This window comes from Sphingobium sp. CFD-2, from assembly GCF_024611135.1.
GTDB classification, from domain to species: Bacteria; Pseudomonadota; Alphaproteobacteria; order Sphingomonadales; family Sphingomonadaceae; genus Sphingobium; species Sphingobium fuliginis.
The window spans coordinates 2,423,310-2,535,535 of sequence record NZ_CP084405.1 but is presented as its reverse complement, the minus strand read 5'-3'; the positions used below and the strand labels follow the sequence as shown (position 1 = coordinate 2,535,535).

At 65.0% G+C, this 112,226-nt stretch carries 106 protein-coding genes, 1 tRNA gene, 2 pseudogenes and 2 riboswitches (2 of these 111 cut by a window edge); of the genes and pseudogenes, 59 read left to right on the top strand and 50 right to left on the bottom strand.

The features are described 5' to 3' along the window. The 11 genes from ftsA to LDB29_RS12445 form a co-directional block, all read left to right on the top strand. A protein-coding gene (ftsA, locus tag LDB29_RS12495; protein ID WP_025550635.1) for a cell division protein FtsA crosses the window boundary here: on the top strand, positions 1-33 show its final stretch. 1,254 nt of this gene lie to the left of the window's left edge; only the last 33 of its 1,287 coding nucleotides appear in the window; its start codon lies off the left edge, out of view; it ends in the stop codon at positions 31-33. Positions 34-143: 110 nt separating this feature from the next. Beyond that, positions 144-1,613 carry a cell division protein FtsZ gene (gene ftsZ, locus LDB29_RS12490; RefSeq protein ID WP_025550637.1) on the top strand — a complete coding sequence of 490 codons (1,470 nt, stop codon included), beginning with the start codon at positions 144-146 and terminating at the stop codon, positions 1,611-1,613. Between the two features lie 123 nt (positions 1,614-1,736). Continuing rightward, positions 1,737-3,557 carry a tetratricopeptide repeat protein gene (locus LDB29_RS12485; protein ID WP_373886263.1) on the top strand — a complete coding sequence of 607 codons (1,821 nt, stop codon included), beginning with the start codon at positions 1,737-1,739 and terminating at the stop codon, positions 3,555-3,557. A 69-nt stretch (positions 3,558-3,626) separates the two neighbouring features. Further along, positions 3,627-4,784, top strand: a complete 1,158-nt coding sequence (locus LDB29_RS12480) for a deoxyguanosinetriphosphate triphosphohydrolase (protein ID WP_025549577.1) — start codon at positions 3,627-3,629, stop codon at positions 4,782-4,784. 68 nt (positions 4,785-4,852) lie between these two features. Continuing rightward, entirely contained in the window at positions 4,853-5,143 is a 291-nt protein-coding gene (locus LDB29_RS12475) for a hypothetical protein (protein WP_025549578.1), read from the top strand. A 66-nt stretch (positions 5,144-5,209) separates the two neighbouring features. Then, a riboswitch (glycine riboswitch) is annotated at positions 5,210-5,309 on the top strand. Positions 5,310-5,487: 178 nt separating this feature from the next. Beyond that, entirely contained in the window at positions 5,488-6,639 is a 1,152-nt protein-coding gene (gene gcvT, locus LDB29_RS12470; protein WP_099186120.1) for a glycine cleavage system aminomethyltransferase GcvT, read from the top strand. A gap of 25 nt (positions 6,640-6,664) precedes the next feature. Beyond that, positions 6,665-7,036: a glycine cleavage system protein GcvH gene (gcvH, locus tag LDB29_RS12465; RefSeq protein WP_013040940.1), complete on the top strand. Its 372-nt coding sequence runs from the start codon at positions 6,665-6,667 to the stop codon at positions 7,034-7,036. Positions 7,037-7,156: 120 nt separating this feature from the next. Next, the gene (gene gcvPA, locus LDB29_RS12460; protein ID WP_025549580.1) at positions 7,157-8,515 is read left to right on the top strand and encodes an aminomethyl-transferring glycine dehydrogenase subunit GcvPA; all 1,359 of its coding nucleotides are present in this window, start codon (positions 7,157-7,159) and stop codon (positions 8,513-8,515) included. Beyond that, positions 8,512-10,083: an aminomethyl-transferring glycine dehydrogenase subunit GcvPB gene (gcvPB, locus tag LDB29_RS12455; RefSeq protein ID WP_099186119.1), complete on the top strand. Its 1,572-nt coding sequence runs from the start codon at positions 8,512-8,514 to the stop codon at positions 10,081-10,083. The genes gcvPA and gcvPB overlap by 4 nt, the downstream gene beginning before the upstream one ends. Beyond that, positions 10,080-10,724 (top strand): DUF938 domain-containing protein, encoded by a 645-nt coding sequence (locus LDB29_RS12450; protein ID WP_025549582.1) that lies wholly within the window; start codon positions 10,080-10,082, stop codon positions 10,722-10,724. The genes gcvPB and LDB29_RS12450 overlap by 4 nt, the downstream gene beginning before the upstream one ends. A gap of 40 nt (positions 10,725-10,764) precedes the next feature. After that, on the top strand, positions 10,765-11,646 hold the full coding sequence (locus LDB29_RS12445) for a hypothetical protein (protein WP_025549583.1): 882 nt from the start codon (positions 10,765-10,767) through the stop codon (positions 11,644-11,646). On the opposite strand, the gene LDB29_RS12440 is transcribed toward LDB29_RS12445, so the two are convergent. The 3 genes from LDB29_RS12440 to LDB29_RS12430 all read right to left on the bottom strand — a co-directional run bounded on the left by LDB29_RS12440 (position 11,603) and on the right by LDB29_RS12430 (position 15,325). Then, complete coding sequence (locus tag LDB29_RS12440) at positions 11,603-13,594, bottom strand: ATP-binding protein (RefSeq protein WP_257554289.1); 1,992 nt, start codon at positions 13,592-13,594, stop codon at positions 11,603-11,605. The genes LDB29_RS12445 and LDB29_RS12440 overlap by 44 nt on opposite strands. A 122-nt stretch (positions 13,595-13,716) precedes the next feature. Further along, positions 13,717-14,940: an aminotransferase class I/II-fold pyridoxal phosphate-dependent enzyme gene (locus tag LDB29_RS12435; RefSeq protein WP_025549585.1), complete on the bottom strand. Its 1,224-nt coding sequence runs from the start codon at positions 14,938-14,940 to the stop codon at positions 13,717-13,719. Positions 14,941-15,082: 142 nt separating this feature from the next. Then, a complete protein-coding gene (locus tag LDB29_RS12430; protein WP_099186118.1) occupies positions 15,083-15,325 on the bottom strand; it encodes an acyl carrier protein in 243 nt (80 codons plus the stop codon). Between the two features lie 113 nt (positions 15,326-15,438). Here LDB29_RS12430 and LDB29_RS12425 point away from each other — a divergent pair, with 113 nt between their 5' ends. Next, positions 15,439-15,957 (top strand): Pycsar system effector family protein, encoded by a 519-nt coding sequence (locus LDB29_RS12425; protein ID WP_037482846.1) that lies wholly within the window; start codon positions 15,439-15,441, stop codon positions 15,955-15,957. Between the two features lie 33 nt (positions 15,958-15,990). Here the strand turns inward: LDB29_RS12425 and LDB29_RS12420 are convergent, their stop codons facing one another. The 4 genes from LDB29_RS12420 to LDB29_RS12405 all read right to left on the bottom strand — a co-directional run bounded on the left by LDB29_RS12420 (position 15,991) and on the right by LDB29_RS12405 (position 20,737). Beyond that, positions 15,991-16,269, bottom strand: a complete 279-nt coding sequence (locus LDB29_RS12420; RefSeq protein WP_025549586.1) for an ETC complex I subunit — start codon at positions 16,267-16,269, stop codon at positions 15,991-15,993. Between the two features lie 58 nt (positions 16,270-16,327). After that, entirely contained in the window at positions 16,328-18,799 is a 2,472-nt protein-coding gene (gene hrpB / locus LDB29_RS12415; protein ID WP_025549587.1) for an ATP-dependent helicase HrpB, read from the bottom strand. Positions 18,800-18,838: 39 nt separating this feature from the next. Further along, positions 18,839-19,618, bottom strand: coding sequence for a TSUP family transporter (locus LDB29_RS12410; RefSeq protein WP_044660117.1), 780 nt, complete (start codon positions 19,616-19,618; stop codon positions 18,839-18,841). 90 nt (positions 19,619-19,708) lie between these two features. Beyond that, on the bottom strand, positions 19,709-20,737 hold the full coding sequence (locus tag LDB29_RS12405; protein ID WP_025549588.1) for a polyprenyl synthetase family protein: 1,029 nt from the start codon (positions 20,735-20,737) through the stop codon (positions 19,709-19,711). A 158-nt stretch (positions 20,738-20,895) separates the two neighbouring features. On the opposite strand from LDB29_RS12405, the gene LDB29_RS12400 reads away from it, so the two are divergent. Then, complete coding sequence (locus LDB29_RS12400; RefSeq protein WP_025549589.1) at positions 20,896-21,180, top strand: chorismate mutase; 285 nt, start codon at positions 20,896-20,898, stop codon at positions 21,178-21,180. 2 nt (positions 21,181-21,182) lie between these two features. Here LDB29_RS12400 and LDB29_RS12395 read toward each other — a convergent pair whose 3' ends face one another. The 5 genes from LDB29_RS12395 to LDB29_RS12375 form a co-directional block, all read right to left on the bottom strand. Beyond that, complete coding sequence (locus tag LDB29_RS12395) at positions 21,183-22,079, bottom strand: DMT family transporter (protein WP_025549590.1); 897 nt, start codon at positions 22,077-22,079, stop codon at positions 21,183-21,185. Between the two features lie 150 nt (positions 22,080-22,229). Next, complete coding sequence (locus LDB29_RS12390; RefSeq protein ID WP_025549591.1) at positions 22,230-23,102, bottom strand: FAD:protein FMN transferase; 873 nt, start codon at positions 23,100-23,102, stop codon at positions 22,230-22,232. Between the two features lie 101 nt (positions 23,103-23,203). Next, positions 23,204-24,103 carry a DUF4198 domain-containing protein gene (locus LDB29_RS12385; protein ID WP_025549592.1) on the bottom strand — a complete coding sequence of 300 codons (900 nt, stop codon included), beginning with the start codon at positions 24,101-24,103 and terminating at the stop codon, positions 23,204-23,206. 11 nt (positions 24,104-24,114) lie between these two features. Then, positions 24,115-24,639, bottom strand: a complete 525-nt coding sequence (locus LDB29_RS12380) for a DUF2271 domain-containing protein (protein ID WP_025549593.1) — start codon at positions 24,637-24,639, stop codon at positions 24,115-24,117. 18 nt (positions 24,640-24,657) lie between these two features. Beyond that, positions 24,658-25,305, bottom strand: a complete 648-nt coding sequence (locus tag LDB29_RS12375; protein WP_025549594.1) for a PepSY-associated TM helix domain-containing protein — start codon at positions 25,303-25,305, stop codon at positions 24,658-24,660. 260 nt (positions 25,306-25,565) lie between these two features. Here LDB29_RS12375 and LDB29_RS12370 point away from each other — a divergent pair, with 260 nt between their 5' ends. Next, positions 25,566-26,552: a VacJ family lipoprotein gene (locus LDB29_RS12370; RefSeq protein WP_025549595.1), complete on the top strand. Its 987-nt coding sequence runs from the start codon at positions 25,566-25,568 to the stop codon at positions 26,550-26,552. 54 nt (positions 26,553-26,606) lie between these two features. Here LDB29_RS12370 and LDB29_RS12365 read toward each other — a convergent pair whose 3' ends face one another. Next, positions 26,607-31,274 carry an NAD-glutamate dehydrogenase domain-containing protein gene (locus LDB29_RS12365; RefSeq protein ID WP_025549596.1) on the bottom strand — a complete coding sequence of 1,556 codons (4,668 nt, stop codon included), beginning with the start codon at positions 31,272-31,274 and terminating at the stop codon, positions 26,607-26,609. 342 nt (positions 31,275-31,616) lie between these two features. Beyond that, positions 31,617-32,888 (bottom strand): hypothetical protein, encoded by a 1,272-nt coding sequence (locus tag LDB29_RS12360; protein ID WP_025549597.1) that lies wholly within the window; start codon positions 32,886-32,888, stop codon positions 31,617-31,619. 183 nt (positions 32,889-33,071) lie between these two features. Between LDB29_RS12360 and LDB29_RS12355 the strand changes: the two genes are divergently transcribed. The 5 genes from LDB29_RS12355 (at position 33,072) to LDB29_RS12335 (ending at position 36,608) form a co-directional block, all read left to right on the top strand. Beyond that, positions 33,072-33,147 (top strand) — tRNA-Thr (locus LDB29_RS12355). Between the two features lie 165 nt (positions 33,148-33,312). Next, complete coding sequence (locus LDB29_RS12350; RefSeq protein WP_103001307.1) at positions 33,313-34,527, top strand: integrase arm-type DNA-binding domain-containing protein; 1,215 nt, start codon at positions 33,313-33,315, stop codon at positions 34,525-34,527. A 76-nt stretch (positions 34,528-34,603) separates the two neighbouring features. After that, on the top strand, positions 34,604-35,017 hold the full coding sequence (locus LDB29_RS12345) for an MbcA/ParS/Xre antitoxin family protein (protein ID WP_103001313.1): 414 nt from the start codon (positions 34,604-34,606) through the stop codon (positions 35,015-35,017). Continuing rightward, complete coding sequence (locus tag LDB29_RS12340) at positions 35,011-35,736, top strand: RES family NAD+ phosphorylase (RefSeq protein WP_257557028.1); 726 nt, start codon at positions 35,011-35,013, stop codon at positions 35,734-35,736. Before LDB29_RS12345 ends, LDB29_RS12340 begins: the two co-directional genes overlap by 7 nt. Then, positions 35,733-36,608: a 3'-5' exonuclease gene (locus tag LDB29_RS12335; RefSeq protein ID WP_257554280.1), complete on the top strand. Its 876-nt coding sequence runs from the start codon at positions 35,733-35,735 to the stop codon at positions 36,606-36,608. Before LDB29_RS12340 ends, LDB29_RS12335 begins: the two co-directional genes overlap by 4 nt. A gap of 78 nt (positions 36,609-36,686) precedes the next feature. Here the strand turns inward: LDB29_RS12335 and LDB29_RS12330 are convergent, their stop codons facing one another. From LDB29_RS12330 to LDB29_RS12295, 8 genes are all read right to left on the bottom strand, one after another. Next, positions 36,687-37,022 carry a hypothetical protein gene (locus tag LDB29_RS12330; RefSeq protein WP_103001310.1) on the bottom strand — a complete coding sequence of 112 codons (336 nt, stop codon included), beginning with the start codon at positions 37,020-37,022 and terminating at the stop codon, positions 36,687-36,689. Positions 37,023-37,313: 291 nt separating this feature from the next. Continuing rightward, complete coding sequence (gene istB, locus LDB29_RS12325; protein ID WP_054944222.1) at positions 37,314-38,081, bottom strand: IS21-like element helper ATPase IstB; 768 nt, start codon at positions 38,079-38,081, stop codon at positions 37,314-37,316. Beyond that, positions 38,078-39,574 (bottom strand): IS21 family transposase, encoded by a 1,497-nt coding sequence (gene istA, locus LDB29_RS12320; RefSeq protein WP_082430708.1) that lies wholly within the window; start codon positions 39,572-39,574, stop codon positions 38,078-38,080. Before istA ends, istB begins: the two co-directional genes overlap by 4 nt. 116 nt (positions 39,575-39,690) lie before the next feature. After that, positions 39,691-39,957 (bottom strand): nuclear transport factor 2 family protein, encoded by a 267-nt coding sequence (locus tag LDB29_RS29390; RefSeq protein ID WP_373886260.1) that lies wholly within the window; start codon positions 39,955-39,957, stop codon positions 39,691-39,693. Between the two features lie 67 nt (positions 39,958-40,024). Next, a complete protein-coding gene (locus LDB29_RS12310) occupies positions 40,025-41,506 on the bottom strand; it encodes an amidohydrolase family protein (RefSeq protein WP_157846868.1) in 1,482 nt (493 codons plus the stop codon). A gap of 116 nt (positions 41,507-41,622) precedes the next feature. Beyond that, the gene (locus tag LDB29_RS12305; protein ID WP_025552259.1) at positions 41,623-44,040 is read right to left on the bottom strand and encodes a TonB-dependent receptor; all 2,418 of its coding nucleotides are present in this window, start codon (positions 44,038-44,040) and stop codon (positions 41,623-41,625) included. A gap of 201 nt (positions 44,041-44,241) precedes the next feature. Beyond that, positions 44,242-45,183, bottom strand: coding sequence for an IS110 family transposase (locus LDB29_RS12300; protein ID WP_099186995.1), 942 nt, complete (start codon positions 45,181-45,183; stop codon positions 44,242-44,244). A 390-nt stretch (positions 45,184-45,573) separates the two neighbouring features. Continuing rightward, positions 45,574-46,167, bottom strand: a complete 594-nt coding sequence (locus tag LDB29_RS12295; protein WP_025551417.1) for a VOC family protein — start codon at positions 46,165-46,167, stop codon at positions 45,574-45,576. A 391-nt stretch (positions 46,168-46,558) separates the two neighbouring features. Here LDB29_RS12295 and LDB29_RS12290 point away from each other — a divergent pair, with 391 nt between their 5' ends. From LDB29_RS12290 to LDB29_RS12270, 5 genes are all read left to right on the top strand, one after another. Next, positions 46,559-47,485: a 3-keto-5-aminohexanoate cleavage protein gene (locus tag LDB29_RS12290; protein WP_037483882.1), complete on the top strand. Its 927-nt coding sequence runs from the start codon at positions 46,559-46,561 to the stop codon at positions 47,483-47,485. An 86-nt stretch (positions 47,486-47,571) separates the two neighbouring features. Continuing rightward, a complete protein-coding gene (locus LDB29_RS12285; RefSeq protein WP_025551420.1) occupies positions 47,572-49,911 on the top strand; it encodes a transketolase in 2,340 nt (779 codons plus the stop codon). 1 nt (position 49,912) lies between these two features. Then, positions 49,913-51,208 carry a pyruvate dehydrogenase complex dihydrolipoamide acetyltransferase gene (locus LDB29_RS12280; protein ID WP_099186030.1) on the top strand — a complete coding sequence of 432 codons (1,296 nt, stop codon included), beginning with the start codon at positions 49,913-49,915 and terminating at the stop codon, positions 51,206-51,208. Between the two features lie 110 nt (positions 51,209-51,318). Beyond that, positions 51,319-52,503 carry an acetyl-CoA C-acyltransferase gene (locus tag LDB29_RS12275; RefSeq protein ID WP_099186029.1) on the top strand — a complete coding sequence of 395 codons (1,185 nt, stop codon included), beginning with the start codon at positions 51,319-51,321 and terminating at the stop codon, positions 52,501-52,503. A 14-nt stretch (positions 52,504-52,517) separates the two neighbouring features. After that, positions 52,518-53,279, top strand: coding sequence for an SDR family NAD(P)-dependent oxidoreductase (locus tag LDB29_RS12270; RefSeq protein ID WP_257554275.1), 762 nt, complete (start codon positions 52,518-52,520; stop codon positions 53,277-53,279). Positions 53,280-53,597: 318 nt separating this feature from the next. Here LDB29_RS12270 and LDB29_RS12265 read toward each other — a convergent pair whose 3' ends face one another. After that, complete coding sequence (locus LDB29_RS12265; RefSeq protein WP_025551422.1) at positions 53,598-54,044, bottom strand: NfeD family protein; 447 nt, start codon at positions 54,042-54,044, stop codon at positions 53,598-53,600. Continuing rightward, positions 54,041-55,012, bottom strand: coding sequence for an SPFH domain-containing protein (locus tag LDB29_RS12260; RefSeq protein ID WP_025551423.1), 972 nt, complete (start codon positions 55,010-55,012; stop codon positions 54,041-54,043). The genes LDB29_RS12265 and LDB29_RS12260 overlap by 4 nt, the downstream gene beginning before the upstream one ends. 80 nt (positions 55,013-55,092) lie before the next feature. On the opposite strand from LDB29_RS12260, the gene LDB29_RS12255 reads away from it, so the two are divergent. After that, complete coding sequence (locus tag LDB29_RS12255) at positions 55,093-55,908, top strand: CoA ester lyase (protein ID WP_025551425.1); 816 nt, start codon at positions 55,093-55,095, stop codon at positions 55,906-55,908. A gap of 187 nt (positions 55,909-56,095) precedes the next feature. Then, entirely contained in the window at positions 56,096-56,821 is a 726-nt protein-coding gene (locus LDB29_RS12250; RefSeq protein ID WP_257554272.1) for a hypothetical protein, read from the top strand. 114 nt (positions 56,822-56,935) lie between these two features. Here LDB29_RS12250 and LDB29_RS12245 read toward each other — a convergent pair. The 3 genes and pseudogenes from LDB29_RS12245 to LDB29_RS12235 form a co-directional block, all read right to left on the bottom strand. Next, positions 56,936-57,528 (bottom strand): annotated as a pseudogene (locus LDB29_RS12245) (YdeI/OmpD-associated family protein). Positions 57,529-57,533: 5 nt separating this feature from the next. Next, positions 57,534-58,271, bottom strand: coding sequence for a bifunctional 2-polyprenyl-6-hydroxyphenol methylase/3-demethylubiquinol 3-O-methyltransferase UbiG (ubiG, locus tag LDB29_RS12240; RefSeq protein ID WP_025551427.1), 738 nt, complete (start codon positions 58,269-58,271; stop codon positions 57,534-57,536). 32 nt (positions 58,272-58,303) lie between these two features. Further along, a complete protein-coding gene (locus LDB29_RS12235; RefSeq protein ID WP_044660055.1) occupies positions 58,304-58,531 on the bottom strand; it encodes a hypothetical protein in 228 nt (75 codons plus the stop codon). Positions 58,532-58,711: 180 nt separating this feature from the next. Between LDB29_RS12235 and LDB29_RS12230 the strand changes: the two genes are divergently transcribed. The 3 genes from LDB29_RS12230 (at position 58,712) to LDB29_RS12220 (ending at position 62,212) form a co-directional block, all read left to right on the top strand. Beyond that, on the top strand, positions 58,712-59,977 hold the full coding sequence (locus tag LDB29_RS12230) for an aspartate kinase (RefSeq protein ID WP_025551431.1): 1,266 nt from the start codon (positions 58,712-58,714) through the stop codon (positions 59,975-59,977). Between the two features lie 130 nt (positions 59,978-60,107). Further along, positions 60,108-61,118 (top strand): nitronate monooxygenase family protein, encoded by a 1,011-nt coding sequence (locus LDB29_RS12225; RefSeq protein ID WP_025552087.1) that lies wholly within the window; start codon positions 60,108-60,110, stop codon positions 61,116-61,118. Positions 61,119-61,372: 254 nt separating this feature from the next. Then, the gene (locus tag LDB29_RS12220; RefSeq protein WP_025552089.1) at positions 61,373-62,212 is read left to right on the top strand and encodes a hypothetical protein; all 840 of its coding nucleotides are present in this window, start codon (positions 61,373-61,375) and stop codon (positions 62,210-62,212) included. A 4-nt stretch (positions 62,213-62,216) separates the two neighbouring features. Here LDB29_RS12220 and LDB29_RS12215 read toward each other — a convergent pair whose 3' ends face one another. Continuing rightward, complete coding sequence (locus LDB29_RS12215; RefSeq protein ID WP_025552091.1) at positions 62,217-62,651, bottom strand: helix-turn-helix domain-containing protein; 435 nt, start codon at positions 62,649-62,651, stop codon at positions 62,217-62,219. Between the two features lie 99 nt (positions 62,652-62,750). Between LDB29_RS12215 and LDB29_RS12210 the strand changes: the two genes are divergently transcribed. After that, positions 62,751-63,491, top strand: a complete 741-nt coding sequence (locus tag LDB29_RS12210) for an SDR family oxidoreductase (RefSeq protein ID WP_025552092.1) — start codon at positions 62,751-62,753, stop codon at positions 63,489-63,491. Between the two features lie 48 nt (positions 63,492-63,539). Here the strand turns inward: LDB29_RS12210 and LDB29_RS12205 are convergent, their stop codons facing one another. Beyond that, on the bottom strand, positions 63,540-64,211 hold the full coding sequence (locus tag LDB29_RS12205) for a helix-turn-helix domain-containing protein (protein WP_025552093.1): 672 nt from the start codon (positions 64,209-64,211) through the stop codon (positions 63,540-63,542). A 125-nt stretch (positions 64,212-64,336) separates the two neighbouring features. Between LDB29_RS12205 and LDB29_RS12200 the strand changes: the two genes are divergently transcribed. Genes LDB29_RS12200 through LDB29_RS12180 form a run of 5 tightly spaced genes read left to right on the top strand, consistent with a single transcriptional unit; the run spans position 64,337 to position 66,977 of the window. Continuing rightward, on the top strand, positions 64,337-64,777 hold the full coding sequence (locus LDB29_RS12200; protein ID WP_025552095.1) for a VOC family protein: 441 nt from the start codon (positions 64,337-64,339) through the stop codon (positions 64,775-64,777). Between the two features lie 28 nt (positions 64,778-64,805). Next, positions 64,806-65,168 carry a DUF1428 domain-containing protein gene (locus tag LDB29_RS12195; RefSeq protein ID WP_025552097.1) on the top strand — a complete coding sequence of 121 codons (363 nt, stop codon included), beginning with the start codon at positions 64,806-64,808 and terminating at the stop codon, positions 65,166-65,168. A 38-nt stretch (positions 65,169-65,206) separates the two neighbouring features. Continuing rightward, on the top strand, positions 65,207-66,010 hold the full coding sequence (locus LDB29_RS12190; protein ID WP_025552099.1) for a VOC family protein: 804 nt from the start codon (positions 65,207-65,209) through the stop codon (positions 66,008-66,010). An 11-nt stretch (positions 66,011-66,021) separates the two neighbouring features. Continuing rightward, entirely contained in the window at positions 66,022-66,513 is a 492-nt protein-coding gene (locus tag LDB29_RS12185; protein WP_025552101.1) for a VOC family protein, read from the top strand. Then, positions 66,510-66,977, top strand: coding sequence for an SRPBCC domain-containing protein (locus LDB29_RS12180; RefSeq protein WP_025552103.1), 468 nt, complete (start codon positions 66,510-66,512; stop codon positions 66,975-66,977). Before LDB29_RS12185 ends, LDB29_RS12180 begins: the two co-directional genes overlap by 4 nt. A gap of 288 nt (positions 66,978-67,265) precedes the next feature. Here LDB29_RS12180 and LDB29_RS12175 read toward each other — a convergent pair whose 3' ends face one another. Both LDB29_RS12175 and LDB29_RS12170 read right to left on the bottom strand, forming a co-directional pair. After that, positions 67,266-68,435, bottom strand: coding sequence for a pyridoxal phosphate-dependent aminotransferase (locus tag LDB29_RS12175; protein WP_044660047.1), 1,170 nt, complete (start codon positions 68,433-68,435; stop codon positions 67,266-67,268). A gap of 124 nt (positions 68,436-68,559) precedes the next feature. Next, positions 68,560-69,717 carry a pyridoxal phosphate-dependent aminotransferase gene (locus LDB29_RS12170; protein ID WP_025549721.1) on the bottom strand — a complete coding sequence of 386 codons (1,158 nt, stop codon included), beginning with the start codon at positions 69,715-69,717 and terminating at the stop codon, positions 68,560-68,562. A gap of 151 nt (positions 69,718-69,868) precedes the next feature. On the opposite strand from LDB29_RS12170, the gene ptsP reads away from it, so the two are divergent. The 6 genes from ptsP (at position 69,869) to ftsH (ending at position 77,451) form a co-directional block, all read left to right on the top strand. Continuing rightward, a complete protein-coding gene (gene ptsP / locus LDB29_RS12165; RefSeq protein ID WP_025549722.1) occupies positions 69,869-72,145 on the top strand; it encodes a phosphoenolpyruvate--protein phosphotransferase in 2,277 nt (758 codons plus the stop codon). Between the two features lie 102 nt (positions 72,146-72,247). Beyond that, complete coding sequence (locus LDB29_RS12160) at positions 72,248-73,150, top strand: helix-turn-helix domain-containing protein (protein ID WP_025549723.1); 903 nt, start codon at positions 72,248-72,250, stop codon at positions 73,148-73,150. A 100-nt stretch (positions 73,151-73,250) separates the two neighbouring features. Then, positions 73,251-74,162 carry a tetratricopeptide repeat protein gene (locus LDB29_RS12155; protein WP_099186028.1) on the top strand — a complete coding sequence of 304 codons (912 nt, stop codon included), beginning with the start codon at positions 73,251-73,253 and terminating at the stop codon, positions 74,160-74,162. Between the two features lie 7 nt (positions 74,163-74,169). Then, positions 74,170-75,114 carry a tRNA lysidine(34) synthetase TilS gene (gene tilS, locus LDB29_RS12150; protein WP_099186027.1) on the top strand — a complete coding sequence of 315 codons (945 nt, stop codon included), beginning with the start codon at positions 74,170-74,172 and terminating at the stop codon, positions 75,112-75,114. A 128-nt stretch (positions 75,115-75,242) separates the two neighbouring features. Next, positions 75,243-75,434, top strand: coding sequence for a hypothetical protein (locus LDB29_RS12145; protein ID WP_025549725.1), 192 nt, complete (start codon positions 75,243-75,245; stop codon positions 75,432-75,434). Positions 75,435-75,501: 67 nt separating this feature from the next. Next, positions 75,502-77,451 (top strand): ATP-dependent zinc metalloprotease FtsH, encoded by a 1,950-nt coding sequence (gene ftsH / locus LDB29_RS12140; protein WP_025549726.1) that lies wholly within the window; start codon positions 75,502-75,504, stop codon positions 77,449-77,451. Positions 77,452-77,586: 135 nt separating this feature from the next. Here ftsH and LDB29_RS12135 read toward each other — a convergent pair whose 3' ends face one another. The 4 genes from LDB29_RS12135 to LDB29_RS12120 all read right to left on the bottom strand — a co-directional run bounded on the left by LDB29_RS12135 (position 77,587) and on the right by LDB29_RS12120 (position 81,772). Beyond that, positions 77,587-78,948: an amidohydrolase gene (locus tag LDB29_RS12135; protein WP_025549727.1), complete on the bottom strand. Its 1,362-nt coding sequence runs from the start codon at positions 78,946-78,948 to the stop codon at positions 77,587-77,589. Between the two features lie 141 nt (positions 78,949-79,089). Then, a complete protein-coding gene (locus LDB29_RS12130; RefSeq protein WP_025549728.1) occupies positions 79,090-79,644 on the bottom strand; it encodes a hypothetical protein in 555 nt (184 codons plus the stop codon). 158 nt (positions 79,645-79,802) lie between these two features. Next, the gene (locus LDB29_RS12125; protein WP_025549729.1) at positions 79,803-80,597 is read right to left on the bottom strand and encodes a 3-hydroxybutyrate dehydrogenase; all 795 of its coding nucleotides are present in this window, start codon (positions 80,595-80,597) and stop codon (positions 79,803-79,805) included. Next, positions 80,594-81,772 carry a patatin-like phospholipase family protein gene (locus LDB29_RS12120; protein WP_044662741.1) on the bottom strand — a complete coding sequence of 393 codons (1,179 nt, stop codon included), beginning with the start codon at positions 81,770-81,772 and terminating at the stop codon, positions 80,594-80,596. Before LDB29_RS12120 ends, LDB29_RS12125 begins: the two co-directional genes overlap by 4 nt. A 158-nt stretch (positions 81,773-81,930) precedes the next feature. On the opposite strand from LDB29_RS12120, the gene LDB29_RS12115 reads away from it, so the two are divergent. Then, positions 81,931-82,800: a neutral zinc metallopeptidase gene (locus LDB29_RS12115; protein WP_025549730.1), complete on the top strand. Its 870-nt coding sequence runs from the start codon at positions 81,931-81,933 to the stop codon at positions 82,798-82,800. A 9-nt stretch (positions 82,801-82,809) separates the two neighbouring features. Here the strand turns inward: LDB29_RS12115 and LDB29_RS12110 are convergent, their stop codons facing one another. Next, positions 82,810-83,142 carry a hypothetical protein gene (locus tag LDB29_RS12110; RefSeq protein ID WP_025549731.1) on the bottom strand — a complete coding sequence of 111 codons (333 nt, stop codon included), beginning with the start codon at positions 83,140-83,142 and terminating at the stop codon, positions 82,810-82,812. 155 nt (positions 83,143-83,297) lie between these two features. Then, positions 83,298-83,489 carry a hypothetical protein gene (locus LDB29_RS12105; protein ID WP_025549732.1) on the bottom strand — a complete coding sequence of 64 codons (192 nt, stop codon included), beginning with the start codon at positions 83,487-83,489 and terminating at the stop codon, positions 83,298-83,300. Positions 83,490-83,571: 82 nt separating this feature from the next. Between LDB29_RS12105 and LDB29_RS12100 the strand changes: the two genes are divergently transcribed. From LDB29_RS12100 to LDB29_RS12070, 7 genes are all read left to right on the top strand, one after another. Further along, a complete protein-coding gene (locus LDB29_RS12100; RefSeq protein WP_025549733.1) occupies positions 83,572-86,259 on the top strand; it encodes a bifunctional [glutamine synthetase] adenylyltransferase/[glutamine synthetase]-adenylyl-L-tyrosine phosphorylase in 2,688 nt (895 codons plus the stop codon). A 2-nt stretch (positions 86,260-86,261) separates the two neighbouring features. Then, the gene (bcp, locus tag LDB29_RS12095; RefSeq protein ID WP_025549734.1) at positions 86,262-86,723 is read left to right on the top strand and encodes a thioredoxin-dependent thiol peroxidase; all 462 of its coding nucleotides are present in this window, start codon (positions 86,262-86,264) and stop codon (positions 86,721-86,723) included. After that, complete coding sequence (locus LDB29_RS12090) at positions 86,720-87,529, top strand: ferritin-like domain-containing protein (protein ID WP_257554264.1); 810 nt, start codon at positions 86,720-86,722, stop codon at positions 87,527-87,529. The genes bcp and LDB29_RS12090 overlap by 4 nt, the downstream gene beginning before the upstream one ends. A 109-nt stretch (positions 87,530-87,638) precedes the next feature. Beyond that, positions 87,639-88,361 carry a peptidoglycan DD-metalloendopeptidase family protein gene (locus LDB29_RS12085; RefSeq protein WP_025549735.1) on the top strand — a complete coding sequence of 241 codons (723 nt, stop codon included), beginning with the start codon at positions 87,639-87,641 and terminating at the stop codon, positions 88,359-88,361. Positions 88,362-88,438: 77 nt separating this feature from the next. Next, the gene (erpA, locus tag LDB29_RS12080) at positions 88,439-88,765 is read left to right on the top strand and encodes an iron-sulfur cluster insertion protein ErpA (RefSeq protein ID WP_025549736.1); all 327 of its coding nucleotides are present in this window, start codon (positions 88,439-88,441) and stop codon (positions 88,763-88,765) included. A 109-nt stretch (positions 88,766-88,874) separates the two neighbouring features. After that, positions 88,875-89,648: an exodeoxyribonuclease III gene (gene xth / locus LDB29_RS12075; protein WP_025549737.1), complete on the top strand. Its 774-nt coding sequence runs from the start codon at positions 88,875-88,877 to the stop codon at positions 89,646-89,648. Between the two features lie 67 nt (positions 89,649-89,715). Beyond that, entirely contained in the window at positions 89,716-90,249 is a 534-nt protein-coding gene (locus LDB29_RS12070) for a DUF2239 family protein (protein WP_099186026.1), read from the top strand. Positions 90,250-90,339: 90 nt separating this feature from the next. On the opposite strand, the pseudogene LDB29_RS12065 reads toward LDB29_RS12070, so the two are convergent. Beyond that, positions 90,340-91,220: pseudogene (locus tag LDB29_RS12065) on the bottom strand (metallophosphoesterase). A gap of 66 nt (positions 91,221-91,286) precedes the next feature. On the opposite strand from LDB29_RS12065, the gene LDB29_RS12060 reads away from it, so the two are divergent. Continuing rightward, entirely contained in the window at positions 91,287-92,189 is a 903-nt protein-coding gene (locus LDB29_RS12060) for a diacylglycerol kinase family protein (RefSeq protein ID WP_025549739.1), read from the top strand. 118 nt (positions 92,190-92,307) lie between these two features. Here the strand turns inward: LDB29_RS12060 and LDB29_RS12055 are convergent, their stop codons facing one another. After that, positions 92,308-93,465 carry a hypothetical protein gene (locus LDB29_RS12055; RefSeq protein WP_044660032.1) on the bottom strand — a complete coding sequence of 386 codons (1,158 nt, stop codon included), beginning with the start codon at positions 93,463-93,465 and terminating at the stop codon, positions 92,308-92,310. A 153-nt stretch (positions 93,466-93,618) separates the two neighbouring features. Here LDB29_RS12055 and LDB29_RS12050 point away from each other — a divergent pair, with 153 nt between their 5' ends. Continuing rightward, the gene (locus LDB29_RS12050) at positions 93,619-94,686 is read left to right on the top strand and encodes a fatty acid desaturase (protein WP_099186025.1); all 1,068 of its coding nucleotides are present in this window, start codon (positions 93,619-93,621) and stop codon (positions 94,684-94,686) included. 62 nt (positions 94,687-94,748) lie between these two features. Here the strand turns inward: LDB29_RS12050 and lptG are convergent, their stop codons facing one another. Both lptG and lptF read right to left on the bottom strand, forming a co-directional pair. After that, a complete protein-coding gene (gene lptG / locus LDB29_RS12045) occupies positions 94,749-95,852 on the bottom strand; it encodes an LPS export ABC transporter permease LptG (protein WP_025549741.1) in 1,104 nt (367 codons plus the stop codon). A gap of 3 nt (positions 95,853-95,855) precedes the next feature. After that, complete coding sequence (lptF, locus tag LDB29_RS12040; RefSeq protein WP_025549742.1) at positions 95,856-97,076, bottom strand: LPS export ABC transporter permease LptF; 1,221 nt, start codon at positions 97,074-97,076, stop codon at positions 95,856-95,858. A 130-nt stretch (positions 97,077-97,206) separates the two neighbouring features. On the opposite strand from lptF, the gene LDB29_RS12035 reads away from it, so the two are divergent. The 3 genes from LDB29_RS12035 to metA all read left to right on the top strand — a co-directional run bounded on the left by LDB29_RS12035 (position 97,207) and on the right by metA (position 99,892). Further along, positions 97,207-97,701: a DUF2141 domain-containing protein gene (locus LDB29_RS12035; protein WP_025549743.1), complete on the top strand. Its 495-nt coding sequence runs from the start codon at positions 97,207-97,209 to the stop codon at positions 97,699-97,701. Between the two features lie 9 nt (positions 97,702-97,710). Then, positions 97,711-98,679, top strand: coding sequence for a diacylglycerol kinase family protein (locus tag LDB29_RS12030; protein WP_025549744.1), 969 nt, complete (start codon positions 97,711-97,713; stop codon positions 98,677-98,679). Between the two features lie 136 nt (positions 98,680-98,815). After that, a riboswitch (SAM-I-IV-variant riboswitch) is annotated at positions 98,816-98,922 on the top strand. A gap of 43 nt (positions 98,923-98,965) precedes the next feature. Continuing rightward, entirely contained in the window at positions 98,966-99,892 is a 927-nt protein-coding gene (metA, locus tag LDB29_RS12025) for a homoserine O-succinyltransferase (protein WP_025549745.1), read from the top strand. Between the two features lie 297 nt (positions 99,893-100,189). Here metA and LDB29_RS12020 read toward each other — a convergent pair whose 3' ends face one another. Continuing rightward, positions 100,190-100,609: a hypothetical protein gene (locus LDB29_RS12020; RefSeq protein WP_025547765.1), complete on the bottom strand. Its 420-nt coding sequence runs from the start codon at positions 100,607-100,609 to the stop codon at positions 100,190-100,192. 107 nt (positions 100,610-100,716) lie between these two features. On the opposite strand from LDB29_RS12020, the gene LDB29_RS12015 reads away from it, so the two are divergent. Next, a complete protein-coding gene (locus LDB29_RS12015; RefSeq protein WP_025547763.1) occupies positions 100,717-101,220 on the top strand; it encodes a 2'-5' RNA ligase family protein in 504 nt (167 codons plus the stop codon). A gap of 15 nt (positions 101,221-101,235) precedes the next feature. Here the strand turns inward: LDB29_RS12015 and LDB29_RS12010 are convergent, their stop codons facing one another. From LDB29_RS12010 to LDB29_RS11985, 6 genes are all read right to left on the bottom strand, one after another. Beyond that, positions 101,236-102,474: an NAD(P)/FAD-dependent oxidoreductase gene (locus LDB29_RS12010; protein ID WP_025547761.1), complete on the bottom strand. Its 1,239-nt coding sequence runs from the start codon at positions 102,472-102,474 to the stop codon at positions 101,236-101,238. A gap of 129 nt (positions 102,475-102,603) precedes the next feature. After that, complete coding sequence (htpG, locus tag LDB29_RS12005) at positions 102,604-104,499, bottom strand: molecular chaperone HtpG (protein ID WP_099186024.1); 1,896 nt, start codon at positions 104,497-104,499, stop codon at positions 102,604-102,606. A gap of 123 nt (positions 104,500-104,622) precedes the next feature. After that, a complete protein-coding gene (locus tag LDB29_RS12000; protein WP_165363302.1) occupies positions 104,623-104,787 on the bottom strand; it encodes a hypothetical protein in 165 nt (54 codons plus the stop codon). Positions 104,788-104,954: 167 nt separating this feature from the next. Next, positions 104,955-105,467: a hemerythrin domain-containing protein gene (locus LDB29_RS11995; RefSeq protein ID WP_025547760.1), complete on the bottom strand. Its 513-nt coding sequence runs from the start codon at positions 105,465-105,467 to the stop codon at positions 104,955-104,957. A gap of 110 nt (positions 105,468-105,577) precedes the next feature. Beyond that, entirely contained in the window at positions 105,578-105,838 is a 261-nt protein-coding gene (locus tag LDB29_RS11990; protein WP_025547758.1) for a hypothetical protein, read from the bottom strand. A gap of 28 nt (positions 105,839-105,866) precedes the next feature. Beyond that, a complete protein-coding gene (locus tag LDB29_RS11985; RefSeq protein WP_025547756.1) occupies positions 105,867-106,415 on the bottom strand; it encodes a hemerythrin domain-containing protein in 549 nt (182 codons plus the stop codon). 178 nt (positions 106,416-106,593) lie between these two features. On the opposite strand from LDB29_RS11985, the gene LDB29_RS11980 reads away from it, so the two are divergent. Genes LDB29_RS11980 through LDB29_RS11965 form a run of 4 tightly spaced genes read left to right on the top strand, consistent with a single transcriptional unit; the run spans position 106,594 to position 109,368 of the window. Beyond that, positions 106,594-107,163 carry an SRPBCC family protein gene (locus LDB29_RS11980; protein WP_025547755.1) on the top strand — a complete coding sequence of 190 codons (570 nt, stop codon included), beginning with the start codon at positions 106,594-106,596 and terminating at the stop codon, positions 107,161-107,163. After that, positions 107,163-108,356 (top strand): zinc-dependent alcohol dehydrogenase, encoded by a 1,194-nt coding sequence (locus tag LDB29_RS11975; RefSeq protein ID WP_257554250.1) that lies wholly within the window; start codon positions 107,163-107,165, stop codon positions 108,354-108,356. Before LDB29_RS11980 ends, LDB29_RS11975 begins: the two co-directional genes overlap by 1 nt. Positions 108,357-108,368: 12 nt before the next feature. Then, a complete protein-coding gene (locus tag LDB29_RS11970) occupies positions 108,369-109,178 on the top strand; it encodes an SDR family oxidoreductase (protein ID WP_025547752.1) in 810 nt (269 codons plus the stop codon). Continuing rightward, the gene (locus LDB29_RS11965; RefSeq protein ID WP_025547750.1) at positions 109,165-109,368 is read left to right on the top strand and encodes a hypothetical protein; all 204 of its coding nucleotides are present in this window, start codon (positions 109,165-109,167) and stop codon (positions 109,366-109,368) included. Before LDB29_RS11970 ends, LDB29_RS11965 begins: the two co-directional genes overlap by 14 nt. A 7-nt stretch (positions 109,369-109,375) precedes the next feature. On the opposite strand, the gene LDB29_RS11960 is transcribed toward LDB29_RS11965, so the two are convergent. Next, complete coding sequence (locus LDB29_RS11960) at positions 109,376-111,235, bottom strand: ABC transporter ATP-binding protein (RefSeq protein ID WP_025547748.1); 1,860 nt, start codon at positions 111,233-111,235, stop codon at positions 109,376-109,378. A gap of 5 nt (positions 111,236-111,240) precedes the next feature. Beyond that, positions 111,241-112,226, bottom strand: the 3' portion of a protein-coding gene (locus tag LDB29_RS11955; RefSeq protein ID WP_037481718.1) for an ABC transporter ATP-binding protein. It continues 796 nt past the right edge of the window; 986 of the gene's 1,782 nt are visible here — the last part of the coding sequence; the start codon falls outside the window, past its right edge; it ends in the stop codon at positions 111,241-111,243.

Genomic DNA, 112,226 nt, shown 5'->3' with positions numbered 1-112,226 from the left:
AGAATGGTGAAGGCGATGAAGACGAACTATTGAAATAAACACAGGTCAGACGAATTTTACTGGTGAAATACGCCATCATCTGTTGCATTAACCTTCGATGACAGTTTCGCTCACGTCACCGAAGCTGGAGGGAGCTAGAATTTATGAGCATTGAAATCAGCCCGCCGCATGTGGACGAGTTGAAGCCACGCATCGCGGTGATCGGCGTCGGCGGCGCGGGCGGCAACGCCATCGCGAACATGATCGCCGCCTCCGTCGAGGGCGTGGATTTCATCGTCGCCAATACCGACGCGCAGGCGCTGAATGCCTCGCCCGCGGAACGGCGCATCCAGCTTGGCCCGCAGATCACCGAAGGGCTGGGCGCCGGCTCTCGCCCGGAAATCGGCAAGGCCGCCGCTGAAGAGACCATCGCCTCGGTCGAGCAGGCGCTGGACGGCGCGCATATGTGCTTCATCGCCGCCGGCATGGGCGGCGGCACCGGCACCGGCGCCGCGCCGGTCATTGCCAAGGCCGCCCGCGACCGCGGCATCCTGACCGTCGGCGTGGTGACCAAGCCCTTCACCTTCGAGGGCAATCGCCGCATGAAGTCGGCGGAGGCGGGCATCGAGGAACTGCAGAAGCATGTCGATACCCTCATCGTCATCCCGAACCAGAATCTGTTCCTGATCGCCAACCCGAACACCACCTTCAAGGAAGCCTTCCAGATGGCGGACGAGGTGCTGCAGCAGGGCGTGCGCGGCATCACCGACCTGATGGTCATGCCGGGCCTCATCAACCTCGACTTCGCGGACGTCCGTTCCGTGATGGGCGAAATGGGCAAGGCGATGATGGGCACCGGTGAAGCCGAAGGCGACGGCCGCGCTCTGCAGGCTGCTGAAAAGGCCATCGCCAATCCGCTGCTGGACGGCGTGTCGATGCGTGGCGCCAAGGGCGTGATCGTCTCCATCGTGGGCGGCGACGACATGCGCCTGATGGAAGTGGACGAGGCCGCCAACCACATCCGCGAACTGGTCGATCCCGATGCGAACATCATCTGGGGGTCGGCCTTCAACGACAATCTGAACGGCAAGATCCGCGTATCGGTGGTCGCCACCGGCATCGACAGCGATGCGGGAGCCAATGCCGCGCCGCTGACCCAGCCGTTCAGCTTCGCCAGCCGTCCAGCCGTCGCGGTGCCGACCGCCGCCGCGTCCAAGCCCGCGCCGCAGCCTGCGCCGGCTCCGGTCGCGGCTCCTGCGCCCGCGCCGGAAGCCGAGCCTGAAACGCTGGAACTCGACGTGCCCGCCGCGCCGGCCCCGGCTCCGCTGACCCCGCCTGCCGCAGCGCCAGCGGCGGCGAAGCCTGCGCCTTTCAGTCCGCAGCGTCCTGCCGCAGTGTTTTCGGATGAAGACCCTTCGCAGGACGAGTTGCTGCTGGGTGAGGATGCGGCTGAAGAAGCGCCGGCTCAGCCCGCTCCGGCGCCGCAGGCCGCGCCGCGCGTCGCCACCGGTGGCACGCTGTTCGAGCGGATGGCGGGCCTGACCCGCGGCGCCGACAAGGGCGCCGCCGCCAGCGATGAGGGCGCGCCGACGCCCGACATTCCGCGTTTCCTGAACCGCCAGAGCAACCAGTAATCGGCTGCGGGGTTCGCCCCGGGGCATACTGATAAGCGCGCCATCGGCTGCCATGGGCAACCGGGCGCGCTTTTTCTTTCGACATATTCCCTTGTCCCGCCTCCATCCGCTAAAGGGCTGTCTGTGAGACGTTATGACATATGGATTCTCCGCGGACTGCTTCTAGCGGGCACCGCGTTGGCGCAACCGGTTCTGGCGCAGCCCGCCCAGGTGCAGGCGATGCGTCCCTCCAGCGCGGAAAACCTCAACAATCATCTGGCGCGGCTGGCGTCCAATCCGCGTGACGTGACGGCGCTGATCGGCGCGGGCGAGGCTGCGCTGGACATGGACGACGCGCGGGCGGCGGCGGGTTTCTTTGCCCGGGCCGACACGCTGGCGCCGAACAACGGCAAGGTGAAGGCGGGCCTTGGCCGCGTCATGCTGAAGAACCAGAACCCCGCCGAAGCGCTGCGCCTGTTCGATCAGGCGACGCGGCTGGGCTTTCCCGAAGCGACCCTGTTGTCCGACCGGGGCCTTGCCAAGGATATGACCGGCGATCAGGCGGGGGCGCAGCGCGACTATCAGGCGGCGCTCCAGCGGACACCGGACGATGTCGAACTCACGCACCGCTATGCCGCCTCGCTTGGCATTTCCGGCCAGGTCGACGCGGCGGAACGAGTGCTGAAACCGCTGCTCTACAAGAGCGACCGGGCGGCCTGGCGCTACCGGGCGTTCATCCTGGCGATGAACAACCGACAGGCCGACGCCAGGAAGATCGCGGAGCAGACCATGCCGTCGCAGCTTGCCACGGCGATCCTGCCCTATATGCAGAAAATGCCCTATCTGACCGCTGCCCAGAAGGCGGCGGCGGTGCATTTCGGGCATTTCCCGGCCAATGTCGGTTCGACCGTCGCCGCCATCACGCCCACGCCGCCCGCTTTCGCGGCCGCCACGCCTGCCGCACCGCCGGCCAGCCAACCCGCCGCGGGGGCGCCGCCGCCGGCCCGATCCGCGCAGCAGGATCGTCGTTCGCGCCGTACCGAAACCGCCACGAGGCTTGCGCAGGCCGAAGCGCCGGCCCGTAACGTGCCAGCGCCAGGTCAGCCCGTTCCCACCTCCACCATTCCACAGACCCAGACCCAGACGCCGCCTCCGCCGCAGCGCGCGCCGCAAGCTGCCGCCTCCGCCGCCGCTCCCGCCACTTCCAATGTGCAGGGCCCGCCGGCGCCCGGCTTCGAATCCGTCCCGGCGCAAAGCCCGGCGCCCGCCAGCCCGCCGCCGAGCCAGCTCAACGCGATCACGCTGGCGCAGGCATCGGCGCCCCCCACGTCCAGCCCGCCACAGGGCGGGGTGGACGCGCCGTCGGCTCAGCCGGCCGCTCCGCCACCAACCGCAACGCCTGCGCCGCAGCAGCAGATCGATCCGGCCGTCACCCATTCGCTGGCGGACATCATCCACGCCATCGATGTGCCGGAATCCGAACGCCAGTCGAGCGTCGTCGCGGTCGACCTGTCGGAGGTCGCCCGGATTCAGGCCGCCCGCCGCGCGGAGCGGGAGGCATCCGCCGCCGCTGCCGCGGAAAAGGCGAAGAAGGCCGCCGCCGCCAAGGCGAAGGCCGAAGCGGATGCCAAGGCCAGGCAACTGGCCGAGGAAAAGAAGAAGGCGGCCGAGGAAAAGGCCCGCCTTGCCGCCAATCCCTCGCGCAACTGGCTTCAGGTCGGTACGGGTGCGAACAAGGGCGCACTGGCCTTCACCATGAAGGGATTGCGCAAGAAATATGACTCGCTCGAACCGCAGGACGCCTGGGTGGCGAGCTGGGGCCGCACCAATCGCCTGCTTGTCGGGCCGTTCAGCAGCTTCGCGCGGGCCAGGGCGCTGGAGGACAAGCTGAAGGCGGCGGGCGCGGACGTGTTCGCCTGGAAAAGCGATGCCGGGGAAGTGGTTGAGCGGCTTCCGGCGAAATAGGGCGATTTCCCATCGATCGGAACATCGAACGACTCGGCAATGGTCGAAAACGGCATTAAAGGGCGCGGCATGACGCTGCTTGCATCCTATGCCTCGCATCCCGGCCGGAGCCGGGGCCGCCTCCATGCCGAACCCGGCGGGGAGGTGCGGGGGCCCCGCGACATGTTCCAGCGGGACCGCGACCGCATCATCCACAGCATCGCCTTTCGCCGCCTGCGCCACAAGACGCAGGTGTTCGTGTCGCCCGACGGCGATCATTTCCGCGTCCGGCTGACCCACAGCCTGGAGGTGGCGCAGATCGGCCGCACGACGGCGCGGACACTGGGCCTCAACGAAGACCTTACCGAAGCGCTTTGCCTGGCGCACGACATCGGCCATCCGCCTTTCGGTCATGCAGGGGAGGATGCGCTGGAGGCGGCGCTCGACGCGCATGGCGGCTTCGACCATAATGCGCATACGCTGCGCACGCTGATGCTGCTGGAAAGTCCCTACCCGCTGTTCCGCGGCCTCAATCTGAGCTGGGAGATGCTGGAGGGGCTGGCCAAGCATAATGGCCCGGTCACGCGGCCCGGCTGGGCCATGCGGGAGGTGGATGCGCTGTTCCCGCTCGACCTTGCCAGCCATGCCTCGCTGGAGGCGCAGCTCGCGGCGATCGCGGACGACATCGCCTATGACAATCACGACATCGACGACGGGCTGCGCGCGGGCCTGCTGACGCTGGACCAGCTTTTGGGCGTGCCGCTGGTGAAAGGCTGCTGGGACCGGGTTCGCGCGCGCTATCCCGATGTGCCGGAGGATCGCCTGCTGCGCGAACTGGTGCGGGAACAGATCGGCGTGATGGCGAACGACCTGATCGCCGCCACCCGCGCCAACATCCTTGCGGCGGGCGTGGAGACAGCCGACGACGTTCGCCGGGCCGGACGCCCGCTGGTCGGCTTCTCGCCCGAACTCGCCGCGCAGGAGCGCGATCTCAAGCGGTTCATGTATGCGACGCTCTATCACCACCCATCGCAACTGGCGGCCGCCGACCGGGCGCGCGTGATCGTGACCGATCTGTTTCGCGCCTATCAGGCGGACCCGAAACTGATGCCGCAGGAGTGGCGCGACGATTGCGCGACGCTGGAACCCAGGCGCAGCCGCCATATAGCGGACTTCATCGCGGGCATGACCGACCGCTATGCCGAAAAGCGGCATGCCGAGATTTTCGGTGAACTGGCGCTGGCCTGAGCCATTGTCCGGAGATTCGCGACGGTCCGGCATTCCCTTTGCCCTGAAACCGCTCTACGCATCGGGTCATGGCCCTTCATCCGCAGATCGCCGCGCTCGCGGCCCAGCTTGAGGATCTTGCCGACCTGCTGCGCGCGCAGGGCGACCGGCTCTGGTCGGGGCGGATCGACCTGGTGCGACATCTGGTCGCGGACTCCAATTTCGCCGGCGTCGAACGCTTTCTGCGCCTGTTCGAAGGGGAGGAGGGGCTTGGCGCCCTGGTCCTGAACGACGCATCGGCCAACCGGCGGCTGATCGAACGGCGGCAGGCCGCGCGCATATTGGCCGAACGGCTGGCAAAAGAGGAAGGCGCCGATTGAGCGATTGACGGCGCGGCGCGTTTCACGCAATGCGGAACTGTCGCCGGTGCCGTGGATTCGGTCATCGGACTTGATGCGGGAGAGCATGGGAAGCCTTTCAGGCCACCCCGTCGCCGAAGGAGCAACCGCCCCGGAATCTCTCAGGCCAAAGGACCGCATCATGGGCAGGCACTCTGGAAAGCGGACGGTTCGCGCCGTCCCACCGAAGGGGTAAGCCATCCGGTCGCCTGACTGGTGGTCAAAGCTCTCAGGTTCCGTGACAGAGGGGGTGGCAAACGCGATGAGTCCGACTCCGGACGGGCGCGTCTGTCGCCAATGACCCTCGCACGGAAAGGCCGCCCCTCATGTCCGGCAATGACGACATCGCCCATCTCGAAGAAGAATTGCCGTTGCAGGACCTGCCGCTGGATGGCTGGCACCGCGCCAGGGGCGCGCGCATGGTCGGCTTCGCGGGCTATCACATGCCGATCCAATATGAAGGCATCATGGCCGAACATGCCTGGACCCGCGAACATGCCGGGCTGTTCGACGTCAGCCATATGGGCCAGATCGGCTTTTCCGGCGAAGGCGTGGACGACGCGCTGGAAATCCTGTTGCCGAGCGACATCAAGGGGCTGAAGCCCTTTCGCCAGCGCTATTCGATGCTGCTCGATGAAGAAGGCGGCATATTGGACGACCTGATGGTCTCCCGCCTGGGGGACGGCGCCTTCGACGGCGCGGACATCTATATGGTGGTCAACGGCGCGACCAAATATGACGACATCGGCTGGATGATCGAGCATCTGCCCGATGAAGTGGTGATGAATCACATGGACGATCAGGCCCTGCTCGCCTTGCAGGGGCCGGAAGCGGGGGAGGCGATGGCCGCGCTGGTCCCGGAAACCGCGGATCTGATCTTCATGCAGTCCGGCCTCTTCACCTGGCGCGGCGTTCCGCTGTGGATCAGCCGGTCGGGCTATACCGGCGAGGATGGCTTCGAGATCAGCGTGCCCGCCGCGGATGTGACGCTGCTGGCCGATGCGCTCTGCGCGTTGCCGCAGGTGAAGCCGATCGGCCTTGGGGCACGCGATTCCCTGCGCCTGGAGGCCGGGCTGCCGCTTTACGGACATGACCTGACGCCTGCCGTCAGCACCATCGGCGCCGATCTGGGCTTCGCCATCCAGAAGCGCAGGCGGGAAGAAGGCGGCTTCATCGGCCATGCGCGGGTGATGAAGGAATTGGCGGACGGACCGGGTTCGAAGCGCGTGGGCCTGAGGATCGAGGGCCGCCTGCCGGCGCGGGAGGGCGCGACGATCCATGCCGGCGGCGCGCAGGTGGGCGAGGTCACGTCCGGCGGCTTCGCGCCCACGGTGGGCGCGCCGATCGCGATGGGCTGGGTCAGCCTGCCCCACAGCGCGATCGGCACGGCGCTCGAAATCGAAGTGCGCGGCAAGCGCATCGCGGCGGAGGTTGCGCCGATGCCGTTCGTTCCGCACCGTTATCGCCGCAAAGCCTGAGTCCTTTTCGGAAGGGGATTGATTTATGAGCCGTTATTTCACCGACGAACATGAATGGATCGATGTCGAGGGCGAGATCGCCACGGTCGGCATCACCGATTATGCGCAGGAGCAGTTGGGCGACATCGTCTTCGTCGAATTGCCTGCGGAGGGCACGACCTTCGAAAAGGGCGACGACGCGGCCGTGGTGGAGTCGGTCAAGGCCGCCTCGGACGTCTATGCGCCGATTTCCGGCGAGGTCGTGGAAACCAACAGCGCGCTGGAAGACGAGCCTGCGCTGGTGAACAGCGATGCTGAGGAGGATGGCTGGTTCTTCAAGCTGCGCGTCACGGATGCCAGCGAACTGGAAGGCCTGATGAACGAAGCCGCCTATAAGAAGTTCGTCGCGAGCCTTTGAGAAGCCAATAGCCCCTCCCTTTCGGGGGAGGGGTTGGGGACCGCCCCAGGCGCCGCGTCTGGTGGATAGTCCTCACCCCCGGCCCTTCCCCTGAAGGGGAGGGGAGAGGAGATATGTAAAATGCGCTACCTACCCCTTACCGACACCGACCGGCAGGACATGCTGTCCGTCATCGGGGCGTCCTCCATTGACGACCTGTTCGTGGACGTCCCTGCCGAGGCCCGCCTTTCGGACAAGATCGCCGGCCTGCCCGACCATGCCAGCGAACTGGCGGTCGAGCGCCACATGGCGGCCCTTGCGCGGAAGAATCTGTCGGCGGGGGAAGCGCCCTTCTTCCTGGGTGCGGGCGCGTACAGGCATCATGTCCCCGCCAGCGTCGATCATCTGATCCAGCGCGGCGAGTTCCTGACGGCCTACACCCCCTATCAGCCGGAAATTGCGCAGGGCACCTTGCAGGTGCTGTTCGAATTCCAGACGCAGGTGGCGCGCCTGCTGGGCTGCGACGTCGCCAACGCCTCCATGTATGACGGGTCGACCGCCTGCTGGGAAGCGATCGGCATGGCCCGCCGCATCACCAAGCGCGGCAAGGCGATCCTGTCCTCCGGCCTGCACCCCCATTATGTCTCGGTCGCCAACACCATGGCGAAATTCACCGGCGACGCGCTCGTGCATCAGGCGCCGACGCTGGACGCCGCCACCGACATCGACGCGCTGATCGCCGGGATCGACAAGGATACAAGCTGCGTCGTCGTCCAATATCCCGACATTCTCGGCCGCATCGCCGACCTGACGCCGCTGGCCGATGCCGCCCATGCGGCGGGCGCGCTGCTGGTCGCGGTGGTGACGGAACCCGTCGCGCTCGGAGCGATCAGGGCGCCGGGCCATATGGACGCGGACATCGTCGTGGGCGAAGGGCAGTCCATCGGCGTCGGCCTGCAATTTGGCGGGCCTTATCTGGGCCTGTTCGCGTGCAAGCAGAAATATGTCCGCCAGATGCCGGGCCGCCTTTGCGGCGAGACGGTGGACGCGGCGGGCAAGCGCGGCTTCGTGCTGACGCTTTCCACGCGCGAGCAGCATATCCGCCGTGAAAAGGCGACGTCGAACATCTGCACCAATTCCGGCCTCTGCGCGCTGGCGTTCAGCATCCATATGACGCTGCTGGGCGAAAGGGGATTGCGGGAACTGGCGGCGCTCAACCATGGGCTGGCCGTTCAGGCGGCCGACCGGCTGGCCCAGGTGCCCGGCGTCACGCTGCTCAACGACAGTTTCTTCAACGAATTCACCCTGATCCTGTCGAAGGACGCCCGCGAAGTCGTCCGCAACCTGGCGGACAAGGGCGTGCTGGGCGGCGTCTCGCTCGGTCGCCTGTTCCCGGACGCGCCGGCAATCGGCAACGGACTGGTCGTTGCCGTCACCGAAACCGTGACGGTGGAGGACATCGAAATCTTTGCGAAGGCGCTGGAGGAGGAACTGGCATGACCATGCTCAAGGAAGGCCGGCCGACCACGCCGCAGGCTCTGACTAAAGCCGACAGCGCGCCCGCGACCGCCACGGGCAACCGTGCGCTGATGCTGGAGGAAGCGCTGATCTTCGAAATCGGTTCGACCGAGACAACTGGCGTCGACTTTGCCGAAGCGCCGGAGGTCGCCAGCCGTCTCGGCGATCTGGCCCGCACTGACAGCATTGGCCTGCCCGGCCTGTCGGAGCAGGAAACGGTGCGCCATTACACCCGTCTCAGCCGCCAGAACTACGCCATCGACCTTGGCCTGTTCCCGCTCGGCTCCTGCACGATGAAGCATAACCCGCGCCTGAACGAGAAGGTGGCGCGGATGCCCGGTTTCGCGGACCTTCACCCGCTTGCACCCCAATCGACGGTGCAGGGCGCGCTGGCGGTGATCCATGAACTGGCCGCCTGGCTGGTGACTCTGACCGGCATGCATTCCGTCGCAATGAGCCCCAAGGCGGGCGCGCATGGCGAATTATGCGGCCTGCTTGCGATCCGCGCGGCGCTGGAAGCGCGGGGCGATGCGCGCAGCGTCATCCTGGTGCCGGAAAGCGCTCATGGCACCAACCCTGCGACCGCCGCCTTCTGCGGCTATAAGGTCGAGGATATTCCGGCGACACCGGACGGCCGGGTCGATCTGGAAGCGCTCAAGGCCCGCCTCGGCCCCGACGTCGCGGCGGTGATGATCACCAATCCCAATACCTGCGGCCTGTTCGAGCGGGACATGAAGACGATCTCCGACGCGGTGCATGCCGCCGGGGCCTTCGTCTATTGCGACGGCGCGAACTTCAACGCCATCGTCGGGCGGGTCCGCCCCGGCGATCTGGGCGTCGACGCGATGCACATCAACCTGCACAAGACCTTCTCCACGCCGCATGGCGGCGGCGGTCCCGGCTCCGGCCCGGTGGTGCTGTCCGAAGCGCTCGCCCCTTTCGCGCCGCTGCCCTTCGTCGAAAAGCAGGGCGACAAATTCGTGCTGGTCGAGGAAGAGACGGCGGAAGACCATCACGGCCAGACCTTTGGCCGCATGGTCGCCTTCCATGGCCAGATGGGCATGTTCACCCGCGCCCTGACCTACATCCTCAGCCATGGCGCGGACGGCCTGCGGCAGGTCGCGAGCGATGCGGTGCTGAACGCCAACTATATCCTTCGCAGCCTGGACGATGTGCTGGACGCGCCCTTCGGCGGCAGCGGCCCCTGCATGCATGAGGCGCTGTTCAGCGACAAGGGGCTGGCCGAAGGCTTCACCACGCTCGACATCGCGAAGGGGCTGATCGACGAGGGCTTCCACCCCATGACCATGTATTTCCCGCTGGTGGTGCATGGCGCGATGCTGGTCGAACCTACGGAGACGGAGAGCAAGGCCGCGCTCGACCAGTTCATCCTGGCGCTGCGCAGCCTGGCCGAACGCGCCAAGGCAGGTGACGAGGCGCTGAAAGGCGCGCCCTATTTCGCCCCGCGCCGCCGCCTGGACGAAACGCTGGCTGCGCGCAAGCCGGTCCTCACATGGACCGAGCCGGCGCTGGCGGAAGCGGCCGAATGACGGACGGGCCGGAGCCGTGGGAACCCGGTTCCGGCCTGGCCGCCGCGGGCAAGCGCCACGCCCCCGCGACGGAGCGCAATCGCGACGCCATATTGGCGGTGCTTCGGGAGGAACTGCCATCCTCCGGCCTGGTGCTGGAAGTGGCGAGCGGCAGCGGCGAGCATGCGATGTACTTCGCCGCCGCCCTGCCCGCGCTCGATTGGCAACCGAGCGATTCCGATCCGGCTGCGCTGGCATCCATAGAAGCGTGGCGGCAGGAAGCGGGGCTCCCCAATGTGCGTCGGCCACTCAGGCTCGATGCCAGCGCCGGCTGGCCGGTGGAAAGGACGGACGCGATCCTGTGCATCAACATGGTGCACATCAGCCCCTGGGAAGCGACGCTCGGTTTGATGAAGGCGGCGGGGGCCGCGCTGCCGCCGGGTGGCCTGCTCTATCTCTATGGGCCCTATCTGCGGGAGGATGTCGAAACCGCGCCAGGCAATCTTGCCTTCGACGCATCCCTTCGGGCGCGCGATCCCGAGTGGGGCCTGCGTCGGGTCGAGGATGTCATTGCGATTGCGGAGGGCGAGGGGCTGGCATTTCAGCGACTGGTCGAAATGCCCGCGAACAATCTGTCCTTGATATTCCGGCGGCGGGATTGAAAGACTGCCGCGCTCCTGCGAAGGGGGAGCCCAAGGACCGATGCCCCACACTCTCCTCTCCCTCGTCACCGCCGAACTGGCCGCGCCCGCCGATCCGCGCGCGGCGGCGATGGCGGGCGCGTTGGCGGCCCAATATCCCGACGCTTCGCGGGCGGTGCTCTTCTACGGCTCCTGCCTGCGGGAGGAGAATCTCGACGGCTTGATGCTGGATTTCTACCTGATCGTATCGGACTATCGCACAGCTTATGGAAAGCGCTGGCTCGCGACCGCCAACCGGCTGATCCCGCCCAATGTCTTTCCCTTCGAACATAACGGCCTGATCGCCAAATATGCGGTGCTTTCAGAGGCCGACTTCGCGCGCCTCAACAGCCCTGCCGCCGACAATGTGTCGGTCTGGGCGCGCTTTGCCCAGCCTGCGCGGCTGCTCTGGGCGGCGGACGACCTTGCCCGCCAGCGCGCCATCGCCGCCGTTGCCGGCGCCGCCCCGACGCTGCTTTCGCTCGCTCGCCCGATGGTGCGGGAGCAGGACGCGCTGTCGCTGTGGAAGACCGGCTTCACCCTGACCTATGGCGCGGAACTGCGGGCCGAGCGCAAGGGCCGCTCCCTTTCCATCGTCGATGCCGATCCGGATCGTTACCGGCGCTTCGGGGAAGCCGCGCTGGCCCAGGGCCTGCCCCCGTCGCCGGAGCCGGATCAGGCGGCCGCCCTCTGGCGGCGGCTGCAAAGGCGCGGCAAATGGCTGTCGATCGTCCGCCTCGCCAAGGCGAGCTTCACCTATGCCGGCGGCATCGATTATCTGGCTTGGAAGATCAACCGCCACGCCGGCACCGCTATCCAGATCAAGCCCTGGCAGCGCCGCTGGCCGCTGATCGGCGCGCTTACTCTGCTGCCGCGGCTGTTCCGGGGTGGTGCGATCCGCTGAGCGCATTCGACAGCGCCTGTGCCAGCCCTGTCAGCGTATAGGGTTTGCGCAACACCTCATGACCCCCGAAATCGGCGCTTTCAGCGGTATCGCCGGCATAGCCCGTGACGAACAGCACCGGCAGATGCGCATAGATGGGGGGCAGGGTGCGGATCATCTCCGGCCCGGTCATGTCGGGCATCAGCACGTCGCTGACGATCAGGCCGATGTCCCGATGGCTGGTGAGCAGCTTCGCCGCCTTCGACGGATGATCGCAGGCGACCGGCAGGTGGCCCAGTTCCGAGAGCGCCGCCATCGTCTGGTTGAGGACGCGCGGATCGTCTTCCACCACCAGGATGCGCATCGGCGGGTGGAGAACGGGTTCCCGGTCCGGCGCAGACGCATCCATCGCGTCTTCGCCTTCCGCACCGATATGACGGGGCAGATAGAGGTGGACGCTCGTGCCCTTGCCGGGTTCGGATTCGATGCGGATCTCTCCCTCGCTCTGGTGCACGAAGCCGAAAATCTGGCTGAGGCCAAGCCCCGTGCCCTTGCCGACCGGCTTGGTGGTGAAGAAGGGTTCGAACACGCGGGAGAGGATGTCGGGCGTCATGCCGCAGCCGTCGTCGCTGACGCTGAGCGTCACATATTCCCCGCCGGCGCATTCCCCGATCTCATGCTGCGCGAGTTCGGCCTGCCCTGTCCTGATGATCAGCCGACCCCGCCCGTCCATCGCATCGCGGGCGTTGACGCACAGGTTCAATATCGCATTTTCCATCTGATGCTGGTCGACGAAGATCCGCCAGCCCTTCGCCTCATTTTCGAAGGCCATGGTGATCTGGTCCCCGATGGACCGGTCGATCAGGTCGGACAGGCCGGCCACCAGCGCATCGGAATCGACCGGGCTGGGCAGCAGCGGTTCCGACCGGGCGAAGGCCAGCAGGCGGCGGGTCAGCGCGGCGGCGCGATTGGCGCCCTCCATCGCATTGTCGAGATGGCGGTTCGCCTCCTGCGGTTTCAGCCGCAGCTTGCGCTTGGCGAGTTCCAGACCGCCGACCACCACCGCCAGCATGTTGTTGAAGTCGTGGGCGATGCCGCCGGTCAACTGGCCAACGGCGTCCATCTTCTGCATCTGGCGCAGATTTTCCTCGGCGGCGGCGCGTTCGGCGGTCTCCTTCTTGAGCCGTTCATAGGCGTCCGACAATTCGGCGGTGCGGGTGGCGACGGCCTCCTCCAGCCGGTCGGCGCGCTCCGCCTCGTCATCCGCCTGCCTGCGGGCATTGCGCCGCTCGCTATAGGCGGCATTGGCGAACCAGAGCGCGAACAGCACGCAGACGAGCAGCACCAGCCCGAAAAGCTGCGATGTCTTGCAGAACCAGGCGTTGCGATCCCCGGCCAGCGACACGGCCTGGCTGCGCTCCTGCAAGCGGGCATTCTCCGCCTGGATGACGCGGTCCAGCAGCGCCGTGATGCGCATCAGGTCGCGGGACCTGCCCGCCTGATGGAATTGCGCGAGCGCCGCCATCTTCTGGTCGTAGGTGGTACGCAGGCCGATCTCGCTCAGCGTCTTGCCGCGCTGGTCGAACGCCGCCTGCAACGCCATGACGTTGCCGCGCTGCCAGTCGGAATGGCGGGTGGTGTAGTTCAGCGTCTTGAGCTGGCTTGCGGCGGTGCGCCACTGGTCCTGGAACAGGCGGCCGGTATCGGGGTCAAGGCTGATGACATAGCGGGCCAGCGTCACTTCGGCGCGGGCGGTCTTCGCCTCGAACGCGCGGGCGAGGGCGATGATCTCGAAACTGCGGCGCTGTTCCTTCAGCGCGCGCTCATGGTCGCGGGCCGCATGGCTGGCGCTGTAGAGCAGCGTGCCGAGAGAACCCACCAGCAGGACGACGAGCACCAGCGGCAGGAAGCGTGCAACGAACGCTCGCCACCCTGTCGCATGTTCATCCATGAAAAACCCGTCCGCCATCGACAGTTACACTAGATGAACAATATTAATGGAGAAATGCCGCAGGTGAAAGGTTCCGATTTCGCCGCAAATTCCGTCGCGTTAAATGCCCGTCCGGTCGCGGCGGCGACGGGAAGGCGCGATCAGCCGATCGCCCCCGTCGCCTTGCCCGCGGCCTCGAACATCGCGATGATCTGGCCGACCTGTTCATCGCTATGTTCCGCGCAAAGCGAGCAGCGCAGCAGGAAGGTTCCCGCGGGAGTTGCCGGGGGGCGCGCCATGTTGACGTAGAGCCCCAGTTCCAGCAGCGCCTGCCACATGGCGACCGCCTGCGTCTGGTCGGTCAGGATGACGGCGATGATCGCGGATTGCGGCGTTTCCGTGCCCAGCCTGAAGCCGAGGTCGGTCAGGCCCTTGTGCAGCCGCTGGCTGTTCTTCCACAGATGGGCGCGCTTCTCGCCGGCATGCATCAGTTTGCGGATCGACGTCGCGGCGGTGGCGACGACGCTGGGCGGCAGGGACGCGGTGAAGACATAGGGACGGCAGACGAGGCGCAGCACCTCGAACTTCGGATGGTTGGAGACGCAGAAGCCGCCCACCGTGCCGACCGACTTGGAGAAGGTGCCGACGACGAAGTCCACATCCTTCTCGACGCCCTGCTCTTCATAGACGCCGCGGCCGTTGGGGCCGAAAAAGCCCATGCCGTGGGCCTCGTCGACCAGGATCATGCAATTGGGATGCTTGCGGACCGCCGCCACCATGTCCGGCAGGGGGGCGACGTCGCCCAGCATCGAATAGACGCCCTCCAGCACCACCAGCTTCAGCGCGTCGGCGGGCAGGCGGCCCAGGCGCTTGTCCAGATCCTCCACGCTGTTGTGGCGGAAGCGGACGATCTCCGCATCGCCCAGGAAGCAGCCGTCGTAGATGGAGGCGTGGCTGTCGGCGTCCAGAACGACATAGTCGCCCTTGCCCGCGAGGGTGGAGATCATGCCGAGATTGGCCTGATAGCCGGTCGAGAAGACCATCGCGCCGCTGGTGCCGTAGAAGTCCCTGAGCGCTTCCTCGACTTGCCTGTGACCCTGATAGGTGCCGTTCAGCACGCGGCTGCCGGTGGTGCCAGCGCCGAAATCGTCCAGCGCCTTCTTGCCCGCGGCGACCACGTCCGGGTCGAAGGTCATGCCCATATAGTTATAGGTGCCGAGCAGGATCGTGTCCTTGCCCTTGATCACCGCCTGGGTCGGGGACTTCACCTCGTCCATCACGATGGCGAAGGGATCGCGCACGCCGGTCGCCAGCAGCGCCTCGCGCTCTGCGATCAGGGCATCGAATTTGGAGAAGAGGTCGCGGGCTTGCGTGGCGTCGGTCATTGTCTCAATCGTCCCAAAACCGTTCGGGCTGAGCGAAGTCGAAGCTTCTTGCCGAGCGGAGCCGCGGCTCCATGCTTCGCCCTGGCTCAGCAAAGGGCTTCGACTTCGCTCAGCCCGAACGGCGGTTAAAGTCTCAGGCGGATCAGCCCTTCAGCTTCGCCACGGCGTCCACGAGCTGGCCGATGGTCTCGATCTCAGCCTGCATGTTCATGGTGATGATGATGTCGAACTCATCCTCGATCGCGGCGACGAAATCCATCACCGTCAGGCTGTCCCATTCCAGATCGCCGGCGAAGGTGGTGGCTTCGGTCAGTTCGATGCCCTTTTTGTTGAAAGGCGCGATCTGGCTCAAAACGCTGTCGAAAATTGGCTGGCGATCCGTCATTATCCGTGGTGCTTTCCGTGAAAGAGCGGCTTTTGCCCTTAAGCGTCGCTCTTTGGCAAGGGAATAAGGCGGCAATCGGGCATGACTGTCGCGAAAAAAGGGGAAGGGGGACTATGGCCGATGGGGCGAATGCGCCGGTGCCCAATGCGATCCACCTGCTGCGCACGGCGGTGCAGACCAATATGCAACTCAGCCAGATGGCCGACCAGAAGGCGAACATGCTGATCGGCGCGTCGATGGTGATCTTCACGCTTTGCGTCGCGCAGTTGCGCTCGGGCGCGCTGGTCTGGCCGGTGGCGGTGCTGGCGGTGGGCGTGTTCCTGGCCGCGACCTGCGCGATCCTGGCGGTGCTGCCGAGCGTGAGCCAGCCACGCGGCGGCGTGGGAGACGGGGATAATCTCTTGTTCTTCGGCGTCTTCACCAGTCTCGGCGAAGTGGAGTTCAGCGATCGGATGATGCGGCTTGTCGCGGATGACGACGCGCTGTGCCGGGCGATGCTGCGCGACATGTACCAGAACGGGCAGGTGCTCCAGCGGCGGAAATATCGCTGGCTGGGCTATGCCTACCGGCTGTTTCTGGCAGGCGTGGTGGCGAGTTTCGCGGCGTTGATGGCGGATCTGGCGCTCAGGTGACGCTGAAGGCGCAGGCCTGTCCTGCCGGGCGGCTTAGCGGAAATTGTCCGCGTAAGCCTGAATCTTCAGCGTCTTCGGCGCGGTCGGAATGACCGTATAGGGAATCCCCTCCCGCTCCGCATAGGCGCGGGCGGCTTCCTCGGAGGAGAAGGTCAGCCTGATCTGCTGCTTCGTGTCGCCGGAACCCGCCCAGCCGGTCAGGGGATCGGGCTTCTTCGCTTCGGCCGCCACATATTCCAGCACCCATTTGCGGGTCAGCGCCTTGCCGGACTGCAGGGCGTTCTTCTGGATCTGATAGATGCGCGCGCTCATCGCGATAGAGACTCCTGAGGGAAGATCGGGTTGCGTTGCACCAGCGACTGGATCGAAGTCAAGGCTTCCCCTTGGCGTCGGCGCGTTTCGTGCGCAGCGTGGCGCCGGCGGCTGCCGGGTCGTCCGGCCAGGGATGTTTGGGATAGCGGCCGCGCATCTCCTTCGCCACGGCGCTCCAACTGCCCTTCCAGAAGCCCGGCAGGTCGCGCGTCGTCTGGATCGGCCGGCCGGCGGGCGAGGTGAGGGAGAGGACCAGCGGAATGCGCCCGCTGCCGACCACCGGATGCTCGTTGAGGCCGAACAGGGCCTGGACGCGCAGTTCGACGCGGGGGCCGCCCTCCGCCGCATAGTCGATCTCATGGCCGCTGCCGGCGGGGGAACGGAATTCGGGCGGGGCCAGCCGGTCGACCTGCTGCTTCCCGTCCCAGCCGATCAGCCCTTCCAGCACGCCAGAAAGCTGCGAGCGGTCGATGTCGGAAAGGCGGCGCCTGCCCTGCAGCAGCGGGGGCAGCCATTCGTCCAACGTTTCCATCAGCGCGCTATCTGACAGCGCCTCCACCCCGGCAAAGGCAGCGCGCATCCTGAGCGACCGCGCGGCGTCGGACCAGGGAAGCAGGTCCAGCCCGCCCTGCCGCACGCCGTCGGTCAGGGCGGCGACCACGGCGGTCGGATCGGGCCGGTCGTCGGAACCGGAAGAGAGCCGCACCGCGCCCAACCGCCTTTCGCGCAGCGCCTCTATCCCGCCATTGGCGGCCCGGAAGCGCACGGTGCGATGTTCCGCGACGCGAGCGCTGAACAGGGCGATCACCTCCGCCTCGCCGACCGGTGCGGCGGAAAGGATGCGGGCGCCCGCGGCGCTGCCCTGCACTTCGCCCACCGCCAGCCATTCCTCCCGCGCCAGGGGGCTGAGCGGGTCGAGCCGGAAGCCGCGTCCCCCGACGCTTGCCCAATCGGCTCCGTCCGCAGAGCGGCGCCTTGCGACTCGGTCCGGGAAAGCGAGGGCAAGGCAGAGGCCGGTTTCATGGCCTCCCGCCGCACTGACAGGGATTGCGCCGGATGAATCCGTAGGGGCCAGCTTCGCCCATCGCTTCGCCATCGCCCGCGCCGCATCGGCGCGCTTGCCGCTTTCCCGCCGCCAGCGCATCCGCCGCTGCGACAGGTCCGTGTCCTGTCCGCCGATTCCCCGCTCGCCCAGCAGCACGGCAACCTCCGCCGCGATCTCCGCCAGACCCATTCCGCCTGCCCGCACCAGCATATGGCCGATGCGCGGCTCCAGCGGCAGGGTGGCGAGCGTCTTGCCATGGGCGGTGATGCGTCCACCCTCGTCCAGCGCCTCCAGCACCGTCAGCCGCTTGCGCGCCTCCGCCACGGCGGCAGCGGGCGGCGGGTCCAGCCAACGCAGCTCGCCCGGATCGCTCACCCCCCAAAGCGCGCAGTCCAGCATCAGGCTCGACAGGTCGCTCTCCAATATTTCCGGCGGGTCGAAGGGCGGCATCCCGGCCGTCGCAGCCGCTTCCCATAGCCGATAGGCGACACCCGGCCGCTGCCGCGCGGCCCGCCCCGCCCGCTGGGTCGCCGCCGCCTGGCTCGCCCGCTCCGTCACCAGCCGCGTCACCCCCGCCGCCCGGTCGTAGCGTGGCCGCCGCGCCAGCCCGCTGTCGACCACGATCCGCACGCCGTCGATGGTCAGGCTGGTCTCCGCAATGGAGGTGGCGAGGATGACTTTCCGCCGTCCCTCCCGCGAGGGGCGGATCGCCGCGCGCTGCGCCGCCGGATCGAGCGACCCGTGGAGTTTGTGAACCTCCGCCCCGGCGTCCTCCAGCCGTTCCGCCGTCCGTTCGATTTCCGCCACGCCGGGCAGGAAGGCGAGCAGGTCGCCTTCCGCCTCTTCGTTGAGCGCCCGGCGGATGGTGGCCGCCATTGCATCCTCTATCCGCTTTTCGGCAGCGCGTCCGACATGGCGCAGTTCCAGCGGCTGGATGCGGCCTTCGCTCTCCACCACCGGCGCGTCCTTCCCGCCATGGGCGAGCAGCGCGGCAAAACGCGCTCCGTCCAGGGTCGCGGACATCGGCACGATCCGCAGGTCCGGCCGCAGCGCGCCCTGGGCGTCCAGCGCCAGCGCCAGTCCGAAATCGCTGTCCAGGCTGCGCTCATGCACTTCGTCGAAGAGGACCGCGGAAACGCCCGAAAGCTCCGGATCGTCCTGGATCCGCCGCACGAAAATGCCTTCGGTCAGGACCAGCAGGCGGGTCCGGGCCGACATCCGCGAATCCATCCGCGTCGCATAGCCCACCGTGCCGCCGGGCTGTTCGCCCATCAGTTCGGCAATCCGTTCCGCCGCTGCGCGGGCCGCAAGCCGGCGAGGGGAGAGCAGCAGCACCTGCCCGGTGCACCAGGGTTCGTTCAGCAGCGCCGGGGCCACTGCCGTCGTCTTGCCCGCGCCCGGCGGCGCCACCAGCACGGCGTTGCTGCCTTCGCGCAGGGCGGCAAGCAGGTCGGGCAGCACGGCATCGATGGGCAGGGCAGTCATGGCTGTCCCTCTCGCGCCATTCCCGGCCGAGTGCAAGGATCAGCCGAACAGCAGCGCGTGGATGGGGTTTTCAGGATCGAGCAGCATCTTCGCCGTCAGCGCCAGCGACATGACGATCAGCAGCGGCCGGATCAGGCGGCTGCCGAAGCGCATGGCGAGGCGCGATCCGATCTGCCCGCCGGCGATGCTGCCCACCGCCATGGCGAGGCCGACGATCCAGATCACATGCCCGCCCGCGATCATGGTAAGCAGGCCGGCGAGGTTGCTGGCGAAATTGGCTGCCTTGGTCTGCGCGGTGGCGCGCACGAGGCCCAGGCCGCCCAGCGCAATGAAGATGCTGGTGTAGAAGGCGCCCGCACCCGGTCCGAAAAAGCCGTCGTAAAAGCCGATGACGCCGATCAGCAGGCTCAGCAGCACCATGCCGATGCGCTGGTGCCGGTCGATCTCGCTCATCTTGGGCGAAAAGGTGAAATAGGCCGCCAGCGCGATCAGCAGCGCAGGCATAAGCCCCGCGAGGATGGATGGATCGACCCGCTGCACCAGCCACGCCCCGCCGACCGATCCTGCGAAGGCGGCGAATATCGGCCAGCGATAGGCCTTCAGATCCATATGTCCCGCCCGCGCATAGGCGACGCAGGCGCCGAAGGTGCCGAGCGAGGATTGCAGCTTGTTGGTGGCGACCGCCGGAACGGGCGGGATTCCGGCGGCGAGCAAGGCAGGCAGGGCGATCAGCCCGCCGCCGCCCGCCATTGCGTCGATGCATCCCGCCATAAGCGCGGCGGCCATGAGGAAGGCGATGGTTTCAGGAGAAGGGATCATGATCGGCAGGAGGTCTTGGCGGAAGGAAGCGCTAAGTGCACCTGTCTGCGCACGAACACGACGATGGAAACGAACCGGCCTGCCAGACCCTCAATAAGCCCGCGCGATGGCGAACCCGACCGCTTCGGTCAGCGCGGCCTTGGCCTTGCCATTGTCGAACATGCCCAGCGCATCGATGGCTCTCTGCCCATAATGCCGCGCCCGCGCCAGCGTATCCGCGATCGCGCCCGTCTTGCGCAGCAGGCCCGTAGCATGCGCCAGATCCTCGTCGCTCACCCGGTTGCCTGCAATGGCCTGCTTCCAGAAGGCGCGGTCATCTTCCGAACCCCGGGCATAGGCGAGGATCACGGGCAACGTCACCTTGCCGTCGCGGAAATCGTCACCCGCATCCTTGCCCATGGTCGCGCCGTCCGATTCATAGTCGATGGCGTCGTCGATAAGCTGGAAGGCGATGCCGAGGTTGCGGCCATAGACGTCCAGAGCCTGCTCCTCGGCCTCCGTGCGGTCGGCGACCACGGCGGAAATGCGGCAGGCGGCGGCGAACAGGGCAGCGGTCTTCGCGCCGATGATGTCGAGATACTGCTCTTCGCTGGTGTCGATCTTGCGCTGGGCGGTGAGTTGGTTGACCTCCCCCTCCGCGATCACGGCGGACGCATTGGAGAGGATCTTCAGCACCTTCAGCGATTCCGCCTCGACCATCAGTTCGAAGGAGCGGGAAAAGAGGAAGTCGCCCACCAGCACGCTGGCGCTGTTGCCCCAGATGATATTGGCGGTCTTGCGGCCCCGGCGCAGCCCCGATCCGTCGACCACATCGTCATGCAGCAGGGTCGCGGTGTGGATGAATTCGACCGCGGCGGCCAGCTTGTAATGGCGCGACCCGGCATAACCGACCAGATCGGCGCAGGCGAGCGTCAGCATCGGCCGCATCCGCTTGCCGCCGCCCGCGATCAGATGCCCGGCGAGTTCCGGGATCAGCGGAATGCGCGACTGCATCCGGTCCAGAATGACGGCGTTCACCTGATTCATGCCCTCAGCGACCAGCGCCATCATGGGGGCGAGCGAAGGCGCGCTGCTGGCGCGGCCGATGGGGTGGACATTGCCGGTGGCGGATGCTGTCATGACAAGCGCCATGTGGCGGCGCAAAATGCTAAAGGCAAGCGGGAATAGCTTGCGCGGGCGTCCGGAAGCGGCAAAAAGCGCGCGATATTTGATCGACGCATCGTCAGGGCGCAAAACCCGCGTCCATTTTCGCCGGCGATGCTCTGCGGAGGACCAAAGTGGACGAGACCCTGAAGCGCTATCGCGAGAGCATCGACAATATCGACGCGGCGCTCGTCTTCATGCTGGCGGAGCGGTTCAAGATCACCCAGGCCGTCGGGGAGCATAAGGCGACCCACGACCTGCCTCCCGCCGATCCCGGCCGGGAGGAACGCCAGATCGCCCGGCTGCGCCAGCTTGCTACCGATGCCAATCTGGACCCCGATTTCACCGAGAAATTCCTGCGCTTCATCATCGATGAGGTCATCCGCCACCATGAACGGCTGCGGGAAAGGCAGGGCTGAGTTCAGGCCAGTTCGGCGATGTCCTGATTGCGCGTCGGTTGCGTCGACCGGCCCAGCATCACCCCACCCAGCGCCAGCCCGAAGCCGATGAGCTGCACCGGACCCAGCCGTTCCCCGAACAGCAGCCATGCCTCGACCGCGGCAAGCGGCGGCACCAGCAGCAACAGCATCGACATGCGCGTCGGCCCCTGATGCCGCACCAGCCACACCAGCAGCGACAGTCCGCCCGCCGACAGCCCCAGCACCGACCAGGCGAGGCCGATCCACAGCACAGGCGTGCCGTCCCAGCGATATTCCCCGGCGAACAGCGTGGCCGCGATGGCGAGCAGCGCGCCGCCCCCATTCTGCACCGCCCCGGAAATCGCGATGCCGTCGCCTGCTATCGATCCGCGCTGGATCAGCGTGCCCCCCGCCATGCCGAGCACGGCGAGCACGCCGGCGAGAGCCGGTCCTGTCGCGATCGATCCGGCGCCCGACCGCTCGATCGCCGGCAATAGCACGCAACCGACCCCTCCGATCGCGATCGCCAGACCGACCCAGGCGCGTCCGGGCAGCCGGTCGCCCAGAAAGGCGACGCTCGCCACCGCCACCATCAGCGGTTGCAGCGAACCCAGCAGCGCCATGACGCCCGCCGGCATGCCGTTGTTCACCGCCCACCAGCTGAGCGTCAGGTAGAAGCCATGCAGCATCGCGCCAGCCGCCAGATGCAGCCCCAGCCGCCGTCCACGCGGCAGCGCCTGCCGCGCATAGAGCGCCGCCCCGGCGAGCAAGGTCGTCGTCAGCGCCAGCCGCACCGCCAGGACCAGCTCCGGCGCGGCATGCGGCACCATCGCCCGCGCGACGATGAAGCCGGTCGACCAGATCAGCACGAAGAGAAGGGAAGCCATGGCAGCGATCATGCGCTCGCCTTTGGCCTATCGATACTCGGCTGTCGAGGCGCGGTTGGGGTTGAGGCGCGGTTTGGGTGGCCAAATCGCCGCTGCCAGCACGCCAAGCCGCTGCCTTCGCAGGCGTGCGGGGCAGATCTTCCGCTCGCCACCCGTTCGGGTTCAATCCAGCATCGCGGCCAGGGCAGGCGTCATATATTCCTGCCCGCGATCATCAACCCGCCGGATCAGGCATGCGGCAATGCCGTGCCGTGTGGCGAGGGCCATGCCACGTTCATGCCCCATTATCGTGATCGCGGTCGCCCAGGCGTCCGCCAGCATCGCGCTTTCGTGGAGCACCGTTACGGAAGCCACATCGTTGGTGATGGGCGCGCCAGTGGCGGGGTCCATGCTGTGGGAAAGGCGGACGCCGCCTTCCTGGCGGAAGCGGCGATAGTCTCCGGATGTCGCGACCGACAGGCCGCAAAGCGCTATCCGGAGCGTAGGGAGCGCAAGGCCCGGCGGAGCCTCCACGTCCACCCACCAGGGCTGGAGGTCGGGCTTGACCCCTTGCCCCTGCAATTCGCCGCCGATCTCGACCAGGAAATGCGCAGCGCCGAGGCCGCGCAGGGCGGCCGCCATTGCATCCACGGCAAAGCCCTTGGCGATGCCTGAAAAGTCCAGCGTCACGTCGGCCGTGCGCCGGGCGCGGTCGCCCTCGATCGCGATGGCGGTCCAGGGCGAGGGATGATGGGGGCCTTCGGAAAGGCCCGTCAGCCCGTCCGGACCGAAGCCCCATTTCGCCACCAGCCGGCCCACCGCCGGATCGAACGCGCCGCCCGACAGCCGGGCCATCTCCAGTCCGGCGCGCAGCACGGTCAGCATCTCGCCGGGCAGCGGCATCCATTGGCCGACCGGCGCGGCATTGAAACGGCTGATGGCGGAAGCCGCTTCCCAATTGCTCATCTGCGCGATGATGCGGCCCAGCACCGTTTCCATCGCCGCCGCGCTGCCGGGCGGGGCGTCGACGATGCGGGCGGACCAGCTCGTGCCCATGGTCGGACCGCCAAAGTCGCTGATCCTGCCCGCCTGCTTGTCTGGCCCGAAGATGTCGGGCGAGAGGCAGGGCGGGATGGCGATGCGGATCGGGCGGGCGGTCAGCCCTGCACCTCCACCGTCATGGCATAGGTGGCGCGGTCCTGGGGCGGACCCATGGGCGGACGGGGCCCGCCTTCACCCTGCGGCTGGCCCTGGGGCCCGGCTGCGCCCGGCGCACCGCCGGGGCCTTCGCCGCCCGGTCCGCGCCGCCCACCGGAACTGATGCTGACCCAATACATGCCCGCTTCCGGCCAGGTGAAGCTGACCTTCCCTTCGGCATCGGTCTTCGCATCCATCTGCTTGAGGTCCGACCGGTAGCGGATGCCGCCCGGGATGGCGACCACGTCCAGCCCTGCCGCGGGCTTGCCGTTCAACAGGAACTGGAAGGTGGCGGCTTCGCCCACGGCAAGGTCGTTGGGGTGGGTGACGGGCACCATCTCCAGCCCCTTGCCCGTGGTCGTGAAGACCTTTCGGTCCGGCTCGCCCGCCGTCACGAAGGTTTCGATCCGGGTGCGCGCCGTCGCTGTCTGCACGTCCGTCGCGCCCTGCGGCACGGCGGTCGCCAGCGTCGCGGCGGTGGTGCCGCGCGGCAGCATCCTGCGCTCGCCGTTCAGCATGTAATTGCCCATCAGCATCTCGTTGACGATGGCGATCTTGTACGTGCCCTTGGTCCTGATGCCGAGGTCGAAGGTCTGGCGCAGCTTGCCGATGGCGCGGTTTTCCACCTGCGCCGTGCTGCCGTCCGGTGCGGTCACGACCGGCTGCCAGTCCTGCCCCGGATGGTCGAAATAATAGAGATCGCTGGAAATGGCGGCGTCCACCGTCAGCCATTCATTGCCGGAGCCGGCGAACATGGTTTCGGACGGCAGCATCCAGGGCCGCGCCGCGCCCGCCATTTGCGGCAGAGCCATGGCAGCGGTGGCGGCGAGCAGCACCAGCGTCTTGCGGAACGTCATCATGGCTTCCCTCCTCAGCGCGACAGCACGGCGCTGACCGCGCCCAGTTCGAACTGGCCGCCGGCGCTGCCTCTGGCCCCGGTCGCCGTTACGTTGAGCGGCACGCGAACCACCTCGCGCCCGCCGGATTCACGCGCAGCCTCCACCACCAGCGTATATTTGCCGGGGGTCAGGACCGGCATGCCGCCCTTGCCGGCGGTAAAGCTCAGCTTATGGGTGCCGGGGGCGCGGGTGGCGCCGGAAATGCCGTCGGCGGGCAGGGCGAGCGAGCGGCCGGAGGCGCGCCACCACATGCGAATGTCGCGCAGCCATTTGACGCCGCCATTGTTGCGCTTGTCGACATCGTAGAGAACCGACAAAGTGCGGGCGGGCGCGCCCTCCTTCTCCAGCCAGATCGCGACATAGGGACGGTGATATTCCGCCACCGACAGGCGCGGCAGGGCAAGCGTGACGTCCAGGGTCTGGGCCGTGGCGGGCATGGCGACGGCGCTGGCGCCCATAGCCGCGCCGGTCAGGACGATCTTGTGGCTGATCTGCATGAGGTGAAGAATTCCCCCTTAATGGATGAAGATGATGGCCAGGACGGCCGGTATGGCGAGGCCCGCGGCGACCAGCGGCCAGGTGGTCGGGCGCTTCTTGGCATGGAGCCACAGCAGGAGCAGGCCGGTGAAGGCGAAGAGGAAGCAGGCGACGGCGAAGATGTCGATGAACCACTTCCATATATTGCCGGCGTTGCGGCCCTTGTGCAGGTCGTTGAGATAGCTGATCCAGCCCCGGCTCGTCGCCTCGCTGGTGACTTCGCCGCTATGCCGGTCGATCGATACCCAGCCGTCGCCGCCGGGGCGGGGCAGGGCAAGATAGACCTCGTCCGCCGACCATTCCGCTTCGCCCGCGCCGCTTTGGCCGATTTCCTGTTCCACCCATCGGGCGATCGGGGCGGGGAGGGGCCTCTTGGCGTCGGGCGCCTCGTCCGCCGCGACCTGCTTCAGCAAGGTGGGGGGCAGGGTGGCGGACCTGGTCACCGTCTGCGGCGAACCCTCGACATCGGCGGCGTGGTTCAGCGTGATGCCGGTGAAGGCGAACAGCAGCAGGCCGATCAGGCTGATCGCGGAACTCACCCAATGCCAGGTATGGAGCTGTTTCAGCCAGAAGGCCTTCGGGCTCTTCTTCCTGTTGTTCGGCTGGGTGCGGGCGGGGGCGTGCATCGGAAGCGGGACGAGTCCTGTGGGAGATGAGGCAGGCTGCATAACGCGAACGACTCGCAATTGCAAACTATGGGCGTTGCAAAATTTGTATCAAAATATGCGAGGCAAAGCCGGATCGTTTCCATGGAGCGGCGGCCGGCGCAGGATGGCGGCGTCATGCTATTGACGGGTGACCCCATCGCAATTAGCCGCCTTAATGAAACGGGCGTGACATGAAAATGTCATCCGCTCCAAAGGGCCTGCCTGCAAGGAATGACGATATGCTGACGCCGGCCATAGCCGCTGGAATGCTGATGATGGGCGCGCAAGCGGGAACGGAGGGGGCGGCGGCGTCCGACCCTGCCGCCGTTGCCGCGCCAGCGCCCGATGCGCCTGCCGCTCCGCAGGCCGCCGCCGAAGGAACGCCGCAGGTGCTGGTCGTCCCGCCGCCGCCGGTAATGCCGAACCTGCCGGGCACGGACGCGCCTGCGGCTGCCGCGCCGCAACCGGGCGAGATCGTCGTGACGGGCCATAGCCGCCCGCCGCCGGGCGATCCGCTGGAGCGGCTGAACGAGAAGAGTTTCCAGACGGTGCAGGCGGTCGACAAGGCCGTGTTGGAACCGGTCGCCAAGGCCTATAACAAGGGTCTGCCAAAGCCCGCGCGCAAGGGGCTGCGCAACTTCTTCTCCAACTTGCAGGAGCCGGTGGTCTTCCTGGCCTATATGCTCCAGTTCAAGCCGGGCAAGGCGATGGAGACGGTCGGACGCTTCACCATCAACACCACCCTGGGCGTGGCCGGCCTGTTCGACGTGGCGAAGCGCAAGCCCTTCTTCCTGCCCTATCGGCCCAACGGCCTTGCCAATGTGCTGGGCTATTATGGCGTGGGGCCGGGCCCCTATATGTATCTGCCGATCGTCGGGCCGACGACGCTGCGCGACATTGTGGGGGATACGGTGGACAAGCTGGTCGTGCCCTTCGCCGTCGGCAAGCCGTTCAACGAGCCGAAATATGTGATTCCCGCGACGATCCTGAACCAGCTGGGCGAACGCGCCGCCTTCGACGAGACGATCCAGCAGATCCGCAGCGAGGAAAATCCCTATGCCTATTATCGCGAGCTGTATCTGAAACAGCGCAAGGCGGAGATCGAGGCGCTGCACGGACGCACGGTGGAGGAACCGGTGACGCCGGTCTATGGGCCGGGGCTGGGGAAGGCGCCGCCGCCGGAAACGGTCCCTGCGCCGGAGCCGATTTCCACCCCCACCCCATAATCGTCATTCCCGCCTGTGCGGGAATGACGGGGGTTGGAGAGAGCGTAAAGCCTCCTACCGCCCCAACAATCCCCGCGCCTGACCCGCGATCTCCGCCAGCATCGCGACATTGGGCGTCGCCGCCGTCTTGGCGCGCTGGACGAGGGCGCGGAACTGCTGGATGCGGGCGCCCCTTTCCTTCAGCCATGCCTCGACATGATGGGCGATGTCCTTGCCCGTCCCCTGCGCCAGGAAGTCGAGCCGCACCTGCTGCATGTCGCGCGCCACGCCGGAGATCAGCAGCCGCTCCCACGGATCGGACGGCGCCATGCGCGCGGCGGTGGACTGCACCCAGTCGATGCCGACCGCTTCACCCAGATGGGTGAAGGCGCGGGTCAGGGCGACTTCATCCACCGACAGGCGCCCGGCCAGCGCGGCGATGCCCACCGCGCCGTCCAGCTTGAACAGGCCGGCGGTCCGGCGGGTCAGCGCTTCCGGCGCGCCCAGCGACAGCAGCCGGTCGGTCGCGGCCGTGACCCGGCGCAGCGCCTCGCTGGTGAGCAGGTCGTCCACCTGCTTCGCCAGCATGCCCACGCCCTTGGCCAGCGCGCCATGGCCCGCCTGCGGCAGCGTGCCGGACGGCAGGCTGCGCAATATGTCCGCGATCTGCGCCCGCATGCCGTTGGCGATGTCCCCGAACAGGGCGAGCCGGGCGGCTTCGGACATCTCCGCCGCGTCGATGTCATCCCATAGCCGGCGGATGTCGTAGAGCCTTTCCGCGATCAGGAAGGCGCTGGCGAGGTCGGCCAGCGAGCAGCCCTCCTCCTCCGCCAGTTCGAACGGATGGATCAGGCCGAGCCGGTTGACAATGCGGTTCGCGACCTTGGTGGCGATGATCTCCCTCTTCAGCGCATGGGCGGCGATGGCGTCGGCCTCCTTCTTCCGCATCGCGGGCGGGAAGGCCTGGGCGAGTTCGTCGTCCATGCTGGGGTCGGTGGCCAGGTCGCCATGCTCGATGGCGTCCTGCAAGGCGAGCTTGGCGGTCGACAGCAGCACCGCGAGTTCAGGCCGGGTGAGGCCCAGCCCCTCCTGACCGCGCCGCAGCAACTGGTCGTTGGCGGCAAGCCCTTCCACCTGCCGGTCGAGCCGGCCTGTCTCCTCGAAGGTTTCGATCAGCCGCACATAGCTCGCCAGTTCCGCCGCGCCGCCCGCCTCCGCGATGGAAAGGCCGAGCGCCTGGAGTCGATTGTCCTCCAGCACGATGTCGGCCACCGCGTCCGTCATGCCGACCAGCAGCCTGTTGCGGTCGTCGAAGGAGAGGCGGCCTTCCGCCATTTCCTTGTTGAGCGCGATCTTGATGTTGACCTCATTGTCCGAACAGTCGACGCCGGCCGAATTGTCAATGAAGTCGGTGTTGATCCGCCCGCTGCGCAGGGAGAAGGCGATGCGGCCCGCCTGGGTGACGCCCAGATTGGCGCCTTCGCCCACCACCTTCACGCGAAGCTGCTCGGCATTGACGCGCAGGCGGTCGTTGGCGGGGTCGCCCACATCGCCATGGCTCTGTGCGGCGGCCTTCACATAGGTGCCGATGCCGCCGAACCAGAGCAGGTCGTTGGGGCTTTTCAGGATCGCGGAGATCAGCGCGGTCGGCTCCATTTCGGTGTCGGTGACGCCCAATATCGCCTGCACCTCCGGGGTGAGGCGGATGCTCTTGAGGCTGCGCGGGAAGACGCCGCCGCCCCTGGAGATCAGCGTCTTGTCATAATCGTCCCAGCTTGAGCGCGGCAACTGGAACAGGCGGTTGCGTTCTTCCCAGCTTTTCGCCGGATCGGGATTGGGGTCGAGGAAGATGTGGCGGTGATCGAAGGCGGCGACCAGCTTGATCGCCTTCGACAGCAGCATGCCGTTGCCGAACACATCGCCCGACATATCGCCGCAGCCGACGACGCGCACCGGCTCGCTTTGCACGTCGACGCCCATTTCCGCGAAATGCCGCTTCACGCTGATCCACGCGCCCCTGGCGGTAATGCCCATCGCCTTGTGGTCATAGCCGTGGGAGCCGCCGCTGGCGAAGGCGTCACCCAGCCAGAAGTCGCGTTCCAGTGCAAGGGCGTTGGCGACGTCGGAGAAGGTGGCCGTGCCCTTGTCGGCGGCGACGACGAAATAGGGATCGTCGCCGTCGTGGATGACGACCTGCGCCGGGTGCTTCACCTTGCCCTTGACGATATTGTCGGTGACCGAAAGCAGGGCGCGGATGAAGATGCGGTAGCTTTCCGTGCCTTCCGCGAACCAGGCGTCGCGGTCGACCTGCGGGTTGGGAAGCTGCTTGGGATAGAAGCCGCCCTTGGCGCCTGTCGGCACGATGACGGCATTCTTCACTCGCTGCGCCTTCATCAGGCCCAATATTTCGGTGCGGAAATCGTCCCGGCGGTCGGACCAGCGCAGTCCGCCGCGCGCCACGGGCCCCGCGCGCAGATGGATGCCCTCGACGCGGGGCGAATAGACCCAGATTTCCCGCCATGGCAGCGGCGCGGGCAGGCCGGGGACCTGCGCGCTGTCCAGCTTGAAGGCCAGCGCCTCCTGCGCGGCCGGGCTGTAGAAATTGGTGCGCAGCGTCGCGGTGATCACGGCGCGCAGCAGGCGCAGCACGCGATCCTCGTCTATGGCCGTGACCTTCTCCAGCCCCGCCTCGATCGCCTGTTGCGCGGCGGCGGCGCGCGCCGGTCCATCCTTGGCCTCCGGATCGTGCAGCGCCTCGAACAGCTCGATGAGCTGGCGGGCGATGCCCTGCTCACGCCGCAGCGTTTCGGCAAAGGTCGCCATGCCATAGGCCATGCCGGTCTGGCGCAGATAGCGGAACAGCGCGCGCAGCAGCACGACCGATCGCTGGTCCAGCCCGGCGGTGACGATCAACTCGTTGAACCGGTCATTTTCCGCCACGCCTTCGGTGACCTGCGCGATCGCCTCCGTCACGATGTTGGCGCGGGCAATCACGGTTTCGGCATCGCCTCCCGCCGGCAGTTCCAGGACGAAGCGCTGGACATGGCCCAGCGCCCCCGCCTGTCCCCTGGCCTCGACCGCTGTCAGCATCTCGTCGATCACGCGAAAGCCGAAATTCTCGAAGGCGGGGACCACTTCGGACAGGGCGATGGCGTCATGGCTGTAGAGCTTCAGCCGCAGCCGTTCGGGCGCATCCTCTTCGTTGCGATAGATGCGGATCGACTTGTCGCCGGGGGCGGACAGGCTGTGCAGCAGGCGGATGTCGATCGCCGCCTCGGCCGGGCCGGCGCCGTTTCGATAGCCCATGGGAAAGCCGGGGGCGTAGCGCTGCGCCAGCGTCGCGGCCCGGCCGGCCTCCTCGCTTTCGGCCAGCGCCTCCTCGACAGCGGGCAGCCAGCCGCGCACCATTTGCTTCAACTGCCGGTCGAGCGGCTGTTCATCGGGCACCACGCCGCCGTCGCGCAGGTCGAGCGTGATGCGCAGCAGCGCCAGGCCGCTTTCCTCCAGAGCGATCGACCAGCTCAGCACCGGGCCGTTGCAGGCCTGGCTCAGCATGTCCTGCACCGCGACGCGCCGCGCCGTGGTCAGCTCCTCGCGCGGCAGCCAGGCGAAGGCATAGAGATGGCGGGCCAGCGCACTGGTGCCCAGCACCAGTTTCGGCCGCGGCCGGTCGGTCAGCGACATGAAGGTCAGCACCAGCCGCTCCAGCGTCTCGCGGTCGAAGCCGATGAGGATGTCGTGGGGCAGGGCGGTCAGCGCATGGGTCAGCACCTTGCCCGCATGGCCGTGCGGATCGAAATCGAACTTGTCCATAAGCGCCGACAGCGCAGACCGCAGCAGCGGCACCCTGTCCGGCGTGGTCGCCAGCCCGGCGCTGGTCCACATGCCGGCGTGGATGGACAGCGCCGTCACCTGCTTGCCGTCCCGGACCGGCACGATGATCAGGTCCAGCAGGACGGGGCGGTGGACGCGGGAGAGGCGGTTGGACTTGATGATGAGCGGCGTGCGCTTGCCTTCCTCGAACCAGTTGAAGGCCGCCTCCAGCGTCGCGGGGGCCAGCAGGGGCTGGTCGCGCAGGCCGCAGATGCCGATGCCGGCGTCCGCCTTTCCGTCGCGGTGGCGAACCTCATGGCCGATCTGGGTGAAGTGGCGGGCCAGGAACCAGCGCAGCAGCGCCGCCCCTTCCTCGTCGGGTACGGCATCGGCATCGGCCGCCATCGCCTCCCGCATCTTCGGCCAGTCGGACACGGCGGCGCGGACGTCCGCCAGCGTTTCCTCCAGCGCCTTTTCCAGCGCGCGGCGGGCCTTGGCGTCGGCGCGGTCCGCCTCGATATAGATCATCGATTCCCGGCGCGCCCCGGCGGCTTCATTGTCGAGTATCGCCTTCAAATGGCCATCGCCGTCGCGCTCGACCGACAGGACGGGATGAAGCAGGCGATGGATGATGATGTCGGCCGTGGCCAGCGCATTGGCGATGGAATCGACCAGAAAGGGCATGTCGTCATTGACGATGGCGATCCGCATGTAGCGCCCCGTCGCGCCTTCGCCCAGCGTTTCCATGGCGATGGCGACATGGCCGGGCCGGCGGGTCGCGGCGGTGCCGGCGATGAAGGCCGCCGCCGCCAGCATCGCCTTCTGGTCGAATCCTTCGCTTTCGCCGGGCAGGGCGCCCCGAGCCAGCGCCGCCTCCAGCGCTTCGCTTATGCTGTGGTCAACTTGCCTCGATTCAGCCAATGCCGTCATGCGCCTGCCTCTTGCCCGCGGGTTCAGCCCCGCTTCTGTGAACGGAGAAGGCGCCGGAGAACCGCCACGCGACTTCTCAAACCGATGCCGTCCACTATGCGCCACTGCGTCTTGAGGCTCAACCCAGAATGGGAAATAAAGTTACGTAAAATTGAAATAATATGATGCAGCGCAGCATGGGACGAACGCCCTGGAGAGTAAGCCACGAAATCGGCCCATGATCCCGTTCTGTCAATCCGGCGCGGCCGTTTCTGCCGATGGGAGGGGCCTGGGCCGCGATTAAGGATGCGCCCCGGTTGAATGCACCCTGCTCCCGCGCGGGAGCAGGCCGGGCGACAACGCCTAATTCGCAGCGGCGACGATCGCCCTCTGGCCGATTTCCGACCCTTCCGGCAGCGCGCCGACAATGGCGAGCGATCCGTCCTTCTCCCGCCGGGCGATGACCACCGCCAGCCCGTCGCCATCGGTGGCGACAGTGAAGGGATCGAGCGCGGCGGCCGCCTTCATCGCGGCGCGGGCGGTCTGCTGGCGATCGGGCTTGGCCGGGCCGTCGGTGCGGCGCTGGGCGCGTTCGTCGCGGACCAGCGCTTTCAGCCCGCCGTCATAATTGGCGAGATAGTCGCCGAAGCTGCCCAGGGCGATGCCGTTGGCGCGGGCATGATCCAGCGCAGTAGCATATTCGGTGATGCGCGTCTTGTCGTAGCTGGAGCCGAAGACCAGCTTCACCACGGCGGTCATCGGCGCTCGGGCCTGGACCTTGAGGCCGCTATTCTCCAGCAGTTCGGCATATTCCTCCGGCCGGGCGAGCGTAACCAGCGCGAAGTCGTAGCTGAGCCCGATGGCGCGATAGAGCGCCGCATGGCTGCGCGCTTCGCTGGTGCGCGCCTGCTCCGCGCTGTCGCGGGCGAGGGCCAGCCAATCGGCCAGCGGAGCGTCCTCATCAGGGCTTTCCATGCCGCCAAGGTCGAGCGTGTCGAAATCCTCGACCGCCGGACCGTCCGCCCAGATCGGCGCGACGGGCGGCGCGGCGGGGCTGGAGAGCAGGGCGGCTTCCACCTCCCGGTCGATCTCCGCCGTGACGGCCTGGCTCGCCGCTTCTTTCCAGTTGATGACGCCGAAGACGAAGTCGATCGTCTCGTCATCGGAGGAGAAGGGCATCAAAATGCCGCGATAGAGGATTTCCGCGTCGCGCTGGTTGACGAAGCCCGCCTCGAACCCGATCGGCGCGGCATTGGCGATGATCTGGAGATAATGGTCGGTCAGCCGCGACAGCAGCGAGCGGGCGGGGACGTCGTTGATATACTGGATGGGCCCGTCGATCTCACACTCTTCGCGCAGCGCGGTGCCAAGATAGACGATGGCGGGATTCTCCAGCCCGGTGCTGAAGTCGAGCAGGACGCTGAAGGGGCCGAAATCTTCCAGATCCTGGGGCGCCAGATCCTCAATGGACGGCAGGCTGCGGTCGCCCAGCAGGGACGCCCAATAATTATAGGCACGCACCTGCATCCGGCGCTCATCGGCGCCGACAAGCGGCGGCGTCTCGATCGCTGCATCGTCGGCCGGACCGAAATCGTCCTCGTCATCGGCGATTTCATGCCCCCGCAGAGTGTCCATCCCATCGGTCCTTGGTTCAGGTAAAAGCTTTTCCTTGAGAATCGACAGTGCCATTGGATGGTAAAGATGGCGTAAAGGCGGGGTGAAATGATGATCCGAAGCGGTTTGACGCTGGATGGGCATGGCAAATCGCATTTGCCCGCTTGTCCTTCCCGCCAAGCGCTGTTATCTGCCCGCCCCAACGCCGCTTTAGCTCAGTCGGTAGAGCATCGCATTCGTAATGCGAGGGTCACGTGTTCGAGTCACGTAAGCGGCACCAGGAACGCCCCTCCAAAGGGGCCTAAACCCTCGAAAATCAGCCAAAAATTTGCTATGCTTGGGCATCGGCTTTCCGGTGAAGCCCCCACGCGTCCACCTGCATCCAGGTGATTTGGGGGCCCCAAATCCGGGGGCCTAAATGACATGCTTGAGTCGAGGCCCCCAGATGCTGACTGCAGTTCAGATCAAGACCCTGAAGCCCAGGGAAAAAGCCTATAAGGTCGCCGACGGCGCCGGGCTCTATCTCCTGGTCAACCCCAATGGCTCGCTGCTATGGCGGGTGAAGTTCCGCTTTCACGGCATCGAGAAGAAGATGGCGCTGGGGCGCTATCCCGACATGAGCCTGAGAGAGGCGCGCGAGAAGCGCGACGAAGCCCGGGAATATCTTGAGCAGGGCGTCGACCCTGTTGCGCACAGGAAGCAGGAGAGGCTGAAGGCCGAGGCTGCGGCCCGCACGACCTTCCGGGTCGTGGCGGACGAATTCATCGCGAAGATGGAGATCGAGGGCAAGGCTCCCGCCACGCTCAAGAAGATGCGGTGGTTTCGCGACGTGCTGGACCCCAAGATCGGCAATCGGCCCATCAAGGACATCACGGCCCATGAGTTGCTCAGGGCGCTCAAGCGGTTCGAGCAGAAAGAGCATTATGAATCTGCCACCCGCGCCCGTGCATTCTCCGGCCGCGTATTCCGTTATGCGGTGGCAACCTTACGGGCGCAGCACAACCCGGCCGACATTCTGCGTGGTGCGCTGGTCAGCCCGAAGGTAAAGCATCATGCCGCCATCCTGAAGCCGGAGAAGGTTGGCGAACTGCTGCGTGCGATCGATGGCTATGGCGGCAGGATTGAAACGCGCTTTGCTCTGCAGTTGGCCCCGCATGTCTATCTCCGTCCAGGCGAACTGCGGAAGGCAAAGTGGGACGAGATTGATTTCGAGGCGGCGATTTGGCGCGTGCCTGCCGAGCGCACGAAGATGCGCAAGCCTCATGTTTTTCCCTTGTCGAAGCAAACGCTTGATTTGCTGCGGGATCTCCGAGCGTTGGGGAATCGCGGTGACTATCTGTTTCCTGCAAACAGTACATGGCTCAAGCCCATTTGCGAAAATACGCTGAACATCGCGATCCGGCGAATGGGCTTTACCGGCGAGGAGATGACCTCGCACGGATTTCGATCCACTGCGAGCACGCTTCTGAATGAAAGCGGCTTGTGGCATCCCGATGCAATCGAACGGTCGTTGGCGCATCGCGAGCGTGACAGCGTCCGGGCTGCTTATCATCGCGGGGCGCATTGGGACGAGCGGGTTCGCATGGCGCAGTGGTGGTCGAATTATCTCTGTCGGTTGCGGGATGGCGCGGAGGTGATCCACCCCATGTTTGGCACCTGACACTTATTGACTCCTAACTGTCTAAATATTGCCAAATGGCATTATATGAATTACGTCATGCCAGATGGAGGTATGTATGGCGATGTTGCAGCCGATTGACACTGTTCCGGCCCCTTTCCGGCCAGAGCCGATTTCGCAGGAAGAAGGTGGTGCGCTGTTCCGTGCGGCGCTCAACCTTTTTGCGCGATGGGGTGTCACGGATGAGCAGGCTGCTGTGCTGACCGACATGCCGGTGCGGACCTACCGCAGGTGGAAGGCAGAGGGGCCGGGACGTATCTCGCGCGACGGGCTGGCCCGGCTTTCCAACCTGATGGGCATCCACAAGGCTTTGCGGATCATCTTTCAGGAGCCGCAGCGCGGATATGACTGGATCAAGGCCCCCAATGCCGCTTTTAGCGGCGCCAGCGCCTTGCAGGTGATGATCGGGGGAGAACTGACCGACATCATGCGGGTCCGGCGCTATCTAGACGCGGAGCGTGGTGGCTGGTGACGACGCCAGACGAACCGCCGGTCAGCAAGGTCGAATGGGAGGGGGCGGTCAGGATCATCCGCAGCATCTATCCTCCCATCGATTTGTTCGAGGATATTGCCGATCCTGCCGATTGGCCCCTTCTGCTTTCAGCCGAGCAGAAGACTAACCCGCGCATCATGGCATCCGTCGGCAACATCGATCTCGTGCCGCTGGGGCGCCGGGTTGGAGGCGCCGGTTCCTCATATCTGATGGCATCGTTCACGGATGTCAGTATCGATCGACCGAGCCGCTTCTCGGGCGGAGAATTTGGCGTCCTATACGTGGCGCGCTCCTATGAAACCGCGCTGTTCGAGACGATCCATCATCATGCAGCCTTCATGGCGAGGACCAGCGAGGTTGCGGGCTGGACGTCTCAGTTCCGTGAGATCGTGATGAAGGTCGATGCCGAGCTTCACGATCTTCGTGGCGATATGCACGAATTTCGGGCTTGTCTTGACGCGGATAGCTATCGAGCGGCGCAGCAACTCGCGGCGCGCTTGCGCGCGGATGGGTCGAACGGCATTGCTTATCCAAGCGTTCGGGACGCTGGTGGGGAATGTGTCGCTCTCTTCTACCCTGATTGCGCGTCCGGTCCTGTTCAGGGCCGGCATCTGGATTATCACTGGGATGGAAGGCGGGTCGATCTCGTGCGTGATGCTGGAAGCGGCGCCGTCTTCAGGGTCGTCGAGGCAGCATGAACGCGGTCCATGATCGCCATGCGCATGCGGCCGAATTGTTGGGCGCACATCCTGACTTCCGTGTACAGCGACGCCTCATGCCGGTATCGGCCTTCCATGAGGCGGTCCCATCCGTCCCGAGCCGGATTGGCGTCGCGATCGACGTCGAGACGACCGGGCTGAACCACGATGCGGATCGCATCATCGAACTGGCTGTCCAGCGCTTCCGGTTCGACGCACGAGGGCGCATCATTCAGGTCGGCATGCCCCGCGTCTGGCGTGAGGATCCGGCCATGCCGCTGGACCCCAGGATCACGATGCTGACTGGCCTGACGGAGGAAGACGTTGCAGGCCAAGCAATCGACGATGCTGCGGCCGTGGACATACTCGCCTCCGCTGACATCATCGTTGCCCATAATGCCGCATTCGACCGGCCGTTCGTCGATCGTCGTCTGCCAGCCATTGCCGGCAAGCCATGGGCCTGTTCCATGGCCGAGCTCGACTGGCTCGAGCTTGGTTTCGAGGGGCGCGCGCTTGCGCATCTCGTTTCGCAATGTGGGTGGTTCTACGAGGGGCACCGGGCCGAAAACGACATCCTTGCTCTTCTCTATCTGCTTTCACACGGATTGCCGGACGGCGAGACAATCCTTGCAAAACTGATCGCCCGTTCGGATCAGCCAACCTGGCGCGTCAATGCCGTCGATGCGCCGTTCGATTCCAAGGATCGTCTGAAAGCGAGGGGGTATCGCTGGGATGCCGCCTTGCGCTTCTGGTGGAAGAGCATCGGCCACGGGGATGCGGACGCCGAGCGCACCTGGCTGCTCAGTGACGTTTACGGAGGATATGGCGAACCTGCGTTCATACCCGTCACGGCCTGCGAGCGGCATCGGTAATCCGTAGTTGGATCGCAGGCATGCCATTGACGGCGGCTGTTCCTGACCTCGCATTCTGGCGCGGAGCGCTCGCCGGCCTCATGCCGCCCAGCGATCAAGGTCCGGAAAAAGCGGCAAAGCCGGCGGATTGGCGGGCTCCACCACGCGGGCGTCGAATGCCGCGATAGTCAGCCATTCGATGCGCCACTCGACACGGGCAGCATTGCCTTCGAAATGAACGAATCCCGCACCATCGCGAGCGACTTCCCAGCGACAGCGCATGTCCTTGTCTAAGAAGCCCATCAGCAATGTGCCATCGCTCAGGCCAACCAGAAAGCGGTCATCATTTTCATAAGGCACTGCCAGCACCGTTTCCACGTCGCCGGTAACCCGCAGGCGAACACTATCCGAAATCGGGGTGATCAGAACGCACATCGCAGAATCCCTCTTTCCTACATGAGAACAAATAGCGAACATATCGGGCGGAAAAGGAGTCGGCAATGATGATTATCGACGGATCGTTTCTTCTTGGAGTGGCAGCGGTGCTGACCAGCCTCGCGACCCTGTGGCGGGCCGTGAAGGGGCAAAGGTAAGAAGTTATGTCAACGGCGGAGTAAAAGTCGGCCATTGGGCGGCGCAAAATCAGGCCGGGTGATCCGTGTGCTGGCGAGCGCCGCGAGGGCGTAGCCCGAGTGGGGGTCGCCAACACACGGATGGTCTTTTCTGTCAGGGGTTGGAGCGTGCCTTGCGCGCCTGGCTTTGGGCCAGACGATAGCTCTCTCCGTTCATCTCGAGTATGGAGACGTGGTGGGTAAGCCGGTCGAGGAGCGCGCCTGTCAGGCGCTCGGAGCCGAACGTTTCGGTCCACTCGTCGAACGGCAAGTTGCTGGTGATCAGCGTCGAGCCGCGCTCGTAACGCTGCGAGATCAGCTCGAACAGCAGTTCCGCGCCGGTTTTCGAGAGCGGCACGAACCCCAGTTCATCGATGATGAGGAGCTTGTATCCGGCCATTTGCTTGTGGAGGCGCAGAAGGCGGCGTTCGTCGCGTGCCTCCATCATCGCGCTGACCAGCGCGGACGCGGTGGTGAAGCCGACCGTCAGGCCCTTCTGGCAGGCGGCAAGGCCGAGGCCGATCGCCACATGGGTCTTGCCGGTTCCCGAGGGACCAAGGGCTATGACGTTCTCGCGGCGGTTGATCCAGTCGCAGCGTGCCAGTTCCAGCACCTGCATCTTGTTGAGCTTGGGGATCGCGGCAAAGTCGAAGCTGTCGAGGCTCTTGGCGGCCGGGAACTTCGCAGCCTTGATCCGGCGCTCGACCATCCGGCGTTCCCGGTCGATCAGCTCCAGTTCGACAAGCCGGGCAAGGTAGCGGACGTGATCTGCGCCCTCGGCCGCGCATCGCCGGGCCAGCTTGTCATGCTCGCGCAGGAAGGTTGGTAGCTTGAGCGTCTTGAGGTGGCTGGCCAGTAACAGCTCGGGGGACGGACTGCTCATGCCGCATCCTTCGCATCGCCCGAGAGCAACTGCATGTAGGAGCGCGCCGATGTCGTCTCCACCCTGGCTCTGGGCAGATAGGGATAGATCGCCATGTCCAATCGGGGTGGTCGGCGCTCCACCCGGCACAGCAGGAGATGCTTCACGGCATCAAAGCCGATCGCCCCGATATCGAGAGCCTGCTTTACGGCCGCATGCAGATCGGCAAGCGTGAAGCTCTCCAGCAGACGCAGCACCTGCACATACTCGCGCCGACCATGCTTGCCCATACGAGCTTCCATGAGGCGGCGCAGCGTTGCAAACGCTTCGGGCAGGTGCCAGCCTTGCAGGGGCGCTGCCTGATCGAGCGCATTGATCTTCTGTTCGATCAGGGGAAGGTAATGGATGGGATCGAAGATCACGTCCTCGCGCTCGTAGCTGCGCACATGACGGGCAATGACCTCGCCCCGGCAGCCGATCACCACCTCGCCGACATAGCCCCGGATCCATACCTCCTGATGGCCGAAGCGCACCGGCACCGAGTAATCATTGGTCCGGTAACGCACCAGCGCCTGCGACGAGACCTGGCCGCTGGTCTGGTCACAAGCCTCGAACGGGGCAGCCGGCAGTTCCTGCATCGCCGCCAGATCGCGCTTCAGCCTCTCGCCGATCGTCTCGCTCTCGCCCCGCAGCCGGTCGTTCTGACGCTTGCGGCATTGCTCCTCGAGCCACAGGTTGAACGCCTCCCACGTCGCGAACCGGGGGATCGGCACCATGAAGTTGCGGCGAGCATAACCGACCAGCCCTTCAACACTGCCTTTGTCGTTCCCCCTGCCGGGACGGCCGTAACGATCGCGGATCAGGTAATGCGACAGGAAGCCGCTGAACAGCCGGGCGCGCTGCCTCGTGCCGTCGGGCAGGATCTTCGAGACCAGGCAGCGGTCGTTATCGTAGACGATCGACAGCGGCACCGCGCCGAAAAACGCGAAGGCGTGCACGTGGCCGTCCATCCATGCCTCGGCAACGGCAGCGGGATAGGCGCGCACGTAGCAGGCGTCGCTGTGCGGTAGATCGAGCACGAAGAAATGCGCCTTCTGCACAACACCGCCGATCTCGACCATGGCCTCACCAAAATCTGCCTGGGCATGGCCGGGCGCATGCGCCAGCGGCACGAACATCTCCCGGCTGCGCTGCTCGCGCTGTCGGATGTAATCCTTGATGATCGTGTAGCCGCCGGTGAAACCGTGCTCTTCGCGAAGGCGGTCAAATACCCGCTTCGCCGTATGACGCTGCTTGCGCGGAACCTGACGGTCACCATCAAGCCATGCATCGATGATCGGAACGAACGCTTCCAGCTTGGGCCGCCGCACCGCCGCCGTCCGGCGGTAACCGGGGGGCTCCGAATACGACAGCATCTTGCGGACCGTGTCGCGCGATACGTTGAAATGCTTCGCCGCCTCACGCTGGCTCATGCCGCCCGCGCAAGCAAGACGCACCTTCAGGTAAAGATCCACGGTATATATCTCCACGCCCTCCCTGCTCGCGCAAAGAAGGCAAAGTGGACGACTTTTACGCCGCCCGCAGCAGCACTTCGCCGCCGCCACCGTGGTCTAATTTTGCACCGCCGTTCTCAGACCGTTTGCGACAGACGACCTACTACGATCGCCACATTCCCGAAAACGCGTATGTTGAGATCGCCTCGCTGGATGGAATGGTAACGATATTTGCTGGCCACACCTTGCAGATACTCTTCCTTATCGTCGATTTTCCCGTTTCCGTGCACATGCACGAGATCATCGGCAAGGAGATTGTTGAGGGCAGCCAGATCCGTTGACACGAGAGCGGCGATCCTCCGATTCTCCAACTCCCGGATGACGTCCTCGACCGAGTGATTCATATGCTCGTCCTTTATGCTTGCCCGGTTCAGAGAAGCGCACTGGCGCCGCGACTGCCGGAAAAGTCCCTCATCGCGGCGTCGACCGCCGCTTCAGTGCATCGAGCTCCGCACGCATGTAGAGGCGTCCGGCGCGCATCACGGCGGCAATGCCGTGAAGGTTTCCAGCCGCCGCCAGCGGATTGGCATTGAGGACGACCAGATCGGCGGCCATCCCCGGCTCCACCGCGCCCATCGTCCGTTCCCGTCCGAGAAAGCGCGCCGCGTCGATCGTCGTCATCTGCAAGATGCGCAAGGGAGGAATGCCGGCTCGCGCGAGCAGGTCGAACTCATGATGCAATGAAGCAGGGGGCAGCCACCCTCCGCCGAAGTCCGTTCCGGCCAGCATCTTGACGCCCGCTTCGTCGAACAGCTTCGTCACCTTCAACTGGAGTTCGAACAGATTCCGAAGCGTCTCCCGGTCGCCCGCGGCCATTCGGCGGCTGAACGCATCACCGACCAAGTTCCAGAGCGCGCGTGATTCCGCGGGCACATATTTATTGTCCGGATTGTCGCGCAGGGATGGGCCGTCGCCTATCTCCATCGCTTCCAGTCGCGCCAGAGTCGGGACCTGCCACATGGCCCCGGCCGCGAGATCGCGGGCGAGCGTGCGGCATTTCGCTTCGTCGAACGTCGCTACCGTCCGCGCGATCAGCCTGATGGCGGGCGGCGGAAGCTGCGCCATGGGATTGGCCAAAAGCCGCTTCCACTCCTCCGGCGCGGCATTCGCCGGAGCCTCCGCCGGTTCCGGTGCCGAAGACAGAATTCGCCGCAGCGCGTCCTCGTCACGCGAGCAACTCAGCAAGACGCTGATGCCTGGGCCAAGATGCTCAACCGACGTCATCCCATGCCCGGCGGCCTCCCTGATCGTGACCGACGGGACAAGATGGCCTGCGATCGGAAGCCCGTTGAGACGCGCTTCGTCAATCGCCGCCAGATAGGCTTCGCGGCCGGCATCCGCTATCTTGATGAAATCGGCGCCCTGTTGCTTCTGCCGGCGGACTTCGGCCCGCATCCACTCGGCAGTGGCGCTTGCTCCGGGGATGAGTATCGCACCGGGCATAGCCAACAGGGCCGGGGATTCTGGCGGCAGGATAGGCTTCCCCGATGCACGCGCCGCCAGCAATTCCGGAGAGCCTGCCATCTGGCGGAACCCCGTAATTCCGCTCGCCAGCATGAGCGGCAGGCTCGTTGCGGGACTTGCGCTATTCAGGTTGTGCGCATGCATGTCGTTGTAGCCAGGCACGACAAACCTGCCCGGCAGCGACACGCGGCGCGCGGTTCGAGCGACCTTGAAGCTGTGCGCCGGCGCAACCTTGACGATCCGTTCGCCCTGTATCCACACGGCGCTGTTGGGTCTTGCCGCGCCGGTGCGTGTATCGATGACGGTCACGCCGTCAAGGACCACGCCCTGGCGCACCATGTCCACGGACGGCGCGGCGGCCAGCGGCGCGGCGGCGACTATCGACAGCAAGGCCGTTGCGAAGGATTTGACTTGGTTTCTCTTATGCACGGACATTTCCCAGCTAGAGCGTTTTCCAAGCAGATGGAATCATCTGCTGACTCGGAAAACGCGACAAAACAAAAACTTAGAGCAGTCGAGCCGATGCAATCGGATCGGAATCTGCTCTAGAATTTCACTGCGGCGCGGGCGCCATAAGTGCGCGGCGCGGCGCGGGTCGATACGAGGATGTTGGCGATGGGTTGCGTCGAGGAGAAGACCGGGGTGCGGTTATTCTCGATGTTGCGAACGAACGCAGCGATCGACCAGTTTCCGTTCGCCGGACCGAAGCTCAACTGCGCATTGCTGCGCCAGACGCCCGAGGCGCGCTGTTCGGGGAGATAGAGGAAACCCAGATACCGGGAACTGCGATACTGCGTATCGGCACTGGCGACGATGTCGAAATCGCCGACATGAATTGTCTGTTGGGCAGCGATGTTCAGCGTCCATTTCGGCGAGTTGAAGCCCGGCTTGCCCGCGCAATCCACATTATAACGGTTCGCCGCGGTATCCAGAGTGGCGATGCAGCCGGTCAATGGCGGCACGCCGCTATTCTGGTTTACATAAGTGAACGACTTGTTGCGGCTGTCAAGATACTGGACGTCGCCACTGATCAAAGTCGTCGGAGTGGCCAATACCCGCGCCTCGACCTCTATACCGCGAATGCGCGACTGCCCGATATTCTGGGTGATATTGGTGATGCGTCCTGCAAGGTCGGGACGGACGGACGACACCTGCTGGTCCTTATATTCCCACCAGAAACCCTCGATGTTGAGCTGCACCCGGTTGTCGAAAAACCGGTTCTTCGATCCGATCGTATAGGCCGTGATAAATTCGGGATCATATGTCTCGAAACCGGTGGCGGCTGAAAAGCCGCCCGACCGATAGCCGGTTTCCACGCTCGCATAGAGCATCGATTGCGGAGCCAGATCGAACTCGACCGCGCCGCGATATGTCACGCGGCGGTTGGTCAGGTGCTGATCGTCGTTTCGGTCGCCGCGGATGAGGAGGGCCCCTGTCGGCACGCCGCCAACGCGAAGCGGCACCGGCGGTGATCCCGCCGCGGGGAAGGCGAAGGGAAACTGCGCCGGCGTCTCCACAACGGGAAAGAGCGGAGCGTTGGGACAGGTGGGCACGCCCGCGACCCGTAGCTGGCAGACGATCGCGCCTGAGATGCTCGTGCCGGCGAACCGCTTGCGATCCTCGGTATAGCGGATACCGCCGACAAGTCTGACACGGTCGTTCAGATGGAGTGTCAACCGGCCGAAGGGCGCGATCGATTCCGTGACGTAGCGCGCGTTGGAGAATGCTGCCGAAGCCGAGGTGCTCAGCGCGACATCGGCAGAGATGTCCTCATGATAGTAAAGCGCGCCTATCGTATAGTCGATGCTGCCGACGCGGTTGCCGGCGAAACGTGCCTCAAGGCTGTATTGCTCATCGGTCTCGCGCTGGAGCGCCCCGAAGGCGCCGCTGGTCGCCAGATAATCGAGCTTGTTGTAGCGCCATGCGGGAATGACCGAGAGCGTGCCGATGGGCGTCGTCCACTCGATCAGCCCGTTGGCGCCGTAAAACCGATTATTCTGATAGGGCGCGATGGCCAGCGGGTCCAACTTGCGGCCTGCCGGGCCGGCGTTGACGGTGACGCGATAGGCCTGCGCCAAAGGCGTGAGCACGCCATCGGAGGCAGGCACGCTCGCCGGCGCAAAGGCGTATCGGCCGGCCAGAGGATTATAGACATAGTGCCCGTCGTAACCGACGCTCGTACCCACGCCGCCCAGATCCGCATGGTCGGCGGCGAGGCGAACGGTCAGGTTGGGCGTCAGGCGTGCCTTCAACTGCACGCGCAATGCGGTAATATCCTCGTCAGATGTTCCATCGCGATTATAGCCATCCCGCTTCGAGCGCATGCCCGATATGCGGAGAGCCCCGTCATCGCCCATGGGTATGTTGACCGCTGCTTCCGCGATGAGGGCATCGTAATTGCCATAGCTCAGGGAGCCATGGCCGGAAAAATCGCCAGGCTTCGGCTGCACGGGGATGACGTTGATCGCGCCGCCCGTCGCGTTGCGGCCGTACAGCGTTCCTTGCGGACCTTTCAACACCTCGACCCGTTCGAGATCGTAGAAAACGCCAACCGTGCCGGTCGGGCGGCCCACATAAACGCCGTCATAGTTGAATGCAGAGGCCGGATCGCTGTTCTGGGTAAGCGTGAAATTGCCGACGCCCCGGATGAAAATCAGATTGCCGGTGCTCGTCGGCTGGATGGAGAGCGCAGGAACCTGTTCGTTGAGCCGATCCGCCTGCGTCACGCCGGCCTTCAGCAATGCGGCGCCGTCGACGACATTTATCGCAACCGCCGCGCGCTGCGAGCTTTCGACCCGGCGCTGGGCGGTTACGATGATTTCTTCCAGGCCCGTTCCATTGGCGGTGGATTCCTCCGCCGATGCGGGTTCCTGCACGGCCGACCCCGCCGGCGCGCCTTGCGAGAGGGCGATCCCCGGCATCAAACAAACGGACGCAACGGTCGTCACCAGCCATACACGCATCTTTTCCTCCCGACATTTATCTATGATCTGCCGACATTCACCGGCTTTGTTGTATTATTGAAGATTAGCTATTCAAGGAAACGATGGCGGTTTCTGTCCCATGATAGGCAGCGGGCATCAGGGCCGTCGGTTCGATGAAGCGGATGAAGCAGCCGGCGCCGCGCGTGCGCCAGCCGCAAGTTGCTAGAGTATCCGTGATGATCAAGCTGGAGATTGCGTCCAGCATCGATCGGCTTTGAGCATGGCGTTCGCGGTGACGACGAGCTTTCGCATGACGGCGGTGATGGCGATCTTGGCGGGCTTCCCGGCAGTAACGAGCTGCTGATATTTTGCCTTGAGATCGGGATTGTACCGGGCGGCGACGAGGGCCGGCATATAGAGAGCCTGCCGCACGTTGGCGCGTCCGCCACGGATGAAGGTCTTGCCTTTCCATTGTCCGGACTGTCGAGCGACGGGGGCGAGACCGGCGAGGGATGCGGCCTGCTTGTTCTCGAGGCTGCCGAGTTCGGGCATGGTGGCGATGAGCTGGTTGGCGGTCAGCGTTCCGACGCCGGCGATGCTGGTGAGGATCTCATGCCGGCGGGCGAGCGCGGCATCGGCGGCGATCAGGTTGGCGATCTCGGTATCGAGCGCCTCGATATGCCGTTCGATCTGCTCGAGCCGCTGCCGGCACTGGCGCTTGAGGAAGGCGATGGTGAGGTTCTTCTCGCGATTCTTGAGCGCGGTGCGATCGCGCACGAGGCCGTCTCGGGCATTGATGAGCTCCGCTATCTGCGCCTGCTGTGCGCTTCGAGCGGGTCTGACCGGCGGCTGCAAGGTGGCCGCCATACGGGCCAGCAACATGGCATCGATGCGATCGGTCTTGGCCAGAATGCCAGTCGCCTGGGCGAAGCGCCGGGCGCGCTCCGGGTTGAGCTTCACGCAGGGCCAGTCGGCCAGAGCCGCCTCCAGCGCCCGATGATAGGTGCCCGTTGCCTCATAGGCGATCCGCTCGACCGGCCATTGTCGCAGCCAGGCGATCAGTGCCTTGTGGCCCTTGGCCGTGTTGGTGAACTGGCGCTCGACGCCGATGGGGTGAGCATAGCAATCGAGGCTCGCTTTGGAGATGTCGATGCCGATCGTCTGTGGTAGATTGTCGCTCATCTTTTCCGCTGTCCCATGCTTGTCATCCGGGTCCAAAACCCCGGTATCCGTTCGGGCCGACACGAAAAGAAAGGGGCGATCCTACTCTAACCCGGTCCCACAACGACCGGCGCTTTCACGATCCGTCCCCTTCCGCCCGGGCCGGGGTGGCCACCCCGGCCCGGGCAATCCAGCATGACCCAAACGGACCGCAATGTCATAAGACAAGCGTTTTCCAAGCAGATGGAATCATCTGCTGACTCGGAAAACGCGACAAAACAAAAACTTAGAGCAGTCGAGCCGATGCAATCGGATCGGAATCTGCTCTAGGAACCCTGGGCCGACGGAATCCCTCGACCCTGTTCCCCTGTTCAGGCCCGGCACGCGGTTCCCGATGGAATCCCGGCCTCGTCAAATCTTGACTGCGTCCAGTCCCACCGGTCCGCTTGCAGGACGCCGTTTGAGTTCCGTCTCGTCCTCACCCGCAAGCATCCGCTGACGCAACATGTCCGGGTCGAACTCGACGCCGATGGGATTGACGTTGAACTCTTCCGTAAAGAAGAACTTCGTCGATTCTTCGACAGTCACGAAATTCTCGACCTGGAATTCGAGATGATTGCCGTCCGGGTCGCGATAGTAGAGCGAGGTGGTGGGGCCATGATTGATCGCCCATGCAGGCGCGATCCCAAGGTCTTTCAGGCGCTGATAATTTTCCAGCAGGTCGTGAAGCGAGTCATAGGTGAAGGCGATATGATGCAGGCCGACATCGGAACCGTCCTGGTCGTGCAGATCGGGAACGGCCACGATCGCGATGCGATGATGCTCTTCATCGTAGGACAGGAAAGACAAGCCCGGATTTTCGTAGGCGGCCGTCGCATGCATCACGAGCTTGTACCAATCCACCATCTCCGCGAAGCGGGACGTGCGGAGAACAAAATGAGCGAGTTTCGAAGGCGGAACAATTTTCGCCGCGATCTCGGATCGGCGTTCATCAAGCATCTGCATTGTCTTCTCCTTAGTCTCTCTTTTCCGTCGGGACGGCCACGCCGCCCATCATTTGCGCGCCTTGTTTCCTTCGGGTGCCGCCCTTCGCCGGACAAACCCGCAGGATTGCGCGCTCCGCATCGCGGGAGTTTAGTCGCCCAAAGCTATAAAACCGATATGGCAGAAACTTGCCGGCGATAGCTGGCACCTATCGGCTGCCTGTCATCCGCACATCCGCAGCAAGCGCAATCGAAGCACCTGAGCGATGCCTGCCACGCATCTCAGGGCGGGATGCGCCATCTGCCCATGCCATGGGCGCGCGCCTATTGGGAGGCTCATGCCGTCCGCTAGGCGAGGCAATAATCCAAGCGATCCGAGAGGTTTGCGCGGTGGCCTATTAATGGAGAGCTTCATGGCCAAAGTCATCATTTCATGCGCAATCACGGGAGGCATCCATACGCCGACCATGTCCGATGCGCTGCCGATTACCCCCGAACAGATCGCTGAGGAGTCGATTGCCGCCGCCGAAGCAGGGGCCGCGATCATCCACCTGCACGCACGTCGGCCCGAGGATGGCCACCCGACCGGCGATCCGGAGGTGTTCGCGCGTTTCCTGCCGGTGATCAAGCAGCGCACCGACGCGGTTATCAACCTTACCACCGGCGGCAGTCTGACCATGCCCGTCCAGGAGCGCATCGCGGCCGCGCTCCGGTTCCAGCCCGAGATATGCTCGCTCAACATGGGGAGCATGAACTTCGCGCTATTTCCCGTGGCGGGCAAGATCACGGAATGGAAATATCCGTGGGAAAAGGACTATATTGCCAATTCGGACGATTATGTCTTCCGCAACAGCTTCCGTGACATCGCCTATATGTTCGAGACGCTGGGCGGCATGGGCACCAAATATGAGCATGAATGCTATGACCTTTCGCATCTCTACACGCTGGCGCATTTCATCGATCGTGGCCTGATCAAGCCGCCATTCTTCGTCCAGATGGTCTTCGGAATCCTGGGTGGAGTGGGCGCGCACCTCGAAAACCTCGTGTTCATGAAGGAAACCGCGGACCGGCTTTTCGGCAAGGAGAGCTATAAATGGTCGGTGCTGGCGGCGGGCCGCCACCAGATGCCGTTCATAACCCAGGCGGCGCTGCTGGGCGGGCATGTTCGCGTCGGGCTTGAGGACAGTCTTTATATCGGACGTGGCGAACTCGCCGCATCGAACGCCCAGCAGGTCGAGAAGATCAAGCGCATCCTGGCCGAACTCGGCCATGAGCCCGCGACACCCGCCGAAGCGCGCGAAATGCTGGGCCTGAAGGGCGCCGACCGGACGCTGATCTGATCGCGCAAGAAGCCGCGGAGGGTGTGACACCCGCGGCGGCCCTCCTCAATTTATCGACCGCCGATCGAATTCGAAGGATCAAGTGCATGGAAGCCGCGAGCAGCCAGTCGCGACGCGACATCGTCAACGCGCTCGAGCATCTCGATACGCGATTATTGTGGCTTTCCTCCTGGATGATTCACAACGCCAATCATCTTCGGCCCAAACGCGATGGCCTGAAGGTCGGCGGCCATCAGGCCAGTTGTTCGTCGATGACCGCGATCATGGCGGCGCTCTACTTCCATGCCCTTCGTCCGCAGGACAAAGTGGCGGTCAAGCCGCATGCGGGGCCGGTACTGCATGCCATCCATTACCTGCTCGGCAACCAGACCCTCGATCGCATGCAGAAATTCCGCGGTCTGGGGGGTGTGCAAAGCTATCCTTCCCGTACCAAGGACACTATCCCCGTCGACTTCTCCACGGGCTCGGTCGGCCTGGGCGTCGCGGTCACGGCTTTCTCTTCACTCGTCCAGGACTATCTTATCGCGCACGGCCAGGTGCGGGAGGAGGATGCGGGCCGCATGATCGCGCTGATGGGCGATGCCGAACTCGACGAGGGCAATATCTACGAATGCCTGATCGAGGGTTACAAGCACGATCTGCGCAACTGCTGGTGGATCGTCGACTATAACCGCCAGTCGCTGGATGCGACCACGGCGGATCGCATGTTCCGGCGCTTCGACGATATCTTCGAGACATGTGGCTGGCGCGTTGTCACCCTCAAATATGGCAAGATGCAGCTCGCTGCCTTTGCGCGCCCCGGCGGCAGGGCGCTTGAAGAATGGATCGACAGCTGCCCCAATGCCGAGTTCGCGGCGCTCACCTATCAGGGCGGCGCTGCCTGGCGCGAAAGGCTGATGGCCGATATTGGCCAGAAACCAAACGCCCGGAAGCTGCTCGACAGCTATGACGATGAGGCTCTGGCGCGGCTCATGACCAATCTGGGCGGCCATTGCATCGAAACGCTGGTCGACGCATTCGACAGCGCGCAGGACGACCGGCCGACCCTGTTCATCGCCTATACGGTCAAGGGCCACGGGTTGCCGCTCGCGGGCCACAAGGACAATCACTCGGGCATGATGAACCCGGCCCAGATGGAGCAGTTCCGCACCGGCCTGGGCATCAGGGAAGGCGAGGAGTGGGAACCCTGGGGCGGCCTTGGCGACAATGCCGCAACAGAGCTGAAGGCTTTCATCGCCGACAGTCCGATCGCGAAGGTCAAGACGGAACCGCTGGCGCCCGCAGTCGCCGTTCCGGCGATCCGCGCGCCCGAGGGCGCCGAACAATCCACCCAGGCCGCTTTCGGACGCATCCTGCTCGACCTCGCCAAATCGGGCGAGGAGCTGGCCGATCGCATTGTCACCACCGCGCCTGACGTCACCCAGACCACCAATCTCGGCGCCTTCGTCAACCAGCGCGGCCTGTTTCGCCGGCAGGAGCTGGCCGACGTGTTCCACAAGGCGAAGATTCCCTCGGCACAGAAATGGGCGCAGCATGCGGCGGGTCAGCATATCGAGCTGGGCATTGCAGAGAACAACTTCTTCCTCATGCTGGCCTCGCTGGGCCTTGCCGCACCGCATTTCGGTACACGGCTGCTGCCGGTCGGCACTGTCTACGACCCGTTCATCGCCCGCGGTCTCGATGCGCTGAACTATGGCTGCTATTCGGACTCCCGCTTCCTCCTGGTGGGCACGCCGTCGGGGATTACGCTGGCAGCGGAAGGCGGCGCGCACCAGTCGATCAACACCCCGCTGATCGGCATGGGTCAGCCCAATCTCACCTATTTCGAGCCGGCCTATGCCGACGAGCTGGCCATGATGATGGCTTATGCCTTCGACCATATGCAGCAGCCCGACGGCAGCTCTGTCTATCTGCGCCTGACGACCCGATCGATCCCGCAGGTCGCACGCGATGACGTCAGCTGGCAAGCCGACCTGTTGAAGGGCGGTTACTGGCTGCGTCGTCCTTCCGAAGGGGCTGAAGCCGCGATTGCCTTCACCGGCGTCGTCGCGCCCGAAGCGTTGGCGGCGTGGGAAAAGCTTGTCGACGACATTCCGGGTCTCGGCCTGCTCAATGTCACCTCACCTGACCTGCTCCATCGCGGCTGGTCGGCCCGTCGCGCCGCGCGCTGGACCGATGAAACGGCCGCGCCCTGCCATGCTGAGACGTTGCTATCCGCGCTGGCACCGGGCGCGGGCCTGGTGACGGTGCTCGACGGATCGCCCGCCGCGCTGTCCTGGCTCGGCGGCGTCAAGGGCATGCGGGTGAGCCCGCTCGGGACCGACCGTTTCGGCCAGACCGGGGACCTGCCCGATCTCTATCACGCCTATCGGCTGGACAGCGACGCCATCATCGAAGCCGCCGCCGAACTTTTCCTGGGAAACTGACATGGCCATCGAACTGAAGATGCCGGCGCTGTCGCCGACGATGGAAAAGGGCACGCTGGCAAAATGGCTGGTCGCCGAGGGCGATCTGGTGAAGGCCGGCGATCTCCTCGCCGAGATCGAGACCGACAAGGCCACGATGGAATTCGAAGCCGTGGACGAGGGGAGGATAACGAACCTCGTGGTTCCCGAAGGAACGGCAGACGTTGCGGTCGGCACGGTCATTGCCGTCATGGCGGAGAATGGCGAGACCGCGCCCAGGCCGGTGCTGGCCGGCGCCGAGCCGACGATCGCCCGACCTGTCGAGGCCGCGCAAGCGCCCGCTCCATCCGCTCCAGAGTCGGTCCGGCCAAAGCCCGCGCCAAGGGTGCCGGCGCCGCGCACCCGTGTGTCGCCCGCCGAGCGGGTGAAGGTTAGCCCGCTTGCATTGCGCATTGCGGAGGCGAAGGGCATTGACCTTGGCGGCATCACCGGTACCGGCCCCAACGGCCGCATCGTTCGCGCCGATCTTGGCATCGGGCCATTGGTCACCCCGCGCCACGACCCGGTCGCACGGTCGATCGACGCCGTGCCGTCCCCTGTCGCGACCATCGCCCCACCGCCTTCCGGCGTTCCTGTCGAGACGGTCAAGCTCAGTTCGATGCGAAAGACCATCGCGCGGCGCCTCACCGAATCCAAGCAGACGGTGCCGCACTTCTACCTGACGGCACGCTGCAACATCGATCCGCTGTTGAAGCTGCGCAGAGAATTGAACGCCTCTCTCGCGCCGCGCAGCATCAAGCTCAGCGTCAACGACATGCTGATCAAGGCCCTGGCGCTCGCGCTCGTCGAAGTGCCGGACGCGAACGTCCAGTTCGGCGGCGAGGAGCTGCATCGCTTCGCGCGCGTCGACATATCGATGGCGGTTGCGATCGACGGCGGCCTCATCACTCCGGTGATCAAGGGCGCTGAGGCGCTGTCGCTTTCCGCCATAGCGACGCAGACGAAGGCGCTCGCCGCGAAGGCGCGCGATGGCAAGCTGCTGCCCGAGGAATATCAGGGCGGCACCTGCTCGATCTCCAATCTCGGCATGTTCGGGATCGACGAGATGTTTCCGGTGATCAATCCGCCCCAGGCTCTCATTCTGGGCACGGCCGCAGGGGTGGAGCAGCCGTGGAAGGTCGATGGTGCCGTGGGGCTCGCGACGATCATGGCGACGACGGCGAGCTTCGATCATCGCGCAATCGACGGCGCCCTGGCGGCCCGGTTCATGCAGTCATTCCGCGGCCTTGTCGAAACGCCGATCCTGCTGTGCAGTTGATCATGACAAGTGCCGGGGGGCGCTTGTTCTTCCTCAAATCATTCGAGGAAGGCGCTGTCCAGATCCGTGGAGCAGGAGCGGACATATCCGCCTGAAGCTGAAGGAAATTTATGCAGACCGACCCTATCGTGATTGCCAGTTATGCCCGCACTCCGATGGGCGGGTTTCAAGGCGCGTTTTCATCGGTCGCCGCAACGGAGCTTGGCGCTATCGCCGTCCGTGCGGCAGTCGAACGCGCCAAGGTGCCGGGCGAAGCAATCGACCGCATCTACATGGGATGCGTGCTGCCGGCGGCGCTCGGCCAGGCGCCGGCGCGACAGGCCGCTCTCGGCGCCGGGCTTCCGGAGAGCGTTCAGGCCACGACAGTGAACAAAATGTGCGGCTCTGGCATGCAGGCAATCATCATGGCGGCCGAAGCGCTGCGAGCGGGCGCCGCCGACGTCATCGTCGCCGGAGGCATGGAAAGCATGACCAATGCGCCCTATGCCCTTCCCAAACATCGCTCTGGCGCTCGGATCGGACATGACCGCGTCATCGACACAATGATGATGGACGGTCTCGAGGATGCCTATAGCGTGGGCAAGCCGATGGGCGCGTTCGCGCAGGATACGGCGGATGCCTATCAGTTCACGCGCGAGATGCAGGATGCCTATGCGCTTCGGTCGCTGGAGCGGGCGCGGGCCGCAATCGAAACGGGCGCCTTCGCCGAAGAAATCGTGCCGGTGCCTGTAAGGACGCGGTCAGGCTCGCAATTCATCGCAACGGACGAGCAGCCGGGGAGGGCGCGGCCGGAGAAAATACCGACGTTAAAGCCTGCATTCGCGTCAAACGGCACGATCACTGCGGCGAGTTCGGCATCGATCTCCGATGGCGCGGCGGCCATTATATTGACTCGGCGGAGCGTTGCCGAGCGGCTCAAAATGCCGGTAATAGCGCGCTTGAGCGGGTCCGCGGCGCATGCGCATGCTCCCGCGCTCTTCACCACCGCTCCCGTTCACGCCATCCGGACGTTGCTCGGCAGAACAGGCTGGTCGGTTGAGGATGTCGACCTGTTCGAGGTGAACGAAGCCTTTGCCGCGGTAGCGATGATCGCGGCGCGCGACCTGGCAATCCCCGATGACCGCCTCAATGTAAATGGCGGAGCGACAGCGCTGGGCCATCCGATCGGCGCGTCGGGCGCGCGCATTCTGGCAACCTTGCTGGCGGCGCTTCAACGCCGGGGCGGTCGGCGCGGCGTCGCGGCCCTGTGCATCGGCGGCGGCGAAGCGACCGCAATGGCAATTGAACTGATTTGAGGGAGAGACAAGCGATGAACATCGATGGCGTTGCGGCAATCGTCACGGGAGGCGCATCGGGGCTCGGGGCTGGCACGGCACTGCGCCTTGCCCGCTTAGGAGCCAGGGTCACGATCTTCGACCTCAATTCAAAGCTCGGTTCCGCACAGGCTGAGGAGTTGAGAGGACATTTCCTGGCTGTGGATGTGACGGACGAAGTCGCCGTTCACGCGGCGATCGCGGAAGCTGAGGCGCGGCACGGCGTCGCTCGCATCCTGGTCAATTGCGCCGGCATCGCCACGCCGCGCAAGGTGATAGATCGCGACGGCAGTCCGATGCCGCTTGCCGACTTCTCCAGGATCGTGACGATCAATCTCATAGGTTCGTTCAATGTGCTCTCTGCCTTCGCCGCGCGGCTTCACACCGCCGAACCTGTTGGCGAGGAGCGCGGTGTCATCGTCAACACGGCGTCGGTTGCCGCCTATGATGGGCAGATCGGTCAAGCCGGCTATGCCGCGTCGAAGAGTGGAATCGTTGGAATGACACTGCCGATAGCGCGAGAGCTTGCGCGTTATGGCATAAGGGTCATGGCGATCGCACCGGGCATCTTCTGGACGCCGCTGCTTGCTGGGCTGCCCCAGGAGGCCCAGGACTCCCTCGGAAAGCAGGTGCCGTTCCCCAGCCGGTTGGGGCAGCCCGGCGAATATGCGCAATTGGTCGAAAGCATCATAACCAACCCGATGTTGAACGGAGAGGTCATTCGCCTGGACGGAGCGATCAGGATGGCCCCCAAATAGGCGCGCAGCGGCGGCCCGAATGTCAAGGCAGAGATGATCGAGCGCTTTTCCGCAACGGCGCCAAATGCCGAAGCAGTTCGGGCGACTGCGGCTTGCTGTCGATATTGTCGTCCTCTGTCGGAGATCCGCCTGAACGGCGTGGAGCGATGGCTTTTCAGAGGTCGGTTGTTGGGAAGAGAGAAGCGCTTCATCTTGGGGCTTCGTGGCTGAACATCTGTTTCCCGCGCGGCGACCAAGCTTGTCTTTGGTGATCTCAACCGCCGGGATGGTTCGCCTTCAGAACATCCTCGATGCGATCCGCAACTTGGGTTATCGCCATCAAGCCGGTTCCACGGTCAGCACCGCAGCTTCCGCGCCCGTCACTCTCATTCTTGCACCGACTGGCGAGTCAGGGCCTCTGCACGACCAGACGCTGTCGCCCACCTTCACCCGGCCCCGGCCATTGTCGATGGGTTCGACGACGGTGACGACCTCTCCCACCAGCCGGGCGGTGCGGTCGTTGAGGAGCGGGTCTTGCGAGTCCACCGGATTTGCGGTGTACCAGCGTCGCCCGCCCCAGACCGACAGCAGGCAAAGGCCCGCGAAAAGCAGCAACTGAAGCGGGATGGAGACCGGAAAGGCGAGGGCGACCAGACCGGTCAGCGCGGCCGCCAGCGCGACCCAGATCAGGAATACGCCCGGTATCACCACTTCACCCATGGCGAGCAGCGCGGCGAAGACCAGCCAGCCCCAATGGTCGTCCAGCATGGCGAGCCAGTCGGTCATGCCTGCCCCTGTCCGAACGGACCGCGCCGCGACGGGGCAGGGGGCGGCGGTGGAGGCGCGGCGTCTCCCAGAGCCTCCCTGGCCAGCGCGCCGATGCCGCCCAATGTGCCGATCAGCTGAGTCGCCTCCACCGGGAAAAGGATCGTCTTGGCGTTGGGGGAGGTGGCGAACTGGCTCACCGCCTCGACATATTTCTGGGCGACGAAATAGTTGATCGCCTGCGCGTTGCCGCTGGCGATGGCTTCGGAAACCATCTGCGTTGCCTTGGCTTCGGCCTCCGCCTCGCGCTCGCGGGCTTCGGCGTCGCGGAAGGCGGCTTCGCGGCGGCCCTCCGCTTCCAGGATCTGGCTTTGCTTCTGCCCTTCGGCCTTCAGGATTTCCGATGCGCGCAGCCCCTCCGATTCGAGGATCAGGGCGCGCTTCTCGCGTTCGGCCTTCATCTGGCGGCCCATGGCGTTGACGATGTCGGCGGGCGGGCGGATGTCCTTGAGTTCCACGCGGGTGATCTTGATGCCCCATGCATTGGTGGCGTGGTCGACCACCGAGAGCAGGCGGGCGTTGATCTCGTCGCGCTTGGACAGGGTTTCGTCCAGGTCCATCGACCCCATGACCGTGCGCAGGTTGGTGGTCGCGAGCTGCATGATCGCGACATAGAGTTCCGACACTTCATAGGCCGCCTTGGCCGCGTCCAGCACCTGGAAGAACACGACGCCGTCGACCGAGACCATGGCGTTGTCCTTGGTGATGATCTCCTGCCCCGGAATGTCGACCACCTGTTCCATCATGTTGATCTTCCGCCCGACGGCGTAGAAGAAGGCGGGGTAGAAATTCAGGCCGGGGCGCGCGACTTCGGTGAAGCGGCCGAAGCGTTCGATGGTATATTGATAGCCCTGGCGCACGACCTTGACGCTCACCGCCAGGTAGAACAGCACCAATAATGTCACCGTCAGCGCGAATGTCGCCAGCATCTCTGCCTCTCCCCCGAAATCCGCTTGGACTATGACGCGAAATCATGAATGGGAAAAGGCAAAGTGATAGGAGTTCCATCATGTTGTTGCGCCACGCCCGATCGCTGCTGTTTCTTCCCGCGTCCAACCCGCGCGCCATTGCCAAGGCACGGACGCTGTCCTGCGACATGGTGATACTGGATCTGGAGGATGCGGTGCCCGACGGCCGCAAGGAAGAAGCGCTGGCCACTGCGGTCGAAGCGGTTGCGGAGGGATTTGGCAGTCGTCTCTCGGCAGTGCGCATCAATGTCGAGGGCGCGCCCTCTCATGGGCGGGAGATGGTCGCGCTCAAGGCATCGGCCGCGGATTATGTGGTGCTGCCCAAGGTGGAAAATCCCCGCCAGGTGAAGGATGTGTTCAGCGTCTGCCACAAGCCGGTGATCGCGATGATCGAGAGCGCGACGGGCGTGCTGGCGGCGCAGGCGATCGCGGCGGCGGAGGGCTGCGCGGGGCTGTTCATGGGGAATAACGATCTGCGGCAGGATTTGGGGATACCGCCGTCGGCCGGGCGGGAAGGACTGGCCCTGTCCCTGCAATCCGTCATCCTGGCGGCGCGAGCGGCGGGGATCGCCGTGTTCGATGGCGTCTTCAACCGGCTGGACGATGAAGCGGGTTTCGAAAGCGAGTGCGCGGCGGGGCATGCGCTGGGCTTCGACGGCAAGACGCTGATCCATCCGAGCCAGGTGCCGGTCGCCAATCAGGTGTTCGGTCCCGACCCCCAGGCCGTCGCCGATGCACGGCGGCTGGTCGAGGCGGCGACGGGCGGGGCCGAGCGGTTCGAGGGGCGAATGATCGAAAGCATGCATGTCGAGGAGGCGAGGGCGCTGATCGCGCGGGCCGACGCCGTGACGGCATAGCCAATGCCGGAACTGAAATATCCGCATGGATAACCCGGTGCAACGGTCATAAAATCAGGGAAAGGACGTCAATCCGCGATGTTTCCGGATGCGTCATAAATGTCACTGTCAAATAAAAATTAATGGCATTTTTATGGCAAAATGTTAATGTTTGATTTGCGGGGTCGGAGATTCTGCGAGGTCCATCATGTCCAGGTTGAGGATGGCGGCGCGTGCCGCCAGTTGTATCGTTGCGCTCTTTTTCGGCGGCGCTGCGTCCGCGGGGGAGGTACAGTGCTGGCAGCCTTATGAAATAGAGGCGGCGCGTGTCAGAGATCTTCAGATCATGTTGATGCTGGGATCGCTGAAATGCCGATCGACCAATAGCGAAATCACCGCGAAATACGATAAATTCTATGAGAGGATGGGAAATGCGGACAAATATAATAATGCATTGAAACTGCGTTTCATGCGTGAAAACGGCATTGCCGACGGGCAACGTGCCTATGACGACTTCATCACGAAAATGGCCAACAGTCATACGGATGGCGTGCAATCGGCGGGTTTCTGTCAAATGGCCGACACGCTGATGACGTTGGCCACCAACGCCGGTCAGGACGAACTGCCTGTGTTGGCGCGGAATTTTTCGGAAAAGCCGGCTGGCGTGGGCGATGTCTGTGAACTGAAGACGGCTGCTGCGGCGCCTTTGGCCGCGCCGCCGCCGGTAGCGGAACCCGCGACGCCGGTTGCCGTGGCGGAAGCGGCACCGCCCGCAGTCACGCCGCAATCGGCGGTCGCAGCGCTGGAGGCGGCGGCCATTGCGCTACAATCGGCTGCTGCGAGCCTCAAGACTCCGGCTGGCGATGTGGCGCCGAAGGATGCCGTGTCGGATGCCCAGCCGACGATGGTGGCTGTGGCGAAGCCGGTGAGTTGAGGGTGTCATGGGTGCCGCGCCTTTGGGGAGCGCGGCACGGGGAAATGCGAGCCCCGGAACGCTTTTTCAGTCCCCGCTGCGTTCCTCCAGTCTCCATCCCCGGCCCACCGCTTCTCAGCGTTTTTCATATTTCCAGTTGCGGCCCTTGCCCGCCGCGATCCATTCGACCGCCTGTGCGATGCGCCTGTCGCGGGTGGCATCCGTTCGCGCATCGTTGATCACTCGCAATAGTCGCGAATCTTGCCGGGCGGGAAGCCTGCCCATGTTGCCGCGGCGGCAGGATCGGCGTTGAGGGCCGCTGAGAAAGCGGGATGCAGGGGAAGCGGTGCGCGAGGCCTCTTCACGCCGCTGCGTGGCTCGTCGCCGGCCTCTATCAACGCCATGGCTTTCCTCAAAAGAGCTGCGATCATGGCATCGTCCGGCAGATCGTGCAGGCGTCGAATCCGGCCGAACTGGCCCATGGCTTCGCCACGGCTGCCGTCCGGCGCAACCTTGTCATGCCAGAAGCCGAAGGCGACATGCCGCTGGAAGCCGGCCATGTTGCAGAGGTTTTTGTCCCGATAGGTGAAGAAGGGCATGCCCCATTTGACGGTTTCCGCAATGTCGGGCGATGCCGCGTGGATCAGACCGCGCAAATGGCGGAGGATCGGCTGAGCGAAATCGGCCTGCCCGGCGATGTAGGCGTCGATGCGGGGATCGACCGCCATCGCCATCAGCCCTGCCGGTGCTGGGCGGTCAGCAGATAGTTGATCGCCTTGTTGGGCGAAAGGATGAAGCCCCTGGCCGGTGAGAAGCTGAGCCCGCTGCTGTCGATCACCTCCAGTCCCGCATTCTCCAGCAGCTTCGCAAGTTCCTCGGGATTGAGGAATTTGTGCCAGTCATGCGTGCCCTTGGGGATGCCGCCGATGCTTTCCCCGATGGTGATCATGGCAAGGCGGGAGAGGGGGGTGCGGTTGGGCGTAGAAAGGATCAGCAGGCCGTCCGGGGCCATCTTTTCCGCCAGCGCGGCGACGAAGGCTGCCGGGTCCGCCACATGTTCGATCACCTCCATGCAGGTGACGAGGTCGAAACCTGTTTCCTCCAGTCGTTCCACCGGCGTGGCGCGATAGTCGATGGCGAGGCCTTGCCCCGCGGCATGGTTGCGCGCCACGGCGATATTCTCCTCCGCCGCGTCCAGCGCGGTCAGGCTAGCGCCCAGGCGCGCCAGCGGTTCGGCCAGCAGGCCGGCGCCGCAGCCGACGTCCAGGGCGCGCCGGCCCGCGAGCGGGCGGAAATCATGGCTCCGCCCCGGCCAATGCCGGTCGACGGCATCGCGAATATAGCGCAGCCGGACCGGATTGAGCTTGTGCAGCATGGCGCTGCTGCCATGGGGATTCCACCAGTCGGCGGCCATGGTGCCGAAATGGGCGGCTTCACGCGGGTCGATGGTGCTGGACGCAATATTCTCCATGGCATCCTGCTACCAGTGTCCGGGGGTGCAGGCTATGGCTGTTTTTCGGCCTGTCTTGCATTGCCCGGCGCCGCCGATCCGAATTCGCGCGCCTTGTCCTCCTGGTCGAGGCGACGGTAGAGGTCCCGCGTCGCATCCTCGGTGCGGCGCATCTCTTCCGGCGTCCGGTGCCTGCGGTTGCTGAGCATCACGAAAATCAGCACGATCCCGAGCAGGATCGGCCCGCCGATCGTCACCATCGCCCATAAGCTGCTTTCCATCGCATCCTCCGTTCCTGGTCCCCGGACGGGCAATGACCGGCAGGCGGGTCGGTTCCTTCCGCTGCTCCCGCTACTCTGTCGCTTTGCTTGCCATATTCGCCGCTGCTGCTAATAGGAGCGCCGTTTTCGCGCCCCTCCGGGGCATTTTATTTCTTTTCAGCAGGCGGGTTCGACAGGCAAATGGCGCGCATCGTGATGAAATTCGGCGGCACCTCCATGGCGGGGATGGAGCGAATTCGCAACGTCGCCGCACGGGTCAAACATGTCGTCGAACAGGGGCATGAGGTCGCCGTCGTCGTATCCGCCATGGCGGGGGAGACCGACCGGCTGGTGGGTTTCTGCAAGGAAGCCTCGCCGCTCTACGATCCGGCGGAATATGATGTCGTCGTTGCTTCCGGCGAACAGGTGACGAGCGGCCTGCTCGCCATGACGCTGAAGGCGATGGGCGTGGATGCGCGGAGCTGGCTCGGCTGGCAGCTTCCGATCCGCACCAACGAAGCCCATGCCAAGGCGCGCATCGGGGACATCGACACGATCGACCTGCTGGCGTCGATGCGGTCGGGCACGGTGGCGGTCATCCCCGGCTTTCAGGGCATGATGGAGGATGGCCGCATCTCCACCCTCGGCCGCGGCGGGTCCGATACCTCGGCCGTTGCCGTCGCGGCGGCGGTGAAGGCGGACCGCTGCGACATCTATACCGACGTCGACGGCGTCTACACCACCGATCCCCGCATCGTGGCGCGGGCGCGCAAGCTCGACCTCGTTACCTATGAGGAAATGCTGGAACTGGCTTCGGTCGGCGCCAAGGTGCTCCAGACCCGCTCGGTCGGCCTCGCCATGAAGGAAGGCGTGGTCGTGCAGGTGCTTTCCTCCTTCGATGATCCCACCCAGGACGACCTCCCCGGCACGCTGATCGTCAGCGAAGAGGAACTGGAAGCCAAGCTCAAGGAAGACAAGATGGAACGTCAGCTCATCACCGGCATCGCCCATGACAAGAATGAGGCGAAGATCACCCTGACCCGCGTGCCGGACCGTCCGGGCGCGGTGGCGCACATCTTCGGGCCGCTGGCCGACGCCGCGATCAACGTGGACATGATCATCCAGAATGTCGGCCGCGACAAGGGCGAGACGGACGTGACCTTCACCGTGCCGGGCGCGGATCTTGCACGGGCGCTGGACGTGCTGGAAAGCCAGAAGGACGTGATCGGCTTCAACCGGGTGATCCCGGATACGAAGGTGGCGAAGGTGTCGGTCGTCGGCGTCGGCATGAAGAGCCATGCGGGCGTCGCCAGCACCATGTTCAAGTCGCTGGCCGATCGCGGCATCAATATCCTCGCCATCTCGACCAGCGAGATCAAGGTTTCGGTGCTGATCGACGAGGATGAGACCGAACTGGCGGTGCGTGTGCTGCACACGGCCTATGGCCTGGACGCACCGGTCGCTTGACCTTTTCTCCCCTCCCCTTCAGGGGAGGGGCCGGGGGTGGGGAACGCCCCACAAAATAGCGCGTGGGGAGAACCCCCACCCCAACCCCTCCCCTGAAGGGGAGGGGCTTTATGATTCTAAGGGCTTGAACATGACCAACGCCAAACTCGCTTCCCTGATGGCTCGCGGCACTGAATTTCTGGGCTGCGAGGTTGCGATCCTCTGCGGGGCGATGAGCTGGGTGTCGGAGCGCAATCTGGTTGCGGCCATCTCCAATGCGGGCGGCTTCGGCGTGATCGCCTGCGGTGCCATGACTCCCGAGCTGCTCGACAGGGAAATCGCGGCGACCAAGGCGCTGACGGGCAAGCCCTTCGGCGTCAACCTCATCACCATGCACCCGCAGCTTTTCGAGCTGATCGAGGTTTGCGCGAAACATGAGGTCGGCCATGTCGTCCTCGCCGGCGGCCTGCCGCCCAAGGGCAGTATCGAGGCGATCAAGGAGAAGGGCGCGAAGCTGATCTGCTTCGCTCCCGCGCTGGCGCTGGCCAAGAAGCTGGCGCGTTCCGGCGTGGATGCGCTGGTGATCGAGGGCATGGAGGCGGGCGGACATATCGGCCCGGTGTCGACCAGCGTGCTGGCGCAGGAAATCCTGCCGGAAATGGCGTCGCAGCTTCCCGTCTTCGTCGCCGGCGGCATCGGGCGTGGCGAACTGATCGCCGGCTATCTGGAAATGGGCGCGGCGGGCGTGCAGCTGGGCACCCGCTTTGCCTGCGCGGTCGAGAGCATCGCCCATCCGAACTTCAAGAAGGCCTTTTTCCGTGCATCGGCCCGCGATGCGATCGCCAGCGTGCAGATCGACCCGCGCCTGCCGGTCATCCCCGTGCGGGCGCTGAAAAACGCGGGAACCGAGGCCTTTACGGCCAAGCAGCGGGAGGTCGCCAATCTGCTCGACAGCGGCGCGGTCGACATGGGCGAGGCGCAGCTTCAGATCGAACATTATTGGGCGGGTGCGCTTCGCCGCGCTGTGATCGACGGCGATGTCGAGGGCGGTTCGCTGATGGCCGGGCAGTCGGTGGGCATGGTGTCGAAGGAGGAGCCGGTGGCCGACATCATCGCGCAATTGATGGACGAAGCGGCGGCGGCGCTGGAACGGCGCATCTAGGGTATCGTGCAGAAAAGCGGGAACCGGTTTTCTGCTTCAAAGGATGCGGCAACAGAAAATCGAAGCGCGCGACCGGCGTCCGATTTAAAGCAGCGCGCCCCGGGCATATCGCATTGTCTTCGCAGGTGCGCGTCGCAGGACAAATGGGACGAACCGAATCCCTCCCCGGACGAGCCGAGCCCGCTTTGGTCGTCAGGAACGCTTCGCTCTGCGATGAGTTGTGACGTCCGGATAATGATCAAAGGGATGCCAGGGTGCCGCCGCGTACCGTCGTTCGCCGTTTCTGTGAGTTTGCATCTGTCACCGCGCTCGCGCTGATCGCAGGCTGTTCCACGCCCGAGAGGAAGGCGCCGCCCACGCCGCCACCCCCGGTGGTGCCGACGATAAAGCCCCTGCCGCCGATGGGGGCGGTCGAGGAAATGGGCATTCCGGAAGTGGGCGAGGACGGCAAATATCTGACGCCCAATCGCGGCGTGACGGCCAATACGGCGCTGTGGCACGTGCGCATGGCGCTGAACGTCGCGGCGCTTTCCTGTCATGGCGTGAACGAACCGGCGCGCATCCAGTATAACCGGATATTGCATGTGCATGAGGCGGCCCTGCGCGAAGCGAACGCGGCGGTCGACCGTAATTATTATGTCGCTTACGGTCAGGGCGGGCTGAAGGCGCGGGAACTGCTCAACACCGTCGTCTATAATTTCTTTGCACTGCCGCCGGTGACGAAGAGCTTCTGCCCCGTGGCCATAGAGGTGGGGGCGAAGATACTGGCCATGCCGTCGAACCAGCTGCTGGCCTATGCGCCCGAAGCGCTCACCCAATTGGAAAAGCCGTTCCAGGAATTCTACGCCGCCTATGCCGATTATCTGCGGCGGCTGGCCGAATGGCAGTCGCGCTTCGGCGGGACGGTGAGCGTGGTGGTGTCGCCAACGCCGCTGCCGCCGCCTCCGACCCCACCCAGGGAGATCGCGGCCGGTTTTGCGCCCGGTGCGCCGGGGACGCAACCGTCGGCCCTGGTGCCCGGCGCTCCGGTGCGGGTCGAGGTGCCGACATTCCCGCTGACGCCCATGCGGGAAACCTTCATTCCCGCGCAATAATCCCTCAGTCGCGCGTGTCGAAACGGCGGCGGGCTTCCTCCACCGCTTCCAGATTGCGCTCCGCCCAGACCCAGACGCCGCAAAAAGCGGCGCTGAGACTGTTGCCGAGCGGCGTCAGCGCATATTCGACGCGCGGCGGCACCACGGGATGGACGGTGCGGATGACGAGGCCGTCGCGCTCCATCTGACGCAATGTCTGGGTCAGCATCTTCTGGCTGATGCCTTCCACCTGTTCGGCAATGCGGGTGAAGCGGAGCGTGCCCCTTTCCTCCAGCAGTTCGAGGACCAGCAGCGTCCATTTATCCGCGACGCGGCCGATCAGATCGTTGACGAGTCGTTCGATCCGCGGGTCCAGCGGCGCTTCGGGATTGGTGTCGATAAAGGCTTCCGCTTCGGCGATTTCAGCCGGGGCAAAACGTTTTTGCAACGGATTTTCCATTTCTCACCTCTTGGTGCGTATGGCACTTTTCGGTGCCTTCTTTCAAAAAGAGAGTGTAGCTCTAGATTGCCGGTCACACCATCGCAAAAGGAGAAGACCATGCGTAAGAGCGGCAACACCATCCTCATCACCGGCGGCGGTTCCGGCATCGGCGCGGCGCTGGCGCATGAATTCCATGCGGCCGGCAATCAGGTCATCATCGCCGGGCGGCGGCAGGCGGCGCTGGACGCCGTGGCGGCGGAGCATCCGGGCATGGCAGCCCTGACCGTCGACATGGAGGACGCGGCGGCGATCGCGGCCTTCGCCGGAAAGCTGGTCGCGGACTTCCCCGCGCTCAATGTCGTGATCCATAATGCCGGGATCATGGTTGTGGAGGAGCGGATCGACCTTGCCATAGCGGAGGCCACCGTCGCCACGAACCTGTTGGGGCCGATCCGCCTGACCCATGCGTTGCTGCCGCATCTGCTGGGGCTGGAGGCGGCGACGCTGATGACGGTGACGTCGGGTCTGGCCTTCGTCCCGCTGGCGGCCACTCCCACCTACAGCGCAACCAAGGCGGCGCTCCATAGCTGGTCGCAGTCGATGCGGCATCAGCTCAGGGGCAGCAATGTCGAGGTGATCGAACTGGCGCCGCCGGGAGTGCAGACCGACCTGATGCCCGGCCATGCGGAAAATCCGCAGATGATGCCGCTGGACGAATTCATAGCGGAAGTCATGGGGCTGCTGGCGCAGCAGCCGCCGCTGGAGGAAATCTGCGTCGAACGGGTGAAGTTCCTGCGCGAAGCGGAGCGGCGCGGGGAGTTTGAGCAGGTGTTCGGGATTTTGAACGCCGGGCATTGAGCGGAGATGAATCCTCCCCATGCCCGGCATGGGGAGGATTATGGGGCCTCATGACGCTGGCGTGGCCGTCGAAGGCGCCTTGGGCGGCAAGGGGAAGAGCCGGACGAAGCGTGCCGCAAGGGCCATGTCCCCCTCCACCTGAAGCGAGTCGGCCACGTCCTCGAACGTCAGGCCGCCATAGATCACGGCGGCCAGCCCATTTTGGTCGCCGGAGAAGATCGCGTCCGCACCGCCCGCTTCGCCGCGCACGGCGGTGAAATCGCCATCCTTCAGGGTCAGGCGGAACTCCTCCTCCCCGAAGCGCAGGCCGATGGTGGCGTCCAGATCGCCTATGCGGTCGCGGTCGATCATCGTGCGCATCGACAGGATCACCGACGCATTGCTCATCGGCATGCCGGGCTGCATCGTGGGAGAGCGGGATGCCCAGCGTCCCAGCACCTGGAACAATATCTCCGACTCGCGGCCCCATTCCGTCAGCTCATAAATCTGGCTGGCGGCGGGCGGGGGCAGGCGGCGGCGGATGAGGATGCTGGCCGCTTCCAGCTCCTCTAGCCTTTGCGTCAGCACATTGGCGCTGATTCCGGGCAGGCTGGCGCGCAAATCGGTGAAACGCTTGGGACCGAGCATCAATTCCCGCATGATCAGCATGGCCCAGCGATCCCCGATCAGGTCCAGCGCATGGGCCGTTGCACAACCATCCTGATAGGCCCGCTTTTTCACGAGAGGAAGTCCTTGGTTATTTTTCCTAACTTATAGGTTGTATAATATAATCTGCCAGTGCATAAAGTTCAAGCCGGTGAGTCGGGAAAAGGCCACAGGCCAGGATGATCCCAAGGAGATGTGTGATGCCGAACGCCCCCGCTCCGAAAATGATTTTCGTCAACCTGCCGGTGAAGGACCTGGCTGCCTCGATCGCCTTTTACGAGGCGGTGGGCGCGGTCCGGAACAATGATTTTGCGGACGACAGCGCGCAGATGCTGAGCTTTTCCGACAATATCCACGTGATGCTGCTGACGCGGGAGCGGTTTGCCGGCTTCACGCCGCGTCGCATTCCGGACGCGCATGAAACGGCGCAGGTGCTGCTTGCCCTTAGCGAGGCGAGCCGCGCCGATGTCGACCGGACGACGGAGAAGGCGTTGGCGGCGGGCGGTGCGGAGCCCAATCCCCGGCAGGACCATGGCTTCATGTACGGCCGCAGCTTTGCCGACCTGGACGGCCATATCTGGGAAGTGGCGTGGATGGATATGGAAGCGGCGCTGGCGGTGAACAAGGAAGCCGCTGCCTGAACTCCGCCTTTCCTTAAGGAGAGAAACGATGAGCTATATGGACGGTTTCGTGATCCCCGTGCCCAAGGGCAACAAGGAGCGGTACAGGGAAGTGGCGGCCTATGCCGCGCCGATCTTCATCGAACATGGCGCGCTGCGGGTCGTGGAATGCTGGGCGAACGACGTCAAGCTAGGCAAGGTCAACGATTTCCGCACCGCCGTGATCGCGGAGGAGGATGAGGAGGTCGTCTTTTCCTGGATCGAATGGCCCGACAAGGCGACTCGCGATGCAGGGGCGGAGAAGGTCATGAACGATCCGCGGATGGAGCCGAAGGAAGGGGAAGACATGCCTTTCGCCGGTGCGCGGCTGATCTATGGCGGGTTCGAGGTGCTGCTCGACGCAAGGGCCTGAGGGCGGGGATCGAAAACTGGGCTTGAGGGAGGCTGGAAATGACCGACCTGAACGGCAAATTCTTCTGGTATGAACTGATGACCAGCGATCCGCAGGCGGCGATCGCCTTCTATGGCGACATCGTCGGCTGGACCGCGCAACCCTTTGGCGGGGAGCGGACCGATGATCCCTATCATGTCGTGTCGGGCAGCGCCGGGCCGATGGGCGGGATCATGTCCATTCCGGCCGAAGCGAAGGATCGCGGCATGTCGCCCTGGTGGGGTGGCTATGTCGGTTCGGCCGATGTGGATGCGGATGCGAAGCGGCTGGCCGGGGCGGGCGGCAGCGTGAAGCGCGCGCCGGAGGACATTCCGGGCGTCGGGCGCTTCGCGGTGATGAGCGATCCGGGCGGGGCGGCGTTCATGCTGCTCAAGGGGTCCAGTCCCGACGGGATGGAGCCCGCGCCACCAATGGCGAACGGTCATGTCGGCTGGCATGAACTTTACAGCGGCGCTTTCGACGCCGACCTGGCCTTCTACACCGGGCAGTTCGGCTGGGCGAAGGGCGAGGCGATGGATATGGGGGAAATGGGCAGCTATCAGCTCGTCTCCCAGACCGGCGGCACCGATTTCCAGAGCATGACGGGCGGCATCATGGCCCGTCCCCCGGAGGTGCCGGTGCCGGTCTGGCTCTTCTACTTCGTCGTGCCGGACATCGACATCGCGACGGAGAAGGTGAACGCCGGCGGCGGAACCGTGCTGAACGGCCCGATGGAGGTGCCGGGCGGGGCCTGGATCATCCAGGCGACCGACCCCCAGGGCGCGATGTTCGCGCTGGTGGGCATGCGATCCGGCACGGCATAAGGAGAGGAACCATGTCGAAGATTTCACCCTGCCTGTGGTATAACGGGCAGGCGGAGGAGGCCGCGCGCTTCTACACCTCCCTGTTCGGGGGATCGGTGGATTTCATCAGCCGCTATCCCGACGATAATCCCAGCCCCAGTCCGTTCAAGGGCGGGGACGTGCTGCTGGTGGAATTCACCCTGTTCGGGGAAAGCTATCAGGCGCTGAACGGGGGGCCGAAATTTCCTTTCACAGAGGCGGTCTCGCTGTCCGTCGCCTGTCGGGATCAGGCGGAGATCGATCGTTATTTCGATGCCCTGACCGCCGACGGCGGTTCACCGGGCCCGTGCGGCTGGCTGAAGGACAAATATGGCCTGTCCTGGCAGCTGGTGACGCAGGAGATCATGGACCTTTACAAGACCGGCGACCGACCGGGCATCCAGCGGATGATGAACGAGATGATGACCATGCAGAAGCTGGATACCGCTCGGATGAAGGCGGCTTTCGAGGGGAGGCCGGCATGAGCGCGGCGGAATTCGAACTATCGGTGACCTGTCACATCGCCGCCCCGCGCGAAATCGTGTGGAAGGTATGGACGGACCTCAAGGACCAATGGTTCTGCCCGAAGCCCTGGCGCGCCGAGGTGATCGAGGAGGATCTGCGGCCCGGCGGGCGGAGCGCGGTGCGGATGTTCGGCCCGAATGGCGAGGACACGGGGCCGATGGAAGGCATCGTGCTGGAGGTGGTGCCGCAGGAGAAGGTGGTGACGACCGACGCCTATGCCTCCGGCTGGATACCGCAAACGCCCTTCATGACGGCGATCTGGAGCTTTGCCGTGGAGGGGGAGGGGACGCGCTTCACCGCGACGGCCCGGCATTGGGATGCCGGAGCGATGGCGAAGCATGAGGAGATGGGATTCCACCCCGGCTGGGACCAGATGGCCGAGCAGTTCAGGGCTTTGTGCGAGACTTCGGCGGGCATGGCTTAGAGCCAATCGACATTCAGCCCTGACGGCCTGCAAATGACGCTTTTCCGTGCTTCCGGTGCTCACCTACTTTGAGCAGGCTGCGCTCCGGGTCACGGAAAATCACCATTTTACCTTCGGTGGCCTTCGGCTCGGTTCGTCATCTTCTGAATGTCGATTGGCTCTAGGTCGGGCCGCAGAGCGGACATCGCCCTCCCGGCTACGGGATGGAAATGCCTTGGATTGCCCAAGGATGGAAAGAAGGGCGCCCGGATATACCGGACGCCCTTTGTGCGACCCGGGGGAAGGAAATCAGGCCTTGTACACCTTGTCCACCGCGGCGCGGAACTTCGCCATGTCGTCGGCTGAACCCACTGTCACGCGCGAGACGGTGGGCCAGATCGGCCAGTTGCGCCCGATCTGCACCTTTTCCGGCGTGGCGATCAGGGCGGCCTGCATCTCCTTGGCCGGCTTGGTCTTCCAGTCGACCATGAACATATTGGCCTCGCTGCCGGGGTGCACCTCTATGCCCTTCTTGGTGAGCCAGGCGATGGTTTCCTCGCGGTTCGCGATCATTTCCGCGCGGCGTGCCTTGATGAGGCCGGCTTCGGGATAGACCGCATTGCCGCAGGCCATGGCGGTGATCGACAGACCGCCCGCCGTCGGGCCGAACAGGCTGATGCGCTTCTGCACTTCGGGGTCCGCGAAGGTCAGGCCGAGGCGCACGCCCGCCATGCCGAACAGCTTGGAGAAGGTGCGCATGACGATCAGGTCCTTGCGACCCGCCACCAGCTTCGCGGCGTTCGGGCCGTCGAACCAGTGGATATAGGCTTCGTCGACCAGCAGGAACGAATCCTTGGGCTTGTTCGCCAGCAGCCATTCGATGTCGGCCAGCGGCGTGATGGTGCCGGTCGGATTGTTGGGCGTGCAGATATAATAGAGCCCGGCATTGGGATTGGCGGCCAGCATCGCCTTGACATCGTGCCCCTTGCCGATGGCCTGGGGAGCCTTGGCGATGGGGGCCTTCAGATAATCGGCGGTGCGCCAGGCGGATTCGAAGGTCGGATCGGCGGTGACGAGGCCCTTGGTGGGCGAGCAGAAGGCCGCGACCGTGCTGACCAGCGGCCCGCCCGAACCCGGCCACAGCATGATGTGCGATTCCGGAATCCCCTCCACCTTGGCGATGGTGGCGATCAGGTCGCCCTTGTAATTGTCGGGATCGTACCAGTTGCCGACGGCGGCGGCCCTGGCCGCGGCCTGAACGCCCGGTTCGAACGGGCCCGTCCAGCATTCGTTGGCGCCGATGCGCACCGCGCCCTTCACCCCGCGCGCCGCCTGCTGCTGCGCGAGGGCGGGCTGGATCAACAGGTTGCCGGCAGCCGCCCCGGCCGCCATCAGAGCGGAAATCTTGCCGATCGTGCGGCGGGAATAGCCCCGGTCGAGCAGGTCTTCGCGGGCGTCCTTTTCCAACATCATGGTCATGTCGTCTGTTCCCCTAGTTGTTCCATCAACTGCGCATATTCCACCGGGGGAAACGAAGGAGGCGGCGCATTTCCACAATGCGCCGCCTCCGGATTCCTGAAATTTTATGAGCCGTTAACCTGGATCAGGCTTTCCAAACCTTGTCGATGGCATCGCAGAAGGCCTTCATCTCATCGGCCGAGCCGACGGAGACGCGCGACACGTTGGGCCAGATCGGCCAGTTGCGCCCGATCTGCACCTTTTCCGCAAGGATGGCAGCCTGCATGGCCTTGGCCGGCTTTCCCCAGTCGACCATGAACATATTGGCCTGGCTGCCGGGGATGACCTTGATCCCCTTCTTCCTGAGGTGCGCGATGGCCATTTCGCGATTGGCGACCATTTCCGCGCGGCGGGCCTTGATGAGGTCGGCCTGCGCCACCGACACGGTCCCGCAGGCGACGGCGGTCATCGGCAGCATCGCGGTCACCTGCCCGCCGTCATAGCGCATCATCTTTTCCATGATCGCGGGGCTGGCGAAGGTGAGACCCAGCCGCATGCCCGCCATGCCGAACAGCTTGGAGAAGGTGCGCAGGATCAGCACGTCGTCGCGGCTGGCCGCCATCTTCGCGGCGTTCGGACCATCGAACCAGTGGATATAGGCTTCGTCGACGACCAGGATCGCGTCCTTCGGCTTGTTGTCGGCCAGCCACTGGATGTCGGCCAGCGGGGTCATCGTGCCGGTCGGATTGTTGGGCGAGCAGATATAATAGACACCCGCATTGGGATCGGCCGCCAGCATCGCCTTCACGTCATGGGCATAATCCTTGGTGAGCGGCACCTTCGTCACCTTCGCGCCCAGCCAGTCGCCGGTGCGCCAGATCGCCTCATAGGCAGGGTTGCCGGTGACGATGCCGCGCGTCGGCGATGCATAGGCGACGGCGACGCGGCTCAGCGGATCGCTGGAGCCCGGCCAGGCGGTGATGCGGTCGGCCGGGATGCCCTCCACGGCGGCGACGGCGGCGAACAGCTTCGCATGTTCGTCATTCGGTTCGTAGCGATTGCCTTCCTGCACCAGCTTGAACGCGGCTTCGGCGGCGACGGGGAAGGGGCCGGTCCAGCATTCATTGGCGCCGATGCGCACCGCGCCTTCCACCGGCTTCGCCGCCTGCTGCGCCATGGCGCCGGTGACGCGCAGGGCGGCCGCGCCCGCGCCCAGCAAGGCCGCGACCTTGCCCATCTGGCGGCGGGAATAGCCGCGGTCGATCAGATCCTGTTCGAAGGCTTTCGTATCGATTTCTGCCATATGCTCGTCTCCCTGACTCGCTGACTTTCGAGATTTTAAGGCTGTAAACGAAAGCCTCGTCCATTTCCGCCATATCCATAGACGGAAAATCCGCTGGAACCGCGCATATTCGCCTTGGAAAGCGGACGCGCGATCTGTTAGCGCTTGGCACATGCCCAGCACGCCCGCCGCCGCCGCCCGCCAGATCCTCATCCGCCTGCAGGAAGTCATGGCCGCGCGCACCAGCGCGCAGGCGAAGCTGAACAAGGTGGTGGAGATCATCGGGGAATCGCTGTCGAGCGAGGTCTGCTCCATCTATCTGGTGCGCGAAGGGCTGCTGGAACTGTTCGCGACGCGGGGCTTGAAGCAGGAGGCCGTGCACGTCACCCGCATGGCGATGGGCGAGGGTCTGGTCGGCATGATCGCCACCAATGTCGAGACGCTCAACCTGGACGAGGCGGCCTCGCACCCCGATTACAGCTATCGCCCGGAAACGGGGGAGGAACTGTTCCACAGCTTCGCCGGCGTGCCGATCGTGCGGCGGGAGCGCGCCATCGGCGTGCTCTGCGTCCAGCATGTCGAGCCGCGCCGTTATGAGGAGGTGGAGATCGAGGCGCTCCAGACCGTGGCGATGGTGTTGTCCGAACTGATCGCCAATGCCGAACTGGCCGACGATGGCCCGACGGACTCGCGCGTGCAGGATACGGGCACGTCGGTCCTGCACGGGTTGCAGCTTGTCATGGGCATGGCGCGCGGCCATGCGGTGTTCCACCAGCCGCGCGTGCATATCGAACATACCGTCGCCGAGGATACGGAGGCCGAGCGGCAGCGCGTGATTTCCGCCTTCACCAAGATGCGCGAGCAGATCGACCGGATGACCGGCACGGCCGAGTTCGGCACGGAGGGCGAGCATCAGGAGGTGCTCGAAACCTACAAGATGTTCGCCTATGACGAGGGTTGGATCAGGCGGATCAACGAGGCGATCGACAGTGGCCTGACCGCGGAGGCCGCCATCGAGCGCGTGCAGCAGCGCACCCGGATGCGCATGCGCCAGATCGACGACCCGCTGCTTCAGGACCGGATGCACGATCTGGAGGATATGGCGAACCGGCTGCTGCGCATCGTGTCGGGGCAGTTGGGAACGGCGGCGCAACTGGGATTGCGGCAGGACGCCATATTGATCGCGCGCAACCTGGGACCGGCGGAGCTGCTGGAATATGACCGGCGGCGCCTGAAGGGCGTGATCCTGGAGGAAGGGTCGCTGACCGCCCATGTCACCATCGTGGCCCGGGCCATGGGCGTGCCGGTGCTGGGCCGCGTGCGCGACATCCGCCATCAGGTGAACGAGGGCGACCTGATCCTGATGGATGTGGGCGCCAACGCCCTGCTGATCCGCCCGACGCCCGACATGGACGAGGCGTTCGAGAACAAGCTGCATGTAACGCAGAAGCGCCGGGCCGAATTCGCGGCGATGCGCGACCTGCCCTCCGTCACCGTCGACGGCCAGCGGATCGAACTGATGGTCAATGCCGGGCTGCGTGAGGATGCGCAGGCGCTGGACATCGTGGGGGCGGACGGCATCGGGCTCTTCCGCACCGAATTCCAGTTCCTCGTCTCCGCCACTTTGCCGCAGCGGGAAAAGCAGCAGCGGCTTTATCGAGACGTCCTCGATGCTGCGGGCGACCGGCCGGTGATCTTCCGCACTGTCGACATCGGCGGCGACAAGGCGTTGCCCTACATGTCCCGCGACGATGAGGAGGAGTTGGAGGACAATCCGGCCATGGGCTGGCGCGCCTTGCGGCTGGCGCTGGACCGCGACGGCCTGATGAAGGCGCAGGCCCGCGCGCTGCTGGAGGCGGCGGCGGGCAAGGTGCTGCACGTCATGTTCCCGATGGTGTCGGAGCCCTGGGAATATGAGCAGGCGAAGGCGCTCGTCGAACATCAGCGCGAATGGCTGGTGGCGCAGAAGAAGAAGCTGCCGGTCGCGGTGCGCTATGGCGCGATGCTGGAGGTGCCCGCGCTGGCGGAGGTGCTGGACCTCCTGCTGCCCAGGCTCGATTTCCTCTCCATCGGCACCAACGACCTGACGCAGTTCCTGTTCGCCGCCGACCGTGCGCATCCGCGCCTGGCGGAGCGCTACGACTGGCTGAGCATCGCGATATTGCGATTCCTGGACCGCGTGGTGCGCGCCTGTGAAACCTATGAGGTGCCGGTCGGCGTCTGCGGCGAAATGGGCGGGCGCACGCTGGAGGCGATGGCGCTGATCGGCCTTGGCGTGCGGCGCCTGTCGATCACCCCGGCATCGGTCGGCCCGGTGAAGGCGATGATCCGGACCATCGATGCTGCGGAACTGCGCCGGTTCATGCGCGATCTGCTGGACAAGGGCGTGACGGATATTCGTTCGGCGCTGGTCGACTGGGCCGGCGAACATGCTATTGAATTGAATTAATGGGGATCGCGGCGATGCATCCCGCCTTTCCGGGGCGGCGCGGCGTTGACAATCCCCGTCCCGCAATGAGACAAGGCCAGCCTTCAAAAGTCGCGGAGCAGCATGGCAGAAGAACCTGAACTGGAACCCGGCGTCGCGGCGCCGGAACGGCAGCCCAATACTCCGGGGGCGCGCCTGCGCGCCGCGCGGGAGGCGCAAGGACTGTCGATACAGGATGTCGCCACGCGGACGCGCATCGCCCAGCGGCAGTTGGAGGCGATAGAGCGCGACGATTATGCCGCCCTGCCCGGCATTCCCTATGCGGTGGGCTTTGCCCGCGCCTATGCCCGCGCCATCGATGTGGACGAGGTGGCGATCGCCGCCGACGTGCGCAACGCGGTGCATAATTCCGACCTTGGCAGCAATCGCTATGAGGCGTTCGAACCGGCCGATCCGGCGCGGGTTCCATCGCGGGCCCTGGCCTGGACGGCGGCGGCCATCGTCGTGATCCTGGTCGCCGGTTTCGCCGTCTGGCGCACGCAGGTGATGACGCCGCCGACAGGCGAGGAGATCGCCGCGCAGCAAAGTGCCCCCGCGCCCGCGACCGCGAAGCCGGCAGCAGGCGCTCGCCCGGCGCCGCCGGTGGTGCAGACCGTGCTGTTCACCGCCAATGACGATGTCTGGCTGCGCATTTATGACGAGGCGGGAGAGAGGCTGAAGGACGGGCTGATGAAGAAGGGGGAAAGCTTCACCCTTCCCGCCAATGCCCGCAATCCGATGATCCTGACAGGCCGGCCGCAGGCGCTGACCGTGACGGTTGGCGGCAAGCCGATTGCGCCGCTGGGGCCGCCGGACCGGACCATCGCCGATGTGCCGGTCAATGCGGAGGCGCTGCTGGCGCGGGCGGCGCCTGCCGCGGCGCAGGGTCAGGGCCAGGGTCAGGCGGCTCCGGCCTCCACGGCCCCGGTTCCCACGGGTCCGGCCGCCCCGGTGCCCGCCGCACCTGCGCCCGCTGCGGCCGACTGATCCGTTCAGGGGCGATTCAGCGGAATTTGGCGCAAAGTCGCGCTTTACCGGGCGGATTATCGCCCTATGGTTAACACCGGATATAAGTCGGGGATCATCCATGCGTAACGCTTTTTTCGCGACGGCTGCACTGGCGCTCATTGCGCTCGCGCCGCCGCTCGCGGCCCAGAATGTCAGCGTCGATGTTCGGGTCGACCGTCTGGAAAAGGAAATGCGCGCGGTCCAGCGCAAGGTGTTCCCGGCCGGCGCGCCGCTGGAGGCGGAGATCACGCGTCCCGCCGCGCCGGCCGTGGTGCCGGGATCGCCTGCCTCCACGCCGGTGGCGGATCTGACGGCGCGGGTGAATGCGCTGGAATCGCAACTGGCCTCGATCACCGGGCAGGTGGAGGAAAACAGCTTCAAGCTGAAGCAGTTGGAAGAGGCGTTCAACCGCTACAAGGCGGAACAGGAAAGCCGTGCCGCGCCCGCGGTCGTGCCGCCGGCGGTCGGCCCCTCCGCCTCGGCCGCTCCGGCCTCCACCGCCGCATCGGCGCGGCCAGGTGCGCCGCGCCCGGCCGCCAATGGTGCGAGCGAGGAACGAAAGACCGCCGTCGCCGCGATCGAGCGGCCCTCGACGGGTAATGAGGCCGACGACGCCTACACCTATGGCTTCCGCCTGTGGGACGCGAAATTCTATCCGGAGGCGCAGGCGCAGCTGAAGGCGACCGTGGATAAATATGGCGCCAGTCCCGTCGCCAGCAAGGCGGCGAACCTGCTGGGCCGCGCCTATCTGGACGACGGCAAGCCGGCGCTGGCGTCAGTCGCCTTCTATGAAAATTACCAGAAGCGGCCCAAGGGCGACCGTGCGGCCGACAGCCTGGCCTATCTGGGCGAGGCGCTGATCCAGCTCAAGAAGCCCGCCGACGCCTGCAAGGTCTATGCGGAACTGGAGCAGGTCTACGGCGCCAGCCTGTCGAACGGCCTGCGCGGCATGATGGACAAGGGCCGGACCAGGGCCAAGTGCACCGCCTGAAGTCCCCATGGCCGAGGGCGATCCCGTCGCGGAACTGAGCCGGGCGATGATGGCGCTGGTCGGGGATGCCGCCGGCGCTCGTTTCGGCGTGGCGGTTTCCGGCGGGCCTGACAGCATGGCGCTGCTCGACCTCGCCGCGCGCGCCTTTCCGGCGCGTGTCGAGGCGGCCACGGTCGATCATGGCTTGCGCGAGGCTTCGGCAGCGGAGGCGGCGATGGTGGCGGACTGGTGCGCAGGCGCCGGGATCGCGCATGCCACCCTGCATCCCACCGGCGCGGTTCGCGGCAATGTTCAGAGCTGGGCGAGAGCGCAACGGTACAGGCTGCTGGAAGGCTGGCGGGCAGCGCGGGGGCTGGATTGGCTGCTGACGGCGCATCATGCGGACGATCAGTTGGAAACGCTGCTGATGCGGCTCAACCGGGGCGCGGGCGTGGGCGGGCTGGCCGGCGTGCGGGCGCGGCAGGGCGTGGTGCTGCGCCCGCTGCTGGGCGTGCGCAAGGCCGACTTGCTCGCCTATGCGCTGGAACGCGGCCTGCCCCATGTCGACGATCCGTCGAACAGCGATGCGCGCTTCGACCGGGCTGCCCTGCGCATGGCGCTGGCCGGTGTCGACTGGATCGACGCCGCGGCGGCGGGACGCAGCGCGGCGGCTCTGGCCGAGGCGGAGGAGGCGCTGGACTGGACGGTCGACGATCTGGAAGCGCGCCATGTGCACGCGGGTGGAGGCGGGCTGACGCTGGACCGGACCGACCTGCCCCGCGAATTGTTGCGCCGCCTGATCCTCCGCATGATCGCGCGATTGCAGCCGGATGCCGCCCCGCCACGCGGGGAAGCGGTGGACAGGCTGGTCGCGGCGGCGCGCCGGGGCGAGAAGATGAGCATCGGTCGCCTCATCCTGAAGGGCGGGGCCTGCTGGACTCTGACGCTGGCGCCCCAGCGACGCTGGCAATGATCGTTACGGAAAGGTTCCACGGCTTGGCGCATCCGTCGAACAATCCGTCGATTTGATCGGGCGCAATGACCTTTCCTTAACGCCTATGTTGGTTAATGAAGCCAGTTGAGCGTGGGAATTTTCGATTCATGTTTGAATTTGCGGCGGTGACCTATGGCCTGCTGGCCAGCGTCATTCTTTCGGCGGCGCAGCGTAATCACCGGATGGAGCGACCCCATCCGCCGATGCTGCTCTATACCGGCTATATGCTTTGCGGTCTGTCGGCGGGGGTCGCGGTAATCCTGGCCTATATCGCCCTGTCGCAATTTATCGGCGGCTGACCTTAGCAGGCGCGCGCTTGCGATTTTGCTGCGGCATCCTATCTTGCCGGGTGAAAGAGAGTGGTGAATGAACGACGAGAAGGACCCGCAGGGTAATCCCTGGATCAAGAGCGCGATGATATGGGCGGGGGTGATTGTCGCCCTGTTGCTGTTCGTCTCCATGTTCGACAGCCGCACGGCGTCGACCGCCGGGACTGGCATCGCCTATTCCGAATTCCGCGCCAAGGTGCAGGAAGGCCAGGTCAAGGATGTCGCCATCGCCACCGACCGGATTTCCGGCACGCTGAGCAGTGGTCAGAAATTCAGCACTGTCCCGGTGAACGACCCTGGCCTGACCGGCCTGCTGGACGACTATAATGTCAAATATTCCGGCCAGGCGGAGGAACAGCCGAGCTTCTGGATGATCCTGATCTACCAGTCGTTGCCGTTCCTGCTGATCCTGGGCATCGCCTTCTTCGTGCTGCGCCAGATGCAGAAGGGCGGCGGCGCGGGCGGGGCCATGGGCTTCGGCAAGTCGAAGGCCAAGCTGCTGACCGAAAAGCATGGCAAGGTGACGTTCGATGACGTCGCCGGCATCGACGAAGCGCGTGAGGAATTGCAGGAAATCGTCGAGTTCCTGAAGGACCCGAGCAAGTTCGCGCGGCTGGGCGGCAAGATTCCCAAGGGCGCCTTGCTGGTCGGCTCGCCGGGTACAGGCAAGACGCTGCTGGCCCGCGCGATCGCGGGTGAGGCGGGCGTGCCTTTCTTCACCATTTCGGGTTCGGATTTCGTCGAGATGTTCGTCGGCGTGGGCGCGAGTCGCGTCCGCGACATGTTCGAGCAGGCGAAGAAGAATGCGCCCTGCATCGTCTTCATCGACGAAATCGATGCGGTCGGCCGCCATCGCGGCGCGGGCCTCGGCAACGGCAATGACGAGCGCGAGCAGACGCTGAACCAGCTTCTGGTGGAGATGGACGGCTTCGAGGCGAATGAGGGCATCATCATCGTCGCGGCGACCAACCGTCCCGACGTGCTGGACCCCGCGCTGCTGCGTCCGGGCCGTTTCGACCGGCAGGTCGTGGTGCCGCGTCCCGACATCGAGGGGCGCGAGAAGATTCTGGCCGTGCACATGAAGAAGGTGCCGCTGGCGCCGGACGTCAATCCGCGCACGATCGCGCGGGGCACGCCGGGCTTCTCCGGCGCCGATCTGGCGAACCTCGTCAACGAAGCCGCCTTGATGGCTGCCCGCCGCGGCAAGCGTCTGGTCGCCATGGACGAGTTCGAGGCGGCCAAGGACAAGGTCATGATGGGCAGCGAGCGCCGCTCCATGGTGATGACCGACGATGAGAAGAAGATGACCGCCTATCATGAGGCGGGCCATGCCATCGTCGCTGTCCATGAACCGGCCTCGGACCCCATTCACAAGGCGACGATCATTCCGCGCGGCCGCGCGTTGGGTATGGTGATGCGCCTGCCGGAGCGGGACAGCTACAGCTATCACCGCGACAAGATGCACGCGAACATGGCCGTCGCCATGGGCGGCCGCGTGGCTGAGGAGATCATCTTCGGCTATGACAAGGTGTCGTCGGGCGCTTCGGGCGACATTCAATATGCCACCAAGCTCGCGCGCGACATGGTTACGCAATGGGGCATGTCCGACAAGCTCGGCCCCCTGCAATATGAAGAGCAGCAGGGCGAGACATTCCTCGGTTATTCGCAAAGCCAGCGCGTCCATATGTCGGACGAGACGGCCAAGCTGATCGACAAGGAAATCCGCGGGCTGGTCGAGCAGGGCTATGCGCGGGCGCAGGAAATCCTGAAGGGTCATGAGGACCAGCTTCACCTGCTCGCCAATGCGATGCTCGAATATGAGACGCTGAGCGGCGAGGAGATCAAGACGCTGCTCGACAAGGGCGAGATCACCCGTGACGACGGCACGACGATCAAGCCGTCCGCGATCCCGGCGGCTGGGTCTTCGATCCCGAAGACGCGCCGGCGCAAGGGGCCGTTCGGTGATCCGTCGCCTGCGGGCGCCTGACCGGGTTTATGGATTGAGAAAGGGCGCTGCCGGGAGGTGGCGCCCTTTTTCATGGATTGCGGGGCGGGGTGGCTTTTGGCCAGGCCAAGACATTCCCCCTCCCGCCTGCGGGAGGGGGAATGAGGGGCTTCAGCCTCATTCCCGTTTCAATATGTGCATCGCCAGCACCGTCATGGCTTCGCTGGCGGTGGCGATCACCTGGTCGGCCTGGGGCGCCCAGAAGGGACTGTGCAGCGACGGCAGGCTGACCTCACCGGCCTTCGCCTTCGCCATCTGGTCGGCCGGCACGCCGCCGACCCAGAAGATGAAGCTTTCGATGCTCTTGTCGGCGCGGTAATAGCGGCCGAAATCCTCTCCCGCCATGGAGGGTCTGGTTTCGCTGACGGTGCCCTCGGGGAAATGGGCCTTCAGCACGTCCGCCATCCGGTTGGCGAAGGCGGGCGGATTGTAGGTGGAGGGCGTGAATTCGTCCTTTACGGAGATCACCGGCATCCTGTCGTCCGGCACGCCCGCCGCAATGGCTTCCCCGCGGGCGACGCGTTCTATGCCCCGGATCAGCTTTTCCCGCGTTTCATCGGAATAGCTGCGCACGGTGAGCAGCATCTTCGCGTCGTCGGGAATGACATTATGCTTGGCGCCGCCCATGAAGCTGCCGACGGTGACGACGGCCGGATCGAACGGGTCCTGTTCCCGGCTGACCAGCGTTTGCAGCGAGTTCACGATCCGCGCGCCGATCACGATCGGGTCGCGTGTCGTCTGCGGATAGGCGCCATGGCCGCCCACGCCCCGCACCAAAAGGTCGACGCTGTCCACATTGGCGAGTGCGAAGCCCGGCGTATAGCCGATCTTCCCCGCCTCCAGATTGGCGGCGTCGTGGAAGGCGATGGCATGGGTCGGGCGCGGGAAGCGGGTGTAGAGCCCATCCTCCAGCATCAGCCGCGCGCCACGGCCCACTTCCTCGGCCGGCTGAAGGATCATCACCAGCGTGCCCTTCCATTCCTCCTTCATCGTGGAGAGGAGCCGCGCGGTTTCGATGAAGGCGGTCATGTGCGTGTCATGGCCGCAGGCGTGCATCACGCCGGTTTCAGAGCCGTCGGCGGTCTTGGCCTTCACCCTGGAGGCGAATTCCAGCCCCGTCTGCTCGGTCACGGGCAGTCCGTCCATGTCCGCGCGGATCAGCAGCACCGGGCCGGAGCCGTTCTTCAGTACCGCGACCACGCCCGTTCCACCGACCTTTTCGGTGACGGTGAATTTCATCGCCTTCAACCGCCGGGCGAGCTTGGCGGCGGTGGCGCTTTCCTGTTCGGACAGTTCGGGATTGGCATGCAGGTCGCGATAGAGGGTCATCAGCCCATCCATGTCCTTCGCGATGGTCGCTGCGATGGCATTGGGCGGCGTCGCGGGCGTCGCCCCATTCACAGGCGCGCCAGGGGACTGGGCATGGGCAATGGAGATAAGGCTGGCGGCGGCCATGACGGCCGTCAACGCATGACGCATCGATGGGTCTCCCTGATGGAAGAAGCAACCATAAGCGGATTTGCCGCGCCTTTTAAGGGGCTTCGGCTGTCCAGCCTGTTTCCCCAAAGCAAAAGCGCCCGCCGTTGCCGACGGGCGCTCCTGCCGATGCCATGGGAGGGATCAGAAGTGGAAGATCACGCCAGCCGTGGGCCGGAAGCTGTCGAAATCATAGGTTTCGGTCTGGAAGCGCAGACGGATGCCGCTATTGCCCGTGACGCCGCCCAGACCGATGTCCTTCGGGCCGACCTCGACGCCCAGGCCGTACATCCAGTCCTTGCGGTCCGGCCAGCCGCCCTTGCCGTTGACCCACTGATAGCCGGCCGACGCGAAGATCATGCCGCTTTCACCAGCCCGCGCGCCGAAACGGCCCTTCACCCCATATTCCCAGTCAATGTCGCTGAAACCCTTGGTCGCATTGCCCTCGACGCCCACGAAGACGGGACCGAGCGGCACGTTGACGCCCGCGACGCCGCTGATGATCGCGCCGTTCATGATCGTCTCGCCGGGCACGCTGCCGAATTCGGTGCCACGGTCGAAGGTGTGATAGCCGCCCAATATACCGACATAGGGTTCGACGCCGAAGGCCTGGGTGCCGTCGGGCGCCGTTTCCTCCTGCGCCGACGCGACGGAAGGCAGCGCCGCAACAAGTGCGGCCGCAACGAGATATTTCTTCATGAGGAGTCCCTTTTCCAATTTCGCCGCATGGCGTGTCGGGGGGATAACCTGCGCTGGTCGCATCAGGTTTCCTCAATGAAAACAAATCCTTCCCGCTGTCCCCAATATGACACAATCCATGTTAAGGAATTGCGCGCAGACGACTGGGATGGATATGGCTATTGCGCGGTCCAGCCGCCGTCGATGCTCATATTGGCGCCGGTGATGTTCGCGGCGGCATCGCTGCACAGATAAAGCGCCATGGACGCCACCTGATCGACCGTGACGAACTGTTTGGTCGGCTGCCCAGCCAGCAGCACGTCGTTCATCACCTGCTCCCGCGTCATGCCGCGCGCCTTCATCGTGTCGGGAATCTGGTTCTCCACCAGCGGCGTCCACACATAGCCGGGCGAAATGCAGTTCGCCGTGATGCCGAAGGTCGCCAGCTCCAGCGCCAGCGTCTTGGTGAAACCGGCCAGGCCATGCTTGGCCGTCACATAGGCGCTCTTATAGGGAGAGGCCGTCAGCGAATGCGCCGAAGCCGTCTGGATGATCCGTCCCCATTTCTTCTCCTTCATGAAGGGAATGGCGAGACGGGACGTGTGGAAGGCGCTGTTGAGGTTGAGCGCGATGATGAGGTTCCATTTGTCGACCGGGAAATCCTCGACCGGCGCCACATGCTGCACCCCTGCATTGTTGATGAGGATGTCGACGCCGCCGAATGCGTCGGCCGCCTCCTTCATCATCGCCTCGATCTGCTCGGTCCTGGTGAGGTCATGGCCGCTATAGAGCGCCTTCGCCCCGCTCAACGCCTCCAGCCCGGCGCGTTCCTTCTCGATCGCGTCCGCATCTCCGAAGCCGTTGATGACGACATTCGCGCCTTCCCCGGCCAGCGCCTTGGCATAGGCAAGGCCGATGCCGGAGGTCGATCCGGTGATGAGGGCGGTCTTGCCGGACAGGAATTGGCTGCTCATGCCTGCTTCTCCTTGAGATGGTCGGGGGCGTCGAGGTCGAAGGTGGAGCTTTTCCCGTTGACGATGTTGCGGGCGATGAGGTCGCCCTTGTGCATCACTTCCTCCACCGCGTCGCGGCCCTGCGCCCAGTGGTCGAGCATGGTGGAGCGGGAAAATTCGAAGTCGCGCGCTCCGCTTTCCCAAGCGCGGCTGCGGTAGATGAGGTGGACGATGTTGACCGAACCCACGTCCAGCAACTGGCGCAGCCGCTGTGCGTCCGCGTCCTCCTGCAATTCGGGCGGCAGTTTGTCGAGCAGGGCGCGGATCGCCTTATGCTCCTTGCGCAGCCGCAGATACTGGTCCGTCACCTGGCGGGTACGGCTGGAATATTGAATGTCCTTGGTCCGGGAATAGACATCGGTCATCTGCCGGGGCATCGGCCCTTCGGCGGGGAACAGGTCGACCTGGAACACCAGCATATCCTCGCTCTGATGGTCCAGCACATGGGCGAGCGGGGTGTTGGACACGATGCCGCCGTCCCAATACCAGCGCCCGTCGATCTCGATGGGCGGCAGGCCCGGTGGCAGAGCGCCCGACGCCATGATGTGGCGCGCGTCGATCCGGGTGTTGCCGCCCCGGCCGCGCGTATCCCAATAAGCGAAATTGCCGCTTTCCACATCCACCGCGCCCACCGACAGCCGCACCGGCCCGTCATTCAGCAGGTCCCAGTCGATGCAGGCGTCCAGCGTGTCCTTCAGCGGCGCACTGTCGTAGAAGCTGATCGCGCCGGCCGTCCCTTCCGGCATCAGCGGCGCGGGCCAGAGGCGCGGGCGGAACATGCCCGGCACGCCGAAGGTCGCGACCGTGCCCGCCGCCATCAGATGGGCGGCCTCCCGGATATGGTCGATTTCCGGCAGGACGACATTGGGCATGCCGCCGGAGACGGTCAGCCAGAATTTCTTGAGCCGGCTGAGGCGCTTGTGCGGCGGATTGCCGGCGATGATGGCGGCGTTGACCGCGCCGATCGAAATGCCCGCGACCCAACTGACGTCGATTCCCAACTCGTCCAGCCGCTGATAAACGCCCGCCTGGAAGGAGCCGAGCGCTCCGCCGCCCTGCAGCAACAGGGCGACTTCGCGGGGGAGGGGAAGCGGCATATTGGCGCGCCTGCGCGGCTGGGATTCGGTGTCGGCCATGTCGCAGCGCAATATAGAATAGTCTTCCGGCATTCCAACTGAATGTCTCGTTACATTCTCTTCATGGGACGGTGCGCTCGCCGCAACCCGCATTGCATCGGGGACGTTTCCACCGACGACGGAATGGAATAGGCAGGGCAAGGAAAGAGAGGGACGAGATGCGGCTCGACGACGAACGGGAAAGCACCAATTTCGAGATCCAGGAGGGTCGCGGCGGCTTCGGCGGCGGAATGGGCGGCGGTCTGGGCCTGCTGCTGCCGCTGATCGGCAGCCGTTTCGGCTGCGGCGGGATCGTCGTGGTGCTGATCATTCTGGCGGTCATGGGCGTCAATCCCCTGAGCCTGATGGGGGGTGGCGGCCAGATGCCGCAGGGGAGCGAGGTCAGCCGCGACACGTCCAAACTCAGCGATATACAGCATTGGTCCCTGAAGGTGCTGGGATCGACCGAGCGCGTCTGGGGGCCGCTCTTCCAGCAGGCCGGCCGGCAATATCAGCCGACGGTCCTTTACTTCTATTCCCAGAGCGGCGTGTCGGGCTGCGGCGCGGCGCAAAGCGCCATGGGCCCCTTTTATTGCCCCAATGACCGCAAAGTGTATCTCGACACCGACTTCTTCACCGAACTGCGCCAGCGCTTCGGCGCCCCTGGCGATTTCGCCCAAGCCTATGTGATCGCGCATGAAGTCGGCCATCATGTGCAGGATCTGGAGGGAACTTTGGGCGAGGTGAACCAGCGGCAGCGCGCCGTCAGCGAGGAACAGGGCAATGCGCTGCAGGTGCGGGTCGAATTGCAGGCGGACTGTTATGCGGGCGTCTGGGCCAAGCGCACCGGCCTCATGGAATCGGGCGATCTGGAGGAGGGGATGAAGGCGGCGCAAGCCATAGGCGACGATACGCTGCAAAAGGCGGCCGGCCGCCGTCCCGTGCCGGAAAGCTTCACCCACGGCACCAGCGAACAGCGTATGACCTGGCTGCGCAAGGGACTCGACAGCGGCGATCCCGCGCAATGCGACACCTTCAAGGAAATATGAGGTCCGGCCTTATTCGGGCACCTCGTCGGACGGCTGCACGCCTTCGACCGGCGTCGGGTTCGATACGGGCGCAGCGGGCAGCCCTGCGCCCGGGGCGAGGAAGGGTCTGCCGGCTTCGGGCATGGGCTGGCCCAAGTCCGCAGCGCCCGGATCTTGGGCGCCGCTATCTTGGGGCGGCGTTGGGGACGGCGCGGCCTGGGCGGGCATCACCACGGGCGCTGAAGCCGGAACAATCGCAGCGGACGGCACGGCCTGACTGGATTGGGGCACGAAGCTTTCCACCGTCAATACGATGATCGGAGCCGCGATCAGGGTCACGGCGGCAAAGGCCTTGTAGATCATGGGGCGCGTCCATTCATGATCGCGTCATCATAGGCGCGGATCGTAAATAAAATGCTGTCGCCCCTTGTGAAGGTGGCTAGCCTAGACTGCGGCGGTCCCCTCGACGCCCCGCTCCTCCGCAGGAGCGCGGTGGGTCTGGGCCGATCCGACGGAAACTAATGCCGGTCGAGTTTCTCCAGCAGGTCGAGCATGTCGTCCGGAACAGCGCCGCTACCCGCACGGAAGGTCGAACGCAACGCATTGCCGATGCCCTCATAGGGCTGCGGAACGCCGATATTCAGGACGCGGCGGATCGCGCCATCCTGAATCCGGGCCGACCGGCTGAGGGGTTTTCGTTGCATTTCCATGGTAAGATAACTGCCAAGCGGCGCAAAAGTTTCTGGTGTTCGTCGCAATGGCACGCAATATCGGCTCCATTATGGGAGATTCATGGTGACGGACCGTTTGGCGGTCGCGGCAAGGATCAGGGCGCATTCGCCTTTCCTGGCCCGGCAATTGGATCGCTTTCCGGATGTTGCCGATCTGGTGGAGAGCGGAGATTTCGAGGGGGCCTGGGCCGCCGCGCAGCAGGTGGCGGCGCCCGATGACGGCATTGCCCGGTCGCTGAGGCGCAGGCGTGGCGCGGTGGCCCTGGTGACCGCAGCCGCCGATCTGGCGGGCGTCTGGGGACTGGACCGGGTCACGCGCACCCTGTCGGACTTTGCCGACCAGGCGCTGGAGGAGGCGCTGGCCGCCGCCATGGCGGAGCGCTATCCGGACGCGGAGAAGCGGGGCTTCGTGGTGCTGGCGCTCGGCAAGCATGGCAGCCGGGAACTGAACTATTCGTCGGACATCGATCCGATCCTGCTCTACGACCCGAAGACGCTGCCCCATGGCGAGCGGGAAGACCCGGCGGACGCGGCCGTGCGCATCGGCCGGCGGGTCAGCGAACTGCTGAATGCCCGGGACGGCGACGGCTATGTGTTCCGCGTCGACCTTCGCCTGCGCCCCTCTCCGGAGGCGACGCCCATCGCCCTGCCGGTGGAGGCGGCGATCGGCTATTATGAATCGACCGCGCTCGGCTGGGAGCAGGCGGCGTTCATCCGGGCCCGACCGGCGGCGGGCGACCTGCCGCTGGGCGATTATTTCATGCAGGCGATCCGCCCCTTCGTCTGGCGCCGCAGTCTGGATTTCGGGGCCATCGATGCGATCACGGACATCTCCCGCCGAATCCGCGACCATTATTCGCAGGGTCAGGCGTTCGGGCCGGGCTATGACCTCAAGCGCGGGCGCGGCGGCATAAGGGAAGTCGAATTCTTCGCGCAGGTGCACCAGCTCATCCATGGCGGGCGCGATCCTTCCCTGCGGTCGGGCAATACGCGGGAAGCCTTGCGTGCCTTGGCGGCCGCCGGCGTGTTCGAAGCGGAGGTCGCCGCCAGGCTGGACGAGGCCTATGTCCTCTTCCGCACCGTCGAGCACCGGTTGCAGATGGTGGAGGATCGCCAGACCCATGAATTGCCCAAGTCGGCCGAGGCGCTGGATAATGTCGCGCGCCTGCACGGGCTGGAGGATGGCGGAGCGCTGCTCGACCTGCTGCGCCCGCATGTGCAGTGGGTGGGCGGCAATTACGACCGGCTGACCCCAGCGACGCCCGATGAATCCCTATCGCTGGACGAGGAGAGGCTGAAGGCGCAGCTTGCCGAACTGGGTTTTGCCGATCCGGAAACGCCGCTGGCGCGGATCGCGCGCTGGCGATCGGGCACGGTCCGCGCATTGCGCAGCGGCGCGTCGCGGGAGGCGCTGGAGCAATTGCTGCCGGGCCTGATGCGGACGCTGGCAGCGGCGCCCGATCCGGCGCGAGCGCTCAACCGGCTGGACGATCTGGTCGGCCGCCTGCCGAGCGCGATCAACTTCTTCAAGCTGCTGGCGGCGCGACCTGGCCTTGTGGAACTGCTGGCCGAACTGCTGAGCCATGCGCCGACGCTGGCCGACGCGCTGGGGCGCCGGGCGGAACTGCTCGACGGGCTGATCGACACCTCCGCCTTCGATCCGCCGCCTCCTGTGGAGATACTGGCCGACCAGTTCGCCCGGCTGGAGGAGGGGGAGGATTATCAGGCGCTGCTCGACCGGGTGCGCCAACGGGTGAACGACCGCCGCTTCGCCCTGGGCGCGCAGATCATTCGCGGCGGCGATCCGCTGGAGGCGGGCCGGGGCTATTCCCGCGTGGCCGAAGCCGCCATCGAGGCGTTGGGCGCCGCCACCGTCGCGGAGTTCGAGCGCGCCCATGGAAAAGTGCCCGGCGGCGAGATGGTGATCCTGGCGCTGGGCCGGCTGGGCGGCGGAGTGCTGACCCATGCGTCCGACCTCGACCTCGTCTATCTCTTCACCGGCAGCTTCGAAACCGAATCCGACGGCGCGAAGCCGCTGGGCGCGACGCAATATTTCAACCGCCTTGGCCAGCGCATCACCAATGCCCTGTCGGTGCACACCGCGGCAGGCCCGTTATATGAGGTGGACACGCGCCTTCGCCCCTCCGGCGCGCAAGGGCTGCTGGCGGTCAGCCTGGACAGCTTCGCCCGCTATCAGCGGGAGGAGGCGTGGACCTGGGAGCATCTCGCGCTCACGCGCGCCCGCCCGGTCTTCGGCTCCGATGCCGCGCGCGCGGCGCTGGGCGCGATCCTGACGGAAACGCTTGAGCGGCAGCGCGATTTCGACGAACTGGCGCGCCACGCGGTGAAGATGCGGGGCGACATCGCGAGGCACAAACCGCCCGCGAGCGATCTGGACGTGAAGCTGGTGCCGGGCGGGCTGGTAGACCTGGAATTCCTGATCCACGTCACCCAGTTCCGCCACAATATGGCGTTCGACCCCGATCTGCGCGCCGCGCTGGAGCAGCTTACGGCGGCCGGCCACCTGCCGGGCGAATTGATCCCGGCCCATGATCTCATCACCCGCTTTCTCGTCGTTTCCCGCCTCGTTTCGCCGAAATCGACCGAACCTCCGCAAGCCACCCGGCCTCTCGTCGCGCGGGCCTGCGGCGTCGAAAGCTGGGACGCGCTGCTTGAAAGCTACGGTAAGGCCCGGCAAAGGGTCGGTGACGCATGGGCGGCGCTGGCCGCGCCCTTCAAGGAGGAATGACGATGCTGGATGTGGGCGACGCCGTGCCTGAAGTGACGCTGAAGGATGCGGATGGGGTGGATTTCACCCTGGCGCGCTACAGGGGCAAGCCCCTGGTCGTCTATTTCTATCCCAAGGCGGACACGCCCGGCTGCACCAGCGAAGCCAAGGATTTCACCGCGCTTGCCGCCGATTTCGCGGCATTGGGCGTGCCGGTGGTCGGCATATCCAAGGACAAGCCCGCCAAGCTCAAGAAATTCGCCGAAAAATACGGGCTGACCGTCACGCTCGCCTCCGACGAGCCGGGCGAGATGTGCGAGGCTTTCGGCACCTGGGTCGAGAAGTCGCTTTACGGCCGCAAATATATGGGGATCGAGCGGGCGACCTTTTTGGTGGGGGCTGACGGGAGAATCCTTCGCGTCTGGCCCAAGGTGAAGGTCAAGGGCCATGCCGCCGAGGTGCTGGAGGCCGGACAAGGCCTTTGACGCTTCCTGTTTCCATCGACAGCGTCGGCGCGGCTTGCGCCCATGTGCTGCTGACCCCCGATCCGTTGGCCAAGCTGATGGCGGCCCGGGCGGTCGCAAGGAACTGGCGGCTTGGGCGGCTGGCGCATCGCTTCGACGCCGCCATGCCGGATCGCCCGGCGCGCCCGGACAAGCCCGAACTTTTGCCGCCCAACCAGATGCCCAAGCGCGGCAGGATGGGTTCGGAACGGGCGCGGATCGCGATGCTCCATGCGCTTGCCCATATCGAATTCGTGGCCATCGATCTCGCCTTCGACCTGATCGGGCGGTTCGGGGCGGAATTCCCGCCGGAATTCACCGGTGAATGGATGCGGGTGGGCGCCGACGAAGCCATGCATTTCGCGCTGCTCGACCGGCGTCTGCGGCAGTTCGGCAGCTTTTACGGCGCTTTGCCGGCGCATGACGGGCTATGGCAGGCCGCGAGCGAGACGGCGCATGATGCGCTCGCCCGCCTTGCCATCGTGCCGATGGTGCTGGAAGCGCGCGCGCTGGACATCACCCCGGCCACCATCGTCCGCTTCCGGGGAGCGGGCGATGAAATGTCGGCGCGCATGTTGCAGAGGATCATGACAGATGAGATTCGCCACGTCTCCGCTGGGACGACATGGTTCGGCCATGCGACGAAACGACTGGGCGTGAACCCCGCAAAACATTACCAAATCCTTGTGAAACGCCACTTTCGGGGTGCGTTGAAACCTCCGTTCAACGACTCGGCGCGCCGACAAGCCGGTTTAACGCGGGAATTTTACACGCCGCTTGCACAATAAGGCGGGACATGTCCTCTTTGTTCCAGCGGGTGGCGGCATCAGCCGCATTTTGGAAACGTGGGGATTAGGCCGAGAGGCGCAAAGCCTCCGGTCGAGAGTCGGGGTCGGCATGTTGGTTCTTCATTCTGATAATGCGCGCGCTGCGCGATGGTTCCGTTCTGCACTTAAAATCGCTGGAGCGATGGGTATGGCGGGAGCGCTCTGCGCCGCAGTCCCGGCTCAGGCCAAGGCAGATGAAGACGATCCCTATGGCGATGCGTCGGAAATCAACACCAGCACGCTCGGCCCAGCCGATGTCGGCTTCTCCAATCTCTTCTCCAGCCTTCAGCGGCTCGACGGGCAGGCCAAGTCGAGCAACTACATCCCCTCCGGGCGTCCGGTCGAGAAACTCTCCCTGACCTCCAATTTCGGTGTCCGCTCCGACCCGTTCAATGGCGGCGCCCGCATGCACAAGGGCATCGACATCCCCGGCCCGACCGGCACCAAGATCTACGCGACCGCCGACGGCATCGTCAGCCGCGCCGGCTGGGCCAGCGGTTACGGCAATCTGGTCCAGATTTCTCACGGCGGCGGCATGGAAACGCGCTACGGCCACATGTCGAAGCTGCTGGTCGCCGCCAACAGCTATGTCCATCGCGGCCAGTTGATCGGCCTGATGGGTTCGACCGGCCGTTCCACCGGCAGCCATCTGCATTATGAGGTGCGCGTCGACGGCCAGGCGATCAACCCGATCCCCTTCGTGGCCGGACCCGATTATCTGGTGGCGATGAACACCAAGCCGCCGATCGCCATGGGCGGCCCGACCAAGGCCCAGGAAAAGGCGGCGGACTGAGCCGAACTTTTTTCTCTTTCCCAAGGCCCGGCACGCGAAAGCTTGTCGGGCCTTTTGCTTGATCCTATTTAAACGTCATGACCGACATCGATCTTACGCCCTCTGCCGCTGCCCGCGTGGCCGCCATTGCCGCCAAGCAGGGCAAGCCCGCCATTTTGCGTCTGGCAGTGGAGGGCGGGGGCTGTTCCGGCTTCCAATATCGCTTCGGTCTGGCCGAGGCGGTGGAGCCCGACGACATCATGGTCGAGCGCGACGGCGTGACGCTGGTGGTGGATGACGTCAGCATCGATCTGGTGCGCGGTTCGGCGGTCGATTTCGTGTCCGATCTGGGGGGCAAGGCCTTCAAGGTGACGAACCCCAACGCCACCGCCGGCTGCGGTTGCGGCACCAGCTTCTCGGTCTGATAGCGCTCTCTCCCCGTTCGGGCTGAGCTTGTCGAAGCCCTTCATTTCCTTAAAAGGGCACGCGCCGGTTTGATGCGATTCAGGCCGACCGAAAGAAAGACAGGCCCTTATGCGCATCGCCACCTTCAACATCAACGGAATCAAGGCGCGCCTGCCGCGCTTGCTGGAGTGGCTGGACGAGACCCGCCCCGACATCGCCTGCCTTCAGGAAATCAAGACCTCCGACGACACTTTCCCGGTCAAGGACATCGAAGATGTCGGCTATGGCGCGATATGGCACGGGCAGAAGGGGTTCAACGGGGTCGCCATCCTTGCGCGCGGCGAGACACCGGTGGAGATTCGCCGCGGCCTGGAAGGGGAGCCGGAGGACGAGCATAGCCGCTATCTGGAAGCCGATGTAAAGGGGCTGCGCGTCGCCAGCATCTACCTGCCCAACGGTAATCCGCAGCCGGGACCGAAATTCGATTACAAGCTGCGCTGGATGAAGCGTCTGCGCCTTCGCGCTGCGGAAATCTGGGCGGAGGAAGTGCCGGCGATCCTGGCGGGCGATTATAATGTCATTCCGCGTGACAGGGACGTCTATTCGGTCAAGTCGATGGCCGACGACGCGCTGATGCAGCCGGAAAGCCGCGCCGCCTATCGTCGCCTGCTGGGCGACGGCTGGACGGATGCCATCGCTTCCCGGCACCCGGCGGGCGGGATATGGACCTATTGGGATTATCAGATGAACGCTTGGCCACGCGACGCGGGGTTCCGGATCGATCATCTGCTGCTCAGTCCCGCCGCCGCCGACCGCCTGATCGACGCGCAGGTCGACAGGGATTTTCGTGGGCGGGAAAAGGCCAGCGATCATGCCCCTGTCTGGGCGGAACTGACCGAATAATTTTACCCGGACGTTATTGACTCTATTTTACCCGGATAATAAATGTTGTGCCGAAGGAGATTTCGGCATGACGCGCACTTTGACCGCCTTTGCGGGCGACCTCTGGATTGCGACGGGTGATGAGGAAGAGCTGCGCGCAACGCTTCATGCCATGGGGACGGAGGCGCAGTCTCTGCTGCTGTTCGACGACAGCACCGGGCGGCAGGTGGATATCGATCTGCGCGGTCCAGTGCAGGAGATTTCCCGCGGCCGGGGGCGGCCCCGGCTGGGCGTTCAGGCGCGTGAAGTGACTCTGCTCCCCCGGCATTGGGACTGGCTGGCGGCGCAGCCCGGCGGCGCGTCCGTGACGCTGCGGCGCTTGGTCGATGCGGCGCGCAAGGACGCGGACACAAAGCCATCGCCTCGCGCGGCGATGGACGCGGCTTATCATTTCCTGACGGTGATGGCGGGCGACCGGCCCGGCTATGAGGACGCCATCCGCGCGCTTTATGCAAGGGACAAGGCGGGGTTCGACCTTGCTGCTGCCGACTGGCCCCGCGCCATCCGGGATCATGGCGCGGCCCTTGCCCAGGGAGCATTCGACCAGAGCGCGCCGCGTTAAATCGGACGCTGGGCGTGGGTTCTAACTTTGCGTTGTCGCATCCTTTTCAACAGACATCGGTTCCCCACATCCCCACACAGCCTGCCAGCTTCAGCTTCTCGCCTTTTCCGCTACCTGAATTCCCGGCAGGGCCGCCGGATCGGCCATGTCCTGCCCGATCCACGCGCCGCCTGTTTGAAATAGCTGATATGGTGGCCCCGCTGGAAACTGGCGCCGTCCCATACCACCACCTGCACTTCTATCTCGTCATGGCGGTGAACGTGCAGCCAGTTGAAGCTTTGCGGCTCGGCATTGCGCAGGCGGGTGGAGGTCGCCGTTCCCGCCTGGATCACCAGCGCGCCGCCCGAATGCGCCACCATCTTCTCCGCCGCCTCCGCATAGGTGCGATGGAAATGGCCGGCCAGCGCGATATGGATGCCTGCTTCCGCCGCCGCGCGTACGGCATCCTCATGCCTTCCGACAGCTTCGCTCAACTCGCCGCCCTTGCCGATCGGCATGGCGAAGAGCGGGTGATGGGTGACGAGGATGCGCGTCTTCTCCGGCGCGACCCGCGCGAATCTTTCGCGAAGCATGTCCATCTGGTCATGGTTGATCCGCCCATCCTTGATCGTCAGCGATCGCGCGGTGTTGAGCCCCAGTATCGCGACCGCATCATCCTCGTAAAAAGGGCACAGATCATTGCTGATATAATGTTTGTAGCGGTGCAGCGGCGCCCCGAAGCGGCGCGCCAGATCGTAGAGCGGAATGTCATGATTGCCTGGAACCACCAGCAGCTTCATGCCCGCCGATCTCAGCCGGTTGAGCCAGGCGGAGGCCTGCCGGAACTGTTCGCGCCTCGCGCGCTGGGTGAAATCGCCGCTGATGACCACCAGGTCCGGCTGATGCTGTTGCAGCCAGGCCTCTGTGGCGGTGACGATGCGGGGATCATGGGCGCCGAAATGAATATCCGACAGATGAGCGATGCGGGCCATGAACCATGAACGGGCAAGGCCTTTTATGGTTTCGGACCTTGGAGCGCAGTTGCGTGTTGTCGAGGCATGGAAACGACATCCCCGCCCGTCAGAAACCTGCCGCATGAGGCGGCGCTGATCGTCAATGTGCATTCCCGCCGGGGAGAAGCCCTGTTCAAGGATGCCAAGGCCAGGCTGGAGGAAGCGGGCCTGCGCCTGATCGCAGCCCATGCGGTGAAGGAGCCGGAGCGATTGCAGGAAACGGTGCGCAGGGCCATCGCGGACGGCGCGCCGATGGTGATCGTCGGCGGCGGCGATGGATCGCTGTCCGGCACTGTGGATGAGCTGGTGGGCAAGGACTGCGTCTTCGGCGTGCTGCCGCTGGGCACCGCGAACAGTTTTGCGCGGACGCTGGGCATTCCGCTGGATCTGGAAGGGGCGGTGGCGGTCATATCCGGCGGCCGGCGGCGGCGAATCGACCTGGGCATGATCGACCGGGACTATTTCGTGAATGCGGCCTCGCTGGGATTGTCCCCCCGGATCGGGGAGACGGTGCCGCACAAGTTGAAGCGTTATCTGGGACGGATCGGCTATCTGCTCTGGGCGGTCAAATGCTCCATAGGCTTTCGCGCCTTCCGGTTGATGCTGGACGATGGGATCAGGCAGCGTAGCATGTGGGCGACGGAAGTACGCATCCTCAACGGCCCCTATCATGGCGGGGTGGAACTGTCCGATCAGGCCGATGTGGACACCGGGGAGATCGTGATCCAGGCGGTGGTGGGGCGCAGCCACGCCCGGCTGGCCTGGGACTGGTACGCCAAATTCTTCAAGCTGCGCGACCGGGACGCGCAGACGGAGGAGTTTCGCGGCAAGGCGTTCCGGATCGAAACGGCGCCGCCGCAGAGCATTTCCATCGACGGCGAAGTGCTGGCGAAGACGCCGGCCATGGTGAAGATCGCGGCCGGCGCGGTGGATGTGGCGGTGCCTTAACCATTCTCCTTGGGCGGGCTTTCAGGCTGAATTCAGCATGGGCGCCAAAGCAGAAGCGTGCTTCTGCTCGCGTCCCTTCATCCCCTCCAACGGGAAGCCTATGGGATGCAGACAGCGCCTAAAGGGGCTTTTCATATACCTGATAGACCTTGTTCACCTTGCTCTCAATGGCGTCGGCAATGGCGTTCATGCCCTGATTGTCGTCCAGCACCCAGCCGATCTCGCCGCGCGTCGCGCCATAATGCGCGGTCGCGCTGCGGCGGATATATTCGATCATCATGAAGGCCAGCTGGCTCGCCATGCGGGAAGATTGCAACCGCTGCACCACGCCCATCAGCGGCACGCGCATGGTCCGCACCTTCGGCTTCCTCAGCCACCAGAGCAGTTTCGCCCAGCCGAAAGGAAAGAGCGAGCCGTTGAGCGGCGCTATCGCTTCGTTGAGATCGGGCAGCGTCATCATGAAGGCGACAGGCTCACCCTCCAGCTCCGCGATCATGATGAGGTCGTTGAACACAATGGGCTTCAACTGCTTGCCGAAATGGGCGACCTCCTCGTCGGTGATCGGCACAAAGCCCCAATTATTGCCCCAGGCGTCGTTCAGGATGCTGAGGATGATCGCCGCTTCGCTGTCGAATTTCGACTTGTCGACCTTGCGGATGCGGATGCGTTCGTTCTTCTCGCCCGACTGGACGATGCGCTGGATCAGCGGCGGGAATGGCCGGGTGATGTCCAGTTCATAAGTTTTGAGCTGCTTGACCGGCCGATAGCCCGCGTCCTCCACCATGGCGCGATATTCCGGCTTCGCATGGCCCATCATCACCGTCGGCCTGTGGTCGAAGCCTTCGATCAGCAGCCCCGGCTCCTCCCAGATCGACAGTGAGATCGGCCCCAGCACGCGGGTCATGCCCTTGGCCCGCAGCCACCCCTCCGCCGTCGCGATCAGGGCTGCGCCGGTTTCGGCATCCTCCGCCTCGAACAGACCGAAATTGCCGGTGCCCGGCCCCATGCCCTGCTCGGCGGGCTGGGCCAGCGCCAGATGATCGAGATGCGCCGACACCCGTCCGACGACCCTGTCGCCGCGGCGGGCCAGGAAATATTGCGCCTCGGCATGGCCGAAAAAGGGGTTCTTGCCCGGCGTGATCAGGCTGTAGACCTCATCCTTCAGCGGCGGCACCCAGTTGGGATCGCCGGCATAGAGCCGCCAGGGCAGATCGACGAAAGCCTTGCGGTCGGCCTTGGAAGTTACGGGGGTAATCACCAGTTCTTGATTGGCCACGGCGCAGGACGCTTTCGCTGGAGAGGTTTGGGCAGAGCAGTTCGGCGCTTGTTCCGGGAATGTCAATCGGGACATGAGCGGATGGGATCATCATGACCAAATCGTCATGTTGCTGCCCCAATTGCAGCGCATTTACCCTTTAGGAACCACGGCATGACTGTGCACGATCCCCTTATTGCAGCCGCGTCGCGGACGAAAAGCGCGATCCCCGACGATGCGGCGATGCTGCGCGCGGCGGCCGACCTGACCCGCGAACTGTCGACGGCCCGGCCCGCCATCTATTGGCCCGACATGCTGGCATCGGCTTTTGTCGGCTATGCCGCGCTGGCCGGGGCGATCCTGACCGGCGATGCCGCTCTCATGCTGGCGTTCGGCCTGGCGGCGATGCTGGCGCTTTATCGCGCGGCCAGTTTCATCCATGAGCTGACCCACATCCGCAAGGGCGCGTTGCCGGGTTTCCGCCTTGGCTGGAACCTGATCGTCGGCATCCCCCTGATGATCCCGTCATTCATGTATGAAGAGGTGCATACGCAGCATCATGCCCGCACCCGCTACGGCACGGCGAATGATCCGGAATATCTGCCGCTCGCGCTGATGAAGCCCTGGTCGCTGCCGCTGTTCATCCTGGTGGCGGCGCTGGCGCCGTTGGGCCTCATCCTGCGTTTCGCCGTGCTGACGCCGCTCAGCCTGATGGTTCCGCCGCTGCGGCGAAAGGTGGTGGCGGAATTTTCCGCGCTCTCGATCAACCCCGCCTATCGCCGCCGCGCGCCGGAGGGAGACTTTGCCCGCCAGTGGACGTGGCAGGAGGCGGGCGCGTGCCTCTTCGCGCTGGCGCTGGTCGGCAGCGTCTTCGCCTTCGGATGGAAGCCGCTGCTCACCTATATGGCGGTGCATTCCGGCATGACCGTCATCAACCAGCTCCGCACGCTGGTCGCGCATCTGTGGGAAAATGAGGGCGAGGCGATGACCGTCACCGCGCAATATCTGGACTCGGTGAATGTGCCGCCGCCGTCGCCCTTCGCCGCGATCTGGGCGCCGGTGGGGCTGCGCTACCATGCGCTGCATCATCTGCTGCCGAGCGTGCCCTATCACGCGCTGGGGGAGGCCCATAAGCGGTTGGTGGCGACGCTGGCGAGCGAGTCGCCCTATCACAAGGGCAACTATCCCGGCATGTGGCCGCTGGTGGGGAAGATCGCGCGCTCGACGATGGGGAAGCGTTAACTCCACCGCCCCCGCTGGTGCTCCCGAGAGGGCAGGAGCATGTCATCCCGGGAGGGGGAGGATTATTCCTCCGTCCGGAACAGCACCGTCTCGCCCACCAGCAGGAACAGCAGAAACGGCGCCCAGGCCGCCAGAAAGGGCGGATAGGCCCCGAGGTTCCCCATGGCGAGCGAGAAATTGTCCGCCACGAAATAGGCGAAGCCGAGCGCCATCCCCATCACCGCGCGCACGAACAACTGTCCCGATCGAGCCAGCCCGAAAGCGGCCACCGAACCCAGAATCGGCATCAGCAGCGCCGACAAAGGTCCCGACAGCTTGTGCCAGAGGCTGCCCTCCAGCTCCGCCGTCGGCCGCCCCGCATCATGCAGGTCGCTGATCGCCGCCTGCAACTGGCCGAAGGTCAGCGCATCCGGGTCGACCTTCGCCAAGGTGAACTGATCGGGCCGTATGTCGTGGCCAAAGCGCACCGTGCCGATCTGCCGCTCCGTCCCACGCGCGACGTCGAACTGCCGCGCGTCCTCCAGCACCCAGCTTCTGGCCGAAGCGTCATAATGGCCCCTGGGCGCCTGGACGATGGTGGTCAGCGTGTTGTTGATCCGGTTGAATATCTCCACCTTGCGGAGCTGGACCGCCGTGCCCCGTCCGGCGACGATGGCGGCCGTGACCAGATTATTGCCGTCGCGCACCCATGGGCTGGTCTTGACCCCGCTGTCGGGGGGCAGGGGGCCGTAGTCGACGGCCTGCCAAGCGGAAAGGCGGGCGGTGGACCGCGCCACGATCCGTTCGTTGAAGGCATAGCTGATGAGCGCCACGCCCAGCGCCGCGGCCAGCAGCGGCGCCAATATCTGGTGCGCAGACAGCCCCGCCGCCTTCATCGAGATGATCTCGCTGTTCTGGTTGAGGCTGGCGAGCATGATCAGCGTGCCGAGCAGCACCGAAAAGGGCAGGAAGCGGGCGACGATCTGCGGCGCCCGCAGCGCCACATAATGCCATAATTGCGCATCGCCATTGCCGGCATAGGCAAGGATGTCGCCCGATTCGCCCAGCAGGTCGAGCGTCTGGAGCACCGCGACCAACATCGCCAGCACCGCGAAGGTCCGGGTCAGGAACAGCCGCGCCATGTACCAGCTAAGCTGGCGCGACGGAAAGAAGTTGAGCTGATGCATGGGTCAGGCGGCTCCTTCCGCCGGGGTTTCCGCCCTTGGCCGCCGCCGGACGAGGCCGATCAGCCGCAGGAACTGCTTGGCGATCTTGGCGAAGGCATATTCCAGCGCGGCGATCGGCTGGCCGCCGGGCCGATGCGCGATCACATGGTACATCCACAGGATCAGCCCCGCGAACAGCAGGAACGGCCCCCATAGCGCGATGATCGGATCGATCCTGCCCAGCGATCCCACGCCCTGCCCATATTCGTTGACCTTGTGATAGGTCACGATGAACACGATGGAGAGGAACACGCCGAGCGCCGATGTGGACCGTTTCGGCGGAATCGCGAAGGCGAGCGCGGCCAGCGGCAACAGCAGCATCATCGCCACCTCCACCATGCGGAAATGGAAATTGGCGCGGATCTCGTTGCGCAGCTTGTCGGGCGTCCCCGGATCATGGCCGATCACCACCAGTTCGGGGATGGTCTTTTCCCGGTCGACGTCGCGGCCGCGGAACTTCTCGATCTGCGGCAGGTCGATGGGCAGGTCGTGGCTGGAGAAGGACAGGATTCGCGGCGACTTGTATTTGGGCGCGTCGTTCACCAGCACGCCATCGCGCAGGCGGAAGATGATGGTGTCGGGATCGTCGGTGGCGAGGAAACTGCCCTGCGCCGCCGTCACCGCCACGGTCTGGCCGTCCTTGCCGACGGCGCGCACGAAAATCCCTTGCAGATTGCGGCCCTCGTCCAAGCTGCGTTCGATCCGCAGGGTCATGCGCTTGCCCAGATTGGTGAATTCGCCCACCTTGATCGACGCCCCCAGCGCGCCCGACCGCAATTCGAAGCGCAGCGCCTCATAGGCATGGCGGGACAGCGGCTGGACGAAGCCGACAATGCCGAAATTCAGCAGCGCCAGTGCGATCGCAAACATATAGGGCACGCGCAGCAGCCGGCCGTAGGACAGGCCGACGGCCCGCATCACGTCCAGTTCCGACGACAGGGCCAGCTTCCGGAAGGCGAGCAGGATGCCCAGCATCAGGCCGATGGGAATGCCCAGCGACAGATATTCGGGCATCATGTTCGCCAGCATCCGCCACACGACGCTGACCGGCCCGCCCTCCGCCGCGACGAAGTCGAACAGGCTCAGCATCTTGTCGAGCACCAGCAGCATGGCCGAGATCACCAGCGTCCCCAGCATGGGCAGGGCGATCAGGCGGGCGAGGTATCTGTCGGTGGCGGTCAGCATTTCTCTATGTGGTCGTCCCATCACCATGATTTGGCCGCAAACCCCCCCCATATGCGAGTCAGGTAAGTTGCGGGGCGAACAGGGGCTCGCCGTCCGGTGTCACTGGGCGGCTATAGCTTCACGGAGTTGGATGGTCATGTTCAAAGTTGCAGTGGGTCTGATGTCGGTAGGGGCATTGTTCGCCGCCGCCCCGGCTATCGCCCATGGTATGGAGATCGGCAACGACCTGGAACGCTGCTCCACGGACGCCAAGGGCCCGGCGGTTCTGGTCGACGTGCGCGGCTTCGCTGCCTCGACCGGCAAGGTGCGCGTGCAATCCTATCCCGCGACGAAGGCGGCCTGGCTCGCCAAGGGCGAATGGCTGGGCCGTATCGACGTTCCGGTGAAGGCCAGCAACGGCGCAATGCGTTTCTGCATGCCTGTGCCGCAACCCGGCAAATATGGCATCGCCGTGCGCCACGACCGCGACGGCAACGGCAAGACGGACATTTCGCGCGACGGCGGCGGATTTTCGAACAATCCGTCGATCAGCATCTTCAACCTGGGCAAGCCGGGGGTCGAAAAGGCCGCCTTCTATGCAGGGCCGGGCGTGACGAAGATCACCATCAACCTCAAATATATGTGATCCCCGACCATGGTCCGCGTCGCCCTTTTGTCCAACCCCAAATCCACGGGCAACCGGCAGACGCTTCCGCGCGTGCGCAGCTATTGCGCCAGCAATCCAGACATCTTCCATTATGAGGTGGAGCATGTCGACCAGATCGGCCGGGCGCTCCAGACCATCGCCCGCGTCGATCCCGTCGTCATCGTCATCAACGGCGGGGACGGCACGGTGCAGGCGGCGTTGACGGAACTGTATCAGGGCGAGCATTTCAAGGGCCGCGTGCCGCCCATCGCGGTGCTGCCCAACGGCAAGACCAATCTGATCGCGCTGGACCTCGGCATCCATGGCGATCCGATCAAGGCGCTGGAACGGATCGTCCAGATCGCCAAGGCGGGCGTCGACGACCATGTCGTGGCGCGCGAGCTGATCGCCCTGTCGGACGGGCAGGCGGAAAGCCGGCCGGTGCTGGGCATGTTCCTGGGCGGAGCGGGGCTGGCCGACTACATGCTCTATTGCCGCAACCAGATCTATCCGCTGGGCCTGTCCAACGGCCTCAGCCATTTCCTGACCGTGATCGCGGTGCTGGTGTCGCTGATCTTCGGCATCCGCGCCCGATTCCTGCCGCAATCCAGCCGCCCGGTGCGGATTTCCCTGATCCGCGACGGGCAATTGGCGGGGCGTTTCGCCGTGCTGATCGTGACGACATTGGAACGATTGCTGCTTGGCGTGCAGCCGGGGGACAGCCGGCGCGGCAATATGAAGCTGATGGCGGTGGACCAGAGCCTGTCCGCCCTGCTGCGCCTGTTCTGGGCGAGCATCACCAGACGGGTCGGCAAATCGCAGATGCAGGGCATCCATCTGGAACAGGGCGATGTCATCCGCATCGAGGGCGACCATAGCAGCGTCATTCTGGACGGCGAACTGTTCGAGGCGTCGGAAGGCAAGCCCATCGTCCTGCGCTCGACAGAGCCGGTGCCTTTCTTGAGGTTGGCGGCCTAGAAGCGGCGTGAAGGCTGGTTGGCCGTCATGGCGCGTTGGGAAGGATTTCACGCCGAAATTGAAGGGCACGCCTCAAAGTTTTCCTTTTCTTCCCGAAAGCAGCGATTGCCAAACGCCTGTCGTCCGCCTATTGAGCGCACAGCATCAAGAGTTGGGACGACGCCCAACGCCAACCTGCCGATCCGGGCAAGGTGGCACTCCGTGAAGGAGGATGTGGCCGATCCGGCAACCAAGCGGACCCAAGCCACATCGTGAAGCGTCGCTCCGAAACAAGGAATGACGTGAAGTGCCGATCAAGATAGCCGACGACCTGCCCGCCCGCCGCACATTGGAGGCCGAGGGCGTGGTCGTCATGCGTGAAGCCGATGCCGTCCGGCAGGACATTCGCCCGCTTCGCATCGCGCTGCTCAACCTCATGCCCGACAAGATCAGCACGGAGACGCAGCTTGCCCGGCTGCTCGGCGCGACGCCGTTGCAGGTCGAACTGACGCTGGTGCGGATCAGCGACCATGTGTCGCGCAACACCTCCGCCGACCATATGGCATCCTTCTACCGCCCATGGAGCGACGTCCGGGACGAGCGGTTCGACGGCTTCATCATCACCGGAGCGCCTGTGGAGCAGCTCCCTTTCGAAGCGGTGAGCTATTGGGACGAATTGCGCGCCATATTCGACTGGACGCAGACCCATGTGCATCGCTCGCTCAGCATCTGCTGGGCGGCGCAGGCGGCGCTGCATCACTTCCATGGCGTGGAGAAACATGGGCTGGAGCGGAAGGCGTTCGGTGTGTTCCGCCATCATGTTCATGTGCCGTCATCGCCCTGGATGCGGGGTTTTTCGGACGATTTCCGCGTTCCCGTGTCGCGCTGGTCGGAGGTGCGGCGGGAGGATATTCCGGAAGGGCGGGGATTGCAGATATTGGCGGAGAGCGACGAATCGGGGCTTTGCTTGATCGGCGATCCGGGGCGCGGCTTCCTGCACATGTTCAACCATCTCGAATATGACACGATGACGCTGGCGGAGGAATATGCGCGCGATGGGGCAAGGCAGTTGCCCGCCCATTATTTCCCTGACGACGATCCTGCGCAGGCGCCGCAAAATCACTGGCGCAGCCACGCGCATCTGCTGTTCGGCAACTGGATCGACGAAATGTACCAGACCGTGCCCTTCGATCTGAATGCTGTCGGGCAGGCGCCGGTGTTGTCGGCGGCTTAAGGCGCTCTTCGCGCGAATGGAGCCCGGAGAGGGCGGACCGATACCGCGAGCAGGCTGAACGCTCCACATGCGAGAGCGCGCTGCGTTACATCGGGCGCGGGCCCCGCTCTCCAAGTTTCCGTAGGCTCAGGACAGGCTTTTCTGCACGCTACTCTGGGGTGTGTGGGGATTCAGTTCAGGGTGGAGCGAAAATGGTGGATTTCGAGAACCGGCGCGGAGCCTACTCAAAGTAGGTGAGCACCGGAAGCGCAGAAAGCCGCCATTTGCAGCCCGCCATGGGCTGAATCCCCACACACCCTAGCGGAGAACGGCCTTTGCAATCAGGTTGCGGGCATAGCGCCATTGGAAGAGGGCGATGATCAGGATTATGGCCGGAAAGATCGCGGCCGTGGGGCCCTTCACCGCCAGCAGGTCGGTGTGGATGAAGCTGTAGCCGAACTGCACGACCACGGCGAGGATCGAGAGCAGGAACAAGGGCGCGGCGGCGGCTTTGCGGAGCAGCAGCAGGAGCGCGCCCAGCGTGCCCGCGCCGACCGCAACTGCATAAGCGGTCCAGGCCCAGCCGGGCATGGAGGCGAAGATCCTGGCGCTATAGGGATCGGTCTTCGCCAGTTGCCCGAGGTCCGCGCCATATTGCATGATGAAGGCGGCTACCCCCGTCAGGTTCCAGAGCAGCAACAGGATTCCGATGGCTCGAAAGGATCGTGGCGCTGTCATGGCGGTTCCCCCTATATCGGCGGTCTCCCTGTCGGGACCGCCGGGATGGATCATAGCGGCTGACGGGATTTTGCGAAAGGAGATGCCGGATTTTGGCGGGTGAGTCCTTGGCGGCGCCGATCGTCGTGACGGCTTTGATGGGCGCGGCGGATTTCGCTTGGGCGGACGGTTTGCGCCGCGCGCATTTTCCGGCGGAGCGCAATCTGGTGCCGGCGCATATCACGCTGTTCCATCATCTGCCGCTCTCCGCCCTGGCGGAAGTGGCGCTGCGGCTGAAGCGGCTCTGCGCGGGTCCGCCGCCGGGCGCGAGGCTGGCGGAGGTGATGCTGCTGGGGCGGGGGGTCGCCTATAGGGTGGAAAGTCCGGAGCTGATGGCGATGCGGGAGGAACTAGCGGAAGCCTTCGCAGGATTGTTGTCGTCGCAGGATCGGGGGCGGCCGCGCTTTCACGTCACCGTGCAGAACAAGGCCGAACCGGCTGAGGCAAAGGCGCTGGCCACCGAATTGCGGCGGGGCTTCCACCCAAGGCCGCTTGCCATCGTCGGCCTTGCTGCCTGGCATTATCGCGGCGGACCCTGGGAATTGGCGATGAAGGCCAGCTTTCGGGGCTGACCTTCATCCTTCCGGTCAGGCGAGGCCGACTTCCTTGAGCGGCACGTTGGCATCGGCAAGCTGCGCCTGGTCCAGCACCGCGCCCGAAATGACATGGGCGCGGCCCTGCACATAATCCTTGACCGCATTGACGCAGTCGAGCGCTATCAGCTTGCCGCCCTTCAGATACAGGACGGAGAAGCTGCGGGTCGCCGGATCGCCGCGCAGGATCGTCTGGTCGTGCCCGATCGACAGGCCCACGGTCTGAAGCTTCAGATCATATTGGTTCGACCAGAACCAAGGCACGGCGTGATAGGGTTCTTCCTTGCCCATGATGTGGCTGACCGCCGTCTTCGCCTGATCATTGGCGTTCTGAACCGATTCGAGCCGGATTTGCGCGCCGCGTGCAAAGCCGTTGGCATGGGCGGCGCAATCGCCCACCGCATAGATGTCGGGCAGGCTGGTGCGGCAATATTCATCCACGTCCACGCCATTCCCCCCGACCGCGCCCGCCGCGATCAGCGGGCCCGTTTCGGGGACGATGCCGATGCCGACGATCACCATGTCGGTTTCGATCCGCTCGCCATCCTCCATCAGCACGGCGGTCGCCCGAGGACCATCCTCTGCGTCGGTGACTTCGATGCAGTCCATCCGCGCCCCGGTGCGCAGGTCGACGCCATGGGCGCGATGCTCCGCCTCGTAGAAGCGCGACAATTCCTCTCCCGCCACGCGCGCCAGCACGCGGTCCAGTGCTTCGAGCAGCACCACCTTCTTGCCGAACTTGCTGAGCACGGCCGCCGCTTCCAGCCCGATATAGCCGCCGCCGATCACGGTCACATGATCGATCCGGTCGAGCTTCGCCATCATCGCGTCGACATCGTCGCGGCGGCGCACGGCATGGACATTGGGCGCGTCGGCCCCGTTGCAGGTCAGCATGCGCGGGGAGCCGCCGGTGCACCAGATCAGCTTGCCATAGCCGATTTCGCGGTCGCCCGCCGTCACGAACTTGCCCGCCGGATCGACAGCCTTCACGCGCAGGCCGAGCAGCATGTCGATCTTGCGTTCTTCCCAGAAGCTGGCCGGGCGGATCAGGATGCGGTCGAAGCTCTTGTCGCCGGCAAAATATTCCTTGGAGAGGGGCGGACGCTCATAGGGCGGGTCCTTTTCATCGCCTATCATCGCGATGGACCCTTCGAAGCCGAGCTGGCGCAGCGAAATGCCCGCCTGCGCCCCGGCATGGCCGGCACCTACGATCAGAACGTCATAATAGCTCATCGACGCGCTATCCCCTCATTTTCCTGTTGCCGCGTGCTTGGCGCGCTTTCGCGGGGCTGGCAAGCGGATTGTCGTTCGATGCCGCCCCGATATGGGGGTGGCCGGGCGCGGTCCCGGCCACCCGTCATCCTATTCGATCGCGCCGCCGATCATGCGGGCGAGGCGGGCGGAAAAGGCGCGCGGATCGGCCGGCAATTCGCCATCCGCGATCCGCGCCTCGTCAAGCAGCAGCCATGCGGCGTCCGCGCGCAGATCGCTGCCGTCGGGCAGCGTGCCGAGTTTGACGATGAGGTCATGGCGGGGATTGATCTCCAGCACCGGCCTGGCCGCATTGTCGATCCGTCCGGCCCCCGCCAGCAGCTTTTCAAGCTGGCGGTCCATCGCATTGTCCGGCGCGACCAGGCAGACGGCGCTTTCCGTCAGCCGTTCCGATGCGCGGACGTCGGAGACCGCCTCGCCCAGCACATCCCTGGCATAGGCGATGAAGCCGTCCACCTCCGCCGATGCCTCTGCGGCGGGCGTCTCGCCCTCTGCCAGCGGGATCAGGCTGAGGTCGGCCAGGCCCTGCGTCACGGACTTGAACGGCTTGCCCTGATAATCGACGCCGGCCGTGACCCAGAAGCTGTCGACCTGGTCGGTGAGCAGCAGCACCTCGATCCCGCGGGCGCGGAAGCCTTCGAGCTGGGGAGAGGAGGCGAGCCGGTCGAGATCGGCGCCGGTGGCATAGTAGATCGCGGTCTGATTGTCCTTGATCGCCTCGACATAGTCCTTGAGCGAGCGCCAGCCTTCCCCCGACGCCGTGCTTTTGAAACGGGCGAGGCCGAGCAGCGCCTCCTGCCGGGCGAAATCCTCGTACAGCCCTTCCTTCAGCACCGCGCCGAAATTGTCCCAGAATTTGAGATAGGCTTCACCATCCTTCTGGGCCAGCTTGTCCAGTTCGGAAAGGATGCGGTTCGCGACGCCCTTCTGGACCGCGGCGAGGACCGGGCTTTCCTGGATCATCTCGCGCGAGACGTTGAGCGGCAGGTCGTTGCTGTCGACCAGCCCGCGCACGAAGCGCAGGTAGCGCGGCAATATCTGCGCCTCGTCGGTGATGAAGACCCGGCGGACATAGAGCTTCATCCGCCCGGCGCGGTCCGGATCGAACAGGTCGAAGGGGCGCATGGAGGGGAGAAAGGCGAGAACCGAATATTCGTGCAGCCCCTCCGCGCGATAATGGAGCGTCAGCGCGGGCTCATCGAACTGTCCGGCGGTGCTGCGGTAGAAGTCGGTATATTCCTCCGCCGTGATGTCGGACCTGGGGCGGGTCCAGAGCGCCGCGCCGTCCGCGATCTGCTTTTCCTCCGCATCCGGCTTTTCCTTGAGGAAGATGGGGACGGGGACATGGCCCGACTGCGCGGTGACGATGCGCTGGGTGGTGAATGGCTCGGTATAGCTGGCGGCGTCTTCCTTCAGATGGAGGACGATGCGGGTGCCGCGAGCGGGCGCGTCAGCGATGTCGACAAGCTGGATGGTGTAGCTGCCAAGGCCGTCCGACGCCCAATGCGCGGCGACATCGGCCCCGGCGCGGCGGGAAAAGACATCCACCCTGTCCGCGACCATGAAGGCGGAATAGAAGCCGACGCCGAACTGCCCGATCAGTTGCGCGCCTTCCCCTTCCTTGGCGCCTTCCCTGACCGCCGCGACGCGCTCCATGAAGGCGCGCGTGCCGGATCGGGCGATGGTGCCGAGCGCTTCGGCCAGCTCCACCTCGCTCATGCCGATGCCATTATCCTCGACGATGAGCTGCCGCGCTTCGGGATCGAGCGTGACGGTGATGCGCGGCTGGCCGTCGTCCCCGGCAAGCGCGGGATCGCTCAGCAGTTCGTAGCGCAGCTTTTCGCAGGCGTCGGCCGCGTTCGAGATCAACTCGCGCAGGAAGACGTCCTTGTCCGAATAGACCGAGTGCACCATCATGTGCAGCAGGCGGGCGACGTCGGCCTCGAAGGAACGGGTTTCGGGTGCGGTGCCGGTCGTGGTGGTCATGGCAGTATCGAAATCTCTCCCCAGTGGAATCCGAACCGCCAGATGGCGGGACAGGGGACAGCTTTCAAGGCCTGCCGCCCTGCCTTCCCCTATATGAGGGGAAAGCAGGATCGGGGAAATGGATCAGTGGCGTTGCAATTGCAGGGCCTTGGCCTGGTACCGCACGGCCAGTTCGGCATGGACGGCGATCATCACGCCCTTGTCGCCGCGCTGCTTGGCTTCGCTCGCCTTGCGGATTTCTTCCCTGGCCCGGGCTTCGAAATAGGACGCATCATCATGGCGGGACACGGGCTCTCTCCTTGTCGTTGCCAGGCGATCATAGCTGGAGCGGGCGGGGCCGCCCATCACTCAGGTTAGTCGGAATCGGCGTTTCGAAGCTGGCATGCACCGTGGACAGGCGCTGCCGGAAACAGGCCGGCCGAAGGGGGGAGGCTTCGGCCGGCGGTCCGCAGCCGTCAGGCCGGCACGAGTTGGATGACGCGCGGCTTGGCCGGCGGAAGGCCGCCATTCCCCGCCTCCTTCAACAATTCTTCCTTGCGCGCCAGCATCGCGTCGCGAAGCCGGATCAGGTCCACATCGGTCTTCCGGCATTGGGCGAACATGCCCTCGCCACGCATTTCCTCCTCATGCACATGGTGCTTGATCTCTTCGGACAGCACCTTGACCTTGGCGTCGAAAAAATCGTCGGAAGGATCGCCTTCCTCTATGTCGTTGACGAGCAGCTTGGCTCCGTCATGCTCGACATAGGCCTCGTCCAGCGTATCGTCCTCTATCTTGCCGCGGAAGGCGGGGTAGAAGATTTCCTCCTCGATCAGCGTGTGGATCTTGAGTTCCAGGCAGATCTGCCGCGCCAGCGTCTTCTTGCGCGCGGGCGATCCGGCCTTTTCGAACTGCTCGAACAGATCCTCCACCTTGCGGTGGTCGGCTTTCAGAAGGGCGATCGCGTCGGTGAACTGCTGATTGGCCATGGTCTTCCTCCTCCGTGGGCGTTGCTTCCGGTGGAAGTCGCCAGTCATGCGTCGGTTCCAAGCGAACCGTTCGCAAGAGCGGAATCTGCCCGTCCGGATCGCGAAAAGGGTCAGTCGGAACGTCTGCCGGCCGGTGATCCGCTGCCTTCCTCCCGCCCGGCTCGGCTGTCCTCTTCCTCGCCCCGCCGCGTCATGGTGCGTGGGTCGTAATTGGATGGTATGGCGCCGCCGCTCAGCGGATCGCGATCCGGCTCCCGGTCCAACGTGTCGCTGGGGCGGCGGGCTGCGCCTTCGGGCTGGTTCTCCGTAGAGATGTTCGGATCGCGCGTATGTTCGGTGGGCAGGGAACGCGTCTTTCGGGGCTCGTCCATGATGTTCTCCTTTTTCAGGCCAGTTTCCTCAGGCCAGTTTCAGCCCCTCCTGGTTCATCCGCCGGGTCAGGCGGCTCACGGCTTGCGGATCGAGCGCCTGTTTCAGCCGGGGGAAAAGCTCATCCTCCTCCTTGCGCATATGGTCCTGGATGTCGGCGCGGAACGCCGCCAGCTTGCTCCGGAACCCCGCATCATCCTGTACCAGATCGCTCAGGTCGTAGAGATATTGCTTCACATAGCCATGGTCGCCGTTCAGCGCGTCGGCCTCTTCCTTAAGGCCCGCCGCGCGCATGGCGGGATAGACGGCGTTCTCCTCCTCCAGCGCATGCTTGCCGAGCGCATGCTTGAGCTGCATCAACAGCATCCTGCGCTTGCCGCCCGGCTGTGTCTCGCCCAGCTTGTCGAACAGGACGAGCGTCATGGCATGTTCCGCCGCCAGCGCCCGGTCCCAATCGCCGGCCAGCGCTGTCGGAGCCTGAACCGCCAGCTTTCGTCCGACCATGCCGAGCAGCGCCAGGCTGGCGCCGATGCCGGCCCCGATCAATGTCCCGCCGCTTCTGAAATGCGCCTGCTTCATGATCTTCTCCTCCGGGTCTCCTGCCCGTGACAACGAGGGGCCGTCAGCCCCTGTTCCCCGGCTTGCGGCAGGACTTACCCATGTTAGCAAACCGGCGTTTTGCCGCTTTTCGGCTGGGTCGGGCGGAACGGCGGAGCGGATGAACTGGTTGCTGTCTGACCTTTCAAGGAGGGTCAGCATGAGTGATGACGCACCGCTTACCACAGCGAAACAGGATGATGCGGCGGCGCAGGCCGCCGACAGCCTGGTGGAAGCGAAGGGCGACGATCTGATCGGCAAGACGGTGACGATCGACCGGCCGCGGGAGGAGCTATATGCCTTCTGGCGCGACGTCGGCAATCTTCCGCTGTTTCTGGAAAATGTCGTCGCTGTCGAACCTCTGGACGATCGCCGTTCCCGCTGGGTGGTGAAGGCGCCCGCCGGAAGCACCGTCGAATGGGTATCCGCCATTACGGAGGATCGCCCGGGCGAAACCATCGCCTGGGCTTCCGAGGAGGGCGCGGACGTGCCCAATAGCGGCCGCGTGGATTTTCGCGATGCGCCGGGCGGCCGGGGATGCTGGGTGACGGCGACGATCCTCTATGATCCGCCCGGCGGCTTCATCGGCAAGGCCATCGCCAAGATGTTCCAGCGCGAACCGGCCATCCAGGCGCGCCGCGACCTGCGGCGCTTCAAGCAACTGATGGAAACCGGCGAGATCGCGACCAGCGCGCGCAACCGCCGTGAATATGAAGAGGAAGGCACCTGATGCGCGCGCTCACATGGCATGGCAAGCATGACGTCCGGGTCGAAACCGTGGACGATCCCGAAATCGTCAATCCCCGCGACGCGATCATCCGCATCACTTCCACCGCGATCTGCGGATCGGACCTGCATCTCTATGACGGCTATATCCCGACGATGAAGGCGGGGGACATATTGGGCCACGAATTCATGGGCGAAGTGGTGGAGACAGGGCCGGGTTCGACGCTGAAGAAGGGGCAGCGGGTGGTCGTGCCCTTCACCATATCCTGTGGAAGCTGCTTCCATTGCGGCAAGCATCAATATTCGGCCTGCGACAACGGCCTGCCCGCCGACAATCAGGACATCGCCCAGGCGATCTACGGACAGCCCATGGCGGGCCTGTTCGGATACAGCCACATGACGGGCGGCTATGCGGGGGGACAGGCGGAATATGTTCGCGTCCCCTTTTCCGATGTCGGTCCCATCGTCGTCCCGGATGGGGTGGACGACGACAAGGTGCTGTTCCTGTCCGACATCCTGCCGACCGGCTGGATGGCCGCCGAAAATGCGCAGATCGAGCCGGGTGACACCGTCGCCGTCTGGGGCTGCGGCCCCGTCGGCCTGTTCGCGGTGCAGTCCGCCTTCCTCATGGGGGCGGAGCGGGTGATCGCCATCGACCATTTCCCCCACCGGCTGGAACTCGCCCGCCGCTTCGGCGCGGAGACGATCAATTATGAGGAAAGCAAGACCTATGAAGCGCTGATGGAGATGACCGGCGGCATCGGCCCCGACGCCTGCATCGATGCCGTCGGGCTGGAGGCGCATGGCTTCTTCGCGGACAATGTCTGGGACCAGATCAAGGTGGCGACCTTCCTGGGAACCGACCGCGCCCATTCGATCCGGCAGGCGATCCTCGCCTGCCGCAAGGGCGGGCGGGTTTCCATGCCGGCGGTCTATGGCGGCTTCGTCGACAAATTCCCGCTGGGCGCCTTCATGGAGAAGGGGCTGACGCTGAAGACCGGCCAGACCCATGTGCAGCATTATATGCCCGGCCTGCTGAACGCGATCATGGAGGACAAGATCGATACGACCTTCCTGATCAGCCACCGCCTGCCGCTGGAGCAGGCGGCGGAGGGCTATCGCATGTTCCACGACAGGCAGAACGAAGTGACCAAGATCGTCCTGAAGCCGGGCATGCAGCCCGCCCGGGACGCCTGAAAGGAGAAGCATATGGCTTCGCAGAAATTCGCGATCGTGACCGGTGCGTCGACCGGCATCGGCTTCGAACTTGCGCATCTCGCCGCGCAGGACGGCTATGATCTGCTGGTGGTGGCGGACGAACCGCTGATCCATGCGGCGGCGGACGACTTTCGGCGTCACGGCGTCGATGTGCAGGCGGTGGAGTCCGACCTTTCCACCATGGAAGGGGTGGACCGCCTGATCACCTGTACCGGCGGGCGGCGGGTCGACCTGCTTTGCGCCAATGCGGGGCGGGGTTTGGGCCATGCCTTTCTGGAGCAGGACGTGGCCGACTGGCGCCGGGTGATCGACACCAACATCACGGGCACCGTTTACCTGCTCCAGCAGATATTGCGGCCGATGGTCGCCCGGAATGCGGGCAAGGTGCTGGTCACCGGATCGATCGCCGGCTTCATGCCCGGCTCCTTCCAGGCGGTCTATAATGGCACAAAGGCCTTCATCGACAGTTTCGCCGATGCGGTCCGGAACGAGATCAAGGATGCCGATGGCGTCACCATCACCAACCTGATGCCCGGCCCGACGGAGACCGAGTTCTTCGACCGCGCCGAGATGCTGGACACCAAGGTCGGCGCGGACGAGAAGGACGATCCGGCCAAGGTCGCCAGGGACGGCTGGGACGCGCTGATCGACGGGAAGGCGCATATCGTATCCGGCTGGAAGAACAAGCTGCAGGCCGCCGCCGCGCATGTCACGCCGGCGGGCGTACTGGCGGAGCGGCATCGCAAGATGGCCGAACCCGGCACTGCCGAAAAAGTGGAAGCGAGCGATGGATCGGAATGACCGCGATCATGCGCCCGAAAAGGCGCGGACGCCCAAGGGACCGCTGGGCGACGCCCTGCCCGGGCGCGAAGAGGAAGACCCCCGGACGACCGGTGGGCAGGATCAGGAACGGGTAGAGGATCGTCCGGTGGTCGGGCAGGTGAAGCCGGAGGATTATCCGGAAAAGGACAGGCGCGATTCCACGCCCTGATCGTGCATCAGGGCAGGGCAGCCGCCATTGGCTGCTCCATCAAGACCGCTGTTTCCTCATGCGCCCGATAGATGGCGGCGTAACGTCCGCCGCTTTCCAGCAGCGAGCGGTGCGATCCGATTTCCCGCACCCCGCCATTTTCGATGACGGCGATGCGGTGGGCAGACCGGATGGTTTCCAGGCGATGGGCGATGACGATGGAGGTTCGCCCCTCGCACAGCACCCGCAAGGCCCGCTGGATGCGCCTTTCGGTGCTGACGTCGATGGCGGAGGTCGCCTCATCCAGGATCAGCACTGATGGATCGGCGAGATAGGCGCGTACAAGGCAAACCAGTTGCCGCTGTCCCTGACTGAGCTGGCTGCCGAGCGGACCGACATGGGTCGCATAGCCGTGGGGCAAAGCATCGAGCACTTCATCCGCGCCTATGCGCTTCGATGCCGCGATCAGTTCTTCGTCGCTGGCCTCGGGCCTCGCGAGGCGGAGATTTTCTAGCACCGTTCCGCCGAAAAGGACATTGTCCTGAAGCACGACGCCGATATGGCGGCGCAGGCTGCGTTCGGAAACGGCGCGAATATCCTGCCCGTCCAGGAAGATCGACCCTTCGTCCACATCGTAGAAACGGGTCAGTAACTGGACCAGCGTGCTTTTGCCATGGCCGGTCGGACCGACGATCGCCAATAGCTCGCCCGCTTCTATATCCAGGCTGAGGTCGCGAATGACGGGCTGGCCGGGGCGATAGCCGAAACGGACATTGCGGAACTCGATCCGGCCCTCCACCGCGTCGAGGACGGCGGCATCGGTCCGGTCCACGATGTCGGGTTGCGTATCGAGCAGCAGGAAGACGCGCTGGGCGCAGGCGGTGCCGTTGGCGAAACGTTCGAAAAGGTCGCTGAATTCCTGCAGGGGCGCAAGGAAGAGGAAAACGTAGAACAGGCTTTGCGTCAGTTCGCCCAGTGTGAGCGTGCCGAGCGCGATGCCGCGTCCGCCAACGACCAGCGTCAGCGCCAGGCCCGCCGTGGTGAGCAGGCCGGTAAAGGGCGCGAACCATCCCGAGCGGACGGAGCCGTAGATCAGGGAGGAATTGAAGTCCTCCAGCAGCCTTTGATATTTAGCCAGATTTTCCTGCTCGCGGCCCGATTGCTTGATCAGACGGACGGCAGCCACGGTCTCGACCAGATGGGCGGTGAAGCGGCTGCGGTTTTCGGCCACCTTGGCCCAACTGCGCTGCGCCACGCGCTTGAAGAGGAAGGTGGCGGCGATCAGGACAGGCACCACCGCCACCAGCCCCGCGAGCAGCACCGGCGCGATCAGCCACAGCAGGAAGCCGGACAGGCACAGCCGCAACAGGGCGGAGAGGAATTCCGGCGGCCCCTGGATCAGCAGCGGTTCCAGCGTGTCGACGTCGCGGTCTGCGCGGGCGATGATGCGGCCCGCCTTGGTGCGGTCGAAATAGCCGACGCTGAGCGTCTGGACATGGGCGAAGACGCGGGTGCGCAGGTCGTTGAGCAGGCGGATCGCCGCGATCCCGGCGCAATATTGCGACAGGCCGCCCAGCGCGAAACGCACGGCCCAGCTTGCCGCCAGCCCGGCGCAGGCCCAGGCGATCAGCGGCGCGTCGACGCCGCCTCCGGCCTTGGTCTCGGCATGGCGCAGCCCCTGGTCGATGACGAGGCCGATCAGCAGCGGCCGGGCGAAGATCGCCAGCACCTGCACCATCTCTATGCCGATGACAGCCGCGATGGGCCGCCAGATCGGCGCGAGCAGCGGGATCAGCCGTTCGACCACGCTCTGGTTCAGGCTGCGCTGGGAGAATTTCTCCTCCAGCTCGATGTCGGACAGGGCGCTGTCGCCTCTGAATGCGTTCATCTGTCTTACAGTCCCATCAGGTCGCGATAGGCCGCGCTGTCCTGCGACAATTGCTTATGTGTGCCCTCCGCGACGATCCGGCCGCCGCTCAGCACCGCCACCCGGTCGGCGGCGAGCGCGGTCGACAGGCGGCTGGCGACGATCAGCAGAGTGACCGGGCGTTCGGCGCGGAGCTTGCGGATATTGTCGATGGCCCGCCTTTCGGTCTGCGCGTCGAGGGCGCTGGTGGCGTCGTCCAGGATCAATATGTCCGCATCCGCCAGCAATGCGCGGGCAAGGCACACACGCTGGCGCTGGCCGCCCGAGAGGGTCGCCCCCCGGTCGCCCACCCGCGTTTCCAGCCCGTCCTCAAGGCGGGCCAGCAATTCGCCCGCCGCCGCCTTGTCCAGCGCCGCGCGCAACTCGTCGTCGGTCGCATCGGGCGCGCAGAGGCGCAGATTGGCGGCCAGCGTGTCGGAAAAGAGGAAGCTTTCCTGCGGCAGCACATGGACGCGGCGGCGCAACGCATGCAGGTCGCTCGTCCGCACGTCCCGCCAGCCGGTTTCCGCCGACCCCAGTTCGACGCGGCCCTCGTCCACCTCCACCAGCCGGGGGAGCAGGGCGGTGAGGATGCTCTTGCCCGATCCGGTCGCGCCGACCAGCGCCACCACCTCGCCCGGCCGCACGGCAAGGCTGAGGTCGCGCAGCACGGTCGCCCCATCGCCCAAGGGCGAGGCGGCGACATGCGACAGGCGGAAACCGATGGGGCCTTCGGGCAGCGGCGCACTGCCCGAATTGATGACCGGCTCCGCGTCCAGCACCTCCCAGATGCGCGCTGCCGAAGCGCGGGCGTCCGCGATCACTTGCAACAGGCGGCCGATGCTCTCGATCCGCAGGACCAGCGTGTTGACGACCAGCATCGCCGCCACCAGCGCGCCCAGGCCAAGCGCGCCATGCGCCACCATCCAGGCGCCCAGGCCCAGCACCCAGGCATGGGACAGGGCGATGATCG

What these genes read in the sequence shown, in the direction of transcription:
- ftsZ (WP_025550637.1), top strand. Translation starts at nt 144, where the DNA reads ATGAGCATTGAAATCAGCCCGCCGCATGTGGACGAGTTGAAGCCACGC.
- LDB29_RS12480 (WP_025549577.1), top strand. Translation starts at nt 3,627, where the DNA reads ATGACGCTGCTTGCATCCTATGCCTCGCATCCCGGCCGGAGCCGGGGC.
- LDB29_RS12475 (WP_025549578.1), top strand. Translation starts at nt 4,853, where the DNA reads ATGGCCCTTCATCCGCAGATCGCCGCGCTCGCGGCCCAGCTTGAGGAT.
- gcvT (WP_099186120.1), top strand. Translation starts at nt 5,488, where the DNA reads ATGTCCGGCAATGACGACATCGCCCATCTCGAAGAAGAATTGCCGTTG.
- gcvH (WP_013040940.1), top strand. Translation starts at nt 6,665, where the DNA reads ATGAGCCGTTATTTCACCGACGAACATGAATGGATCGATGTCGAGGGC.
- gcvPA (WP_025549580.1), top strand. Translation starts at nt 7,157, where the DNA reads ATGCGCTACCTACCCCTTACCGACACCGACCGGCAGGACATGCTGTCC.
- gcvPB (WP_099186119.1), top strand. Translation starts at nt 8,512, where the DNA reads ATGACCATGCTCAAGGAAGGCCGGCCGACCACGCCGCAGGCTCTGACT.
- LDB29_RS12450 (WP_025549582.1), top strand. Translation starts at nt 10,080, where the DNA reads ATGACGGACGGGCCGGAGCCGTGGGAACCCGGTTCCGGCCTGGCCGCC.
- LDB29_RS12445 (WP_025549583.1), top strand. Translation starts at nt 10,765, where the DNA reads ATGCCCCACACTCTCCTCTCCCTCGTCACCGCCGAACTGGCCGCGCCC.
- LDB29_RS12440 (WP_257554289.1), bottom strand. Translation starts at nt 13,594, where the DNA reads ATGGCGGACGGGTTTTTCATGGATGAACATGCGACAGGGTGGCGAGCG.
- LDB29_RS12435 (WP_025549585.1), bottom strand. Translation starts at nt 14,940, where the DNA reads ATGACCGACGCCACGCAAGCCCGCGACCTCTTCTCCAAATTCGATGCC.
- LDB29_RS12430 (WP_099186118.1), bottom strand. Translation starts at nt 15,325, where the DNA reads ATGACGGATCGCCAGCCAATTTTCGACAGCGTTTTGAGCCAGATCGCG.
- LDB29_RS12425 (WP_037482846.1), top strand. Translation starts at nt 15,439, where the DNA reads ATGGCCGATGGGGCGAATGCGCCGGTGCCCAATGCGATCCACCTGCTG.
- LDB29_RS12420 (WP_025549586.1), bottom strand. Translation starts at nt 16,269, where the DNA reads ATGAGCGCGCGCATCTATCAGATCCAGAAGAACGCCCTGCAGTCCGGC.
- hrpB (WP_025549587.1), bottom strand. Translation starts at nt 18,799, where the DNA reads ATGACTGCCCTGCCCATCGATGCCGTGCTGCCCGACCTGCTTGCCGCC.
- LDB29_RS12410 (WP_044660117.1), bottom strand. Translation starts at nt 19,618, where the DNA reads ATGATCCCTTCTCCTGAAACCATCGCCTTCCTCATGGCCGCCGCGCTT.
- LDB29_RS12405 (WP_025549588.1), bottom strand. Translation starts at nt 20,737, where the DNA reads ATGACAGCATCCGCCACCGGCAATGTCCACCCCATCGGCCGCGCCAGC.
- LDB29_RS12395 (WP_025549590.1), bottom strand. Translation starts at nt 22,079, where the DNA reads ATGATCGCTGCCATGGCTTCCCTTCTCTTCGTGCTGATCTGGTCGACC.
- LDB29_RS12390 (WP_025549591.1), bottom strand. Translation starts at nt 23,102, where the DNA reads ATGGGCACGAGCTGGTCCGCCCGCATCGTCGACGCCCCGCCCGGCAGC.
- LDB29_RS12385 (WP_025549592.1), bottom strand. Translation starts at nt 24,103, where the DNA reads ATGATGACGTTCCGCAAGACGCTGGTGCTGCTCGCCGCCACCGCTGCC.
- LDB29_RS12380 (WP_025549593.1), bottom strand. Translation starts at nt 24,639, where the DNA reads ATGCAGATCAGCCACAAGATCGTCCTGACCGGCGCGGCTATGGGCGCC.
- LDB29_RS12375 (WP_025549594.1), bottom strand. Translation starts at nt 25,305, where the DNA reads ATGCACGCCCCCGCCCGCACCCAGCCGAACAACAGGAAGAAGAGCCCG.
- LDB29_RS12370 (WP_025549595.1), top strand. Translation starts at nt 25,566, where the DNA reads ATGCTGACGCCGGCCATAGCCGCTGGAATGCTGATGATGGGCGCGCAA.
- LDB29_RS12365 (WP_025549596.1), bottom strand. Translation starts at nt 31,274, where the DNA reads ATGACGGCATTGGCTGAATCGAGGCAAGTTGACCACAGCATAAGCGAA.
- LDB29_RS12360 (WP_025549597.1), bottom strand. Translation starts at nt 32,888, where the DNA reads ATGGACACTCTGCGGGGGCATGAAATCGCCGATGACGAGGACGATTTC.
- LDB29_RS12350 (WP_103001307.1), top strand. Translation starts at nt 33,313, where the DNA reads ATGCTGACTGCAGTTCAGATCAAGACCCTGAAGCCCAGGGAAAAAGCC.
- LDB29_RS12345 (WP_103001313.1), top strand. Translation starts at nt 34,604, where the DNA reads ATGGCGATGTTGCAGCCGATTGACACTGTTCCGGCCCCTTTCCGGCCA.
- LDB29_RS12335 (WP_257554280.1), top strand. Translation starts at nt 35,733, where the DNA reads ATGAACGCGGTCCATGATCGCCATGCGCATGCGGCCGAATTGTTGGGC.
- LDB29_RS12330 (WP_103001310.1), bottom strand. Translation starts at nt 37,022, where the DNA reads ATGTGCGTTCTGATCACCCCGATTTCGGATAGTGTTCGCCTGCGGGTT.
- istB (WP_054944222.1), bottom strand. Translation starts at nt 38,081, where the DNA reads ATGAGCAGTCCGTCCCCCGAGCTGTTACTGGCCAGCCACCTCAAGACG.
- LDB29_RS29390 (WP_373886260.1), bottom strand. Translation starts at nt 39,957, where the DNA reads ATGAATCACTCGGTCGAGGACGTCATCCGGGAGTTGGAGAATCGGAGG.
- LDB29_RS12305 (WP_025552259.1), bottom strand. Translation starts at nt 44,040, where the DNA reads ATGCGTGTATGGCTGGTGACGACCGTTGCGTCCGTTTGTTTGATGCCG.
- LDB29_RS12300 (WP_099186995.1), bottom strand. Translation starts at nt 45,183, where the DNA reads ATGAGCGACAATCTACCACAGACGATCGGCATCGACATCTCCAAAGCG.
- LDB29_RS12295 (WP_025551417.1), bottom strand. Translation starts at nt 46,167, where the DNA reads ATGCAGATGCTTGATGAACGCCGATCCGAGATCGCGGCGAAAATTGTT.
- LDB29_RS12290 (WP_037483882.1), top strand. Translation starts at nt 46,559, where the DNA reads ATGGCCAAAGTCATCATTTCATGCGCAATCACGGGAGGCATCCATACG.
- LDB29_RS12285 (WP_025551420.1), top strand. Translation starts at nt 47,572, where the DNA reads ATGGAAGCCGCGAGCAGCCAGTCGCGACGCGACATCGTCAACGCGCTC.
- LDB29_RS12280 (WP_099186030.1), top strand. Translation starts at nt 49,913, where the DNA reads ATGGCCATCGAACTGAAGATGCCGGCGCTGTCGCCGACGATGGAAAAG.
- LDB29_RS12275 (WP_099186029.1), top strand. Translation starts at nt 51,319, where the DNA reads ATGCAGACCGACCCTATCGTGATTGCCAGTTATGCCCGCACTCCGATG.
- LDB29_RS12270 (WP_257554275.1), top strand. Translation starts at nt 52,518, where the DNA reads ATGAACATCGATGGCGTTGCGGCAATCGTCACGGGAGGCGCATCGGGG.
- LDB29_RS12265 (WP_025551422.1), bottom strand. Translation starts at nt 54,044, where the DNA reads ATGACCGACTGGCTCGCCATGCTGGACGACCATTGGGGCTGGCTGGTC.
- LDB29_RS12260 (WP_025551423.1), bottom strand. Translation starts at nt 55,012, where the DNA reads ATGCTGGCGACATTCGCGCTGACGGTGACATTATTGGTGCTGTTCTAC.
- LDB29_RS12255 (WP_025551425.1), top strand. Translation starts at nt 55,093, where the DNA reads ATGTTGTTGCGCCACGCCCGATCGCTGCTGTTTCTTCCCGCGTCCAAC.
- LDB29_RS12250 (WP_257554272.1), top strand. Translation starts at nt 56,096, where the DNA reads ATGTCCAGGTTGAGGATGGCGGCGCGTGCCGCCAGTTGTATCGTTGCG.
- ubiG (WP_025551427.1), bottom strand. Translation starts at nt 58,271, where the DNA reads ATGGAGAATATTGCGTCCAGCACCATCGACCCGCGTGAAGCCGCCCAT.
- LDB29_RS12235 (WP_044660055.1), bottom strand. Translation starts at nt 58,531, where the DNA reads ATGGAAAGCAGCTTATGGGCGATGGTGACGATCGGCGGGCCGATCCTG.
- LDB29_RS12230 (WP_025551431.1), top strand. Translation starts at nt 58,712, where the DNA reads ATGGCGCGCATCGTGATGAAATTCGGCGGCACCTCCATGGCGGGGATG.
- LDB29_RS12225 (WP_025552087.1), top strand. Translation starts at nt 60,108, where the DNA reads ATGACCAACGCCAAACTCGCTTCCCTGATGGCTCGCGGCACTGAATTT.
- LDB29_RS12215 (WP_025552091.1), bottom strand. Translation starts at nt 62,651, where the DNA reads ATGGAAAATCCGTTGCAAAAACGTTTTGCCCCGGCTGAAATCGCCGAA.
- LDB29_RS12210 (WP_025552092.1), top strand. Translation starts at nt 62,751, where the DNA reads ATGCGTAAGAGCGGCAACACCATCCTCATCACCGGCGGCGGTTCCGGC.
- LDB29_RS12200 (WP_025552095.1), top strand. Translation starts at nt 64,337, where the DNA reads ATGCCGAACGCCCCCGCTCCGAAAATGATTTTCGTCAACCTGCCGGTG.
- LDB29_RS12195 (WP_025552097.1), top strand. Translation starts at nt 64,806, where the DNA reads ATGAGCTATATGGACGGTTTCGTGATCCCCGTGCCCAAGGGCAACAAG.
- LDB29_RS12190 (WP_025552099.1), top strand. Translation starts at nt 65,207, where the DNA reads ATGACCGACCTGAACGGCAAATTCTTCTGGTATGAACTGATGACCAGC.
- LDB29_RS12185 (WP_025552101.1), top strand. Translation starts at nt 66,022, where the DNA reads ATGTCGAAGATTTCACCCTGCCTGTGGTATAACGGGCAGGCGGAGGAG.
- LDB29_RS12180 (WP_025552103.1), top strand. Translation starts at nt 66,510, where the DNA reads ATGAGCGCGGCGGAATTCGAACTATCGGTGACCTGTCACATCGCCGCC.
- LDB29_RS12175 (WP_044660047.1), bottom strand. Translation starts at nt 68,435, where the DNA reads ATGACCATGATGTTGGAAAAGGACGCCCGCGAAGACCTGCTCGACCGG.
- LDB29_RS12170 (WP_025549721.1), bottom strand. Translation starts at nt 69,717, where the DNA reads ATGGCAGAAATCGATACGAAAGCCTTCGAACAGGATCTGATCGACCGC.
- ptsP (WP_025549722.1), top strand. Translation starts at nt 69,869, where the DNA reads ATGCCCAGCACGCCCGCCGCCGCCGCCCGCCAGATCCTCATCCGCCTG.
- LDB29_RS12160 (WP_025549723.1), top strand. Translation starts at nt 72,248, where the DNA reads ATGGCAGAAGAACCTGAACTGGAACCCGGCGTCGCGGCGCCGGAACGG.
- LDB29_RS12155 (WP_099186028.1), top strand. Translation starts at nt 73,251, where the DNA reads ATGCGTAACGCTTTTTTCGCGACGGCTGCACTGGCGCTCATTGCGCTC.
- tilS (WP_099186027.1), top strand. Translation starts at nt 74,170, where the DNA reads ATGGCCGAGGGCGATCCCGTCGCGGAACTGAGCCGGGCGATGATGGCG.
- LDB29_RS12145 (WP_025549725.1), top strand. Translation starts at nt 75,243, where the DNA reads ATGTTTGAATTTGCGGCGGTGACCTATGGCCTGCTGGCCAGCGTCATT.
- ftsH (WP_025549726.1), top strand. Translation starts at nt 75,502, where the DNA reads ATGAACGACGAGAAGGACCCGCAGGGTAATCCCTGGATCAAGAGCGCG.
- LDB29_RS12135 (WP_025549727.1), bottom strand. Translation starts at nt 78,948, where the DNA reads ATGCGTCATGCGTTGACGGCCGTCATGGCCGCCGCCAGCCTTATCTCC.
- LDB29_RS12130 (WP_025549728.1), bottom strand. Translation starts at nt 79,644, where the DNA reads ATGAAGAAATATCTCGTTGCGGCCGCACTTGTTGCGGCGCTGCCTTCC.
- LDB29_RS12125 (WP_025549729.1), bottom strand. Translation starts at nt 80,597, where the DNA reads ATGAGCAGCCAATTCCTGTCCGGCAAGACCGCCCTCATCACCGGATCG.
- LDB29_RS12120 (WP_044662741.1), bottom strand. Translation starts at nt 81,772, where the DNA reads ATGGCCGACACCGAATCCCAGCCGCGCAGGCGCGCCAATATGCCGCTT.
- LDB29_RS12115 (WP_025549730.1), top strand. Translation starts at nt 81,931, where the DNA reads ATGCGGCTCGACGACGAACGGGAAAGCACCAATTTCGAGATCCAGGAG.
- LDB29_RS12110 (WP_025549731.1), bottom strand. Translation starts at nt 83,142, where the DNA reads ATGATCTACAAGGCCTTTGCCGCCGTGACCCTGATCGCGGCTCCGATC.
- LDB29_RS12105 (WP_025549732.1), bottom strand. Translation starts at nt 83,489, where the DNA reads ATGGAAATGCAACGAAAACCCCTCAGCCGGTCGGCCCGGATTCAGGAT.
- LDB29_RS12100 (WP_025549733.1), top strand. Translation starts at nt 83,572, where the DNA reads ATGGTGACGGACCGTTTGGCGGTCGCGGCAAGGATCAGGGCGCATTCG.
- bcp (WP_025549734.1), top strand. Translation starts at nt 86,262, where the DNA reads ATGCTGGATGTGGGCGACGCCGTGCCTGAAGTGACGCTGAAGGATGCG.
- LDB29_RS12085 (WP_025549735.1), top strand. Translation starts at nt 87,639, where the DNA reads ATGTTGGTTCTTCATTCTGATAATGCGCGCGCTGCGCGATGGTTCCGT.
- erpA (WP_025549736.1), top strand. Translation starts at nt 88,439, where the DNA reads ATGACCGACATCGATCTTACGCCCTCTGCCGCTGCCCGCGTGGCCGCC.
- xth (WP_025549737.1), top strand. Translation starts at nt 88,875, where the DNA reads ATGCGCATCGCCACCTTCAACATCAACGGAATCAAGGCGCGCCTGCCG.
- LDB29_RS12070 (WP_099186026.1), top strand. Translation starts at nt 89,716, where the DNA reads ATGACGCGCACTTTGACCGCCTTTGCGGGCGACCTCTGGATTGCGACG.
- LDB29_RS12060 (WP_025549739.1), top strand. Translation starts at nt 91,287, where the DNA reads ATGGAAACGACATCCCCGCCCGTCAGAAACCTGCCGCATGAGGCGGCG.
- LDB29_RS12050 (WP_099186025.1), top strand. Translation starts at nt 93,619, where the DNA reads ATGACTGTGCACGATCCCCTTATTGCAGCCGCGTCGCGGACGAAAAGC.
- lptG (WP_025549741.1), bottom strand. Translation starts at nt 95,852, where the DNA reads ATGCATCAGCTCAACTTCTTTCCGTCGCGCCAGCTTAGCTGGTACATG.
- lptF (WP_025549742.1), bottom strand. Translation starts at nt 97,076, where the DNA reads ATGCTGACCGCCACCGACAGATACCTCGCCCGCCTGATCGCCCTGCCC.
- LDB29_RS12035 (WP_025549743.1), top strand. Translation starts at nt 97,207, where the DNA reads ATGGTCATGTTCAAAGTTGCAGTGGGTCTGATGTCGGTAGGGGCATTG.
- LDB29_RS12030 (WP_025549744.1), top strand. Translation starts at nt 97,711, where the DNA reads ATGGTCCGCGTCGCCCTTTTGTCCAACCCCAAATCCACGGGCAACCGG.
- LDB29_RS12020 (WP_025547765.1), bottom strand. Translation starts at nt 100,609, where the DNA reads ATGACAGCGCCACGATCCTTTCGAGCCATCGGAATCCTGTTGCTGCTC.
- LDB29_RS12010 (WP_025547761.1), bottom strand. Translation starts at nt 102,474, where the DNA reads ATGAGCTATTATGACGTTCTGATCGTAGGTGCCGGCCATGCCGGGGCG.
- htpG (WP_099186024.1), bottom strand. Translation starts at nt 104,499, where the DNA reads ATGACCACCACGACCGGCACCGCACCCGAAACCCGTTCCTTCGAGGCC.
- LDB29_RS11995 (WP_025547760.1), bottom strand. Translation starts at nt 105,467, where the DNA reads ATGGCCAATCAGCAGTTCACCGACGCGATCGCCCTTCTGAAAGCCGAC.
- LDB29_RS11990 (WP_025547758.1), bottom strand. Translation starts at nt 105,838, where the DNA reads ATGGACGAGCCCCGAAAGACGCGTTCCCTGCCCACCGAACATACGCGC.
- LDB29_RS11985 (WP_025547756.1), bottom strand. Translation starts at nt 106,415, where the DNA reads ATGAAGCAGGCGCATTTCAGAAGCGGCGGGACATTGATCGGGGCCGGC.
- LDB29_RS11980 (WP_025547755.1), top strand. Translation starts at nt 106,594, where the DNA reads ATGAGTGATGACGCACCGCTTACCACAGCGAAACAGGATGATGCGGCG.
- LDB29_RS11975 (WP_257554250.1), top strand. Translation starts at nt 107,163, where the DNA reads ATGCGCGCGCTCACATGGCATGGCAAGCATGACGTCCGGGTCGAAACC.
- LDB29_RS11970 (WP_025547752.1), top strand. Translation starts at nt 108,369, where the DNA reads ATGGCTTCGCAGAAATTCGCGATCGTGACCGGTGCGTCGACCGGCATC.
- LDB29_RS11965 (WP_025547750.1), top strand. Translation starts at nt 109,165, where the DNA reads ATGGATCGGAATGACCGCGATCATGCGCCCGAAAAGGCGCGGACGCCC.
- LDB29_RS11960 (WP_025547748.1), bottom strand. Translation starts at nt 111,235, where the DNA reads ATGAACGCATTCAGAGGCGACAGCGCCCTGTCCGACATCGAGCTGGAG.